Origin of the sequence: Zoogloea sp. LCSB751, assembly GCF_002028455.1 — a bacterium.
Lineage (GTDB): Bacteria > Pseudomonadota > Gammaproteobacteria > Burkholderiales > Rhodocyclaceae > Zoogloea.
The window spans coordinates 57,318-171,459 of sequence record NZ_MWUM01000007.1 but is presented as its reverse complement, the minus strand read 5'-3'; the positions used below and the strand labels follow the sequence as shown (position 1 = coordinate 171,459).

Below are 114,142 nucleotides of genomic sequence, written 5' to 3'. Positions count from 1 at the left end.
GCAATCGAACAGAAGATACCTTTCGATGCCGGACAGGCCGCGTTTCTGCTTGCCCAATCCTGGGGGCCAACGACCCAAATTACGCGAGCCCGACGGGACGTCGATTGGCAAGGCTTATCGCTCTGGGTCAGAGAACATCTCTCACGCCCTTTGAGCGTCGGCGACCTCGCTGCAAAAGCTTGCCTGAGCGAAAGTCAATTCCGGGCCAGATGCGTTGAAGCCCTTGGGTGTAGTCCAATGCAGTGGATTCGACGCCTGCGCCTTGAGCAGGCCCAGCGCTTGCGGCTTCAAGGAATGAGCGTGGCCGAGGTTGCAAACCAAACCGGCTACGACTCACCTTCCGCACTGACTGCTGCACTGCGACGCTTGAAATCCTGACCAGCGGAACGCGACGATAAACCGGCGATATGGTGCTGACGACTCGACTAAGCTGGCAACACTCTTGAAACCAGCAGTGTTTGATGTCCAGGATGCCCAGTATGAATATTCGCCGTGCCGTTGAATCTGATTTTGGAGCCATGTGGCCCATCTTTCAGAAAGTTGTCAGTGACGAGGCCACTTACGTGTTTGCCTCGGATACCAGCTACGAGGACGCTTTCGCCTACTGGTTCGGCCCCGGCGTTAGCTCGTATGTTGCGGTAGATGATGGGCAAATCGTTGGCATGTATAAACTGATTCCCAACCAGCGAAACTTGGGTAACCATGTCGCCAACGCCTCGTTCATGGTCTCTCCAGGACACAGCGGCAAAGGTATTGGCCAGACAATGGGACTTCACTGTTTGCAGGAGGCCAGGAAAGCCGGCTATGAGGCGATGCAATTCAACTTTGTCATCAGCACCAATGAGGCCGCGGTCGCTTTATGGCAGAAACTGGGCTTTACGATTGTGGGAACACTGCCCAAGGTATTTCGCCACCAAAAATTGGGCTACGTGGATGCCTACGTGATGCACCGTTTCCTGACTGATTAACTTCTGTTTGCTGCCATTGGCGCTCAAGAATGGCGAATGACAGCAACGGGTCGTCTCTTGGCGCTTGGCCGAGTAACAATGCGATTGACTGGTCAGGCTAGCGAGAGTTCATGTTAATGAACCAAGCGCGAACCCCTCGGGCTTCAATGGCGAGAGGAGACTCATTTTTACTTTTAATATTTGAGTATTACCCTATACTTGTAACTATTAAAAGTAGCCCGTTTCCCAAGTCGTGCCTAAATTGCCTTCTCCCCATCGTACTGCTCATGCGATTGTTGATGTCCCGATTGAGGGGCGGCTTGGGGTTGCGCTTCCATTGCTATTCCTTGCAGATGGGGAGGTGTCTGTCTTTGCGGCATCATTCCTTCGCAATCTACTGTTTGTCGGAACTGAGCCGGCTACGCTAATAAAGCATGCGAAATCTATCGGGCTGTTCTACGACTATTATCTGCTGGAGAAGGGAGCCCCAACGCTTGATGAGCGGGGAATGGCGCTCTTGGTTAAGCAGTTCTATGAAGCGCGCCGCAATGGCTGTTTGAGCCTTGGGTGGTCTCCTGTCAAGGTGACCACGGCTCATAATGATTTAAGGCACGTTACCGATTTCTCCTCGTTCTGTGCCACTAATTTTGGGCACGTCGAAGCCAATCCAGCAGAAGAAATTTTGCTGAGTCAGCTATCAGGGAAAGAGTTCAACCTATGGCTGGCTCGGGCTTCGGCCCGAAAGAAGTGGGACCTGCTATTCCACGCGTATGGTGCGACCGAGGAAGGCCGCGGGAAAATGCGGAAACCTTCCTTCCGGCCGGAGCGGGGTAAGGCTCAGCGGACTAGGTCAGTTAAGTATTTCCCCCCTGAGCACGTCCTTAACTTCATTGCCCATGCTCGCTCCGTGCGCGACCGGTTGTGTTGGCTTCTGCTGTTTTTTGGTGGGCTACGCATCTCCGAACTAATGCATATCTTCACGCGGGACATCACGGTAAATACCGACGATGGCACAGCTCGCGTAGTTATTGCTCATCCGGAAGACGGGCGGATTGATTGGGTGGATGCCTCTGGGAAGCGTCGCAACGGCAATCGCGCTGCCTTTCTGCTCGACAAGTACAACACCATTCCCCGCACCCAGTTGCCTCACCGGTATCCGCTCCACGCCGGATGGAAAGGCATGCTGATGGATGATGCGCGCCGGGCAGAAAGTGTCGTGTACTGGAGTGACCCCAGCATGGGAAGGCTCTTCTTGGAGCTGCACAAAGAGTACATGCGCACAGTTCGGCTCGGAGTGGCAGATGACCATCCCTATTACTTCGTGGCGCAGCGAGGTGATGCCTTTGGTGAGCCGCTGAAGCTCTCTGGCCTCACAAAGCAGTTTTACCGCTGTGCCGACCGTGCAGGCCTGCCAACTCCATCCGATGGCGTTAATCCGCATGGAGGTCGGCATTTCTACGGCTACTACACTGCAACCTGGCTGAGGCTCTCAAAGGAACGCGTGCAGAAAATGATGCACCACGCCCAACTGTCCTCGACCGAGGTCTACTACACCATAGATAGCGCCGTCCTGCGCACGGAATTGGCTCAAGCCCATCAGCGAATGACTGAGAGCATGCCAGCGTTTTTACAGAACAAACAGCATTTACTGTCAGATGAAGGTGGCGAGTATGAGTGAGTTTGGCCTGAAGGTCTTCGAATCCCCTGTGACGAAGCGTCAGATTTCCCTCAACACCCATCCTACGGAGTTCGTCTGGCTGCATGTTCCCTCGCCGGCGGAGTTTGAGGCTCTACTACGTGAGCATGAGCGCATTCGTATCCAGGAGGTCTGGGAGGAGTGGTCCGCGCCTATGGATGAAAGCTCGATAAAAGGATTCCGGCCTGCGCTTAATTCCTCCCTTCGGAACCTGGCAACATCAGCTGTCGCTCGTCGCCTTGGGTACTCGAGAGTTCGAGGCATTGGCGAAGAGTTGCGCAAGCTGCCTGTTGATGAGCAGCGAGCGCGGCTTCGGCAGTGCATGCCAAGTAACTATGAAGAGCTGGTTGAGATAGCTAGCGCACCTGGGTTAATTCACACCTATAGCCAAAACATACGGCAGGAGTTCCTGAGGACAGGGGATGTTCGAGCTTTTGTTCGACACATCTCAAGCTACCCGATAGCTGCCAAAACCGAGGACCAGCGGCGCGTGGTTTCCCGGTATGCAGAGTTGCTTCTTATGCTTCGAGCAAAAGGTTGGCTGCTGTTCGCCACCACCTTTGTAAATTGGTCTAATCAAACCAAGTGGAGCGCAGCGCTAAATCCAGCTTACACCTGCGAGCTGGCGGGCCTCTTGAGTGAGTTTAGGGGGCATCTTGATGATGAGCGGCTGGACCACATGAGCCCGGTTGAGAGATTTGGCTGTGGGGCCATCTTGGTCAGTTCGATGACTGAACTAAGCGACATGTCGGCACCGTTCATTGAGGAGCTCGAGGCCATGTGCGCCACCTGGGCTGAAACTGCCGGCCGTGATGGCGGTCAGTTGGCTGGTGATTCTCGCTGGGAGTTAAAGCTAGGGCGTGCACTGCGTAATATCTGGAACCATGCGCACCCTACCCAGCCTATAGCCCAGAAACCACACCATAACCGGAAAGAGATTCTGAAGACGGATGGTTCTTTCGAATGGTTGGCTGTTGCCAGACCAGAGTTTCATATTTGGACAGCCATCCTAGCAAGCTTTGTGCGCCAGCGAACCGCATCTGCCTCTAAGGCCGGCCTCATCGCTGGATTGAATTTCTTCTGTGATTTCCTAACCACGCTGCCAAACCCACCTTTGTCGCCAGAGCTTGTAGAGCGTCGGCTGCATATTCATGACGTAACCTTGCGCAATAAAGCCACGCTTATGCAGGCCTTGGCCGCGTGGGATAGAGATGCCCGGCGAAAGAACCTCTATCTGGGCTATCTGAAGGAATTCTTCGACTGGGTGCGAGATTGGTTGCAGGCCGAAGGGCGGGCGACCGAAGCTAATGCGTATGTGAACCCCGTGACCAGCCAAGACTACTTCGATACCGGGGAGCGTAGTGCCCAAAGCTTTCGAACTGCATTGCCTTCGTGGTTGCTGAAGGAGCTGCGCGAGACAATCACCGATGACGATTTTGCTTTCTTCCGCTTGGACCAGACCCGTGATTGGGTAACGGTCTTCGACCGCGAGCAGGGCAAAACTGTACGACAGTGGTGGCCTGGCAGTGCAGTCTGCCTCCTGGTGATGCTTGAATTGCCTTTGCGTAGTCATCAAGCTCGATGGTTGGATTCGGGCCTTCTCGATGAATTTACGCTGGACCCCAAAACCGGAAAGTTAGTCAAAAACGACCATATCGGGGCCATCGTTGGGCGCCGAGAAGGGTGTCTTCGTCAGTTGCACGATACATTGCGCCAGGAAACTTGGTGTGGCTTGTTCGTGAACACCAACAAGACTGCCATCTATCAATCAGACAAACCGGGCTATGAGGTCCCATACTTGCCACCGGAGTTGGCCGACCATCTTGTGCGAGTACGGGAGTGGAGCCTCCGCTACCTCCCTCCGCTTGCCAAGCCGGTTCTGTACGCGGAGACAGCTCTTGGCCGCCATGACTATTCTGCGGCGAACATTCAGCACGTTCCCTTGGTGGCACCCCTGTTCCGGGACCCCACCACTATCGAGAAAATGAACCCCGTGGCCTACAGTCGGCTTGCGCGCGCCTATGTTCGCGTCTTGGCCGAAACGGAGAAGAAGGTCAAAAACAAGTATGGGGTGGGCATCCAGCTGACTGAGCCGAAAGCAAACGGGAAGGGCTTGGCGTGGAAGTACGACCTGCATACCCTGCGGATTAGTGGCATCAGCGCCATGATTGAGAATGGTGTCCCACTCGAGGTGGTTTCCCAGTTCGTCGCGGGGCATGCATCGCTGTTGATGACATTGTGGTACCTCAAGAGCTCGCCCGGAAAAATGCGGGAGTTCATTGCCAAGGCACATGACAAGGCCGCAGCGGAGGAGGACTTCGTCGGCAGCAGTGACTTCTTGGCAAATGTTGAGCAGTTCTCCTCGTTCTTGCTGTCGAAGGATGGCGACCGACGCTCGGCGAATGGCGATGCTGCCTTTGCAGCGATGAAAGAGCACTCTGGCTTGTGGACCATCTCCAGTGATGGCATCTGCCCTGGCACTGCATGTTCGGAGGGTGGGCAGCTGGATGTAACCGGGGAGCGGTATGGCGCAGTGCCCGGTGGCCGTCGTTGCGGCTTGTGCCGGTTCTGGCTAACCGGGCCAGCGTTCATTCTTGGGCAGGTTGCGGAGGCAAACAACCTGATTTACCAGGTTCGCCGAAAAGGACAAGAGCTTGGTGACGCACGCGACCAATTGATTGACCAGACCGATGCCGGATTGAAGTCGAGGGCAGCACATACCCGAAACCGCATCGAGGCGCTTGAGCGGGAAATCACCCTGGACATTACAGAGTGGCAGGCCAGATATGCCTTCGCCACAGCGTCGTCAAACCTCCTTGATGAGTATGCGAAGGCGCGTCAGCAATTGGCGGCCGACCGTAACTTGCCAGCCCCGTTACTCACTGTCAGTTCCGCCGAAGAGTTGAAAGTTACATTGCAGGAGACGAACGAGTTCGTCCTGATTGACCACGTTACCCAGATGGTGGACTTCCAGCCTGGATTCAAGAACCGGGAGGCTATGCAGGAGAAGCATCTCATTCTGGCGCGCCTACTGGAGGCAAACGACTTACCTCAATTTATGTTGCAACTAGATGCTGACATGGCTGATGAAGCCGCAAACCTGCTGTCCTCAATGATTCTCCAGTACGTCAAGGCACAAGACCTATCAAGGGTGTTGGCTGGGGACATCAAGCTTGAAAGCATTCCACCTCTTGATGACGGCATCAAAGGGTTGGCAGCATTAACCACAAACTCCATTCGCCAGTTACATACGCGGCAGATGGTTCCCCTCACCGAGGCTTAATATGACGAAACCTCAAATCACCGATGACATCTTTGATGCCATGGCGGCTTCAATCAACAACCCGCGCCTTAAACAGTCCCTGGAGCGCGTTAAGGATGCTTGTGACTTCCTTGAGAGGTCCCAGGTGGCTATCTCACCAACCGCGGTTGGAAGCTACTGTACAGACCGCTGGAAGGGACCTAAGACACAGTCTATTCGGAATTCTCAGGACATTCTGTTCCGCTACCTTCAAACAAGGATGGCTAAGCAAATCCTGCCCGTCGCGGCAAAAAAGCAGTCGTTCGAGCCAGTCATACACGACGAGACAGTGCGGGCTTATGTGACGCTGCTTAAGACTGAGCGTGACGAAGCGATAGGGCTTAAGAATCGCGTCATTGCTGGCCTTCGGAGTCTGCCTGGAATTCCGATTGATGACCTGATTGCTTCGGGTTTCAAGCAGGTTTCCACCAGCAAGAAGGACGAGGCAGCCGTAAGCAACGAGGTGCGTGAAGCGCTGTCACGGTTGTTCGCTGAAAGCAACCTGGCTTCGGTTGGTCTGGAGCTCTATCGAGAAAGACTTCGGCACACCACCACGAAAAAGGTGCTGCTTGAGAAACCTGACGTTGAGGCACTGCTTGCGCTTATTCAGGCGCCCAAGAGCCCTCTCGGAGCGGCAGCACTGCCGGCCCCGGGGCACGAAAACAATGCCCTCTGAAACCCTGCCTTTGTTGAGTAGTTGCATAACTTGTTATAAACTGTTGCTATGCAAGGCTAAAAAGCAAATAGTTGCTTTTTTAGGGGGTAGGCTTCCGGAACTGGCCTACGACCGCAACTGCACGGTGTTGCTGGGTACCAGCACCTTCCTCGGCAATTACGCCAGGTTCGCCCACCCCTATGATTTTTATCGCCTGCGCTACGTCATTGCCGGCGCCGAAAAGCTGGCAACGCCGGTGCGGGACCTGTGGTTCGAGAAATTCGGCATCCGCATCTTCGAGGGCTACGGAGCCACCGAGACCGCCCCCGTGCTGGCGGTCAACACACCGATGGCCTTCCGCAGCGGCACCGTCGGACAGTTCCTGCCCGGCGTTCAACACAACCTGGTAACGGTGCCGGGCATTCCCAGCGGCGGCATGCTGCACGTGAAATGCCCGAACCTGATGTCCGGCTATCTGCGCGTCGAAGCACCCGGCGTACTGCAACCGCCCGCCTCGGCAGCCGGGGACGGCTGGTACGAGACGGGCGACGTGGTGGATATAGACGAGGACGGTTTCGTGAAGATCGTCGGGCGCATCAAGCGCTTCGCCAAGGTCGCCGGCGAGATGGTGTCGCTGGAAGTCGTCGAAAAACTGGCCAATGCCAGCTCGCCAACCGCCCAGCATGCCGCCTCGACCCGCCCGGATCCGGCCCGTGGCGAGACCATCCTGCTCTACACGACCGACAGCAACCTGACCCGCGACCAGTTGCAGACCGCCGCACGCGACAGCGGCTGGCCGGAAATCGCCGTGCCACGCCAGATCATCGCTGTGGAAGCACTGCCGCTGCTGGGCACCGGCAAGATCGACTACGTCACCCTGAAACAATGGGCCGAACAGGCCTGATCAAAACGCTTGAAGGAGTCCGCCGATGAAACCTGTCCGTTGGATTGCGATCATGCTGTCGTCCGCCGCGCTTGCCGGCTGTGCATCCTGGTTCAACAACCAGCACCGCATGGCGGAACGCGGATCAGTCGTCGAATACCTGTATCCCCAGGGCGACAAGCCGGCCCTCAAGCCGAGCCTGCCCGAACTGCATCTCCCACTACGGGTCGGCATCGCCTTTGTACCGGGCGACAATTACTCCAACCTCGGCGAAAGCGACCGCAACCAGCTGATCGACCGGGTCAAAGCGGCCTTCGCCAACCGCCCCTACATCGCCAAGATCGAGACCATTCCGTCCAACTACCTGCGTTCCCGTGGCGGTTTCGGCAATCTGGAACAGGCGGCCCGGATGTTCAACGTGGACGTGGTAGTGCTGCTGTCCTATGACCAGGTCCAATTCACCGACACCAACCGCCTCTCGCTGCTGTACTGGACCATCGTCGGCTCCTACGTGATCAACGGCAACCAGTACGACGTCAATACCCTGGTGGACGCCTCAGTTTTCGATGTGGCCAGCCGCAGCCTGCTGTTCCGGGCCCCCGGCACCAGCCAGGTCAAGGGCACCGCGCCGCGGGTGATCCTGTCCGAGGACGCCCGACAGGCAAGAACCGAAGGTTTCCGCCTGGCAGTTGAAGACCTGCTGCCCCGCTTTGATACCCAGCTCGAGAATTTCCGGACCCGCATCCGCGAAGAAAAGGCCGCCCGGATCGTCAGAGCCGGTTCCGCGGAGTCGGCCGAAACCGCAAAGCCATGACAGGCCACGCGGCTTCATCATTCCTCACCGGCGCCCACCATCACGGGGCCGGATGCATTGAAATATCCCCATTCCTCGATCGGACCCACGCATGAGCTCACAGCCGGATCGCCCTTCATCCCAAAGCGCCAGCCACCCGCATTCCCAGTTCGGGTTACTGAGGGAGAAACGCTTTCTCCCCTTCTTCCTGACCCAGTTTCTCGGCGCCTTCAACGACAACCTGTTCAAGAACGCCCTGGTCGTACTACTGACCTTCCAGGCCGCCAACTGGACGAGCATCGCACCGGCGCTGCTGGCCAACCTCGCCGCGGGAATCTTCATCCTGCCGTTCTTCCTGTTCTCCGCCAGCGCCGGACAACTGGCAGACAAGTACGACAAGGCTTACCTGACCCGATTGGTTAAGGTCCTGGAAATCGCCATCATGCTGGTCGCCCTGACAGGCTTCCTGCTGCACAGTCTGCCCATCCTGTTCGGCGCGTTGTTCCTGTTCGGCTGCCACTCGACCCTGTTCGGACCGGTCAAATACGCCCTGCTACCCCAGCACCTGCGCGAGGATGAGCTGGTCGGCGGCAATGCGCTGGTGGAAGCTGGCACTTTCGTGGCGATCCTGGTCGGTACCCTGATCGGCGGCCTGCTGGCTTCGGCCGAGCACGGCGAACTGTGGATCGCCGGTGGCGGACTGGTGGTCGCCATCACCGGGTATCTGACCAGTCGTGGCGTTCCCCCGGCTCCAGCCCCCGATCCGGAACTGCGCGTCAATCCCAACCCGCTCACCGAAACCTGGCGCAACATCGGTTTCGCCCGGCAGAACCGCACGGTTTTCCTGGCAATCATGGGGATTTCCTGGTTCTGGCTATACGGCGCGCTGTTTCTCGCCCAGTTTCCCGCCTACGCCAAATCCATTCTCGGCGGCGGCGAAGGCACCGTCACGCTGTTGCTCGCCACCTTCACGGTCGGCATCGGCCTGGGTTCGCTGCTGTGCGAAAAACTGTCCGGCGGCCACGTGGAAATCGGCCTGGTGCCTTTCGGGTCCATCGGCCTGACACTCTTCGGTCTCGATCTGGCCCTGGCATCGCCCTCCGTCTTGCCCACCGGCGCGCCACTGCCAGTCAGCGCTGTCCTGAGCCAGTCGGGAACCCTCCACGTGCTGCTGGCCCTGACGATGCTCGGCGTCTTCGGCGGCTTCTTCATCGTGCCCCTTTACGCGATGATGCAAACCCGCTCGGCTCCGGCCCACCGGGCACGGGTCATCGCCGCCAACAACATCGTCAATGCCCTGTTCATGGTGGCCGGGGCACTGGGCGCCGGCAGCCTACTCAGCGCGGGCCTGTCCATCCCGACCCTGTTCGGAGTGGCAGCCCTGATGAATGCTGCAGTGGCGATCTACATCTACAAACTGGTACCGGAATTCCTGCTGCGCTTCGTCGTCTGGCTGCTGGTACACACGGTGTACCGCCTGCGCACCGATGGTATCGAACGGATTCCCGAGGAGGGTCCGGCGCTGATCGTCTGCAATCACGTCAGCTACGTAGACGCGCTGATCATCGCCGCAGCCTGCCGCCGCCCGATCCGTTTCGTGATGGATCACCGCATCTTCGGCTGGCCGCTGCTGTCTTTCGTTTTCCGGCACGGCCGTGCCATTCCCATCGCCCCGGCGAAGGAAGACCCAGCCATGCTCGAGACCGCCTACGCCGAAGTATCCCGGGCGCTGGCCAACGGCGAGTTGGTATGTCTTTTCCCGGAGGGAAAGATCACCGCCGATGGGGAGCTGTCCCCCTTCCGCCCGGGCGTCAACCGTATTCTTGAAGCCAATCCAGTCCCCGTTGTCCCGCTGGCGCTGCGCGGTCTGTGGGGTAGCATGTTCTCCCGTAAGGACGGAACAGCACTACCTCGTCCGCTGCGGCGGGGTCTGTTCAGCCGCATCGAGTTGATCGCCGGTGCGCCTTTGCCAGCGGTTGCAGCGAATGTCTCCAGTCTGCAAACCGTCGTGGCGCAACTCCGCGGAGACTGGAAATGAAGGGATGGGTGTTCGGTGAAGATTGTCATCACGCTGATCAAAATCGCAGTCCTGATCATCCTGCTGCTGTTCGTCTTCGCCGGCGGCGTGTGTGTCGTCCTCGGCACCAGTGAGCCGGCGATAGCCGGCATAGGCCTGGTGTCCATCCTTCTCTTCGGCTGGCCGGCCTGGCTGATCGGGAAATCCCTTCTCTGCACAGACGACCCGGAAGACAAGGACAACGCACACCCGACCGATCCCACCCCATGATCCGCGACCCGGCGACCGCACATGCCGTCCACGCGGTCTTCGAGGCCCTGGGCCTGGCCGCCGGCAGCCAGCTGTTCTTCCGCTCCCAGCGGCGAAAGACGACTGGCAGTGCATTGCATGGGCCCCGATTTTTGATCTTGTGCGGCTGCCTGCTCGGCGCCGCAATCGGCAACAAGCTAGTTTTCTGGGCAGAAATGCCCCATCTGCTCCACGAGGCCAACGGCTGGCGCCTGCTGCTGGCAGGACAGTCGATGGTCGGCGGCTTGCTCGGTGGCCTGATCGGCACTGAAATCGCCAAAAAAATAGCCGGAATCCAGACCTCCACCGGCGACGCCTATGTGATGCCGATCCTGCTCGGGCTGGCAATCGGCCGGATCGGCTGCTTCTTCGCTGGCCTCAATGACGGCACCTACGGCGTACCCACGTCCCTGCCGTGGGCCATCGACTTCGGCGACGGTATTCCACGCCACCCGACCCAGCTCTACGAAATCGCCTTTGCCGGCGTGCTCGCACCGCTTCTGCACCAAGCCACTCCGCTTTTGGCGGCCTCCAGCGGATTGCGCTTCAAGCTGATGCTATCCGCCTACCTGGCGTGGCGGCTGGGAATCGACGCGCTCAAGCCCGTTCCCTTCCCGTGGCCAGGCGGTCTATCCGGCATCCAGTGGATCTGCGCACTGGCGCTCGCCGTCTATCTTCCCCTCACTCTCCGCCAGTGGCGTCGCCTCCATGTCGCGCAAGAACCGTCCCTACCTGTTCCATGACACCACCAGCTCGGTGTGCTCCCAGTGCCTGCGGCGCGTCGAAGCGAAGATCCTGATCAAGGAGGAGCAGATATTCCTGGAGAAATGGTGCCCGGCCCACGGTACCGAACGCGTGCTGATCGCCGACGACGCAGCCTATTACCGGCTCGGTCGCGAGGTTTACGTGAAGGCTCCGGAAATGCCCGAGAATTTCTCGACGCGCATGGAATTCGGCTGCCCCTACGACTGCGGCCTGTGCCCCGACCACATGCAGCACTCCTGCCTGACGGTTCTGGAAGTGACCGATCACTGCAACCTGCGCTGCCCGGTGTGCTATGCCGGCTCCGGCCCCGAGCGCCTGAACCACCGCCCGCTGGCCGTCATCGAGGCGATGCTGGATGCCGTGGTCCGTAACGAGGGCGAGCCGGACGTAGTGCAGCTTTCAGGTGGCGAACCGACACTCCACCCGGATTTCTTCGCCATCCTCGACGCCGCCAAAGCCCGGCCGATCCGCCACCTGATGGTGAACACCAACGGCATCCGACTGGCCCAGGAACCGGAATTTGTCGCCCGCCTGGCTGAATACAAACCGGGGATCGAGATCTACCTGCAGTTCGACTCCCTGCGCGCCGACGTACTGCAAGACTTGCGCGGCGCCGACCTGCGGCGCATCCGCGAGCACGCCCTGGACGCCCTCGATCGCCACAACTTATCCACAACCCTGGTGATGACGCTGAAAAAGGGCGTCAACGACGACGAGATCGGCAACATCATCCGCTACGCGCTGACCCGCCCCAGCGTGCGCGGCGTGACACTGCAGCCGATCCAGGATGCCGGCCGCAACGAAGGCTTCAGCGCCGGCACGCACCGTCTGACCCTCAGCGAGATCCGCCGCCGCATCGCCGAACAATCCGGCTTGTTCAGTCTGGACGACATCGTGCCGGTTCCCTGCAACCCGGACACCCTGGCCATGGGCTATGCCCTCAAGCTGGGAGGCGAAATCCACCCGCTGACCCGCTTCCTCGGTCCGGAAGCCCTGCTGGCCGGCCCTGCCAACACCATCGTGTTCGAGCGCGATCCGGCCATCAAGGCGCAGCTGTTCCGGCTCTTTTCCACCAATCACTCGCCGGAATCGGGCGCTCGCTGCCTGTCCGACCTGCTGTGCTGCCTGCCGAAGCTCGATGCACCCCAACTCGGCTACGAAAACGTCTTCCGTGTACTGATCGTACAGTTCATGGACGCCGCCAACCTGGACCTTCGGGCGCTGAAGAAATCCTGTGTGCACATGGTTCAACCAGATGGACGCATGATCCCGTTCGAAGCCTACAACCTGTTCTACCGGGACGATCGGACCCAACATCTGGCGGGTATCCGCGCCGAAATCGCCGCCAATACCCGCCAGCGGCATCAGCACGTGAAACCAGACGCGTCTTTACCCGACTGAAACCCGCCACAAGAAGCTCCCTCCCCGACAAGGCCAGAAGCCTTTGCTGGAGAGGGATGCTGATGGAATCAGCCCAGGTTCTTGAGGGCAAACTCCCAGTTGATCAGCTTGTCGAGCACCGCGTTCACGTAGTCGGCACGTCGGTTCTGGTAATCCAGGTAATACGCGTGCTCCCACACGTCGATGGTGAGCAGCGGCTTCAACCCAGCAGTCAGCGGCACATCGGCGTTACCGGTCTTCACCACCTTCAACTTGTCGCCATCGGCGACCAACCAGGCCCAGCCACTACCGAACTGGCCGGTGGCCGCGGTGGCGAGTTCCTTTTTCAGCGCATCCACGCTGCCAAACGAGGCTTCGATCCGTTGTTTGAGGGCTGCCGGCGGTTCTCCGCCGCCGTTCGGACGCAGGCTGTTCCAGTAAAACGTGTGGTTCCAGGTCTGCGCAGCGTTGTTGAAAATGGCCGTTTTGTCAGCTTTGCCAGCGACGGCAGCGATGATCTTTTCGAGCGGCAGATCGGCCAGATCGGAACCGGCGATCAGCTTGTTGAGGTTATCCACATAGGCCTTGTGGTGCTTGCCGTAGTGAAAACCGATGGTATTGGCGGTGATGACCGGAGTGAGCGCGTTTTCCGCGTAGGGCAGCGCAGGCAGGACGATGGGGCTGGCGGCACGCGCCGGACGGGCCAGACCGCCCAGGGAAACAGCTGCCAACAAACCAAGGGAAGTGCCCAGGAACTGGCGGCGGCTGGTGGCCTGCTCGGACGGAAAAAGCAGTGGGGAATGCATGCGGACTCTCCTGTCGGGATTTATCTATCCGGCCTCCAGGCTGAAAGCCGGTATGCGCATTATTCGCCACTCCGACAGGCTTTTGTCATCTTTGTTGCGCAGCCTTAACCCTATGTCGTTGGGTAAATACAGCGGGGATTGAGCGTCAACGTGGTCTCTCCGGCCGAGAACCACAGTTGCCCGTCCTGAATCGTACAGCTCAGATCCATGCTGCGGGCCGCCAGTGCGGCCAACGCCTTCGACTCTTCCTGAGCTAGCGCCAGCACCTTTAGATTGGTCAGCTTCGACAGGGTCGCTGCATCCTTCTGCCACCAGATATCCACCGTGCGGCCCCCATAGGCCAGCACGAGCACCTGGTCGGCTCGCCCGGCCGCACGGCGCAACCCACGCTCGTCCGGCAGACCGACCTCGATCCAGTCGAGAATCCGTCCGGTGTCGTCCTTCCTCCACAGGGCCGGCTCGTCATCGGTGGAAATACCCCGACCGAACTCAAGCCGCTCGTCCGCACACAAGGCAAACGCCAGCACGCGCACCATCATCCGCTCATCGGTCTCGGATGGATGACGGGCCAGAGTCAGCACATGTTCGCCGAAATGGCCCCGATCCAGGTCGGAAACGTTCAGCGTGGCGCGAAAAATGGTGGATTTGAGGGCCATGACACTTGTTCGGAAAAAAACGAAAGGCCACCTGGCGGTGGCCTTCAACCCTACCGGGCTACACGCGAATTACTTGACGCGGTTGCGGTATTCGTCGGTACGGGTGTCGATTTCGATCTTGTCGCCAATTTCCACGAAAGCAGGCACCGACAGCTCGTAACCGCTCGGAGCAATGCGAGCCGGCTTCAGAACCTTGCCGGAAGTATCACCCTTGACAGCAGGCTCGGTGTATTCCACTTCACGCACGACTGTGGTCGGGAGTTCCACGGAGATGGCCTTGCCATTGAAGAACACCACTTCACAGGGCATGCCGTCGATCAGGTACTTCAGCGCGTCAGTCATGTTTTCGGCTTCAACTTCGTACTGTTCGTACTCGGCGTCCATGAAAACATACATCGGATCGGCAAAGTAGGAGTAGGTCACTTCCTTGCGATCGAGAACCACGACTTCGAACTTGTCGTCAGCCTTGTAAACCGACTCGGACGGCGCGCCGGTGAGCAGGTTCTTGAGCTTCATCTTGACGACAGCGGCGTTACGGCCGGACTTGTTGTACTCGGCCTTCTGCACCACGAGGGCGTCGCTGCCCACCATGATCACGTTGCCGGAGCGGAGTTCCATTGCGGTTTTCATGCTATTTCCTGCTTGCAAATTGTGCGGCACGTGCCACGGATAAACGGTAACTTATTATTCTAACTTAAGTTTACAGAATTGCACCAGCCGGGCAGCGAGATCTCCCCCGTCCTGCAGACGCACGGCCCAAGCTGCCGCGTGCCCCCTGAGGGCAGGCAGAGCCGCCCGGAAAGCTGGCCAAGCCGTCCCTACACCTTCTCCGCAATTCCAGGCCAGCCAGAAGTCGGCCACTGCACGGGCAATCACCGGCTCGAGCCCTTCCCGATAGCGCACCAGGAAGGCCTGCAGCTTTTCCAGGTGCGCATCCTCCTTCTGCACGTAAATCTGCCACACGAACGGAGCCTCCGCCCATTGGGCGCGCACGAAGGAATCCTCCCCGCGCACAAAGTTGAGATCACACGCCCATAGCAATTCGTCATATCTGCACTGTTCGACGAAAGGCAGGATGCGTACGACCAGTTGGTCGCGCAGCAGCCGGTCGCCGGCGCGCAGGCCACTCACGCCGAATTCGGCAGCCAGCTCGGGGAGTATCCGCCCCTCTGGTACCAGGCATGTGACCCGTGAATCTCCCGTCGCCCATTCCCTGAGAAGTTCGCTCAAACCTTTGTTTTCATATGAAAACAAAGAGATACGCAACTCATCCGGCCGACGTTCGGGAATGTCGAGGGCTGCCCAGAAAGCATCCGGCACGAAGGCTGCCCGACGGGCCGCGTAATCGGATTCACGGATGAATCCGCCAGAATTCGCGCCCAGGCCAGGAAAGAAAAAAAACTGGGTCAAGGGAAACCTCGGATGTGGCGACGGCAGGCCATGGCAGTCACCAACCCAATCCTCGGCGCTGAGGTATTCGAGGTTTATCCACACCGGCTTCCGATCGCGACAGGCCATCGCCTGCAGGAAAGCGTCGGGCAGACTGCCCGCAAAGGCTGAAATAACCACCTGTCCCGGATCAATGACCGGCAGCGGAACGCTCCAGTGACGGATTTCCACGCCGTCAAACTGCTGGCACGCCGCTCCCACGTCGAGCAGAGGAATCAGACGACGGGCCGCCTTGAGGTCATCCACCCACAAACGTACGGCAATCTGGTACTCGGCCGCCAGCTGACGGGACAAGCGCCAACACACACCGATATCGCCGAAATTATCTACAACCGGACAAAACACATCCCAGACACCTTCGACGGGTACAACTGGAGCAGAGGATGGCGAACGTTTCGACAAAGCTGGGGACAAACCGGGGTTGGACAAGCGAACAGATTGTGCACAAAGCCCGTTCTGGCCGCGAGGCAAAATTTCCTCAACAATCGCCCCACACTATACGCAACCTGTTTCCGACATCGTTATCAACGCTTCAACATTTTGAAAAATAACAATTTTTTATTGTTATCCACAGAAATGCGCGTAGCGTAAACGTAAACAGTACTTATATATATAGAAAAACAGTCAACAATCTCTACCAACCTGGACCCAACAAAACAGGCCAACCGGACGGCGAAGGAACCCTCATGCTCTCGATCACCGATCTGCTGGATTTCATCGATGTGGACTGGGAAACCGTACAGATCATAGGCGAGGCGACAGGTCTGCCAGATGATCAAGCCCATGGACTTGCAAAAGAGCTGTTGAAAACACAACAGGGGCTCTACCTGATTCATCAGATGTTCAAGGATCAGCTCTCGGCAGCCGATGCCCGGCTCGATTTTCTCCGGCGACGTCATCTCCACCGGGCGTACCTCTACTTCTCTCGCAAATATCCGCTAACAGAAACCTTCTGAAGCCTTGAGGCTTGTGCACAAAAGGACGGTAAACAGTCGCAGAAAATGTGGACAAACCACGAATCCAAGGGAGGCAAGATTTTCCTCCCCATTTTGTCCCGTGCACGTTCAGCTTTTTTCCAGAACCTTTTACATCATTTAAATAAATGAATTTAAATGATTTTTATGGGTTTTCCACAGAAAATGGCGGTACACAGTTAACAGAGTCTTATATATATAAAGAAAACATAAGAACAAAACACTCCCCCTGTTTTTCCGGAAGAACACCAACCAGCCCCTGAAATGGGCATCGTGTCGAAATGCTGGTTCTCATCGATAATCCGCGTCCACGCATCCAGAAATCATCTTGTGTCTGACCGCCGCTACTCAACTTTTCCAGGGCATCCCTACCTCCTGTTGACGCTCACCGTCCTGTTTTGGTCTGGCAACATGGTGGTCGGACGAGCGCTGAGGGAGTTGGTCCCCCCGTTTTCGCTGGCTGTCGGGCGCTGGATCTTTGCTTTTCTGCTGACGCTGCCCTTTGCCTGGCCTCATAGACACACTCTGAAAGGACTGGATTACCGGCAGTGGGCCGTACTCCTGGTGCTCGGTGTTCTGGGGGTTGGTGCGTACAACACGTTGGCCTACATTGCGCTCACCCACACCACGGCCACCAATGCCGCGCTGTTGAATTCCTTCATCCCGATTGCGATCGTTGCGATCTCCTGGCTGTTCGGTCACCGGGCGAAGGGTTTAGAACTCGTTGGTGTCGGGGTTTCTTTCGGCGGTGTGCTGACCATCGTCAGCCGGGGCGATCCGGCCATCCTGGCCCGATTGAGTCTGAATGTCGGGGATGTCTGGATGCTGGCGGCGGTCTTGTCGTGGGCGTTTTACACCCTGGGCCTACGCTGGCGCCCTGCCGGAGTGCATCCAATGGCACTTCTGGCGGCGTTGACGGCGATTGGCCTGGCGATGTTGCTGCCGTTTGCGTGGCGGGAGCTGGCCTCGGGCGCTGTTCTGCACCCGGTGCCGGTGGCGTTTGCAGGCATTGCCTACACCGGAATCTTCCCGGCCTTTCTTGGCTACGTGTTTTACAACCGGGCCGTTGCCGAAGTGGGTGCAGCCAAGGGAGGGTTGTTCATCCATCTGATGCCGGTTTTTGGCACGATCCTGGCTGCAATCTTTCTCGGCGAAGTGCCGCAGCCGTACCATTTCTTTGGGATCGGCATGATTCTCAGTGGTATTTGGCTGACGACGGGCTTGAATCGACGCTAAACTGCGCGACGAACCTAGGGAGCCACCTCTTGCATTTCGAACATCTCATCGAGATCAACAATCCCCTCAACCCACTCATCGAGACCCTGACGCGTGAACAGGTATGGACCGGTCTGATGTTCCGGGTGGAAGAGCCGGGGATTTTTCTGCCTGGGCTGGATCGCTGCGAGATCCTGTCCCGCAGCGATGGACAGGTGGAACGGATCCTTCACTTCGGCCAGGCCAGTATCCGGGACACGGTTACATATCGTCATCTCGAGTGGATGTGCTTCGAGTCGCGGGCAACGGCCCAGCACGCCGGCGGAACACTCACGATTCGTCTCGAAACCCCTGATTCGACGCGGCTTTTTCTCCGCTTCACGTACCAGACGACACTGTCGGAAAACGCCGCGGAGGGGGAAGTGGTACAGGTGTCCGAATTCGTCAAATCCGCGTATCGAGAGTCGGACGTGGATACAGTGCGCATCATCCGCATGATTGCAGCCAACGGGCGGCCTCAATAGGCAGTTTCGCCCGCGGTATTTCAGACTGACTTCAGGAGAAGCCATGACGGTCGCACGTCCCGAAATCCGTTCTTTTCAACCGCCGGTACGTACCTTGATGGGGCCCGGCCCGTCCGATGTACCGCCAAGGGTGCTTGCCGCACTGGCCCGGCCGACCATTGGTCACCTCGATCCGGACTTTGTCGGCATGATGGACGAGCTGAAGAGCTTGTTGCGTTATGCTTTCCAGACCGAAAACGCGCTGACGTTCCCCTTGTCTGCCCCCGGTTCGGTAGGGATGGAAAGCTGTTTCGTCAATCTGGTCAGCCCTGGCGACAAGGTCATCGTCTGTATCAATGGCGTTTTTGGTCAGCGCATGGCCGAAAACGTGCGCCGGATCGGTGGTGTGCCGGTAATCGTCGAAGATCCCTGGGGAAATCCGGTCGATCCGGCCAAGGTGGAGGACGCTTTCAGCACCAATCCCGACGCAGCCTTACTGGCTTTCGTGCATGCGGAGACCTCGACCGGTGCTTTGTCCGATGCATCGGCACTGGCGGCTATCGCCCGCCGTTTTGGTGCACTGACGATCATGGATTGCGTCACGTCCCTGGGGGGGGTGCCGGTGCTGCTCGATGAATGGGGGATCGATGCCGCCTATTCGGGTAGCCAGAAATGCCTGTCATCCACGCCCGGCCTGTCCCCGGTCAGTTTTTCGGACGCGGCCGTGGAGCGGATTCGCAATCGAAAGACGCCATGCCCGAGCTGGTTCCAGGATTTGAGCCTGGTGTTGGGATATTGGAGCGGCGCCAAGCGGACTTATCACCACACCGCACCGGTCAATCCGCTCTACGGTCTGCACGAATCCCTGGTTTTGCTCGCCGAGGAAGGGCTGGAAAACGTCTGGCGACGCCATTGGGACAACCATCTGCGCCTGCGAGCCGGGCTGGAAGCGCTGGGATTGCGTTTTGTCGTCCGTGAAGATGCACGTTTGCCCCAGCTCAATACGGTCTGGATACCAGAAGGCATTGATGAGGCCGCGGCTCGGGGTCGCCTGCTCACCGAGTTTGGACTGGAAATCGGGGCGGGTCTGGGGGTTCTGGCCGGTAAGGTTTGGCGCATCGGCTTGATGGGGCATTCAAGCCGTCCTGCCAATATTGCCCTGTGCCTGTCTGCCCTGGAGGCGGTACTTCGCCCGTGACGGGGTTTCAGCTACCCAGGCCTGGGTAGCTGAAACCAATAAAATGCGCCAAGTTGACGATAAAGTGCACAAAAATGGCGGCTTCAATGCGCCTTGTGCATGCATATGCCCATGCGTAAGTGAAGCCGGCAATGATGGCGAGTCCTGCATAGAGTGCCCCGCCAGCGAGATGGGCGGCGCCGAACAAGGCTGCCGAGAGCGTTATGGGGACGATTTTTCCCTGCTTACTGCATAGCCCGTGCAGCTTTTCCTGAATCAGACCGCGGAAGAAGCATTCTTCGGCGACGCAGGTGAAGAGCAGGTTGATCGCGACGAAATGGCTGGCAAACGCAGGCCATTTCAAATCCGGGCGCACAAATCCCGCCAGCCATGCGAGGCCGATCGTCGAAATTGCTCCGAAACCTGAAAATAGCAGCAATAGTCCTAAAATTCGGCGGATTTCTACTAAAGATCGGCAACGTTGGCCAAAAAATACCAGCAATAGCAGTCCGGCGGCGGCCTTGTCGAAATTGGCCCGAAGCGTGAAGGGCAGGGCACCAGGGGCCAGCACAACCTTGTCGACGATGGTCAGCGGATGAAATCCGGGCCAGGCGTGCAGGGCCAGGATCAGTGCGAAGGCGCCGGCAGTCCCATAGCCAGTTTTCGGGAAGCGTCGAACGGAAGCCAGGCAGGCCAGGATCAGAAAGGCCAGACCTGGAAGCGCAGCGGGGGCGATGATTCCACCTACCAGGCCGCAGGCTAGAGAGAATGCGAACAGAATGGCCCATGGGGGGATGCGCGTAGCAGCGGGCCACCATACGGCCAGTATGGCGGCGCCCAGAAAAATGAAGCTGACTTCCGACAAATTTGTTTGTACTTCAGTCTCTTACTGTCGGGTTGCGGCGTCGATTTGCTTTCGCCTTTCTTCGGCCTGGCGGTTCGCCGCGTCGAGCTGTTGCTCGATCTGGGCCTTGGCCGCCTTGGCCTGCTCGGCCTCGCGGGCCTTGAGTTGCGCGGCTGTGACTGCCGCTGAACCGCTGTCGGAAATGCCGCAGGCGGTCAGAAAAAGTGTCATCGACAGTATGGCAAGGCGGGGAATGGATGCGGAAGGCATGGCTGACTCCAGTGAATCCGAGAAATGCGGCAGTTGCCAACAGTACTGCCGTTTGCCGTGTTCGTCATGCCTTCCGCCACTGAAGGCTCACTTCTTGCCGCTATCTCCGCCGGCAACGCTCAGCTCGCCCTTCAGCTTGGCGATGCTCTTGTCGCCAAAACCCTTCACGTTCTTCAGATCTTCGAGGCTCTTGAAAGGGCCGTTCTTGGTCCGGTAATCAATGATCGCCTGGGCTTTGGAGGGGCCGATGCCTTTCACGCCATCGAGTTCGCCCTGCGTTGCGGTGTTGATGTTGACGGCCGCCAGTGCCAGATGGATTCCGGCGAGGGACAAGCCGAGGAAGGACAGGATGTGCTTCATGTGGGTCTCCTTGTTAATGACATAGTTATTGTGCAGGTAAATACCAACGTCATCAATATGGGCGGCAACATTTGGAGATTGTTTGCTACCAACCAAATGGGGACCTCGTGCGTTAAGTGGGAACACCAACCGATTACCGGAGCACTGTCATGAAAAAGGGTCTTGTCTGCGGCATTATTTTCACCGCCATGTTGGGGGGCTGCGTCGTTGTGCCGGCAGGTCCGGGTTATCAGAGGGGTTATGAGCGGGGCTACCGGGGCTGGTAGCTTGTCGGTAGTGGCGTAAAATGGTGCAAATGTCTGGCTGTTTGAGGGAACATGCCGTTATGCTTGGGTCGCGTCCGATTTTCGGCAGGGAGCGGGGGCGCTCTTCCCCGGCCTTCCTGTCCATTCCATGTTGCCCATGTCCCGATACGCTGCGGCTGCGGCCGACATTTCCGAACACAGACTGACCCTCGCCGAAGTGCTCGACATGCTGGTGGGCGATCAGCTTGTCGATCCGGCCGAAGCCGATGCGTTGCGTATCGCCCAGGCCAAGAAGGCTGCCGACGTGCATCCCTTGGTCGTTGTGGCCAGCCAGAAATGGTCCGCCAGACAGCTTCCCCATCAGGTTTTGACCCTGGAAATGCTGAGCGAGTGGCTGGCCAGTCGGGTCGGGCTCGATTACATGCGCATCGATCCGTTGAAGATCGATTTTGCAGCAGTCACGGCGGTAATGTCATCGGCCTATGCGACACGCTTTGGCGTGCTGCCGCTGGAGGTTGGCCTGCGTGAAGTGGTGGTGGCGACGACACAGCCCTTTCTGCGGGAATGGGAAAAGGAAGTCGCCGGGATCCTGAAGAAGGAGATCCGCCGGGTCATTGCCAACCCGGCCGACGTGGCGCGCTACCTGGTGGAGTTCTACAATCTGGCGCGTTCGGTCAAGAAGGCGGCCCAGAGCAGCGGTCACGGAAGCGGATCATCCTTCGAGCAGCTGGTGGAACTGGGGCAGGTCAATCGCCAGTACGACGCCAACGACCGCCATATCGTCAACATCGTGGACTGGTTGTGGCAGTACGCCTTCGAGCAACGGGCCAGCGATATTCACATCGAACCCCGGCGTGAGATGGGCTTGGTGCGTTTCCGCATCGACGGTGTGCTGCACCAGGTTTACCAGATGCCGATGAGCGTGCTGGCAGCGGTGACTAGCCGTATCAAGATCCTCGGTCGGATGGACGTGGTGGAGAAGCGCCGTCCGCAGGACGGCCGGGTAAAGACGCGCGTCACCAGCGGCAAGGAAGTTGAGCTGCGGCTGTCCACGCTGCCTACCGCCTTCGGCGAAAAGCTCGTGATGCGGATCTTCGATCCCGATGTGCTGGTCCGCAACATGGCCGAACTGGGCTTCTCCGACGCCGACCAGGCCCGCTGGCAGGCCATTTCGAGCCAGCCTCATGGCGTCATCCTGGTCACCGGGCCGACCGGTTCCGGCAAGACCACGACCCTCTATTCGACACTCAAGCAGCTCGCCACGCCTGAGGTGAATGTGTGCACGATCGAGGATCCGATCGAGATGGTCGAACCGAGCTTCAACCAGATGCAGGTACACCAGGCGATCGACCTGGGTTTTGCCGAAGGCGTCCGGGCGCTGATGCGGCAGGATCCGGACATCATCATGGTCGGTGAGATCCGTGACCTTGAAACCACGGAAATGGCGATCCAGGCCGCGCTCACCGGGCACCTGGTGTTGTCCACGCTGCACACCAACGACGCACCGTCGGCGGTGACCCGCCTGCTCGATCTGGGTGCGCCGGCTTACCTGATCAACGCAACCGTGCTCGGCATCATGGCCCAGCGCCTGGTGCGCGTGCTGTGTCCTCATTGCAAGGAATCCCAGCCGATGACGTCCGAGGAGGAGGCGATCTGGGATCACCTGGTGACGCCGTGGAAGGCGACGCGGCCGGCCCGCATCCACAGGGCGGTGGGCTGCATCGAATGCCGCATGACCGGCTACATGGGACGCATCGGCTTGTACGAGATCCTGCTGATGTCGCCGGAAATCCGCAAGGCGATCGGCAAAGAGGTGGATCTGGCGCGGATCCGTGACCTGGCGATCCGGGAGGGCATGAAGCCCCTGCGCCTGTCCGGCGCCCTCAAGGTGGCGGCCGGCATCACCACGCTCGAAGAAGTTGTCAAGGTTGCGCCGCCGGCAGAGTCCGATCAGGGGCGCTGAACCTGTTGGGGCGAATTCATTCGCCCACGGACTTCTGAAACCTCTTTGGATGATTGAATTCACTCCTGCGAGGGTACTTGCCTGTCTCAGCGCACCGATTTGCGCGTACTCTGCCGACACATTCGCCCATTTTAGGAATTTCCCCATGGCCACCTCTCCCGACAACGTCAGCATGGCCCTGTTCTGCGACTTCGAGAACGTCGCCCTTGGCGTGCGCGATGCGAAGTACGAGAAATTCGACATCAAGCTGGTCCTTGAGCGCCTGCTGCTGAAGGGCAGCATCGTCGTCAAGAAGGCTTATTGCGACTGGGAGCGCTACAAGGGCTTCAAGGCCGGCATGCACGAGGCTAATTTCGAGCTCATCGAGATCCCGCACGTGCGCCAGTCGGGCAAGAATTCCGCCGACATCCGCCTGGTGGTGGACGCCCTCGACCTTTGCTATACCAAGAGCCACGTCAATACTTTCGTCATCATCAGCGGCGATTCCGACTTTTCGCCGCTGGTGTCCAAGCTGCGCGAGAACGCCAAGCAGGTGATTGGCGTTGGGGTGAAACAGTCCACCTCGGATCTGCTCATTGCCAACTGTGACGAGTTCATCTTCTACGACGACCTTGTGCGGGAAACCCGCCAAGCGGTAGCCAAGCGCGAGCCGAAGGAGGCCCAGCCCCAGGTGCGTCGCAGCCCTGAGGAAGAGAAGCGCCGCCGGGAAGAACTTGAAGCCCGACGTAGCCGGGCTGTCGACATGGCGGTCGAAACCTTCGACGCGTTGCTCGCAGAGCGCGGCGACACCGGCAAGATCTGGGCCTCGGTACTTAAGGACGCGATCAAGCGCCGCAAGCCGGATTTCAGCGAGACTCGTTTCGGCTTCAAGGCCTTCGGCAACCTGCTGGACGAGGCCCAATCCCGTGGATTGCTGGAGGTCGGACGGGACGAGAAGTCCGGTACCTACGTCTATCGCCGGGCGGGGGCACCGGTAGCCACTGTCCACGAAACAGCCGTTGTGTTGAGCGTCGAAGCGCCGGCCGCCACCGTGCCCGTTTTTGCTGAAGTCACCGCAGAAAAGCCGCGCAGGGCGCCAAAAGGCCGGCGCAGCAAGCCTGCCGCCGAGGCAACGTCCGTCGTGCTGCCGGAGCAGGTGCAGCCGGTGGTGATTCCGGCGGAAGAGGCCCAGACGGGGGCTGCCAAGCGTGGCAGGGGGCGTCGGGGTGCCAGGAGTGAGACTGAGGTCGGGGCTGTCGAACCCACGACGCCTGCTGCGGGCCAGGAAGCGGTCGCGGTGCCGGCTCCAGCCGTTGAAGCGGCTGCTCCGCCCGTGTCTTCTGCCCGCCCCGAGCGGGCCAAACGCAAGACCGCCAGGCCTGTGAAGGTCGCTGCCGTCGAAGCGGCCACGGCCGTCGTTCCGCCGCCTGGTGACGAGGCCCGCAAGTCGGCACCGCGTGCCCGGCGGCCGCGCAAGAAAGCGGAGACCACTGAGTAAAACCGGCGCCATCGTCGGCGGGCGCGAACTTCGCCACCGCCGGCAGGTCTGCCTTTTCTCCGTTTCCTGCCGTCTGTCGTGGCGGCTCCACGCATGTCTGCATCGTCTGCTTCCACGTCGCGCTGGCTGCCCGCGCTGGCGCTCATCGTCCTGTCGTCCACCTGGGGCTACACCTGGGTCCTGCTCAAGCAGGGGCTGGTTTTCGCTTCACCCTTCGCGCTGGCGGCCCAGCGTACCGTCGGTGGCGCATTGGCGCTGGTGCTGGCGGTCAAGCTCAGCGGGCGCTCGCTGCGCCTGGTGGCACCGTTGGCGACCAGCGCCATCGGGTTGGTGCAGGTCAGCGGTTTCGTGGTGTTCCAGACCTGGGCGCTGGTGGAGGGGGGACCGGGGAAGACCGCGGTGCTGATCTTCACTATGCCGATCTGGACCCTGCTGATGGCCTGGCCGATCCTCGGCGAGCGGGTGCGCGGCAAGCAGTGGCTGGCAGCGGCGTGTACGCTCGCCGGCCTGCTGCTGATCATCGAGCCGTGGAACATGCATGCCAGCCTGTTCAGCAAGCTGCTGGGCCTCAGCGCGGCGCTGTGCTGGGCCATCGGCACCATCCTCGTCAAACGCCTGCGTAGCCGCCAGCCGGTGGACCTACTGGTGCTGACCACCTGGCAGATGATCGTCGGCGCATTGCCGCTGGTGCTGTTGGCTGCTGTGGTGCCCGGGCCGGCGACGGACTGGTCGGCGCACTACGTGGTGATCCTGGCTTTTCTGTCGGTGGCCAGCGTGGCCCTGTGCTGGTGGTTGTGGATCTGGATCCTCGACCGGGTGCCGGCCTGGGAGGCCAGCCTGTCGGTGCTGGGTACGCCGGTGGTGGCGATTTTGTCGTCGCGTCTGACCCTCGGCGAGGAATTCTGCACTACCGAGATCGCCGGCATCCTGCTGATTGGCGGCGGATTGACGCTGTTGTCCCTGTTCGGCTGGCTGGCTAGCCGCCGGGCTGCGGTCAGAAGCTGAGGGACCGCCAGGATGGGTCCAGGCTGCGGCCGATGAAGGCGGCGGCGCCCGCCTGGCCCGTGACGGCCGGGATCAGCGCGCCGGCATCGACGCCGTGGCTGATAAGGGCGGTCGGGCAGGCATACATCTTCACGCCGAAAGTGAGCGCTTCGCGGCGGAAATCGGCGACGGACTTGCCGCTGCCGGCTGCGGCTTCCAGCTTTTCGGCGATGCCGATCTGCAGCAACTCCACCGAGCGGGCGGTGAAATACATCTCCACCTCCACGTCCATTGCCGCGGCGGCGGCGGCGAAATAGAAGGGCGTCGCGCACAGTTCCGGCCGCCCCGGATCGGCTGCCCACACCAGGATGGCCAGCTTTTCCGCAGGGCGGGCGGCGGTGTCAGAAGTCACGGTCGTCCTCGTGGAACAGCGGGGCGGAAAAGTCCGCCAGATCCCGGAAGGCGTAGCGCTCCATGATCTTCTCGATCTCCGGCTGCGCTTCGCGCCACGGCAGCAGCAGGCCGGGCGGCAGCGGGGCGAGGGCCTGCAGCTCCACCAGCCAGGCCTTGAAGGGCCGCCGGTTCATCATGCGGGCGGATGGGTCGAGGGCCGGGTTGGCGTCCAGCAAACGGGCGTCGAAGGGTGTCTTGACCGGAAACACCGTCTTGCCAGCTTCCAGCAGACCGAAACCGCGCCCCGCGTCCAGTTCGGCGCCCAGTGGCTTGGGCGTGAACAACAGGATCTCGCCGGACAGCGCGATGCCGAACTGCGTCACGCCGACCCGGAAGCGCCCGGGGCCGGTGGGCTGGAACCACAGGTGGCTGTCCGCGTGGTACAGCAGCTCGTCGGGAAAATCGCAGCCGCGCAGCTGGGGCATGGTGGTGGCTCGGCGTCAGGAAAGGATGGAGGCTGGCGGAAGGGAATGGGAGTCGAACCCACCAGGAACCGGTTGACGGCCCCTCCTGGTTTTGAAGACCAGTCGCCCCACCGGGGGACGCGTCCCTTCCATTTTATGAATTTTACCGTATTTTTGATCTAATTTACCGGAAGATCGCCGCGTATTCGGTGATGTTCGTCATGTCCGTGGCCGATCTTGCGGGTGAAGCCGACGCGGTCGAAGTATTCCAGGATCTGGATCGCCCGCTTGCGTCCGACCCCGCTGCGGTCGCGGAAGTCGGCGGCGCGGATGGTGCCCTGGGCGTCGGTCAGTTCGCTGGCGATACTGCCAAGGTTGCGGATCGCCGCCGGCGCGTAGAACAGGTCACGCACCACCTGGCAGGCTTCGCCGCGGGCGGCGAGGCGCTTGAGCAGATCGCGGGTCTGGTTGTCCGGTTCGCCGAGCCGGGCGGCGATGTCGCGCACCCAGGGGGGGGCGAAGGGCTTGTCGAGCAGCCAGGGCAGAAGCCTGTCGGCGCGCTGGCGGTCGCGGGCGTCCAGCTCGACCCGGTGGTCGGGCAGGTGCCAGGCGCTGCCGCTGCGCGCCAGCCGGCCGGCGGCGAGCCAGGTTTCCAGCCAGCCGGCGAAGGCGGTGGCGGGCACTTGCGGGGCGATCATGCGCCGCAGGCGGTCGCGTTCGATGCCCAGCTCGTCGCTGTTGTGTGCGTGGTAGTCGGCCAGGCGTGCCTCGGTCCGCGTCGCCAGGGCGTTCAGTGACGCGCTGCCGATCAGCCAGTCGGCCTTGTCGGTGTAATGGGCGCTGGCGGCGGGCAACAGGGCCAGCAACTGCTCTGGGCGGCGGTTTTCGGCAGCGCAGAGCTGGTGCAGGTCGACGCCCAGCGGGGCATGGTCGAGCACCGCGCACAGGCGTTGGGTCGGATCGGCGATGGCCTGAGCCGCCAGCGCCGCCAGCCTTGCGGGGGCGCGACGCTGACGCGGTGGGCCGAAGGGATCGAGGAGGCGTCCGCCGCCGAGGGTGTGCTGGCCATGGCCGTCGCGCAGCACCAGTAGGTCGCCGCGGCAGGCGTGCAGCGGCGTGTCGGCGACGACCTGGGCGAGGCAGTGTTCGCCGGGCGGCAGGCCGGTCTTTTCTAGGGCGGCGTCGAGAAGCGCGACCCGCCCCAACACATGGCGCGTGCCGTGGTGGATCTGCACGACGGCGCCGTGGGCCAGCGCGCGCGGGGCGTCGGTGGACAACTGTAGATCCAGGTCGAGGCGTTGGGCTGGCAGGGTGTCGGCGCGGCCGACCAGCCAGTCGCCGCGCTTGATCTCTTCCACCGCCAGCCCGGCCAGGTTCAGCGCGCAGCGCTGTCCGGCGTGGCCGCTGTCGGCCTTGCGGTTCTGCACATGGAGGCTGCGCACGCGGGCGCTCTTGCCGGACAGGGTGAGGTGCACGGTGTCGCCGATCTTCACCTGGCCGGCGTGCACGGTGCCGGCGACGATGGTGCCGGCGCCGGCCAGCGTGAACACCCGGTCCACGGCCAGCCGGAATTCCCCGTCGGCGGCGCGTTGCGGCAGGCGCTGCGCGGCGTCCAACAGGTGCTGGCGCAGTTCGGCGATGCCGTCGCCGTTGACCGCCGATACCGGAAAGATCGGCGCGTCGGCGAGGGCCGTCGGGGCGAGCAGGGCGCGGATTTCGGCGCTGACCTCGGCGAGGCGTTCCGGGCTGGCCCGGTCGGCCTTGGTGAGCGCCACTGCGCCGTGTGTCAAACCGAGCAGCTGGAGGATCTGCAGGTGCTCGCGGGTCTGCGGCATCGGGCCGTCGTCAGCGGCGACCACCAGCAGCGCGAAATCCACGCCGCTGGCGCCGGCCAGCATGGTCGGCACGAATTTCTCATGGCCGGGTACATCCACAAAGCCGATCACCTGTTCCGGTCCGTCGGCGTCTGTGGCGACGGGCAGGTAGGCATAGCCCAGCTCGATGGTGATGCCGCGGCGCTTTTCTTCCGGCAGGCGGTCGGTGTCCACGCCGGTGAGGGCGCGGACCAACGTCGTCTTGCCGTGGTCGATGTGGCCGGCGGTGCCGATCAGCATGGCTTGAGTCCCAGGCTGAACTGGGCGAGGAAAGCGGCTTCGTCCCGTTCCGGTAGGCAGCGCAGGTCCAGGTGCAGTGCGTTGTCGGCGATGCGCCCGATGACCGGTAGCGGCAGGCCGCGCAGCGCGGTTTCAAGGCGGTTGAGCACGCCGCTCTTGCGGCCCTGCGGGCGGAACACCAGGCCGGCGGACGGCAGGCGGTCCACCGGCAGGCTGCCGGAGCCGATCTGCGACAGCATGGGTTCGATGCTCACCGTCAGTGGCCAGCCGGTCAGGGCCTGGGCGATGGTGGGCTTCAGGCGCTCGGCCTGGGCCAGCATGGCGTCGCGGGGGCGGGTCAGCAGGCGCAGCGTGGTCAGCCGCTCGGCCAGCGTGTCCGGATCGCGGTACAGGCGCAGCACGGCTTCCAGGCCGGCCAGGGTGATCTTGCCGACGCGCAGCGCACGCTTGAGGGGGTTCTTTTTGATCTTGCCGATCAGGTCCTGGCGGCCGACCAGGATGCCGGCCTGGGGGCCGCCGAGCAGCTTGTCGCCGGAGAACGTCACCAGGTCGGCGCCGTTGGCGATGGCTTCCCGCGGCGTCGGTTCGTGGGGCAGGTTCCAGCGTTCCAGGTCCGTCAGCGTGCCACTGCCCAGGTCTTCGATGAAGGGCAGGCCGTGGGCGTGGGCGATGCGCGCCATGTCGGCTTGGGCCACGCTGGCGGTGAAGCCCTCGATTGCGTAGTTGCTGGTGTGGATCTTCATCAGCAGGCCCGTGCGGGGGCCGATGGCTTCCTCGAAATCCCGCGGGTGAGTGCGGTTGGTGCAGCCCACTTCGACCAGCCTGGCGCCGGCCCGTTTCATGATGTCCGGCACGCGGAAGGCGCCGCCGATCTCCACCAGTTCGCCGCGGGAGACGATGACTTCCTTGCGCTGGGCGAGGGTGTTGAGGAGCAGGAAAACCGCGGCGGCGTTGTTGTTCACGACGGTGGCGGCTTCGGCACCGGTGAGTTCCTGTAGCAGTTCATTGACGACGTCGTCGCGGTCGCCGCGGCCGCCGCTGTCCACGTCGTATTCGAGCGCGGAGGGGGAGCGGGCGGCATTCACCATCGCGGCGATGGCTTCGTCGGGCAGTACGGCCCGCCCCAGGTTGGTATGCAGGACGGTGCCGGTCAGGTTGAACACCTGTTTCAGTCGTGGACCAGCGCGCGCCGCCAGGCGCGCGCTCGCGTTTTCCAGCAAGCCGGCGCTGTCCGGGGCGGCCTCGCCAGAGCCGATGCGGCGCCGGGCGTCGGCCAGCGTGTCGCGCAGGGCCTGGGTGGTTTCAGTGCGCCCGTGCGCGGCGACGAGGCCGGGGGCGGCGGTGAGCAGCCGGTCTAGACTGGGCAGGGCGCGGTAGGCGGTGCTGTCGTCGGACGTGGTGCCATGGACCATGGACGCCATCGTGGGGAGTCTCCTAGGGAGTGAACAGGAACAGGTTGCGGCCGGCCCGGTGGAAACCGGTCTCGTCCACCAGCATATCGAGGGCGAGGGTGGCCAGGTCGTCGGCGAAGGCCTCCACCAGCGGGTCCTTCTCCATCGACACGATCTTCAGGCTGGAATGGCACTCGGGGCAAGTCTCCGCCTTCACGGCGGGGTGCGGATCGCCCTGCGCGTTTTCGAGGCCCTGGTAGGCGATGTCGCGGGTGTTGTGGCAGGGCACGCACTTGATGCGCGTCACGTGCCATTCGCAGGCGCACAGGCTGCAAGCGGCGTAGCGCACGCCGTGGCCGGCATCGCCGATGCGCACGATGGAGGCCACCGGATGGGAGCCGCAGGCGGGGCACAGGCTGTCCTCGAAGCCGGCCGGGATGTCGCCGACCTGCAAGGCCTGCGCACGGGCGGTCCACTGCACCTGCAGCGCGGCGCCGATCAAGGGTGCGAGGGCCAGTTCGAGTGGGTTGGAGAGGTCTTCTTCGCAGCGCAGGATGGCGCGGGCAAGGGCGTCGAGGCGCTCGGCGGGGAAGTCCGCCAGTTCGGCGATGGCGTTCTGCAGGCCGGCCGGCGCGTGGGCGGCGACGTCGGCGGCGAGGGTCTTCAAGCTGTCCTGCCAGTCGGCGGGCAGTTCGGCGCCCTGGGCATCGAGGGGCGGCATGCCGTGCTGGCGGCAGCGTTCCAGGTGGGCGGAATCGGGGCGGGCGGTGGTGCCGTGCTTGTCGAGCCAGGTTTGCTGGGCGTTGGCGAGGCAGGCGGCGAAGCGCAGGAAGTCGACCATCGCGTGGCCGTCGGCCAGCGTGCGCAGGCGGGCGGCGCGCTCTGCGAACAGGCGCGGGGCGGGCAGGCGGTTGGTGTTGCCCTCGCTGCCGGCCTGGGTGGCGATTTCCTCGGGGGAAAGCAGTTTCTGCATGGCGGTCCAAAAAAGTACGGGGCCTGGCTTGGGATCGGGCCCCGTCGAACAGGGAAATATCCGTGTGTGGATTGATCCGGGATCCATGTGGGGGCAAATTCATTCGTCCGCCGTCGCAACCAGCGGCTCGCCGGCGAACGGATCCGCCCCCTTTCCTACTTGCCGGTCACCTGGCGATACCAGGCCCGGTGGTGCTGCTTGGCCCAGGCGCGGGTCACGGTGCCGTACAGCATGGCCCGGATGGTGCCGCGCACCCAGATTGCCGCATACACGTGCACGATGATCGCAATGATCATCAGCGCCGCGAAGGCGGAGTGCAGCAACGCGCCGATGCGGATCACGCCGATCGGGAAGTAGGCCGAGAAGTACGCCCGCCAGATGACGATGCCCGATGCGAAGAGCACCAGCACGGCGGCACCGAGGAACCAGAACAGCAGCTTCTGGCCCCCGTTGTACTTGCCCATTTCCGGCATGTTGTGGTCGTCGCCGTCCACCATCTCCTTGGCCCGTTTGACCCATTCCCAGTCGGTCTGGGTCATCTGGTTGAGATGCTTGAAGCGGAAGAACATCACCACGAAGAACAGCATCATCACGACGCCCACGAAGGGGTGCAGGATGCGCGTCCACACCCCGCCGCCGAACAGGCCGGTGAGCGGGAACAGGGCCGGATGGAAGAGGGCCAGGCCGGACAGCGCGAGCAGGATGAAGCAGATGCCCACGACCCAGTGGTTGGCCCTTTCGGACGCGTTGTAGCGTTGCAGGTCGGACGGATCGCGGATCATTTTTCAGCCTCCAGTTCCTTCTCGACTTCGGCTTCGACTTCCTTCGACACTTCGTTCGGACCCTTCATCACGTAGTGGAACAGGCCGCCCAGTGCCGCGGCGGCAATGCCGGCCATGGCCAGGGGCTTGGTGAAGCCCTTCCACAGGGAGACGGTGGGTGCGATCGTCGGGTCGTTCGGCAGGCCGCTGTACAGGCTCGGCTTGTCGGCGTGGTTGAGCACGTACATGACGTGCGTGCCGCCCACGCCGGCCGGGTCGTACAGGCCGGCGTTCTTGAAGCCCCGTTCCTGCAGCTCGGCGACGCGCTCCTCGGCCAGCTCCTTCATGTCCTCCTTGGAGCCGAAGCTGATGCTGCCGGTCGGACAGACCTTCACGCAGGCCGGCTCGAGCCCGACCGCGACGCGGTCGGAGCACAGCGTGCATTTGTAGGCCTTGCTGTCCTTCTTGGAGATGCGCGGCACGTTGAACGGGCAGCCGGTCACGCAGTAGCCGCAGCCGATGCAGTTTTCCTGGTGGAAATCCACGATCCCGTTGGCATACTTGATGATGGCGCCCGGCGACGGGCAGGCCTTCAGGCAGCCCGGGTCCTCGCAGTGCATGCAGCCGTCCTTGCGGATCAGCCACTCGAGGCCGCGTTCTTCCGATTCGACTTCGGCGTAGCGCATGACCGTCCAGGATTGGTCGGTCATGTCCGTCGGGTTGTCGTAGGTGCCGCCGCAGCTGCCGACTTCGTCGCGCAGGTCGTTCCACTGCATGCACGCCACCTGGCAGGCCTTGCAGCCGATGCACTTGGAGACGTCGATGAGCTTGGCGACCTCGATGGTCTTGCGCGCGTGGGGGGGCTCGGTGGTCGTGGCCGAGCGCTTGGCGATATCCAGTGATTGCAGTGCCATGGTGCGTTCCTCAGGCTTTCTCGACGTTGACCAGGAAGGACTTGAACTCCGGCGTCTGGGTGTTTCCGTCTCCCACGAAAGGCGTCAGGGTGTTGGTGATGAAGCCGTTCTTGGCCACCCCCTTGAAACCCCAGTGGAGTGGAATCCCGACGTGGTGGACGATCTTTCCGTCGACCTTGAGGGGCTGGATGCGCTTGGTCACCACCGCCACCGCCTTGATGTAGCCGCGGTTGGAGCTGACCTTGACCTTGTCGCCGGCCTTGATGCCCTTCTCCGCGGCCAGCGCCTCGCCGATCTCGACGAACTGCTCTGGCTGGATGATGGCGTTGGACTCGACGTGCTTGGTCCAGTAGTGGAAGTGCTCGGTGAGCCGGTAGGTAGTGGCCGCGTACGGAAACTCCTTGGCCTTGCCGAAGGCTTCCATGTCGCCCTTGAACACCCGTGCGGCCGGGTTGGACGTGGCCTTGGGGTTGTTCGGGTGCATCGGATTGATGCCGATCGGCGTCTCGAAGGGCTCGTAGTGCTCGGGGAACGGACCTTCGTTCATCATGCCGCGGGCGAAGAAGCGGGCCACGCCTTCGGGGTTCATGATGAAGGGGCTCATGCCGTCCTCGGGGGCGGAGTCCACCTTGAAGTCGGGCACGTCGGAACCTACCCATTTGCCCTGGGCGCCATCCCACCAGACCTGCTTGCGCTTCGGGTCCCACGGCTTGCCGGACGGGTCGGCGGCGGCGCGGTTGTAGAGAATGCGCCGGTTGGCCGGCCATGCGAAGGCCCAGCCGAGGGTCTGGCCGTTCTGGTACGGATCGGCGTTGTCGCGCCGGGCCATCATGTTGCCCTTCTCGGTCCACGCGCCGGTGAAGATCCAGCAGCCCGACGCGGTAGAGCCATCGTCCTTCAGCTGGGCGAAGGAGTCGAGCAGCTCGCCGGCTTTCTTGACGACCTTGGTCGGGTCCTTCGAGTCGAGCTGGTCGGCGAAGGTCTTGCCGTTGTACTCCTTGGCCAGCTCTTCGGCGGACGGCTCGTGGGGCACCTTGTAGGGCCAGGTGAGGTTGAGGATCGGGTCCGGGAAGGCGCCGCCGTCCTTCTTGTACATCTCCCGCAGGCGCAGGAAGATGCCGGCCATGATCTCTGGGTCGCCCTTGGCTTCGCCGGGGGGTTCGGCGCCCTTCCAGTGCCATTGCAGCCAGCGGCCGGAGTTGATGATCGCCCCGTCTTCCTCCGCGAAGCAGGTGGACGGCAGGCGGAACACCGTGGTCTGGATCTTGGCCGGATCCACGTCGTTGAACTCGCCGTGGTTCTGCCAGAACTCCGAGGTCTCGGTGGCCAGCGGGTCGATGATGACCAGGAACTTCAGCTTGGACAGCGCCGCGCCGACCTTCGCCTTGTTCGGGAAGGAGTTCAGCGGGTTGAAGCCCTGCGCCACATAGCCGTTCATCTTGCCCTGATGCATCAGCTCGAAGACCTGCAGCACGTCGTAGGTCTTGTCCAGCTTGGGCAGGTAGTCGAAGGCCCAGTTGTTCTCCTTGGTGGCGGCCGCGCCGTACCAGGCCTTCATCAGGCTGACGTGGAACTTGCCGTAGTTCTGCCAGTAGGACATCTGCCCCGGGCGCATCGGCTTCGGCGCGCGCTTGGCGATGTACTGCTCGTAGTCGGTTTCCTTTTCGCCGGGCAGGGTCATGTAGCCAGGCAGCAGGTTGGACAGCAGGCCCAGGTCGGTGAGGCCCTGGATGTTGGAGTGGCCGCGCAGGGCATTCACGCCGCCGCCGGCCCGGCCGATGTTGCCGAGCAGCAACTGCATCATCGCCGCGGTACGGATGATCTGCGAGCCAACGCTGTGCTGGGTCCAGCCGAGGGCGTAGAGGATGGTCATCACCCGGTCCGGCGTGTGGCTGGAGGCGAGCAGCTCGGCCACCTGCAGGAACTTGGCCTTCGGCGTGCCGCAGATCTGCTCGACCACGTCGGGCGTGTAGCGGCTGAAGTGGGCCTTCATCAGGTTCCACACGCAGTGCGGGTCCTGCAGGCTCGGGTCGGTCTTGACGTAGCCGTCCTCGCCCATCTGGTATTCCCAGCTGGCCTTGTCGTACTTGCGCTTGTCGGCGTCGTAGCCGGTGAAGAAGCCGTCCGCGAAGGCGAATTCCTCCTTCACGAGGAAGCTTATGTCGGTGTAGGACTTGATGTAGTCCATGTGCACCTTGTCGTTGGTGATCAGGTAGTTGATCACCCCGCCGAGGAAGGCGATGTCGGTGCCGGTGCGGATCGGCGCGTACAGGTCGGCCAGCGCAGCAGACCGCGTGAAGCGCGGGTCCACGACGACCAGGCGGGCCTTGTTCTTGGCCTTCGCTTCGGTCACCCATTTGAAGCCGCAGGGGTGGGCTTCGGCGGCGTTTCCGCCCATGATCAGGATCACGTCCGCATTCTTGATGTCGGTCCAGTGATTGGTCATGGCGCCACGGCCATACGTCGGGGCAAGACTTGCCACCGTCGGGCCGTGTCAGACACGCGCTTGGTTATCGAATGCGAGCATCCCCAGGCTGCGCACCACCTTGTGGGTGATGTAGCCGGATTCGTTGCTGGAGGCGGAGGCGGCGAGGAAGCCGGTGCTCAGCCAGCGGTTCACCGTCACGCCGTCGGCGTTCTTGGCGATGAAGTTGGCGTCGCGGTCTTCCTTGATCAGCTTGGCGATGCGGCCGAAGGCCTCGTCCCAGCCGATGCGTTTCCATTCCTTGCTGCCCGGCTCGCGCACTTCCGGGAATTTCAGGCGGTTCTTGCTGTGCACGAAGTCGAGCAGGCCGGCGCCCTTCGGGCACAGGGTGCCGCGGTTGACCGGATGGTCCGGGTCGCCCTCGATGTGGATGATCTCGGCGTGGGCGTTTTTGGCCCCGTCGCCCAGGCTGTACATGATGATGCCGCACCCGACCGAGCAGTACGGACAGGTGTTGCGCGTTTCGGTGGTGCGCGCGAGCTTGAAAGTGCGGACTTCGGCGAGGGCCGCGGTGGGCGAGAAGCCCATCGCGACCAGACTCGAGCCGGTCAAGCCCCCCGCCGCTACCTTGAAGAACTGGCGCCGTGAGAGTTGCATAATGACTCTTCCTCCTCCGGTTGTTGTGAAAACAGAGCGTCTGTACACACTGCAATCCCTGCGCCAGGCTTGGGTCCGAGAGGAATCAAGGACTTGAAAGTCTTTTTCGCGCTTTCCCGGGACATTCTGTCCACCCGCTGGACAAAATGTCCATCTGCGCTGCAGCAAGCCCCGATGACGTCCGGGAATCCGCGTCGCTGCAGGCTTCCTGCGAGGTTCTCAGCCCCTTCACTGATCCCTTCCCGCTCGTTATAGTCCGCCCCGCGGTCTGTGCACCGCTTTGGGTTTTTCCGCGGGATGGCGTGCTGCCAGCCCGCCCATCAAGCCGGGGCCGTCCTCCCCCGTCCCGGCGGCTGGTGTCCGCTGGACGCCGTATTGAGGAGCCATTCATGCCTTCCGTGCCGTTTTCCCGGCGCGCGCTGCTGCGCGCCTGTGCCGTTTCTGCCCTGTCCGCCGTCGCCGGCCTGCCGGCCGTGTCCCACGCCGAAGACGTGCTGCGCGTGTCGGCGATTCCCGACGAGGCGCCCACCGAGCTGCAACGCAAGTTCGCGCCCCTCGGCGCCTACCTGGAGCACGAGACCGGAATGAAGGTCAGCTTCGTGCCGGTGACCGACTATGCCGCCGTCGTCGAAGGGCTGGCCACGCGCAAGCTCGACCTGGCCTGGCTGGGCGGCTTCACCTTCGTGCAGGCCAAGATCCGCACCAACGGTACCGCCGTGCCGCTGGTGCAGCGGGTCGAGGACTCGAAGTTCACGTCGAAATTCATCACCGCCAACGACAACATCAAGAGCTTCGCCGACCTGAAGGGCAAGACCTTCGCCTTCGGCGCGCCGTCGTCCACCTCCGGCCACCTGATGCCGCGCTACTTCTTGAGCCAGGAAGGCCTCAACCCGGACAAGGACTTCAAGAACGTGGCCTTCTCCGGCGCCCACGACGCCACCGTGGCCTTCGTGCAGGCCGGCAAGGTGGACGCCGGCGTGCTGAACGCCTCGGTGTGGGACAAGCTGGTCGAGCAGAAGAAAGTGGATACCGCCAAGGTGCACGTCTTCGCCACCACGCCGACCTACTTCGACTACAACTGGACGGTGCGCGGCGACCTGGATCCGAAGATCCAGGCCAAGATCGCTCAGGCTTTCCTGAAGCTCGACCCGGCCAACCCGGCGCATAAGGAAATCATGGCCCTGCAGCGCGCCAGCAAGTTCATCCCCACCAAGGCGGAGAACTACAAGGGCATCGAAGCGGCTGCCCACGCGGCCGGCCTGCTGAAGTAAGGCCGCACGCCGGCCGGGTCGAGGCAGGCCGTGGGGGCGGGTGAAGCCGCTCCTGCTGTCCGCCTTGGCGCTGGCCGGCGGCCATGAGGATCACCATGGGTTTTTCCCTCGAAGGCGTCGGGCTGACCCACGCCAACGGTTTCCGTGCGCTGCGCGGCATCGACCTGCGCATTGCGCCGGGCGAACGGGTGGCGCTGATCGGCGCGTCCGGTGCCGGAAAGACGACGCTGCTCAGGGTGCTGGCGGCGTCCCTGCGCCCCGGCGAGGGGCGGGTGACCCTGCTCGACGGCGAGCCTTGGGCCTGTGCGCCGGCCGCGCTGCGCCGCCTGCGCGCGCGCATCGGTCTGGTGCACCAGTCGCCGCCGATCCCGCCGCGCCAGCGGGTGGTGACTGCCGTGCTGGCTGGCCGCCTCGGCCAGTGGCCGCTGTGGAAATCCCTCGCCTCGCTGGTGTTGCCAGTGGACCCGAACGGCGCCCGCGCTGCGCTGGCCCGCCTGGATCTCGCCGAGCGCCTGTATGAGCGTTGCGACCGCCTGTCCGGCGGGCAGCAGCAGCGGGTCGCGCTGGCCCGCGTGTTGTACCAGCAGCCGGACCTGCTGCTGGCCGACGAGCCGGTGTCGGCGATGGACCCGGCCCTGTCGGAGCTCACCATCTCACTGCTCAACGAAGAGGCGACCCGCCGCGGCGTCACGCTGGTGGCCAGCCTGCATGCGGTGGACCTGGCGTTGCGCCATTTCCCGCGGGTGGTCGGCGTGAAGGAAGGCGCGATCCTGTTCGACCTGCCGGCGGCGCAGGTCAGCGATGCTTTGCTGCGCGAGCTGTATGCCGCCGAAGGCGGGCTGCCGCTGGCGGGTGGCCTGCGCGCGCCTGAGCCGGCCGAAACTGCCGGCGAGCTGCCGCCGCTGCGCTGCGCATGAGCACCGCCGTACGCGATCCGGCCGCGCTGCCGCGGCTGGGCTGGACTCTGGTGGCCCTGGTGCTGCTGTGGCCGCTGCTGCGCCTTACCGATTTCCACCCGGCGGCGCTGTTCGAGGCCGGCAACCTGACGGCGATGGGCAATTTCCTGGCCGGCTTCCTGCCGCCCGAAACCTCGCCGGACTTTTTGTCCCTGCTCGGCAAAGCCACCGTCGAGACGCTGGCGATGGCCACTGCTGGCATCGCGCTGTCCATCCTGCTGGCGGTGCCGCTGGGCCTGGTGCTGACCCGCAGCCTGTCCATCGCCCGCCTGGGGCCGGGCCGGCGCGGCTGGATCGGCCAGCTGCTGCGCGCCGTGGCGCGGGCGCTGCTGGCCGTGCTGCGCGGCGTGCCGGAGCTGGTGTGGGCGCTGCTGTTCGTGCGCGTCTTCGGCCTCGGTGCTGCGGCCGGCGTGCTGGCGCTGGGCATCACCTACGGCGGCATGCTCGGCAAGGTGTATGGGGAGATCCTCGAATCGGCCGATGCCCGCCCGGCCCGCGCGCTGCTGGAGGCCGGCAGCGGCCGCCTGGCGGCACTGTGTTATGGCCTGCTGCCGAATGCGGCGAGCGAGCTGGTGTCCTACACCGTCTATCGCTGGGAATGCGCGGTGCGCGCGTCGGTGGTGATGGGCTTCGTCGGTGCCGGTGGGCTCGGCCAGCTGATGGATCAGTCGATGAAGATGCTCAACGGCGGCGAGGCGGCCAGCATCCTGGCGACCTTCCTGGTGCTGGTGGTGGCGGCCGACGGCCTGTCGGAACTGCTGCGGCGGAGGCTGGCATGAGGGCTGGGGTGTCCTTCGGCGGCCTGCTGGCCGTGGTGCTGGTCATCGCGGCAGTGGCCGGCAGCTTCGCCTATCTCGACATGCCGCTGGGCGCGCTGTTCGCCGGCGCGGCGGCGGGGGAGATTGTCGATTTCGTCGGGCGCTTCTTCCCGCCCGAGCTGGGGCCGGCCTTTCTCGCCAAGGTGGGTTGGGCGGCGCTGGAGACGCTGGCGATCTCTCTCGTCAGCACCGTGCTGGCGGCGGTGGCGGGCGCCGTGCTGGCGCTGCCGGCGGCCGGGCGCCATGGCGTGGCCGGGCAGGTGGCGGCGCGTTTTGTCCTCAACCTGCTGCGCTCGGTGCCGGAGCTGGTGTGGGCCACGTTGATGGTGCTGGCCGCCGGCCTCGGGCCCTTCGCCGGCACGCTGGCTTTGGCACTGCATACCACCGGCGTGCTCGGCCGCCTGTTCGCCGAGGCGCTGGAGAACACTCCACCGGCGCCGGCGGAAGCGCTCGCCGGCAGCGGCGCGCCGTCGCTGGCGGCCTTCCTTTACGGCACCTTTCCGCTGGTCGCCGCCCAGTGGCTGGCTTATGCGCTGTACCGCTGGGAGATGAACATCCGCATGGCGGCAATCCTCGGTTTCGTCGGCGCCGGCGGGCTCGGTGCGCTGCTCTACTTCAGCCTGTCCCTGTTCCACGAAGCCGAGGCCAGCACGGTGATCCTTGCGATGCTGGCGATGGCGGTCGCCGTGGATGGCGCCAGCGCCTGGCTGCGGCGGGCGAGCGCCTAGGGCTGTATCGGCAGGGCAGGCGTTGGGGCCTGCTGTCGCGGGTCAGTGCGGTGCGTTGCCTGGCTCGATCCGCCGGGCGGTGAAGCCGGGTGCTGACGGGGTGTCGGCGTAGCGGGCCTCGCGGCGCAGGTGGATGGTGAAGCAGGCGCCTTCGCCGGGGCTGCTGCTGACTTCGATGTGGCCGCCGTAGCGTTCGACGATGGCGTAGCTGATCGACAGGCCGAGGCCGGTGCCGGAGCCCTTCTTGGTGGTGAAGAAGGGGTCGAAGATGCGCGACAGGTCTTCGGCGGCGATGCCGTGGCCGGTGTCGCAGACGGCAATGCTGGCGCCCTGGGTGTCGCCGTGCTCGTCGGCCCAATCGCGTGTGGCGATGCTGAGGGTGCCGCCGTCGGGCATGGCCTGGATGGCATTGACGATCAGGTTGATCAGCACCTGCTGGAGTTCACCGGTGTTCACCTCGACGCGGCAGCTGGCGGCGTTGTCCACCTGCACGGCGATGTGGCGGCGGTCGAGGTTGTGGCGGGTCAGCACCAGGCAGTCGGCGATCACCGGGGCGGGGTCGATGGCTTCGCTGTAGCCGGCGAACTCGCCGGGCCGCGCGAACTGCAGCAGCTTGGTGACGATCAGCCAGATGCGGTGGGTCTGCTCGTGGATCAGGCGGATTTCCTCGCGCACCGGTTCGGCGGCGGGGCCGAGGATTTCCTTCAGTACGTCGAGGTTGCCCTGGATGACCGCCACCGGGTTGTTGATCTCGTGGGCGACGCCGGCGGTGAGCTCGCCGATGGCGGCCAGCTTCTCGGTCATCGCCAGGTGGCGGCGGGCCTGTTCGAGGGTCGCCAGGGCTTCCTGCAGGGCCTGGGTGCGCTCGGCCACCTTGCGGTCGAGCTCGTCGCCCCAGCGTTGCAGTTCGGCGCGGCGGGCGGCCAGGTTGTCGAGCAGTTCGTCGAAGGCGGCGGCGAGCAGGCCGATCTCGTCGCGGCTGGCGACCGGGCCGACGCGGGCCTCGGCGTCGCCGGCGCCGATGCGGCGGATCGTTGCGTTCACCTTTTCGAGCGGCTTGAAGATGCTGCGGGCCCAGCGCAGGGACAGCACGCTGCCGGCCAGGCTGACGCCGAGGAAGACCACGAACAGGGTCAGCAGCGCGTTGCGCATGGCGACGCTGAACGGCGCTTCGAGGAAACCCACGTAGAGCATGCCGACCCGCTCGCCGAAGCTGTCCACCACCGGCTCGTAGCCGGACACGTAGTAGTCGTTCACCACGAAGGCGGTGTCGAGCCAGGTCTTGCCGTCGCTCAGCACGTGCTTGCGCACCGCCTGGGAGGCGCGGGTGCCGAGGGCGCGCCGTTCGCCGAACAGGCGCACGTTGGTGGCGATGCGGGTGTCGCCGAGGAACAGCGTGGCGGTGCCCTGGCTGCCCAGCGGCAGGGTGCCGTCGCGATAGATGATGGTGTTGAGGCTGTCCACCAGGCTGGTGTTGCCGTTGAGCAGCACGCCGCCTTCGAGCACGCCGACCAGCCGGTCGCGGCCGTCGCGCACCGGGATTGCGGTGTGGATCAGCAGGCCGCGGGTCTCTTCGCTGCGTTTGTCCGGCGCCGCATTGGGGGTGGGCAGCAGCGGCAGGCGGCAGCGCTGGGCGAGGGCCGGGTCGATGGCGGTGAGGTGGTCGGCGTCGAACACGTCGATGGCCGTGAAGGCGGAGCCAGCCAGCGCGGCGGTGACCACCGGCCAGCTGGTGCGGCGGGCGCGGGGCAGGTGAGCGGGCAGCTGGCGGCCGAGCGGCCGGCCGTGGGTATCGAGCAGGAACAGGAAATCCAGCCCGGCCTGGCGGCGCGCGTCGTCGAGGTAGGCGGCGAGGGCTGCCGGCGTGTCGGCGGCCATGGCCTGGGACAGGCGCTGGGAGCCGGCCACGGCGCCGAGATCCACCGCCACCGTGTGCTGCATGCGGCCGAAGTATTCATGGGCGGTGACCAGGTCGGAGCCGACCTTGTAGCTGAGCAGGCGGTGATAGCCGTCGTTGCCCCACAGCCACACCAGACCGAGCAGGATCGGCACGCCGAGGAACAGCGGCGCCAGCACCATGGCCAGCAGCTTGGCGCGGACCGAGCCGGCGAAGCGCGCGAGGACGCGGCGGATCATCGGCGTGCCGGGGTGGGTTTCAGGCCAGGCCCCATTCGACGGCCTTGCGGTCTATGGTTTTGCGGGATACGCCGAGCAGCGTGGCGGCGCGGGCCCGGTTGCCGCCGCATTGGTCGAGGACGGCGAGGATGTGGCGCTTCTCGACTTCGGCCAGGCTCAGCGGCAGTGGCTCGACGAAGCCCGGCGCCTGGCTGTCAGCCGGCAGGCCGCCGAGGATCAGCGAGCGTTCGATGAGGTTGCGCAGCTCGCGCACGTTGCCGGGCCACGCGTAGGCGGCCAGCCGGGCCAGGTCGGCCTGGCTGAGGGGCAGCGGCGGCAGGCCCAGGCGGCTGGCCAGCTGGGCGTTGAAATGCACGGCCAGCTCGGCGATGTCCTCGCGGCGCTCGCGCAGCGGCGGAATCGCCAGCGTGACGACTTCCAGGCGGTAGAACAGGTCCTGGCGGAAGCGCCCGGCGGCCACTTCGGCGCGCAGGTCGCGGTTGGTGGCGGCCACCACGCGGACGTCCACCGGCACTTCGGCCTCGCTGCCCACTGGACGGATGCGCCGTTCTTCCAGCACGCGCAGCAGCTTGGTCTGCATGGCCAGCGGCAGTTCGCCGATCTCGTCGAGGAACAGGGTGCCGCCGTTGGCGTAGTGAAACAGGCCGCGGCGCGCTTCGCGGGCGCCGGTGAAGGCGCCGCGCACGTGGCCGAACAGTTCGCTCTCCATCAGCTCGGCGGACACCGCGGCGCAGTTGAGGGGCACGAAGGAGCGTTCGGCGCGGGGGCTCATCTGGTGCAGCGCGCGGGCGGTGACTTCCTTGCCGACGCCGGATTCGCCGAGGATCAGCACCGTGGACGGGGTCGGGGCGACGCGGTGGATCAGCTCCGACAGGCGGCGCATCGCCTCCGAGTGGCCGACCATGCCATCCACCAGCCCGCCGAGGCCGGCTACCTGGCGCTGCAGCACGAAGTTCTCACGGTCGAGGCGGGCGCGCTCGAAGCAGCGCTGCAGGGAGTTGATGATCTGGTCCACGCGGAAGGGCTTGAGGACGAAGTCGGAGGCACCGGCACGCAGCGCGTCGATGGCGGTCTCGATGTCGGCGAAGGCGGTGATCAGGATCACGTCGCCGGCGAAGCCGTCGTTCTTCAGGCTGCGCAGCCATTCCATGCCGGAGCGGCCGGGCAGCGCGATGTCCAGCACGATGGCATCGAAGTGGTGCTGCTGCAGGCGCTCCATGCCTTCCTCCGCGGAGCCTGCGGTGTCCACGCGGCAGCCGCGGGCGCGCAACGCGCGTTCGAGGAAGTTGCGCACGCCGGCTTCGTCGTCGACGACCAGCACGGCGTAGTCCGACCAGGCCGGTTCGCGGCCGGAGGGGGGAGGGGCGGTAGTGGGGTCGGTCAAAGTGGGCTGCGGCGGGGTCATCGCCCGATTTAACCACGCGTCCGGCGGCGGTGTCAGGGCAGGATCGTCCAGTTTCGATGCACTTTTTGGTAATACCGGTCTTCAGTGTGGGTAAAAATTGCCGACATAGTCCCTGGCCCTGCCCGCATGTGCGCCCTGCGCACCCGTCCGGCGGGGCCTGTGTGTATCGGAACCCGTACTTATGAAGGGCAGTGCCAGGCCATGAAGCCGCGTGTGACGCCGACCAGCAGCGAACGTTCGCTGGGCGAGCAGGATTTCATCGTTTCGAAGACCGATCCAAAGGGGCGCATCCTCTACGCCAACCGGATCTTCATCGCGCTGTCGGGTTACAGCGAGGCCGAACTCCTCGGCCGTCAGCACAACATCATCCGCCATCCGGACATGCCGCGCAGCGCGTTCAAGCTGCTGTGGGACAGCATTGCGGCGGGGCAGGAGTTCATCGCCTACGTGAAGAACATGGCCAAGGACGGCAGCTTCTACTGGGTGCTGGCGACGGTGACGCCGGACTACGACGCGGCGCGGCGGATCGTCAGCTATACCTCGGTGCGCCGCAAGCCGCGGGCTGAGGCGGTCCGCGCTGCCGCCGGGCTGTACAAGGAGATGCTGGCCGCCGAGAACCGGGCCGGCGCGCGGGATGCGATCGCCGCCGGGACGGCGGTACTGACTGAAGTCTTGAATGGAAAGAGTTATGAGCAGTTCGTCCTTGCACTCTAAGCTGTCCCTGGTGGGCTGGGGGCAGTCGGCGCTGCTGCTGGCGACCCTGCTGACGGTGTTCTTCATCACCGGTTTCCACCCGGCGCTGCTGGTCTTCCTGGTGCTCGGCGTGGGCCTGACGGTGTGGGGGCAGTGGCAGTTCGGGCGCTCGCTGGCCCCGCTGCAATCGGCGGTGGAGCTGGCCGAGAAGATCGGTCGCGGGCATTTCGCCGATCGCGTCACCGGGGTGTCGGACAAGGACGAGATCGGCCGCCTGATCTGGGCGCTGAATGACATGCTCGACCAGCTGGAAGCCTATTTCCGCGAGGCCGACAGCTCTTTCCGCGCCCAGATGGAAGGCCGCTACAGCCGCCTGGCCCAGTCGGCGGGGCTGCATGGCAGCCTGTTCGAGGCGATGGAAACCCATAACACGCTGCTCACCAACATGTCCGCGCACCTGCGCGACCAGGCCCGTAACAGGGTGCTCAGCAATGCCGGCCTGCTCAACGCCGGCAACCTGATCGCCAACCTGACCGGCAACCAGGCCGACCTGCTGGAGGTCACCACGCAGATGCGCAAGGCCGCCACCGCCGCCACCGAGACGGCCACCGAGGCGGCGGAGAACCAGCACGCGGTGGCCGAGGTGGTCAGCCAGCTATCGGGTATCAGCGAGCGCATCGTGCATGTGGCGGACGCCATCGGCGGCCTCAACGCGCGCAGCAAGGAGGTCAGCCAGGCGGTGGTGCTGATCACCGAGATTTCCGACCAGACCAACCTGCTGGCCCTCAACGCGGCCATTGAGGCGGCACGGGCTGGCGAGTCGGGCCGCGGCTTCGCGGTGGTGGCCGACGAGGTGCGCAAGCTGGCGGAGAAGACCCGCAGCGCGTCCCAGGCCATCGGCGAGGTGATGCGCGGGTTGATCAGCGACGGCGAGGCGATGGAGGAGGATGCGCGGGAAATGCGCGGGATCACGGCGCGCTCGTCGGTGGTGGTCGGTGAGCTGACCCAGACTTTCGGTCGTTTTGCCGCGTCGGCGCGGGAAACCGAGAAGGAGTCGGTGCGGGTCCACGACAAGAGCCTGGTGACCCTCTTCAAGCTCGATCACATGGTCTACAAGCAGCGTACCTACCTGGCCCTCAACGGGACCTGCGACGCGGATGCGACGCGGGCGGTGGCCATGGATCACCACCAGTGCCGCCTCGGCACCTGGTACGACAGGGAGGGGCAGGAGGCCTTTGGGAGCCTGCCGTCCTACCGCCGCCTGGAACAACCCCATGCCCGCGTGCATGAGGGGGCCCATCGGGTCATGGCGCAGATGGGGGCCGACTGGCAGCACGATGCGGCGCTGCAGGCGGCGATCGTCGACGGGCTGGAAAACATGGAAGCCGGCAGCCGCGAGGCGATGGACCTGCTCGACCGGCTGGTGGCCGAGAAGCATCCGGACTAGGTTTCGCGTTCTCCCGTTGGGGCGAATTCATTCGCCCCAACGGGAGGTGGTCAGCCGAGGAACATCCGGTAGGCCGGGTTCGCGGTTTCATCCACGTACTCGTAGCCGAGCCGCGCCAGGAAGCCCTGGAAGGCCTCCCGGTCGGACGGCGGCACCTGCATGCCGACCAGCACGCGGCCGAAGTCGGCGCCATGGTTGCGGTAGTGGAACAGGCTGATGTTCCAGTCGGAACGCAGGGTCTCGAGGAAGTTGAGCAGGGCGCCCGGGCGTTCCGGGAACACGAAGCGGTACAGCACCTCGTTTTCCGCCTGGGGGGCGTGGCCGCCGACCATGTAGCGGATGTGGCTCTTGGCCATCTCGTCGTCGGTCAGGTCCAGGCACGGCAGTTCGTGACGCTGCAGCAGTTCGGTGATGCGCCCGCCTTCGGCACGGTTGTGCACGCTGACGCCGACGAAGATGTGGGCCTTTTGCGCATCCGCGTAGCGGTAGTTGAACTCGGTGATGTTGCGGCTGCCGAGCAGGTTGCAGAACTTCTTGAAGGAGCCCGGCTTCTCGGGGATGGTGACCGCCAGTACGGCCTCGCGCTGCTCGCCGACTTCGGCCCTCTCGGCGACGAAGCGCAGGCGGTCGAAGTTCATGTTGGCACCGGAGGCCACGGCAATCAGGGCCTTGTCCTTCAGGTTGTGGCGCTTGGCGTATTCCTTGGCGCCGGCCAGGGACAGGGCGCCGGCCGGTTCGAGAATGGAGCGGGTGTCCTCGAAGACGTCCTTGATGGCGGCGCAGATCGCGTCGTTGTCCACCAGGATCATCTCGTCCACGTATTCCTGGCACAGGCGGAAGGTCTCCTCACCGACCAGCTTGACCGCCGCGCCGTCGGCGAAGAGGCCGACGCTTTCCAGCTCGACGCGCTTGCCGGCGGCGAGGGACTGGGTCATCGCGTTGGAATCGACGGTTTCGACGCCGATCACCTTGATGTCGGGACGTACGCGCTTGATGTAGGCCGCCACGCCGGCCAGCAGGCCACCGCCGCCGACGCAACAGAACACCGCGTGGATGGGCTTGGGATGCTGGTGCAGGATCTCCATCGCGATGGTGCCCTGGCCGGCGATGACCTCCACGTCGTCGTAGGGATGGACGAAGGTCAGTTTCTCGGCCTTTTCGAGTTCCTTGGCGTGGACGTAGGAATCGGAGAAGGATTCGCCGGCCAGCACCACCTCGCCGCCGTTGCGCTTGACCGCGTCGATCTTGATCGCCGGGGTGGTGGTGGGCATCACGATGACCGCCCGCGCGCCGAGCTTCTTGGCCGACAGGGCGACGCCCTGGGCGTGGTTGCCGGCAGAGGCGCAGATCACGCCGCGCTTGAGGGCTGCCGGGCTGAGGCTGGCCATCTTGTTGTAGGCGCCGCGCAGCTTGAAGCTGAACACCGGTTGCATGTCCTCGCGCTTCAGGAAGATCTTGTTGTGAATTCGCGCCGACAGGTTGGGCGCCGGGTCGAGGGGGGTCTCGATGGCGACGTCGTAAACCTGGGCGGTAAGGATCTTCTGGAGGTAGTCCGGATGCTGCGCGCTCATGACACAAGACCTTTGCTTCGGCTGAGGAAGCAACAAAGGGTAGCAGCCGGAGGCGCCGCGCTGCAACATTGCGTCCTTTGACCCTGCGGAGCTTTTCATGACCCACATCCAGCGCGCCGGCACCACGCCGCGTTATTCCGACTACACGATCCACAACGGCGTCGTCCATTGCGTCGAGGTGCCGCCGGACGAGCACGCCGACATCACGACCCAGACTGCGGCGATGCTGGCCAGCCTGGAAAACCTGCTGGTGCAGGCCGGCAGCGGCAAGGATCGCCTGCTGATGGCGACCCTGTACCTGGTGGACATGGCTGATTACGACGCGGTGAACGCGGTGTGGGACGCCTGGCTGTCGCCGGGTACTGCGCCGACTCGCGCCTGCGTGCAGGTGGTGCGCCTGGCCAAAGCCGGCTGGCGGGTGGAAGTGGCAGTGCAGGCGGCCTGTTGAGGTAGTGCGCCACGGAGGCCGGGAGGTGTCGAATAATTTTACAAGTGCCATCGGCACGGGCATGGGGTGAGGCCTGAAATGCAATGTGAACGTTGATGTAAAGGGATTTTTACACACTTGGTATTGTATTTGCTTGGCATGGCCCCGCCGGGCTTTGCAGCATGAAAAGGGTCGTTGCGGGTCTTCCTCAGCGATTCTTTCCATGCTCCAGCGACACCGGCTTTTCACCAAGAACTCGAACCAATAAGGGGAACCCCATGTCCTGGTCCAAGCGACTGTCCCGCGGCCTTGCCGCCCTATGTTTCACGATGACGGGCTTTGCCGCCGAGGCGAGCTATTCCAGCGTCTATTTCTTCGGCGACAGCCTCTCGGATACGGGCAACGTCTATACGGCAACGGGGGGGACCTACCCGCCGGCGCCCTACTACAACGGGCGCTTTTCCGACGGGCCGGTGTGGACCGAGAAGGTCGCGGCCGGCCTGGGCCTGGCGACCGACTCCAAGGCTTGGCTGCAGGGCGGTAACAACTACGCCTGGGGCGGCGCACTGTCAGGTACAGACGGTCATGCGGGTGCCAATACCGGGTTGCTGGCACAGGTGTTCGGGCAGTGGTCGTCGACGACCGGCGGGGTAGCCGATCCAAATGCCCTTTACGTGATCGGCATCGGCTCCAACGATCTGCTCGATGCGGTGAGCGCCAACAGTGGCAGCACGGCGGCCGACGTCGCCTTCCGTCACCTGGCGGCGAACACCGTGCTCAACAACCTGACCACGTCGCTGGGGTACCTGATCAATTCCGGAGCGCACAATTTCCTGATCGCCAACATCACGGACCTTGGCCTGACGCCGCGGATGAACCTCAGTGGCAAGGGCGGTGCAGCAACGGAAGTCAGCGCGTATTACGATGCGCTGCTCGATACCGCGCTCGACAACCTGCGCAAGGTGTTCGCGGTGAATGTCGCCGAACTCGATCTTTTCGGCATGCTGACCGACGTCGTCGGCGATACCCTTTCCGGCGGCCAGCGTTTCGGCCTCAGCAATGCGCTGTATCCGTGCTTTGTGCCAGGTACTCCGGCATGCAGCGAATCTGTGTTTGCCGACGATATTCATCCGACGCAGATCGTTCAGACGCGGGCTGGCGTGCTCGCGCTGGCTGCGCTCGGCATTCCCGAACCGGGCACGGTCGCGCTGCTGGGGGTCGGTCTGGTGCTGCTGGTGGCAACCCAGCGCAACGGTCGGCGCGCTGTCTTGTAGTCCCGCGCCGGCGGGCGCGACGAGTAGAAAGGCCGGCGGATGGGCGCCGGCCTTTCTGCTTTTTCAGGCCGGCCGTTCCGCCGGGAATGCCGTCGGATAAAGGCCCCACATCCGATAAGGTATTGATTTGACGCCCCGGTTTCGCTCCCCATTGGTTACAATGGGCAGTTTCCCTGTCGGTTCCGGTGTGTCCCATGACCCAACGCCTGCGCGAAATTCCCTACAACTACACGTCGTTCTCGGATCGCGAGATCGTCATTCGCCTGCTCGGTGCCGATGCCTGGCAGACGCTGGATGACCTGCGGACCGAACGTGTCACCGGCCGCTCTGCGCGGATGCTCTACGAGGTGCTGGGGGACGTGTGGGTCGTCCAGCGCAATCCCTACCTGCAGGACGATCTGCTCGACAACCGGGATCGCCTCGGTGCGCTGATCGGCGCGTTGCGCCATCGCCTGCACGAGGTCGAGAAGCGCCGCGAGGAATCCAGCGACGAGGACCCGGAGCGCAGCACCAAGGTGGCGAGCCTGGTGCAGGCCGCCAACGCTGCGGTGGACCGCTTCGCCAAGCTGTTCGACGACACCGCCGAGCTGCGCAAGAAGGTGCGCCACGAGCTGGCCCGCCACACCCGCAAGGACAACATCTGCTTCGACGGCCACGCCCGCGTGTCGCACGTGACCGACGCCACCGACTGGCGCGTCGAGTACCCCTTCGTGGTCCTCTATCCGGACACCGAAGAGGAAATGGCGCCGCTGGTGAAGAGCTGCATCGAACTCGGTCTGACCATCATCCCGCGTGGGGGTGGCACCGGCTACACCGGCGGTGCCGTGCCGCTGGATGCCAGGTCGGTGGTCATCAACACCGAGAAGCTGATTTCGATGGGCCCGGTCGAGGACGTGGTGCTGCCCGGCCACAGCGAGCCCTACGCGACCATCCGCACCGGCGCCGGCGTGGTCACCGACCGGGTGTCGGAAGCCGCGTCCCTGGCCGGCCGCGTCTTCGCGGTGGATCCGACCTCGGCCAGCGCGTCGTGCATCGGCGGCAACATCGCGATGAACGCCGGCGGCAAGAAGGCCGTGCTGTGGGGCACCGCGCTGGACAACCTGGCCTGGTGGAAGATGGTTACGCCGGATGGCAACTGGCTGGAGGTCGAGCGCCTCAACCACAACTTCGGCAAGATCCACGAACAGGAAACCGTCCAGTTCCGCCTCAAGCGCTTCGATGCCAAGAGCTACAAGCCGCTGTCCGAGGAAGTCCTGACGATGCCGGGCGCGGCCTGTCGCAAGGACGGCCTCGGCAAGGACGTCACCGACAAATTCCTCGGCGGTGTGCCGGGCGTGCAGAAGGAAGGCACCGACGGCCTGATCGTGGCGTCGCGCTGGGTGCTGCACAAGATGCCGCCGGTGACCCGCACGGTGTGCCTGGAGTTCTTCGGCCAGGTTCGCGAGGCGGTGCCGGCGATCGTCGAGATCACCGACTACTTCAAGCCGGGCGGCGCCGGCAATGACGCCGGCGTGCTGCTGGCCGGCCTGGAGCACCTGGACGAGCGCTACGTGAAGGCGGTGGGCTACACCACCAAGGCCAAGCGCCACGGGCGGCCCAAGATGGTGCTGATCGGCGACATCGTCGGCCACGACGAAGCGGCGGTGATGACCGCCGCCTCCGAAGTGATCCGCATGACCAACACCCGCGGCGCCGAAGGCTTCATCGCGGTCAGCCCCGAGCAGCGCAAGAAGTTCTGGCTCGATCGTTCGCGCACCGCGGCGATCTCCCGCCACACCAACGCCTTCAAGGTGAACGAGGACGTGGTGATCCCGCTGCCGCGGATGGGCGACTACTGCGACGGCATCGAGCGCATCAACATCGAGCTGTCCACGCAGAACAAGCTGGCCCTGTGCGACGCGCTGAAGGAATACCTGCAGGGCGAGCTGCCGCTGGACACCGGCGACGCCACCATTTCCCGCGACGAGCTGATCGGCGACCGCCGCGAGGCTGCCATCAACTACGTGGAGGCGGTGCGCCTGCGCTGGGAATGGCTGCTCGACAACCTCGACACGCCGCTGGAGCTGGCCGAGCCGAGCTTCGTGTCCTACGGCATCGTGGCCGGCGAGCTGAGCAACCGCGCCGCCAACCCGAAGCTGTTCCACCGCCTGCAGGATTACTCGGTCCGCACCAGCTGGAAGAACGAACTCAAGCCGCGCCTCGACAAGATCTTCGACGGCCAGCTGTTCGGCCCGGTGCGCGAGGGCATCAAGAAGCTGCACAAGCAGGTGCTGCGCGGCCGCGTCTTCGTGGCGCTGCACATGCACGCCGGCGACGGCAACGTGCACACCAACATCCCGGTGAACTCCGACAACTACGAGATGCTGCAGACCGCCAACAAGGCCGTCGACCGCATCATGGAGCTGGCTCGTTCGCTGGATGGCGTGATCTCCGGCGAGCACGGCATCGGCATCACCAAGCTCGACTACCTGACCGACGCCGAGATGGCCAACTTCTGGGATTACAAGAAGAAGGTGGACCCGGAAGGCCGCTTCAACCGCGGCAAGCTGATGCGCGGCGGCAACCTCGACAACGCCTACACGCCCAGCTTCAACCTGATGGGCCACGAGTCCCTGATCATGGAGCAGACCGCCATCGGCGAGATCTCCCATGACATCAAGGACTGCCTGCGCTGCGGCAAGTGCAAGCCGGTGTGCTCGACCCACGTGCCGCGCGCCAACCTGCTGTACAGCCCGCGCAACAAGATCCTCAGCACCTCGCTGCTGATCGAGGCCTTCCTGTACGAGGAGCAGACCCGCCGCGGCGTGTCCCTGGCCCACTGGGCCGAGTTCGAGGACGTGGCCGACCACTGCACGGTGTGCCACAAGTGCGAGAAGCCGTGCCCGGTGGACATCGACTTCGGCGACGTGTCGATCAAGATGCGCAACCTGCTGCGCGAGCAGGGTAAGAAATCCTTCAACCCTGGCAAGGCGGCGGCGATGGCCTTCCTGACCGCCACCGATCCGGCGACGATCAAGACCATCCGCGCCGGCATGATCGGCCTCGGCTACAAGGCCCAGCGCCTCGGCCATGCGGTCGGCAAGTCGCTCGGCCTGATCCAGGATCAGGTCCAGCATCCGCCGGCAACCCTCGGCAAGCCGACCATCAAGGCCCAGGTGATCCACTTCATCAACAAGCCGATGCCGGGCGGCCTGCCCAAGCGCACGTCCCGTGCGCTGCTGGATATCGAGGACGACACCATCGTTCCGGTGATCCGCAATCCGAAGGTCAAGCGCGACGAGTCGGACGCGGTGTTCTACTTCCCGGGCTGCGGTTCCGAGCGTCTGTTCAGCCAGGTCGGCCTGGCCACCCAGGCCATGCTCTACCAGGTTGGCGCCACCACCGTGCTGCCGCCGGGCTACCTGTGCTGCGGTTACCCGCAGTCGTCGGCCGGTGAGGATGACAAGGGCCAGCAGATCACCACCGACAACCGGGTGCTGTTCCACCGGGTCGCCAACACGCTCAACTATCTCGATATCAAGACGGTGATCGTGTCCTGCGGCACCTGCATGGACCAGCTGCAGAAGTACCACTTCGAGAAGATCTTCCCGGGCTGCCGCCTGCTCGACATCCACGAGTACCTGATGGAGAAGGGTCTCAAGCTCGACGGCATCACCGGTACCCGCTACATGTACCACGAGCCCTGCCACACCCCGATGAAGGTCCATTCCGGCATCAAGGTGGCCAACGAGCTGATGGGGACGCGGGTCGATCTGTCCGACCGCTGCTGCGGGGAATCCGGCACGCTGGCGGTGTCCCGCCCGGACATCTCGACGCAGGTGCGCTTCCGCAAGCAGGAAGAGATCGAGAAGGGCGCCGAGAAGCTGCGCGGCGCCGATGCCACCGCCCAGGTGAAGATCCTCACCTCCTGCCCGAGCTGCCTGCAGGGCCTGTCGCGTTACGCCAACGATGCCGGCGGCGTGGATGCCGACTACATCGTCGTCGAGATGGCCAAGCACATTCTCGGCGAGAACTGGATGGCCGATTACGTCGCCAAGGCCAATAGCGGTGGTATCGAGCGCGTGCTGTTGTAAGCCGTTTTCGCTCGGCTAGAACGACGAGGCCCGCGAAAGCGGGCCTCGTCACATGGCGCCGGGGATCTGTGATGGACCCCCTGCACGGCGCTGGCTCAGTACCAGCTCACCTTGCCGCTGCTGGTGTCGTACAAGGCGCCGACGATCCTGATCTTGCCTTCGTCTTCCAGACCCTTGAGGATCGGGCTCTGGTCGCGGATGCGCTGGACGACCTGCTTCACGTTGAGCTCGGTCACTTCGTCCACGAAGGCGTGGTTGTGGGAGTTGTGCTCGCCGGGCGTGGAGGCGGCGGCGACGGCCGGCTTGAACTTGGCCAGTAGGCCGGTCAGGTTGCCGAGCTTCACGTCGTCGCAGGCACCCTTGATGGCGCCGCAGCCGGTGTGGCCGAGGACCACCACCAGCCGCGAGCCGGCCACCTTGGAGGCGTATTCGAGGCTGCCGAGGATGTCCTCGTTGATCGTGTTGCCGGCCACGCGTGCGGCGAAGATGTCGCCGACGCTCTGGTCGAAGACCACCTCCGGTGCAGCGCGGGAATCGATACAGCCGACGACGCTGGCGAAGGGGAACTGGCCGAGGGCGGTGGCCTGGACCCGTGCCTTGAGATTGCGCTTGAGGGGCTTGTCGGCGGCGAAGCGGAGATTGCCAGCCTTCAGGATTTCCAGCGCCTTGTCCGGCGTGATGCTGGCCTGGACGGACTTGGTGAGGGTGGCGCCGGTGGTGTAGGGCTTCGGTGCAACCGGGCCGCCGTGGTCGTCGGCAAGTACCGGCGTGCTGACGGCGAAGGCTGAGAGGGCCAGGGCAAGGATGGATTTGCTGCGCATTGAATACCCCTATAAAAATAACGGCTTTTAATATTACTTTGCCTTATTGGCATTGGGGGCATTTTCAATAGCCGCCGCCTTGAGCCGTATCAGTTTTGTCCCTGTCCTCGGCCATAAAAGGCTTCGTGCTATCCTGCGTCCCCCGTTTTTCCGGTCGTGCGTGGGCGCGGCCGCCAGAACATGAGCGAAGAACAGAATTTCGAGCCGCCGGCCACGCCGGCGGACGCGGAGGTGCCTGCCAAGCCGGCCCGCCGCAAGGCCCCCGCCCGGACCTCGCGCAAGAAAGCCGAAGTCGTGGCCGATGCTCCCGCTGCCGAGGCAGCCCCCACCGTCGTGGAGGCTGTCGAGGCCCCAGCGGCCGAGAAGCCGGCCAAGCCTCGTGCCAAACGTGCACCGCGCAAGCCGAAGGCCGAAGTGGCAGTCGTCGTGGAGACGACGGCGGATCTGTTTGCGGCGGTGGAAGCGGCCGCCGACGCGACGCCAGCGGTGGTCGCGCCGGTTGAGGCGCCCGCCGTGGCGCTTCCCGCTGAACCTGCACCTGCAGCGGTCGAGGCCGTGACGTCCGTAGAGCTGCCGCAACCGGCCAGGGTCGAGCCGGCAGCGGAGCTTGAGCCGGAGCCGGAGTCCGACATGCCCGCCGGGCAGGTGGACGCCGCTGGTACTGCGCCCGGGGAGTCCGACGATGCACAGCCGCTTGCCGACGGTGAGGCGGTTGTCGCCCCGGCGGGCCTGCGGCGCAAGCGCAAGCGCCGGCGCGGCAAGGGTGAGCGGAACGGTCATGGCGAGGACCGGGAGCGGAATGCCGATGCGCTGTCGGAAGGCGAGGCGGATGAGTCTGTTGCGGCTGCTGATGGGCTTGCCGAGAGTGACGCGTCTGCCGCGGTGCCCGGCGAAACCGAAGCCGTAGGGGCGCCACCGGACGTCGCCGCCGAGGCCGCCGGCAAGATTGACGCTGACTCAGCAGTGACTGCCGCCGAGCCGGCTCCGCTGACCGTCGTCAGCCTGGGGCTGGACGTACCACCGGTGCTGTCGTCCGAGGCGCTGACGGTCTTGCGTAGCGCACGGGTGGTGTTGGGCACGGCCGATGCGCTCGACCGCCTGGCCGGTCTCGAACTGAAGGTACCCCAGCAGCTGTGCGCTGCCGAGTCGGCCCATGTGGACGTGCGTGCCGTCGGCCATGCTGGCAGCGTGCTGGTGGTGACCGGCGACGGCGCCGGCGATGGTCCGGCCGCCGAACTGCTGGCCGAACTGGGCCCGGCCAATGTGCGCGTGCTGCCCGGTGTCGGGCGGGTGCAGGCGGCCTGCGCCGCGCTGGGCCTGTCGGCCGAGATCGTGTCGGTGGTGGACCTGCGGCGGGCGCCGCTGGCGACGCTGCGCGGCCAGTTGCGCGCCCATCGTCTGTTGGCCCTGCCGACCGCCGATGCCGCTACGCCGGTGGCGGTGGCGCGCCTGCTGCTGGACAGCGGCTTTGCCGGCGCCCGTGTCTGGGTCTGTGAATTCTCCTCGGGCGCGCTGCAGGCGCGGGCCTGGCTGGCGTCCGAGCTGGTCGAGCTGCGCGAGCCCTTCGATCCGCGGGCGGTGCTGATCGTCGCGACGGGGCCGTCGAACGGGCTGTTCGCCGAGCTGCCGGGGCTGTCCGACGCCGCCCTCGGCGAAGGGGCGCCCGCGGCGCTGCCGCTGGCCGTGCGTACGCTGGCGCTGGCCTGGCTGCAGCCGGCGGCGTGGGAAACCGGCTGGGCGATCTCCGACGGCGAGGCCAGCCTGGCCCTCGAGTGGGCGCGGGCGGTGCCGACGGCGCGGGTGCGCGCGGTGGGCATGGAGCCGAGCCTGCTGGGGATGAGCATTCCGTTGGCCGGGGTTGGCGACAACCTGTTGGCAATCGGGAGTGCGTCGCCGCTGCGTTGCCGTGAATGGCCGGCGCCGGAGGCGGTGTTCATCCGTGGTGCGGCGGGGCTTGGCGACTGGCTGGCTGCCGCGTGGGCGCGCCTGGCGCCGGGCGGACGCCTGGTGGCCAGCGCCGAGGACGATCAGGCCCGCGCCGAGCTGCTGGCCTTCGCCGCCCAGGTGCCGGCCGAAGCGTGGCAGGAATTGAGCCTGTCCTGCGGCGAGACGGTGGCCGGGCGCCTGCGTTTCATGCCCAGTGCGCCGGTGCGCCTGGCCTTGTGGCGCAAGCCGGCACTATCCTGAGACTTTCGACCGTGGAGCGCTGACGTGCCTGCTGCCTCTCTTCCCCGCGAACGTTCCCCGGCCAAGCCAGGCTGGGTCTATCTGGTCGGTGCCGGCCCCGGCGATCCGGAACTGCTGACGCTGCGCGCCTTCCGCCTGTTGTTCGAGGCAGATGTGCTGGTCTACGACAACCTCGTCAGCAAGGAAGTGCTCGACTGCGTGCCGACCGCCATCGAGCGCATCTATGTGGGCAAGAAGGCCTCCAACCACTCGTTGCCGCAGGAAGGCATCAACGCCTTGCTGGTGCGCTTGGCCCAGGCAGGCAAGCGCGTCGTGCGCCTGAAGGGTGGCGATCCGTTCATCTTCGGACGCGGCGGTGAGGAAGTGGAAGAGCTGGTGAAGGCCGGCGTGCCCTTCGAGGTGATTCCCGGCATCACCGCGGCGGCCGGTATCGGCGCCTACGCGGGGATTCCGCTGACCCACCGGGATTTCGCCCAGTCGTGCATCTTCGTCACCGGCCACCTCAAGGACGGCTCGGTGGACCTGGACTGGGGCATGCTGGCCCGCCCCAAGCAGACCCTGGTGTTCTACATGGGCATTACCCAGCTGGCGACGATCTGCGCCCAGCTGGTCGCCCACGGCCTGGCCGCCACGACGCCGGCGGCGGTGGTGCGGCGCGGCACGACCAAGGCCCAGCGGGTGGTGACGTCCGATCTGGCCGGCCTGGCGGCGGCGGTAAAGGAAGCCGGCATCACGCCGCCGGCGCTGACCATCGTCGGCGACGTGGTCGGCCTGCAGTCGCGTCTGGCCTGGTTCCAACCGGAGGTGAAGGAATGAGCGCAGCCGCCTGTCCGGCCCTGTTCGTCGCGGCCCAGGCCTCCGGCCAGGGCAAGACCACTGTCACCGCCGCACTGGCCCGCCTGCACACCCGCCAGGGGCGCAAGGTGCGGGTGTTCAAGTGCGGTCCGGACTTCCTCGACCCGCAGATCCACGCGGTGGCCAGCGGAGCGCCGGTGTACAACCTGGACCTGGGCATGTGCGGCGCCGAAGACGCCGCCTGGCGCTTGCACGCGGCTGCGCAGAAGGCCGACCTGATCCTCGTCGAGGGGGTCATGGGCCTCTTCGATGGCGCGCCGTCCGGCGCCGACATCGCGCGCCGCTTCGGCATTCCGGTGATGGCAGTGATCGATGCCAAGGCGATGGCGCAGACTTTCGGCGCGCTGGTGCATGGTCTCGCCACCTGGCAGCCGGATTTGCCGTTCTCCGGCGTGCTGGCCAACCACGTGGGCAGCGAAGGCCACGCCAAGCTGCTGCAGGACAGCCTCGGGCCCGGCATTGCCTGGTACGGCGCCTTGCCGCGGGATGCCGACGCAGCGCTGCCGGAACGCCATCTGGGCCTGCTGCAGGCGGCCGAGATCGCCGATCTCGACGCGCGCCTCGATCGCCTGGCCGACCACTTGGCGCGCACCGGTGCGGCGGACCTGTCGCCGCCGGTGAGCTTTCCGGCGGTCGAGCGTCCGCCGGTGGATGCGATCCTGCGCGGCCGGCGCATCGCCATCGCCCGCGACGCGGCCTTCGGCTTCATCTACCCGGCCAATCTGGACACGCTGGCCGGGCTCGGCGCCGAAGTGAGCTTCTTCTCGCCGCTGGCCGGCGATGCCTTGCCGGACTGCGACGCGCTGTGGCTGCCCGGCGGTTATCCCGAGCTGCATGCCGAGGCGCTGGCCGCCAATGCGCGCTGGCAGGCCGATCTGCATGCCCACGTGGCGGCCGGCAAGCCGCTGCTGGCCGAATGCGGCGGCATGATGAGCCTGTTCGAGAGCATCACCGACAAGGAAGGCGCAACCTTCCCGGGCTCAGGCGTGCTGCCCGGCCACACGCGCATGCAGGCGCGGCTGGCGGCCCTCGGCACGCAGGTGGCGGAACTGCCGGAAGGGCGGCTCACCGGCCACACCTTCCATTACTCGAAGAGCGAGACCCCGCTGCAGCCCCTGACCCGCGCCAGCAGCCTGCGTGGCGGCAAGGACGGCGAGGCGATCTACCGGCTGGGCCGGGTGACGGCCTCCTACGTGCATTTCTACTTCCCGTCCAATCCGGTCGCCAGCGCCGCGCTGTTCGGCGCCTGAGGGCCTGGTCAGGCCGGCTGGCGGGCGATCAGCGCCGCCAGCCGGGCCAGTCCACGGTCGATCTCGTCCTCGCTGGCGTGGCTGAAGTTGAGGCGCAGCGTGCCGGTGGCCTCCGGCGCGTCCGGGTAGAAGGCTTCGCCGGGCATGAAGGCGACGCCCTCCTCGATGGCCAGCGGCAGCAGTTGACGGGTGTCGATGCGGCGTTTCAGCTGCAGCCAGAAGAACAGACCCCCCTTGGGCACGCTCCAGCTCGCCAGGGCGCCGAAATGGCGTTCCAGCGCCGCTGCAAACAGGTTGCGCTTGTGGCGGTAGAAGTCGGCCAGCCCGGCGAGGCGTTCGGCCCGCGTCGGGGATTCCAGTTGCTGCAGCACCAGCCACTGGCTGAGGCGGTTGCTGTGCAGGTCGGCGGCCTGCTTGAGGCGCACCAGGTAGGGGAACAGATCAGGGGAGGCGGCCAGGAAGCCGAGGCGCAGGCCCGGCGCCAGGCTCTTCGAGAAGGAGCCCTGGTAGATCCACGGGCTGTCCGTCAGCGCTGCGCACACCGGGCGCCGTTCGCAGGTATCGTAGATCAGGTCGCGGTAGGGGTCGTCCTCGAACAGCGGCACGCCGGCTTCGCCGCAGGCTGTCGCCAGCGCCTGTCGTTCGGCAGCGCTGTAGCAATACCCGGTGGGATTCTGGAAGGTCGGGATGGCGTAGGCCAGCGCCGGCCGGCTGTCGCGGAGGGCTGCGGCATTGACCTCGGCCGCCGTGAAGGGCACGAAGCGCGCCCCGAAAAAGCGGAACACCTGCAGCGCGGCCAGGTAAGTGGGCGATTCGACGGCCACCGGCGTGCCCGGGTCGACGAACAGCTTGCCGACCAGATCGATGCCCTGCTGGGAGCCGGACAGCACGAGGATGCGTTCCGGGCCGCAGTCAAGACCGCGGCGGCCGAGCTCTTCGGCAATGCGCGTGCGCAGTTGCGGATCGCCCTCGGTGGGGCCGTACTGCAGAGCGTCGGTGGGGGCGGCCAGACCGAACTCGGGAAAGGTCTCGGCGGCCGGCAGCCCGCCGGCGAAGGAGATCATGCCGGGGCGCCCTACGACGGCCAGGATCTCCCGGATCGGCGACGGGTGCAGATCGTGCACACGGGCGGAAAGGGAGGTCGGCAGGCGCGGGGAGGGGGTAGTCGGCATGGAAGTCTCCAGAAAGAATTAAGTCAATAATATTGACCTATAAATCCTGATCTTCTTCCGGAATAATGTCAACATGATTGACCTAAATCGCCAGGCCGAGCTCCGCGAGGCCATCGAACTGTTCTACTTCGCCTACCGGGCTTTCACCGCGCCGCCGGACGACATCCTGGCCCAGCGTGGCCTAGGGCGCGTGCATCACCGCATCCTGTATTTCGTCGGGCGTAATCCGGGGATCGCGGTGAATGCCCTGCTGACCACCCTGGGCGTCAGCAAGCAGGCGCTGCATGCGCCCTTACGCCAGTTGGTGGACGACGGCCTGGTGGGCACTGCGGCGGCTGACAACGACCGGCGTGTGAAGCGCCTGCAACTCACCGCCGAAGGCGCGGCGCTGGAGGCGCAGCTGTCGGGAACGCAGATGGAAATGCTGGAGAAGGTCTTCGCTGAGGCCGGTCCGGAAGCCGCTGCCGGCTGGCGCCGCGCGATGGCGGCGCTGGTGACGGGGCGCTGAACCGGGAAGAAGGGAAAAAGTCTGCGACCGGGCCAGCCGGCCCTGTCTTGTTGCTGTGCGAATTCCCGTGGGGGCGAATGAATTCGCCCCCACTGAGCCAGCCCTGGCAGGCAAGTCTGGCGTTTGGTGGCTCAGTGGCCCTTCAGCGCGTAGATGCCGGGTGCGTTGCGCCAGTAGCCCTTGTAGTCCATGCCGCCGCCGAACAGGAAGCGGTCGGCCACGTCGAGGCCGGTGAAGTCGGCGCGCATGCCGGGGTAGGCCTTGCGGTCGTGCACCTTGTGCACCAGCACCGCGGAATGGACTTCGCGGGCGCCTTCCTGCTTCAGGTAGTCGATGATGGCGGCCAGCGTGTGGCCTTCGTCGAGGATGTCGTCGAGCACCAGTACCGTGCGGTCGCGCAGGTCCTGGGTCGGGCGCACGCGCCAGTCGAGCAGGGTGCCTTGCAGCGCGTGGCCGTAGCGGGTGGCGTGCAGGTAAGCCAGTTCCAGCGGGAAGGGCAGGCGCGGCAGCAGGCGGCCGGCGAGGATCAGGCCGCCGTTCATCACCACATAGACCAGCGGGTTCTTGTCCTGCAGGCGGACGGTGATGTCGGCGGCGAGCTGGTTGAGGGCGGCGTCCACTTCGGCCGGCGTGCACAGGCAGTCGGCTTCTTCGCGGGCCCGGCAGATTTCCTCGAGGTCGACGGTGGTGGTCATGGCAATGGCGATCAGGGAATCAGATTGCGGACCCGGCGCAGCAACTGCCAGCCAAGCCAGCCGCGGCGGGCCCAGCGGATTGCCGCGCGGGGACGGACGACCAGTGCGAACACCGCGATGCCGCTCAGCAGCGGGGCGTTGTGGCGCGCCCAGCGCAGGCCGTCGCCGATGCGGTCGACGCCGTGCAGCACCGGTGCGAAGGCCTGGGCGTGGTGGATCAGCGCGTCGCGCTGTTCGCTGCAGCGGATCTGCAGGCGTTGCTTGCGCAGCGCGAGTTCGACGAGTTCGGGGTTCATTCTTCCGGCCGCAGGGCTTCCCGGTCCTGGGCCAGTTCTGCCAGGCTGGAGGCGAACAGGCGCGAGCCGGAACGCAGCCTTGCGGCAGCCCGGGTGGCCGCCCACACGCCGGCGGCGAACAGCCCGGTGGTGGCGAGGCCGAGGGCCAGCAAACGGTGGCTGTCCCACAGCAGCACGGTCAGGAAGGCCAGCAGGAACACGAAGCCGAAGCCGATGAAGAGCGCGGCGAGCACGGTGTCGAAAAGGAAGCTGCCGGCGCGCAGCTTTTCTTCCTTCAGCTCGACCGCGAAGAGTTCGAGACGGGTCTGGACGGTAGCCAGACCCGAATCGGCAAGCCCCTTCAGGGACTCGCCGAGGCGCGAGGGCGCGGAGTCGCTCATGCGCGGTGGCGCTTAGCGGCGATTGACCAGCAGGCCCAGCAGGAAGCCGACGCCGGCGGCCACGCCGACGGCCTTCCAGGGGTTGTCATGCACGTAATCGTCGGTGGCGCGGGCAGCGGCCTTGGTCTTCTGCACGACGGCGGCTTCCAGGTCCTGCAGCTTGTACTTGGCGCTGGTGAGGCGGTCGCCGAGGCGGGCGCGGACGTCCGCGACCTTGTCGCCAGCCTGGCCGGCGGTCAGCTTGAGCAGTTCTTCGGTGTCGGCCACCACGGCCTTGAAATCGGTGACGAGTTTGTCCTTGGTCACTTGTGCGTCGCTCATGGCTTTTTCTCCCAATGATTGGCGGTATCGAGGATTGGTATATGGCTTGGAGGGTCTTGCAGTAGCCACTTGTATTTCCGGGTCTAGGCTAATCCCAATCGGTGCCCAAGGCAATTCATTCTGGCTGCGCCAGTGGCCTGGAACGGCGCAGTACGCGGGCCAGCAAGCCTTCCAGATCGTCCACGTAGGTGTACACGGCGGGCACCACCAGCAGGCTCAGCAGCGTCGAGCTGATCAGCCCGCCGATCACTGCGGTGGCCATCGGCGCGCGGAAGCTGGGGTCGGCGCCGAGGCCGAGGGCGATCGGCAGCATGCCGGCGCCCATCGCCAGGGACGTCATGACGATCGGGCGGGCGCGCTTGCGGCAGGCATCCACCAGCGCGTCGTGGCGGCTGAGCGGCGTACCTCCGCGGCCGTGGCGGGCCTCGATGGCGTACTCGACGAGCAGGATGGAGTTCTTGGTGACGATGCCCATCAGCATCAGGAGGCCGATCAGCGACGGCATCGAGAAGCTGTTGTGGGTGACCAGCAGCGCCACGAAGGCGCCACCGATGGCCAGCGGGAGGGCTGCCAGGATGGTCACCGGCTGGGTGAAACCGCCGAACAGCAGCACCAGCACCATGTAGATGCACAGCACGCCGATGCCCATCGCCAGCCCGAAGCTGCCGAACAGCTCCTGCATGACCTCGGTGTCGCCGGAGTCGGCCAGCGTCACGCCGGGCGGCAGCCTGGCCAGCCCCGGCAGGGCCAGGGCTTCCTGGTACACCGAGCCGAGTTCGCGCTGGCCGAGCTCCACTTCGAGGGTCACGTTGCGGGCGCGGTCGAGACGGCTCACCTGGGCCGGGCCGCTGTCCATCGCGATGTCCGCCACGTTGGCGAGGAACACCGGGCCGTTCCTGCCCGGCACCTGCAGGCGGCCGATGGCTTCCAGATCGGCCCGTTCGGCGTCCGGCAGGCGTACGCGGATCGGCACCTGGCGGCGCTCCAGGTTGAGCTTGGCGAGGCCGACGTCGTAGTCGCCGGCGGTGGCGATGCGGATCGTGTCGGCGATGGCCTCGGCGGTGACGCCCAGGTCGGCGGCGCGGGCGAAGTCGGGGCGGATCACCACTTCCGGGCGTACCAGGCTGGCGCTGGAGGTAATGTTGCCGATGCCCTGCAGCGTGCGCAGGTCGCGGGTGGCGGCCTGGGCGGCGAGGGCTAGTGTGGCCGGGTCGTCGCTCTTCAACACCAGCAGCATCTTCACGCCGGAATCCGCCGGCCCGACGGTGATGCGCATGCCCGGTAGCACGGCCAGGCGCTGGCGCATCTCCACTTCGACGGCCTGCTGGTTGCGTTCCCGCTGGGTGCGGTGGCTGAGGGTCACGGTGAGCACGGCGCGGCGCACCTCGGCGGCGGCGCCAGGGTTGAAGCCGTTGCCGGCGGCGCCGCCGCCTATCGAGCTGAGCACGGCCTTCACGTCGGGCATCACCGCGATGGCCTGGCGGGCCTGCTCGGCGGCGGTCCAGGTTTCCTTCAGGGTGCTGCCCGGCGGGAGCTCCACGTTGACCAGGGTCTGGGCGCGGTCGGCGGGCGGCACGAAGCCGGTCGGCAGCAGCGGGATCAGCATCACAGAGCCGACCAGGAAGGCGATCGCGCCGAGCAGGGTCAGGAAACGGTGGCGCAGGCACCACTCCATCGAGGCCATGTAAGCGCGCATCAGGCGGCGCTCGGGTACTTCGCCATGGGGCACCGGCTTCAGGAAGTAGGCGGCCATCATCGGCGTCAGCAGGCGGGCGACGACCAGGGAGGCGAGGATGGCCAGCACCGCGGTCCACCCGAACTGCTTGAAGAACTTGCCGGCGATGCCGGCCATGAAGGCGGTGGGCAGGAACACCGCGACCAGCGCGAAGGTGGTGGCGATGACCGCCATGCCGATCTCGTCGGCGGCCTCCATAGCGGCCTGCAGCGGCGTCTTGCCCATGCGCAGGTGGCGGGCGATGTTCTCGATCTCGACGATCGCGTCGTCCACCAGGATGCCGACCACCAGCGCCAGCGACAGCAGGGTGACGGTGTTGAGGGTGAAGCCGAACCAGGCCATGCCGAGGAAGGTCGGGATTACTGACAGGGGCAGGGCCAGCGCGGCGACCAGGGTGGCGCGCCAGTCGCGCAGGAACCACCAGACCACCAGCACCGCCAGCAGCGCGCCTTCGTAGAGGAGCTGCATCGAGCCGTCGAAGTTCTCCTGTACCGGGGCGACGTTGTCGTAGGCGTGGGCGAAATGCACGCCGGGATGGGCTGCCTCCAGGTCGGCGATGGCCTTGGCGACACCGGCGGCGACGGTGATCTCGCTGGCGCCCTTGGTGCGCGAGACCTCGAAGCCGACCACCGGCTTGCCGTCGAAGAGGGCCACGGAACGGCGCTCGGCGATGGTGTCGGTGATTCTGGCGATGCGGTCCATGCGCACGCTGCGCCCTTCGGACAGCGGGATGTCGATGGCGCCCAGGTCGCGGGCATTGGCGACGGTGGCGATGGTGCGCACGGCCTGCTCGCCGCCGCCCACGTCGCCGCGGCCGCCGGGGGCTTCCTGCTGGGCGCGGCGCAGCTGGCGGGACACGTCGGCGGCGCTGACGCCGAGGGCGGCCATCCGCTCGGCGTCGAGCTCGATGCGTACTTCCCGGATCACGCCGCCGAGGCGCTTCACCGCGCCGACGCCCTTGACCGCCAGCAGGCGCCGGGTGACCGCGTCGTCCACCAGCCAGCTGAGGGATTCCTCGTCGTGGCTGTCGGCGCGGATCGTCCATGCGCCGAGGGGCCGGCCGGCGGTGACGATCTTGGCGACCACCGGGTCGCGCACGTCGGCGGGCAGGTCGGCGCGCACGCGGCTGACCGCGGCACGCACCTCGGTCTCGGCCTCGTTGGTGTTCTTCTCCAGCTCGAACTCGATGGCCACCGTGACCTCGCCGTCGAGGATGGTGGTGTGCATGCGCTTGATCTGGGCGAGGGTCGCGATGCTGTTCTCGAGTTTGCGGGCGACCTCCGTCTCCAGCGTGCCGGGGGCGGCGCCGGGCAGGCTGGCCTTGACGGTGACCACTGGCAGCTCGATGTCCGGGAAGTCCTGCACGCCGGTGCTCTTGAAGGCCAGCAGACCGGCCAGGCTGAGCAGGATGAAGAGCAGGATCGCCGGGACCGGGTTGCGGATCGACAGGGCGGAAAAGTTCATGGCGTGCCGCTCACTTGCCCGGGGCCTGGGGGCCAGGCGCTGTCACCTGGACCAGGTCGCCGTCGTCGAGGAAGCCGGCGCCGCTGGCCACCACCCGTGCGTCGGCGGGCAGGCCGGAGAGGATCTCGACGCGTTCGCCATCACGCCGGCCGACCTCGACCTTGGTCTGCACGACGCGGTTGCCGTCGCCGATGCGGAACACGTAGTTGAAGCCGTCGCGCAGCGCCACTGCCTGGCGCGGCAGGGTCAGGCCGCGGCTGGCGGCCAGCGCGAACTCGCCGCGGGCGAACATGCCGGCCTTGAAGGGCGCATTGACGCCCTTGCCGGCGGCAGCCGGCAGATCCACATAGACCAGAGCGTTGCGGCTCTGCACATCGACCGTGGGGGCCAGCGTGCGCACGGTGCCGGTGACCCGCTCGCCGCCGGGCGCGGTGAGCTGCACCGGTTGGCCGACGCGGACGCGGGCCAGCTCGGCGGCCGGGACTTCGGCTCGCCATTCGAGGCGCTGCTGGCGGATCAGGCGGAACAGCTCCTGGCCCTGGGGCACCACCGCGCCGACGGTAGCGCCGGCGGCGCGGAAGGAGATCACGCCGTCGTCGCTGGCCACCACGTGGGTGTGGCGCACGCGCAGGTCGGCGCTGGCGAGGCTGGCGCGGGCGGCCTGGCGGCGCGCGTCGGCGGTGGCTTCGGCAGTCAGGTATTGCTGGATCTGCTGGGGACTGAGGCCGCCGCTGGCTTCGACCGAGCGGGCCCGGGCCGCGTTGGCGCGGGCCTCCTGTAGCGCGGCTTCCGCTTCGGCGAGGCTGGCGCGGGCCTGGGCCTGTTCGGCGAGGGGGACGTCGGCGGCGAATTCGGCGAGCAGTTCGCCGCGCTTGACCGGGCTGCCCACATTGACCTTCACGTCGGCGAGACGGAGGCCGCCGGATTCGGCGCCGATGGAGGCTTCCTGCCAGGCGGCGACGCTGCCGTTGGCGACCAGCCCGCGGGGCAACTCGCGGCCTTCCGGGCTGACGGTAGTCACCGCGAGGGCCGGCTTGGCGGGCCCGGCAGCGGGTTTGGCCGCTTCGGGCGGAGGTGCCTCCGAGGAGCAGGCGGTCAGGAGGCCGGCCAGCAGGCTGGCGATCAGGGGGGCGCAGAGGGACTTCATCGGGCGTCGTCCGGGGAGGGAACTTGGGTAACTTGGGGGGCGGCCGTGTCGGTGGCGGACCAGCCGCCGCCGATAGCCCGGTACAGGGCGATCCACGCGGAGGCCCGTTCCTGCTCCCAGCCGGCTACTGCGGTGTCGGCGGCGAGCAGGGTGCGGCGGGCGTCTTCGAGTTCGAGCAGGCTGGCGAAGCCGGCGCGCTGGCGGGATTCTGTGGCGCCGTAGGCCTGGCGGTAGCCGGCGGCGGCGCGGCGCACGTCCGCCTCGCGGGTGGCGGCGGCGTCGAGGCGCACGAGGGCTTGTTCGACTTCGCTGACCGCGTTGCGCACGGCCTGGCGGTAGGCTGCTTCGGCGGCGGCGTAGTCGGCACGGGCGGCTTCCACGTTGGCGGCGACGCGGCCACCGTCGAACAGCGGCATGGCCAGCGTGGGGCTGATTGACCAGGTGGTGGCGGAGCTGCGCTGGCCGTTGGTGTTGAGGCGCAGCGGGGTGAAGAAGCCGGCCAGGGTCAGGCGCGGATAACGCTCGGCGGCGGCACTGCCGATGGCTGCGCTGGCAGCGGCGAGATCCCGTTCGGCGGCGGCCACGTCGGGGCGCTGGGCGAGCAGGCGGGCCGGCAGCGTGTCGATGGCGAAGGCGGCAGGCGTGGGGAAGCGTCCGCTGGCGGTGGCGAGGCGTTGGCGCAGCGCGGTCTCGTCGAGCCCCGTGAGGGCGACCAGGGCCTTGATCTGGCGGTCGCGGGCGGCGCGCAGGTCGGCCACCGTGGCGGCGCCGTCGGCGGCGCTGGCGCTGGCGAGGGCCACGTCGGAGGGGGCGTTGAAGCCGGCATTGCCGAGCTTGCGGGTGAGTTCCGCGGTGGCGGTGCGGGAGGCGGCGTCGGCTTCGGCCTGGGCCAGGCGGCGTTCCTGGTAGCGCAGCTGCAGGTAGGCGTCGGCGGTTTCGGCGGCTACCGACACGCGCGCGGCGTGCCAGCGGGCGGCGCTGGCGGCGAGGCGGGCTTCGGCACCTTGTTGGTCGCGGGCCAGGCCGCCGAACAGGTCGATCTCCCAGTTGGCCATCACGGAGGCCTGGCGGGTGGTCTGGAAGGTGGTCGGGGCGCCGAAGGTGAAGGCCGCGCGCTTGGCGGCGATGCTGCCATCGACGGTGGGCAGGCCGGCGACGTCGGCCGCCACCGCCGAGGCACGGGCCTGGGCGATGCGTGCGCGGGCCTGGGCGAGGCTGGCGCTTTCCCGCTCGGCGGCCTCGATCAGTTCGGGTAGCAGCGGGTCGTCGAGGCGCCGCCACCAGTCGGTGAGGTTGGCGAGCTGGCCGTTGTGTGGCTGCGGGGCTTGCCAGTCGGCCGGTGCGGGGAGTGCGGGGGCCTGGTAGTCGGGGCCGACGCGCGGCAGCACGCCGCAGGCGGACAGGCCGAGCAGGGCCAGCAGGGCGATGCAGCTGCGCAGAGGCATGCTCATTCGATGTTCCCCGCCTGGCGCCGCTGACGTTCGCTGTCCACCATCGCCAGGGCATAGCCGGCGAGCCGTTCGGCGAGGGTGTCGACGGCGGCCACGTCAGCCAGCAGCTCGGTGCTGACCCGTTCGAGCAGGTCGCGGGCGACGTAGTAGGGCAGCGCCAGGCCGATGATGGAGTGGGCCAGGCGCTGGATGTCGGCGTCCGCCGTGGCGAGACCGAGACGCTGGGTCAGCAGGCTGGCGAGGCCGGTGTAGAGGGCGGCCAGCTCAGCGTCGTGTTCCCGTCCGAGGACGCCGCTGGGATCGACCAGTTCGCGGAAGTGCAGGCGCATCATCAGGTCTACCGGTGCGCCGTTCTTCAGCGGGGTGAGGAAATCCCGGAAGAAGCCGGCGAGGATGGCCTCCAGCGGCAGGCTGGCGGCCTCGCCGGGGAGCGGGGTGGCCTTCTTGTCGTCGGCGCACAGGGATTCGCTGAAGACGGCCCGGTAGAGGCCGGCCTTGTCGCCGAAGTAGTAGTTGATCGCGGCCAGGTTGGCGCCGGCGGCGTCGGCGATCTCGCGGGTCGAGGTCTGCTGGTAGCCCTTGGCGGCGAACAGCGGCAGCGCGGCTTCGAGCAGGCGGCGGCGGGCCTGGATGCCGTCGGCGCGGGTTGGCAGGTGGGCGGGGCTGGCGGTCATGGCGCACACGCCCCGGAGCGTGTATCAGCGACTCCGGGGTGTTAAGTTAGTCAATCGACTGACTTTAGTCGATCGACATGGCATGGTCAACGCCCTGCAGCCGGCGGGATGATCTCCGTCAGCCCAGCGTGGCGGGCAACTGGGCGGCGAGGGCCTGTTTGCCGCCGGTTGCGCTGCCGAGCAGGGCAAAGCCGCGCAGGCTGCCATCCGCTGCAACGAAGCGGGCCGTCAGGCCGTCGCGGTCATCAGCCACTTGCCATGCGCCATCCGTGCCGGCGGCGGGTGGGGCGACCACCGTCGGCGCCGCCGGTGTTTTCACCAGTACCGGCATGGCCGGGTAGCGTACGTCGGTCGGGGTGCCGACGAGGGTCTGGGCCAGTGCGCGGACCTGCTGCATGATCGGCATCACGAAGGGCAGGCTGAGGCCGTCCACCTCGGCACAGTCGCCGATCGCGTAGACATGCGGTGCGCTGGCGGCCAGGCGGCGGTCCACGACGATGCCGCGCTGGGTGGCGAGCCCTGCAGCGGCGGCGATGCCGCTACGCGGGCGCAGGCCGACCGCCGACAGCACGAGGTCCACGTCGAGTTGGCTGCCGTCGTCGAGTTCGAGGCGATAGCCGTCGGCCCGGCGGGCGACGCTGCGTGCCGCGGTGCCCATGCGGAAGCGGACGCCGGCGGCTTCGAGGCGTTGCTGGAACCAGTGTCCGGCGGCTTCCGGCAGCAGACGGCCGAGGGGCCACGGGGCGGGATCGAGCACTGTCGGCGCGATGCTGCGGGCCAGCAGGTCGTTGGCGAACTCGCAACCGATCAGGCCACCGCCGAGGATGGCGATGCGCTGCACGCCGTCGAGGCGGGCGCTGAAGCGGGCGAAGTCGTCGAGATCGTTGACCGACAGTACGTCGGTGGCGCCGTCACCATCGAGGGGCAGGCGGATCGGGTCGGCCCCGACAGCGAGCACGAGGTCCCGGTAGGCAAGCTGTTGACCGTTGGTGAAGGTGACCTGGCGGGCTGCCGCGTCGAAGGCGGTCACCTGGGTGTGGGCGAGGATCCGGGCGCCGAGTTCCTCGGCCATCCGTTCGGCGCTCTTCATCACCAGCGACTCAGCGGTCTTGCCGCCGGCCAGCGCGTTGGAGAGCATCGGCTTGGAGTAGAAGGGGGCGGCGTCGCGGCTGACCAGCACCAGTGGGACGGTCTTGTCGAGCTTGCGGATCTCGCGGGCCAGGTTGTAACCGGCGAGGCCGGTGCCGAGGATGAGGATGGGCAAGTCGGGATGGGGCATCGGTAGGTCCTCGCGAAGTGGGCTGACGGGGCGGGGCGGTGTGGAAAGGGAAGGCGCGCCGCCCGGATGGGAAGGGTCAGATCTCGACCATCTCGAAGTCCGACTTGGCGACGCCGCAGTCGGGACAGGCCCAGTCGTCGGGGATGTCGGCCCAGCGGGTGCCGGGCGCGATGCCTTCGTCGGGGAGGCCGGCGGTTTCGTCGTAGATGAAGCCGCAAACGATGCACTGGTAGGTTTTCATGGTGCGCTTTCCTTTTTGGTCTGAATGTCGGGATGGAATGGGGTCGGGTTGCGTTCAGGCGCCGATCTTGTCGAGGGCGGCCTGGTAGTGGGCGGCGTGGCGTTCCTCGACCTTGGCGAGGGCAGCAAAGCGCTTGGCGGCCTTGTCGAGTACGGCACGGAACTGTTCCGCATGCTCCTTCGACTCGGCGATCTGCTCGTCGATTTCCCGTACCGCAGCGTCGTGGCCTTCGGCGACGGCGGTGTGGCGGAAGGCCGGGTACATCTCGGTGTACTCGTAGGTCTCGCCTTCGATGGCGAACTGCAAGGCGCGGGCCGGGCTCATCCTGGCCTTCGGGTAGAGCAGGTCGAGGTGGCCGAAGGCGTGCATCACTTCCTGGTCGGCGGTGGCTTCGAAGGCTTTGGCGGTTTCCTCGTCGCCCATTTCGCGGCACAACTTGGCGAAGTAGCGGTACTTGATGTGAGCCATCGATTCGCCGGCGAAGGCGGCTTCGAGGTTCTGGATGGTGGCCGAGGCGGGGTTGTGGAAGGGGTTTGCCATGATGGTTCTCCTGGTGGTTTTCGCGTCGATCGGGATTCGATGGAGACCATGGTATGGCGGTGGGGAAAATACTTGAAATTGATTATTTAAAGAATTTTAATAGTTGTTAACTATTAATAGATGATGTCGCCCCGACGGGGGCGACATGGATCAGCCAGCGAAGGGCAGGTCGTAGTCGACGGTCAGCGGAGCGTGGTCGCTGAAGCGTTCGTCTTTGTAAACGGAGGTACGCACGGCGCGGGCGCCGAGTTCGGGCGTGGCGATCTGGTAGTCCAGCCGCCAGCCGACGTTCTTGGCCCAGGCCTGGCCGCGGTTGGACCACCAGGTGTAGCAGGCGTCGGTGGCTTCGGGATGGAGGCGGCGGTAGGTGTCCACCCAGCCGTGCTCGTCGAACAGACGGCCCAGCCAGGCCCGTTCCTCGGGCAGGAAGCCGGAGTTCTTCTGGTTGGAGCGCCAGTTCTTGAGGTCGATGGCCTGGTGGGCGATGTTCCAGTCGCCGCACACCACCACGTCGCGGCCGCTGCCCCGCAGTTCGGCCATGTGGGGCAGGAACAGGTCCATGAAGCGGAACTTGGCGGCCTGGCGCTCTTCGGAGCTGGAGCCCGACGGTAGGTACAGGGAGACGACCGACAGATTGCCGAAGTCGGCCTGCAGGTAACGGCCTTCCAGGTCGAACTCCTCGTGGCCGAGGCCCTCGACGATGCGGTCGGGGGCCCGGCGGGTGTAGATGCCGACGCCGCTGTAGCCTTTCTTGGCGGCGCAGTGGAAGTATCCCGTCATGCCGGCCGGGGCGCTCATTTCGGGCGTAAGATCCTGCAGTTGAGCCTTCAATTCCTGTACACATACGACATCGGCATTTTGCTGGCCGAGCCATGTGAGGAAGCCTTTCACGCTGGCTGAACGGATGCCATTGAGGTTGGCGGTGACGACGCGTAACATTTTGTTCGTTTTAGTCCATTTTTTTGGAAACGACGTGGATTTTAGCCGTGATTTCATCGCCCTCTCCTGTGAAAAGGGCGTGCTGAGGTTTGGAGAGTTCGTCACCAAGGCGGGCCGTCTCTCCCCCTATTTCTTCAACGCCGGTTTGTTCAACGACGGTGCCTCCTTCGGCCGGCTGTGCGATTTCTACGCACAGACCCTGCTGGCTGCGCAGTTGCCGTGCGACATGCTGTTCGGGCCGGCCTACAAGGGCATCCCGCTGGTGGCTGGCACCGCGATGCGCCTTGCCGAGCGTGGCCACAACCTGCCGTTCTGCTTCAACCGCAAGGAAGCCAAGGACCACGGCGAGGGCGGTACCTTGATCGGCGCTCCGCTGGTCGGCCGGGTGGCGATTCTCGACGATGTGATTTCGGCGGGTACCTCGGTGCGTGAATCGGTGGAGATCATCCGTGCCCATGGCGCCACGCCGTCGGCGGTGGTGATCGCCCTCGACCGCATGGAGCGTGGTACCGGCACGCTGTCGGCGGTGCAGGAAGTGCGCGATGCCTACGGGATTCCGGTGCTGGCGGTGGCCAACCTGAGCGATCTGATCGGCTACCTGACCGACAGTCCGGCGCTGAATGCCAACCTGGACGCCGTTCAACGTTATCGCGACACCTATGGCGTGAGCGGAGAGCGCTGACCCCATGCAACGGCTGGCTCTGCTGTGTGCGCTGTTGGCGGCGTTGCCGGTGGGCGCGCAGGCGCCCTCCCGGACCGTATATTGCTGCTCGGACAATGGTCATCAGGTGTGCGGCGACGTATTGCCAGCCCAGTGCTATGGCAAGAGCTACCGTGAGATGAGCCCGCAGGGTACCGTGCGCCGCCTGGTGGAGGCGCCGCTGACGCCCGAGCAACTGGCCCGCAAGGAAGCCGAGGACCGCGCCCGGCGCGCCGAGCAGGTCCGCTTGCGGGCCGAGCAGCGCCGCAACCAGTCCCTGCTGGAAACCTATTCCAGCGTGGCCGACATCGATGCGCGGCGCGATCGCGCGATCCAGAGCGTACTGCTTGAACTCAAGCAGGCCGAGGCGGTGCGTGCCCAGTTGCTGCAGAAGCGCACCGGCCTGACCCGCGAGGCGGAGTTCTATCAGAAACGGGGTCTGCCCCCCAGTCTGGCGGCCGCGCTGCGGGAGTCCGACGGCGAGCTGGCGGCGCAAGGGGTGGTGATCGACGCCAAAAAGCGGGATATCGAGGCCATCCGCAGCCGTTTCGAGCAGGATCGCAGTCGCTACATTGCGTTGACCGAATCGCATCCGGCTCCGCTGCCCCAGCGTTGAGCGCTGCCGGGGCCTTACATCCGACTACCTGACCGGTTTTCCGACCATGCTTCGATACAAGATCGTTCCCGTCACGCCTTTTGAACAGAACTGCTCCCTGCTGTGGTGCGACGTGAGCCGCAAGGCGGCCGTCGTCGATCCGGGGGGCGACGTGGAGCGGATTGTGGCCGCGATCGATCAGCTGGGTGTGGTGGTGGAGAAGATCCTGCTGACCCATGGTCACATCGATCACGCCGGCGGTACCGCCGAGCTGGCCCGGCACCTCGCCGTACCGGTCGAAGGGCCCGAGCAGGAAGAGCGCTTCTGGATCGACGCGCTGCCGCAGCAGAGCAAGATGTTCGGCTTTCCGCAGGTGGAGACCTTCGCGCCGGACCGCTGGCTGGTCGATGGGGACACGGTGACGGTGGGGCAGGAAACCCTGGAGGTGCTGCATTGCCCCGGCCACACGCCGGGGCACGTGGTGTTCTTCAGCCCGTCGGCGCGCCTGGCGGTGGTTGGTGACGTGCTGTTTGCCGGGTCGATCGGGCGTACCGATTTCCCGCGCGGCAACCACGCCGATCTGGTGAATTCCATCCGCAGCAAGCTGTGGCCGCTGGGTAACGATGTGTCCTTCATTCCCGGTCATGGGCCGATGTCCACCTTCGGCGAAGAGCGTGACAGCAATCCTTATGTGGGCGACTACGCTTAGGCAGCAGATGCCCCCGCGTTTTCCGGCGACGAGCTTCAATTTCAGAAAAAGGTAGGTCTGCGTGCGATTTGCGATTATCGAGGACGATCCAGCCCAGATGGAGGTACTGACCGCCTGGCTCAAGGAGGCCGGGCACGACGTGCACGGTTTCACCCTGGCCCGTGAGTTCATGCGTGTGGCAAGTCGCGAGAGCTTCGACCTGTTGCTGGTGGACTGGATGTTGCCGGATCTGACCGGCGAGCAGGTGCTGCGCTGGCTGCGCGTCGAGCGCAGCAACGATACGCCGGCGATCTTCATCACTTCGCGGGATGCCGAGGAGGACATCGCCAATGCCTTCAGCGCCGGCGCCGACGATTACGTCGTCAAGCCGCCGCGTCGCATCGAGCTGCTGTCGCGCATCGAGGCGGTATTGCGGCGAGCCCAGCCGAAGAGCCCCAACCAGACGTTGACGGTGGGCTCGTACCATTTCGATCTGGCCAAGAAGACCCTTGTTATCGATGGCACCGGGGTGGATCTGACGGACAAGGAATTCGAGCTGGCGGCCTTCCTGTTCCGCAACCTCGGACGTCTGTTGTCCCGTGGCCATCTGCTCGAGGCCGTGTGGGGGCGCAACCCGTCCCTGGCGACGCGCACGGTGGATACCCATATCAGCCGCGTGCGCAGCAAGCTCAACCTGCGGCCCGAGAATGGCTTCCGCCTGACCCCCACCTACAATTTCGGCTACCGCCTCGAGCGGATCGACCCGTCCGAGTCATCCGCCCTCGGCACGCCCATCGTCTCGCCCGACTGAGGGCAATGACGATGGACCGCGGTGCGTCTACTTCTTCAGCGCATCGCGGATTTCCCGCAGCAGTTTCACGTCTTCCGGTTCTGCCGGCGGCTCGGCCGGGGCCGCCTCGACGACCGGTTCCTCGCGCTTCAGCTTGTTGATGGCCTTGATCGCCATGAAGATGGCGAAGGCCACGATCAGGAAGTCGATCACAGAATTGATGAATACGCCGTATTTGAACAGCGGCGCGCCGGCCTTTTCGGCGGCTTCCATGGATTCGTAGGTCTTGTCGCCCAGGTTGAGGTAGAAGTGCTTGAAGTCCACCCCGCCCAGCAGTTTGCCGAGGACGGGCATCAGCATGTCCTTGACGAGGGAGTCGACGATCTTCTGGAAGGCACCGCCGATGATCACACCGACGGCCAGATCGACGACGTTGCCCTTGACGGCGAATTCCTTGAATTCCTGGATAACACTCATGGCTGCTCCTTGATGGATGAGTCTATGAAGGCTTGCGATCGGTCTGCCGGCGATGGCGGCTCGACCCGACAAGTGTAAGAAACGCGCAAATTTGACAATACCGAATGTTATCGAGCCCGATAGCGTTCATGAAGATCGAGTTTGCGAAGTATTGCACTTCGGGTAGAACAATAACCTAATATAGTGGTCGCATTTCGATCAAGAGACCGCTTTGAACCGCGTTGCCGCTTCTTCGCACCGGCCCACCCTAGAGTGGCTGGCGGTGACGTTACTCTGCGCCTTGCTGGCGGGATTGTCAGCCTGCGAGGGCTGGTTGTGGCGTATCGACCAGACCCTATACGACGATGCCCTGTCCAGCTGGTTGCGACCGCCGAGTTCCGACCTGGTGATCATTGCCATCGACGATGCCAGCCTGGCCAGCGTCGGGCGTTGGCCATGGTCCCGTCGTCTCCACGCCCGGTTGATCGAGCAGGCACGCTCGGCCGGTGCTGCCGCAGTGGTTCTGGATCTGCCGCTGGAGGCGGCCAACCACGACGATCCGGAAGGCGACCGCATCCTGGCCCAGGCCATGCGCGATTTCCCGAAGGTCGTGTTGCCCCTGCGCCAGGCAGGCTCGGGTATGGGCGAGGAGTTGCCGTTGCCGCTGTTTGCCAATGCCGCCGCATCCCTGGGCCATGATCAGGTGGAGTTCGACCCGGATGGCATCGTGCGCAGCCTGTACCTGTGGGGCGGCTTCGGTGCGGCGCGCAATCCCCACCTCGCCCTGGCCCTGCTGCGTCTGGTCGCACCGGAGGCGGCGCGGCGCTACCCGGAGCCGCCGCTGGCCGATGGGCTCGACAACGTGCTGTGGCAGCGGGCCGATTGGCTGCATATCCGTTTCTCGGGACCGCCGGGCAGCTACACCCATTACCCCTTCCGGGCCGTACTCAACGGCGATGTGCCGGCGGCCGCGTTGCGCGGAAAGATCCTGTTCGTCGGTCTGACGGCCAGCGGCCTCGGCGAGGCGGTGCCCACGCCAACCTCCGGCCTGCTGCGGCCGATGCCGGGGATCGAAGTGCAGGCCAACGTTTTCGAAGCGCTGCGCCGCGGCGCCACTGTGACCGCCCTACCCCCGTGGGCGGCGGCGACGGTGGCAGCGGTCCTGGTGGTGGTGCTGATGTTGTTCCTGCTGCATGCAGGCCCCAGCGCCGGCCTGATCGCCACCTTCCTGCTCGGCGGGTGGGCCGTGGCGCTGGCTTTTCTCGGTCTCCACCTGGGGGGCTGGTGGTTCGGCCCCGCTCCGGCGGTGGTCGGTTGCGCGCTGGCTTATCCCTTGTGGAGCTGGCGGCGTCTGGAGTCCGCCCAGCGTTACCTGGATGCCGAGCTGGTCGCCCTGGAACGCGAGGGAACGTCCTTCGGCGAGCCGCCGAAGCAGATCGGGGGCCGCAGTGCAGATCCGCTGGAGCGGCGCATTGGCATCGTCCGGCAGGTTGCCCAGCACCAGCGTGACGTGCGCCGCTTCATGGCGGCGACCCTCGAAAACCTGCCCATCGGGGTGGTGGTCATCGATCCGCTTGACCGGGTGATCCTGCACAACGGCCAGGCGCGCCTGCTGCTCCATGCCAGCCAGGGCGAAGCCGTGCTCGAGGCTCTGCGGGCGCTGCCGTGGCCGGCCTACCTGCCGATGCGCAATGGTCTGCCCGACCTGGGGGGCTTCAAGGGTGCCCGTCAGTTCGAGCTGGCCAGCGATGAACGGCACTGCCTGCTGGTGTCGGTGGCCGACCTGGTCCTCGAGTCCGGCGTGCCGTCGGGGCGGGTCATCGGCCTGGCCGACGTGACGGTGATGCACGAGGCGCGCCGCAGCCGCGAGGACACCATGCATTTTCTGTCCCACGACCTGCGCGCTCCGCTGGCTTCCATCCTGACCCTCATCGAAGGGCGCGATGCCCCGCCGGAACAGCAGGTGGCGCAGATTCCGCGCATCGCCCGCTACGCCCGATCGGCCCTCGATCTGGCCGACGGCCTGTTCCGTCTGGTGCGCGCGGAGGGGTCTGACCCCAGAGACTTCGTCGAGCTGGACCTGGCCGGCCTGGTGGACTCGGCCGCCGACGAAGTGTGGCCCCAGGCCCACGCCCGCGGCATCCGGGTGGCTGTGGACACCCATGCTGCGGACAGCGAGGAGCCTATCGTGCGTGGCGATTTCTCCCTGTTGCGGCGGGCGGTGATCAACCTGCTGACCAATGCGATCAAGTACGGTGCGCCGGAAAGTACCGTGGCGGTGTGCCTGCAGGCCGACGGGAGCGACTGGGTGATCCGCGTCCGTGACCAGGGCGCCGGTATTCCCCGCGCCGCCCTGCCGCGCCTTTTCAAGCGTTTCAGCCGGGTTGGCGGGGATGGGCCCACGCAACCGTCCGGGGTTGGCCTGGGTTTGCTGATCGTCAAGACCGTGGCCGAACGCCACGGCGGAACGGTGACAGTGGACAGTACGCCGGGCCAGGGCAGCACCTTCGAACTGCGCCTGCCGCTGCGGATTCCGCTCGCCACTTCGCTGCCCGCCTGAGCCGGTGGCCGGGCTGGGTGCCCGTGTTAGATTGGCGCCTGTCCCGTCATCACAACACGAACCAGGAGACAGCACTCATGGCCCTTCCGGCTGCTTTCCGCGGCACCTTGCGGCTTCCCGCCATCGCCGCCCCGATGTTTCTCGTGTCCGGCCCCCAGTTGGTCGCCGAGACCTGCAAGGCCGGCGTCGCCGGCACCTTTCCGGCCCTCAATGCCCGCACGTCCGGGCAGCTCGATGCCTGGCTGACGGAGATCGATGACAGCCTGGCGGCCGCTCGCCGCGAGCCGGGCGCTGTCGTTGCGCCCTATGGCGTGAATCTGATCCTGCATGCCTCCAATTCGCGGGTGGAGCCCGATCTGGCCCTGATCTGCAAGCACAAGGTGCCGTTCGTGATCACCAGCCTGGGCCATCCGGGCGAGGTGGTGAAGGCCGTGCATGCCTATGGCGGCCTGGTGTTTTCCGATGTGGTCCATGCCTATCACGCCCGCAAGGCGGCCACGGCCGGCGTGGACGGCATCATTGCCGTGGCCTCTGGCGCCGGCGGTCATGCCGGCACCCAGAGCGCCTTCAGCCTGGTACGGGAAATCCGCGAATTCTGGGCGGGGGCGCTGGTCCTCGGCGGAGCGATCTCCGACGGCCACGCGGTACGTGCAGCGGAAGTGCTGGGCGCCGACCTGGCTTACCTGGGCACGCGTTTTATCGCCACGCGGGAATCCCAGGCCCAGGACGCCTACAAGCAGATGCTGGTGGAGGCGGCAGCCGGCGACGTGGTGTATACCGACACGATTTCCGGCACCAATGCCAACTTTCTGTGGCCCAGCCTGGAGAAACTCGGGTATCGGCGGGAGGAACTGGTACAGGGCGTCGGCAAGGGCAAGCTGAAGGCTCTCAGTGACGAGGCCAAGGCCTGGCGGGACGTATGGAGTGCCGGCCACGGTGTGGCGACGATCCACGACGTGCCGCCGGTGGCTGAACTGTGCGCGCGTCTGGCCATCGAATATCGGGCCGCCTGCGCGCTGCCGCCCAGCCCGGCACTGGCTTAGCAGGCCTTTGGCAACGCGGTACGGGTAGCGCAGCAGCTAGACCGGACGGTCGCGCGTCGTTGTGCTCCTGGTGCCAGGTTGCCACTGGAATGAGGTTGCCGGCCGGCACGCGGGGTGTCCGGAAATGGGATGGCAGCTTCCAGTCCAGTTGGGGGGGCTGCAGGTGCGGGTGAATGCTCAGGCCGGCGAGCACGCTGGCAAGCAGTGCGTCGAGGGCGTGGGCGGCGGGTATGGGCTGCATCGCAGAATCCTCTGGTCCGGTTTGAATGGGGAGCGGATTCTTGGCTCGAGGCCATGACAAGACAATACGACACAGTGCCGCAAGCCGTCAGACTGCAAGATGGGGAGGGTGAGCCGTTTCAGCGCTGGGCGTCGCCGTGGCGCCGTTTGGCGCTGTACATGCTCTTGTCGGAGTGGGTCAGCAGGGTGGCGGGATCTCGGCCGTGATCGGGATAAATGGCCAGGCCGACGGAGCAGCAGATGCGTACGTGGCAGTGACCGAGGTTGATCGGCAGGGCGACGATCCGCTTGATCTTGGCGATGACGCCGTCGAGGGCCTGCCAGTCGTGGGCGCCGTTGAGCAGCACGGCGAACTCGTCGCCGCCGTAGCGCGCGACCCGGTCTTCGTTGCGCAGGGTACGCCGCAGGCGGCTGGCGATGGTCTTGAGTACTGCATCGCCGGCTTGGTGCCCGTGGGTGTCGTTGATCTGTTTGAAATCGTCGAGGTCGATGAACAGCACCGCGACCCGCTCGCCGCTTTCGGCGGCACCTGTGATGGCGGCGCACAGGTGGCGGTCGAAGCGGTCCCGGTTGAGCAGTGCGGTGAGGCTGTCGTGGTTGGCGCGGAATTCGTTGAGGGCGGCCCGTTCGTGGAATTCGGTGACGTCCACCATGGTGCCGATGAAACCGCTGATGCGGCCGAGTTCGTCGCGCAGTGGGCCCGCTTCGGCGCGCATGCGGCGCCGGCTGCCGTCGTCGGGACGGATGAAGGCGAATTCCTCGGCGAAACGGGTGGCCGATGCGACGGCCAGGCGCCAGCTGTCGCGCAAGCGGGCCTGTTCGCCAGCCGGCAGCAGGTCGATCCACGGGGTGTCGGCCACCTCGGGTAGCCTGCGGCCGAGGATCTGTTCGCAGCGTTCGTTGAGAAAGGTACAGCGGGCGTGGCTGTCGGCCTCGAAGAGGCCGGCCGGGGCCTGGCGGGCCAGTTCGCGGAAGCGCATCTCGCTGTGCTGGAGTTCGATCTGGGCGCGCGACAGGCGCTGGAGGTCGCTGCGCAGCTGGCGTCCCTGCTGTTTGAGCAGGGCTTCGCGGCGGACAGTTTCGGTGACGTCGCGAATCTGCAGCAGGCAGTGACGGGCGCCATCCACGTCCACCGGGATTACGTCGATGGCCTGCTTGACCCGTTCGCCCTGCTTGCTGCCGGGGGGAAAGAGCGGCAGCGGCATCGGGTGCAGGGCATGGGACAGGCGGGCCGACCAGCCGAAATCCAGGGTTTCGCGGATCACCAGGGCGACGCGCGGATCGATCGGGTGGCCGAAGGCCTCGGCCAGCGGCAGCTGGGTGACCTGGCCGGCCTCGAGCCCGGTACACTGCTCGATCCAGCGGTTCCACAGGCAGATGCGTCCCTCCCCGTCCAGCAGGATCAGACCGATGTCGACGCAGTCGGCAAGAAGGGAGTGGAAGCCGGTCATGCTGCGGGCGGTGGTTCGTCGTGGCTGGGCAGGCGGAACAGGCGGCGGATCTGGGCCATGAAGCTGGTGATCGACGGCACGTCCATGATGAACAGCACGAAGCCGGACAGGTTGTGGGCGGCCATGTTCATCGAGATGCGGGCCACCAGGATCACGCTGTCGGCGTCCCGGTCGTCGAGCAGGGTGGCGGCGCTGCGGGACTGTACGCTCGGCAGCGAGCCGATCATCTCGGTGCCGAAGAGATTGGCCAGGCTGGCCATGCAGCTGTTGATGATGATGTTGCCGATCTCGGCGAGGGCGTCCTGCTCGAGTTCGGTGATGTGCTGGACGGGGGTGTCGTCGCCGAGCATGCGGCGCACGATTTCGAGGCTGCCGTGTTCGGGAAAAAGCAGCAGCGCATCGGTCTGGAAGCCGTCGGCGGCATTGAAACGCTGGTTGATGCGGCACAGGCGGTCGTTGCCGCTACCGGGTCGGCCCTGGGTCAGGCGTTCGGTGAGGGCATCCCGGGACAGGATCTCGATGGTCGGTACCGATAGCTCGATCTCTTCGTGCACGATCGCCGAAAAGGTGGCGGCGGCCTCGCCGAGGGACAGGTTGAAGGCCTCGCTGAGTGCGTCGAGTTCGAGCTCGGAAAAGGTGTGCATCGCCTCAGTCCAGCAGTTGCAGGATGTCGCTGATGACGGCTTCGCCGATGGGTTTGCGGAAGAAACGCACGCCCAGTCCGGCGGCCCGCCGCTGGATGGCTTCCTGGACGTTGGCGGTGAGTAGTGCAAGGGTGATGTCGGGATGGGATGCGCGGATCTTCTCGGCCAGCTCAAGCCCCGAAATGCCCGGCATGTTCATGTCGAGTACGGCCAGGTCGGGCTGGGTGGTGGTCAGGATCTCGAGAGCGGCTTCGCCGTTGCCGGCCTCGAGGAGGGTCAGATCCGGCCGCTGGCTGCGCATGACCGAAGCGCACAGCATCCGCGAGGCACGGCTGTCGTCGACGAGCAGGATCGTTGCAGGGGAGGGCATGGGGTCGCTCCGATGGGTACCTCTGTTTGCTAACGGAGGGCGGAATGCGAACTTGAGTGAAATTATTCACAACGAATGGGTGCGACGGAACCAGGTTGACGGATGGCTGGGCCTTCTTGCATGACGGCTGTGGCCTACCCCATCTCGCCGGCCAGGCTGTATTCGCCGCGCCCGATACGCGCCATGGCTACCGCAAAACCGGAGATGCCGCCACCCCGGTAGAACAGGCAGGGTTTGCCGACCCGCTTGCAGTGGGCTTTCACGTGATAGTAGGCGTTGTGGCTGATGTGATCGGTCGGGCACATCACTGCGTCGGCGCTGCGGATCAGTTCAGGCAGGCGCGACAGGGATTCCTCCTGGCCGCCGTCGTGGTGGATCAGGGTGATGCCGAGGCGTTCGGCGAGCTGGCGGTATTGAGCCAACAGCGCGGCGCGGCCACCCACGTAAAGGACGCAACGTGCGCCCAGGGCGTGTTCGCAAGCTGCGCACGCGTCGCCGTCGGCTGTAATTTCGCAGGTAGCCGGCTCCATGGCGCGCAGCAGGTGTTCCAGCGCATCCCGCTCGGCCAGGGCGGCATCCCGTTCCACGGCGATGCGCTGGGCATCCTCGCGGATGTCCTTCAGGTTGCGCTCCAGCTCCCATACGCGTCCCGACGTGGCCAGCAGTTTGTCGTGGGATGTCTGCAGGGCCATCAGGCGCTGGCCCATCTCAACGACGACCTGGCCGGATTCGAAGCATTGCAGGCGTTTTTGCAGGGTGTCGATGTCGTTGCGCAGTGTATCCCGCTCGGCGCGCTCGGCCTCGGCAGCGGCCAGCTGGCGGCGCAGTGCGGCCAGTTCCCGCTTGAGACCGCCTTTCAGTTCGGCATTTTCCTTTTCCAGATGTGCGAGGCGGCGTGTGTCAGCAGCCAGGCCAGCGCCGACCTGGTGGGACAGCATGTGGACGTCGGCATAGGCTTGCTGCAGGCTGGTCTGGGATGCGTTCCGGTGGGTGCACAGGGCCCACAGAGGGCCTGCAATTTCACCGCGCTGCTGGCATTCGTGCCACAAGGTCTGCAGCGCCTTGTCGTCCTTGAGTTTGCCGAAGCGGTCCACCCACAGCAGATACTTGCGATCCAGGTGACGCTGCATGGCCTCGGAGGCCGGGCTACGGGTGCGGCACTGGGCGACGGCTTCCACATGCAGGGCGAACTCGTCGCCGGGACGGGCGGTGAAGTGGAAACGTTTGGCGAAGCGCTGCAGTTCGTCGATGGACAGGCAGGTGCCGATCAGCGGGCAGTGATGCTTGTCGTCCAGGTCCCACAGCTTGGGACGTTTGCGGCCCGCGGTACTGCCTGTCGGCGGTTCGATGGCCACCAGTGCGTTGGCGTATTCGGCCCGCAACAGGCTTTGCAGGCTCTGGGGCTGGCTCTCAGGGGCGAGGCACATGGTGCTCTCCTGCGGGCGTGTCTTCGAGGCGATGCGCCGTGCGTTCGCATAGATCCCGGAAGCCCTGGTCCAGGCCGGGCAGGTCAGCCAGTCGGCTGAGCAGGTCCGCCGCGCGTTTGGCCGCGTGGTGGCAGCCCGTTTCATCGAACCGGAGGAGTTGGGCGAGGGTGCCGACCCATAGGTTGGGCGAGTCGACAGTGGGTACGGACAGGGCCGGAGAGTTCATCGGTTAATCCATTTGGGCTAATGAGAATAGATCTCAATTTAGTGTCAATGGATGAAAAAGTAAACGAGAATTATTATCAAATAGTTGCAGGTGAGGAGCTTGGTGGGCGACAAAAGCGCCGCGGGGCGTGATCCGGATGACCGGACCACGCCCCGCGGCGCTGGATAGGTACGATTGGGGCCGCTTACTTGGCGGCGGCAGGCGCTGCGGCGGGCTGGGCTTCAGTCTTGGTATCAGCCTTTGCAGCGGGCTTGGCATGCTTAACGTGCTTGACATGCTTTTCGACCTTGGCGCCTTCGGCCTTGACCGGTTCGGTGGTCTTGGCAGCTTCGGTCTTCACCGCTTCGCCAGCCTTGGCGGCTTCAGCCTTCGGTGCTTCGGCCTTCTTCTCGGCGGCGGCCGTTGCGGCAGCAGCAGGCTTGGCCGGCGTCGCGGGGGTAGCGGCGGGCGCCTGGGCAAAGGAGGCGGAAGCGAAACCGGCGGCGATGGCGAGGGCGATGATCTTGTTCAGCATTTGCGTTCTCCTTGATGACTGGGTCGTTTGCTCCGGGGTGGCGTAATTGCCTGCCCTTGTAGCGAATAACGCCTGCCATCGCCGGCGGTTGTCAGGGGAAATGTAAGCCCTTGTTCATTTGTAACCGGGAAGTCGTCCACCTTCGTGGGGAGCTGCGCTGGTGCTGGCTGTATCGTCATCGATGACAGGAGCTGCGGTATTGAGCTATTCGGCTTCCCTCGGCGGTGCCGAACGCCTCACCGGCTACCGGCGCGGCGATGGTCGTGATCGATACGGTGGCGCACACCATGCAGGTGGATGTGGTGTTTTCCGGTCTGCTGGGGCCGACCACGGCCGCGCACATCCATTGCTGTCCCTGCTCGGTATCGCCGGGGGGGCAATGGCGCTGGCGCGGAGAAGACGGCTGATGGTTGGGGCGTGAGCCGGGCCGTTCAGACTTCGGCCGGGTCTACGTCCAGGTGCCAGCGCAGGTCCCTGGGCGGGCGCAGTGTCCACAGCTGGCGGCTCCATTCGCTGAGGAAGGCCTGCAACGCCGGGCGGGTTTGCGCCTCGACCAGCAACTGGGCGCGTTCCCGGCGGGCGAGGCGGACCATGCGCATCGGTACCGGATCGAAGACATGGACGCCAAAGGCCGGGGACAGGGGCTCGGCGGCGGTGCGGGCAGCTTTCAGCCAGTCGAGGGCGGTCGCCAGCTCGGTGGCGTTGGCGCACAGCAGGGCGTTCGCGGCAAAGGGCGGGAAACGGGCCTGCTTGCGTTCCTCGAGCTGCAGGGCGGCATAGCGGGCGAAGTCGTGGGTAGCGAGGCACTGATACAGCGGATGGTCGGGATACTGGGTCTGCACCATCACTTCCCCTGGGAGTTCGCCGCGTCCGGCCCGGCCGCCGACCTGCATGAGCTGCTGGAACAGGCGTTCAGGGGCGCGGAAGTCGGCGGCGAAGAGTGACGAATCGGCGTTGAGCACGCCGACGAAGGTCAGCTTGGGAAAGTCGTGTCCCTTGGCCATCATCTGGGTGCCGACTAGGATGTCGGCCTCGCCGCGGCCGATCTGGTCGAGCAGCCCGTCCCACTGGCTGCGGGTGCGCGCAGCGTCCCGGTCGACACGCAGGATCCGGGCATCGGGGAAGCGTTCGCCCAAGGTCTCTTCGAGGCGCTGGGTGCCGCGCCCAAAGGGCTGGATGTCCTGGTCGCCGCAGTCGGGGCAGGCCAGCGGGATGGCGGCCTCGAAGCTGCAGTGGTGGCAGCGCAGGCGCCGGTCGGCCAGGTGCAGGACCATGTTGGCCGTGCAGTGCGGACAGCGGCTGACCCAGCCGCAGGACGGGCAGGACAGCACCGGCGCGTAGCCGCGGCGGTTGAGGAAGACCAGGCTTTGTTCGCCGCGCTGCAGGCGGGCGTCGATGGCCCGCAGCAGGTGTTCGGAGACACCGTGCTGGAGTTTCTCGCGGCGGATGTCCACCGGGCGCACCCGCGGCAGCGTGGCGGCGACGGCGCGATTGGCCAGTTCGATGCGCTGGTAGCGGCCACTGTCAGCGGCGTACCAGCTCTCGAGGGACGGTGTGGCGGAGCCGAGGACGATCGGTACGCTGCGTTGGCGGGCGCGCCAGATCGCCAGATCGCGGGCGTTGTAGCGGACCCCTTCGTGCTGCTTGTAGCTGGCGTCGTGTTCTTCGTCCACTACGATCAATCCCAGCCGGGGTAGCGGCGTGAATACCGACAGGCGGGTGCCGAGAACGATTTCCGCGCGCCCTTCCATGGCCTGCACGAAGCCTTGGGAGCGGGCGCCTTCGGCCAGCGCGGAATGCAGGCTGACCACCCGGGCGGCCGGGAAGCGGCCGGCCACGCGCCCTTCCAGCTGTGGGGTGAGGGCGATTTCGGGGACGAGGATCAGGGCTTGGCCGCCCTGCGCGATGACGTGCTGGACGAGCCGCAGGTACACCTCGGTTTTGCCGCTGCCGGTGACCCCGGCCAGCAGGAAGGTCTGGAAGCGGCTGAAGTCCGCCACCATGGCATCGACAGCGGCCTGCTGCTCCGCGGTGAGGACCGGGGCCCCGGCCATAGCCGCGGGGTCGGCAGCCATGGTTGGGGCGATCCAGCCGCGCTTGAGGGCATCTGCCACCGCCGGGTTGGCATGCTCGCCGTCACGCAACAGGGACTTGCGGCGCGCGCCGTGGGTAGCCAGATCGTGCAGCAGGGCCAGCGCGCGGCTTTGTCGTTTGGTCGTGGCGATGGCTTCCCGGCCAGTGGTGGTGAGGTCGAGCAGGGGGTCGGCTTCATTGCCGCTGACGGCGTCCGCCCGGCGCAGTCGTGGCGGCAGGGCCATCGCCACGACTTCGCCGAGCGGGTGCTGGTAGTAACGGGCTGTGAATTCGACCATCGCCAGCCAGTCGGCGGGCAGGGCCGGTGCTTCTCGCTGGATGGCGATGACCGGCTTCAGCTGCTCCAGCGGTAACTCGGCGGTCTCAGGCAGCGCGACGATCAGTCCGGTCTTCTCTCCCCGGCCGAAAGGGACCCGTACGCAGCGGCCCAGGTCGGCCGGGGAGAGATCTTCGGCAATGTAGTCGAAGGTCCGGGGCAGGGGGATCGGCAGGGCGACGCGGACGATCACGATGGGCTAGGACGCAGGTTTGCGGGTTTCTTGGGAAAGTACCTGTAAATCAGTGTATTGCAACGGATTTATGAGATGGCAGATGGGCAAAGGGGTTGAAGCCATTGGCTTCGAATGCGTATTTTTTCTTGTCCACATAATCTGTGGATAACTTTGTGGGAAAAACCGGAAAACAACCCTTATAGCCGCTCGCCATATGCTTTCCATTTTCTGAATCCAGATCTAACAAGAATAATATTCCATTTAAAAACAATCCCTTGGGAGGGCTAAAAAACCAGTTCGGAATTCATGTCAGAAAAATGACGGAGTGCGTGATGCTGTGCACAAGTCAAGGGGTAAGTCGAAAATTTAGTGCTTGACGGGGCCGTTTTCCGCTTCTCCTCCTAGGGAGACCCTGGAGAGGGGTGTGTGCCAGGGGCTGTCAGCAAAAAGGCCGGCAATCTGCCGGCCCCGCATGGCTGACCAGCTTGCCCTCAGACGGATTTTCCCTTGAGTTCGCGGCTGTAGGTGTGCACCGTGTTGACCAGCACTTCGACGTTTTCCGGCGGAGTGAACTGGGAAATCCCGTGGCCCAGGTTGAACACGTGACCGGCGTGGGGGCCGAAGGCATCGAGGACTTTTTTTGCTTCGGCGGCGACGGCTTCTGGGCTGCCGAACAGCACTGCCGGATCCAGGTTGCCCTGCAGCGCGACCTTGTTGCCGACCAGGCGGCGGGCCGCGCCGATATCCACGGTCCAGTCGAGGCCAACCGCGTCAGTGCCGCTGTCGGCGATGTCGGCCAGCCACAGGCCGCCGCCCTTGGTGAATACGATGCACGGCACCTTTTCGCCGTCCTTCTCGCGGGTGAGGCCGGCGACGATCTTGCGGATGTAGGCGAGGGAAAATTCCCTGTAGGCGTCGTGGGCGAGTACGCCACCCCAGGAGTCGAAGATCATCACGGCCTGGGCGCCGGCTTCGATCTGCGCATTGAGGTAGGCAATGACGGCCTGGGCGGTAACGCCCAGGATGTGGTGCATCAGGTCGGGGCGGCTGTAGAGCAGGCCCTTGACCTTGCGGTAGTCGTCCGAGCCGCCGCCCTCGACCATGTAGCAGGCGAGCGTCCAGGGGCTGCCGGAGAAGCCGATCAGCGGCACAGAATCGCCCAGCGCGCGGCGGATCTCCGCCACCGCGTCCATCACGTAGCCGAGCTCGATGTTGGGATCGGGCACCGCCAGGTTGCGGATCTCCCATTCTTCCTTCAGCGGCCGCTCGAACTTGGGCCCTTCGCCTTCTGCGAAGTAGAGGCCGAGGCCCATTGCGTCAGGTACGGTGAGGATGTCGGAAAACAGGATCGCCGCGTCAAGGTTGTAGCGGGTGAGCGGCTGCAGGGTGACCTCGCAGGCCAGGCTGGGGTTCTTGCACAGATCGAGGAAGCTGCCGGCGCGCTTGCGGGTCTCCCGGTACTCGGGTAGGTAGCGGCCGGCCTGGCGCATCAGCCAGAGCGGGGTGTAGTCGGTGGGCTGGCGCAGCAGGGCGCGCAGGAAGGTGTCGTTCTTCGGACGGCTCACGGTAAATCCTCGACGGGTGACCGCGCTGGGCGGCAAAGGCGGGATTATCCGCCATTTGTCGCCCCCGCGTGGATGGGGCAGATCAAGAAGGATTGACGGTCACCCGTGTCAAGGGTGACCGTGGGTTGCGGACCTGTCGAGCGTGTCCGCCGTCTCTTTGCCGGGCCGCGCACTCAGGGACGTGGGGCCGTGCCCGGCATACGCTCAGGTGCTGCCTTCCTCGTGCTTGCGGCCGACGCTGATGCCGAGCTGCTTGAGCTTGCGGTAGAGGTGGGTACGTTCGAGGCCGGTTTTTTCCGCCAGGCGGGTCATGTTGCCGCCGTCCAGTTGCAGGTGGTGCTCGAAGTAGAGGCGCTCGAAGATCTCGCGGGCTTCGCGCAGCGGCAGGTCGAGGGGCAGGCCGAGGGCGGCGGTCGGCGTCTTGACCAGCAGGTGGGCAACGTCGTCCATGCCGATCTCTTCCTCCAGCGTACCGAGGGAGAGGGATTTGATCGCGGCTTTGAGTTCCCCGTAGCCGCCTGGCCAGGCCTGGTTGCGCAGGGCATTGAGGGCCGCGGAGGTGAGGCGGCGGGGCGGAACTTCCCCGGCTTCGACCAGGTGCAGCAGGATCTGGCTGGCGATCTCGGGGATCTCGTCGCGGATCTCGCCGAGGGCGGGTGGAGCCAGGGATACCTCGAACAGCCGGGCCAGCACGCGTTCTTCCCAGCCGTGCTCGACCAGTTCGTCCGGGCGGTGCTCGGTGGCGACCACCAGGCTCTGGCCGTGGCGTTCCAGGCGGTCCATGGCGAAGACCAGGTTCTTTTGCTGGGGGCGCGACAGGTAGATCAGTTCCGGGACGTAGAGCAGTCCGTTGCGGGCCCCTTCGAGGACGTTCAGTTCGAGGGGGGTGCTGTTCAGGGACAGGTCCAGCCATGGTGCCCCGACCCGCTGCAGTGTGCGCGCGCACAGTTCGGCAAGGCTGCCGGGGCCGACGCGCAGCAGGATGATCCGCGATTTGTCGGCCATCTGCTCCAGGCGCTTGCGCAGGTCGCGTAGCGGGGCGGAGCGGGCGAAGGCAGCGAGGCCCAGCGGACTCGGCGCATGGGCCGGCTTGATGCGGGCCAGGCCGCGTTTGACGGCGGCGAGCAGCTTCTGCAGTGCGATGGGTTTTTCGAGGAATTCCATCGCGCCGATGCGCGTGGCCTCGACAGCGGTGTCGATGGTGCCGTGGCCGGACATCATCACCACCGGCATCGTCAGCTGGCCGTTGGCGGACCATTCCTTGAGCAGGCTGACACCGTCGGTGTCCGGCATCCAGATGTCGAGCAATACCAGGTCAGGGCGCGCGGCATTGCGGGCGGCCCGGGCGGTGGCGGCGTTTTCGGCGAGGATGATGTCGTGACCTTCGTCGCGCAGGATTTCCGACAGGAGTTCGCGGATACCGACTTCGTCGTCAACGATGAGGATTTTAGCCATGGACACTGGACTCAGAATGGGGGGCACAGCGCAGGCGGATACGGATTTCCGCTCCACCGGCTTCTCGATTGGCGAGACGGATTTCGCCCTCGTGCTCGTCGATGATCTTCTTGACGATGGCGAGGCCGAGGCCGGTACCGCGGGTTTTTGTCGTTACATAGGGCTCGAAGGCCCGGGACAGGATCTCGGGCGGGAAGCCCGGTCCATTGTCGCGCAGAACCAAGTCTACCCGGCGTGCGTCGGATCGGGTCAACAGCTCGATTTCCGGATCGGGCTGTTCGGCCAGCGAGTCCTCGGCATTCTGCAACAGGTTGTGGATGACTTGGCGGATCTGCGTAGCATCGCCGAGCACGCGCGGCAGCTCGGCGGCCAGCTCGGCGTGGATCATCACCGGGGAGCCTTCGTAGAGGACCAGGACCTCGCGTACCAGCGCATTCAGATCGACCGGCGCCATCGTCGGGCTGGGTAGGCGGGCGTAGTCGCGGAAGGCATTGACCAGGTTCTTCATGGCCTCGACCTGATTCACGATGGTGGTGGTGGAGCGTTCCAGCATCTGCCGGCCCTCGTCGTCGAGGCGGTCGGCCAGCTTGAACTGCAGGCGTTCGGCTGACAGCTGGATCGGCGTCAGCGGGTTCTTTATCTCGTGGGCCAGGCGTCGTGCCACCTCTGCCCAGGCGGCAGTGCGCTGGGCGGCGATGAGGTGGGTGATGTCGTCGAACACCACCACCCAGCCGCCGCCGGTGTCGTCGGGCAGGCGGGTGCCGTGCAGGAGCAGGGTCTGGGTGCTGCCGTCCGGATTGGAGAATTCGATCTGCCGGTTCCAGTCGGCCTCGGGGCCGTGGAAGCCGTCGAGCAGCGCATCACGGAAGGCGTGATGGTTCTCCCATTCGTCCAGGCGCAGGCGTTCGTAGCCGTCGAGCTGGTCGTTGAGGATGGTCATCGCGCCGTGGTTGGCCGCCCGCAGATGACCGTCCGGCGAGAAGGCCAGCACACCCGCGGAGAGGTTGGCGAGCACACCTTCCAGGTAGGCCCGGTTGCGTTCGACGGCGGCCCGGTGCTTGTCGGCCTGGGCGCGGGCATCTTCCAGCTGGCGGGTCATCTGGTTGAAGGACTGGGTCAGCACGCCGAGCTCGTCGCGAGCCGGCAGGGCCTGGCGGGGGCTGAAGTCGCCGGCGGCCACGGCCTGGGTGCCTTCAGCAAGGATGAACAGCGGTGCGGCGAGGCGGCGGGTCAGCACGAAGGCGACGGCGACGGCAGCGAACAAGGCCAGCAGCAGGGTGAGGGTGAGGGTCAGCGTGTAGATGCGTTTCAGGCCGTTACGGGCGAGGGACAGTTCCTGGTAGTCGCGATGCACCGTCTCGACGCTCTCTGCATGCATTGCGAAGGAGCGCGGTACTTCCTGGGTGACCTGCAGCAGCTGGGGTTCGGTGAAGTGCCGCGATGGAATGGGGACGATTACGCGCAGCACCAGGCCCTCGGTGGCGTTGCCTTCTGCCGCTCGGTAGCCGCGGGTCTGGCGGGCCTGGCGCAACTGGGCGGCGTTCGGCTGTTCGGGCATCAGGGTGTCGAGCTGGATGTCGGCAGTAGCGACGATCTTGCCGTTCGGGGAGAACACGGTGGCGGACTCGATGCCGGCCCGTTCCCGCAACTGGTTGAGCAAGGGAGGACGGATCGGTGCTGCGGGTTCGAGTTCGAGGGCCAGTTGATCGGCCTTGTTGGCGAGCTGGTCGAGGAGGATCTCGAGGGTCGTACGACCGAGTTGGAGGCCGCTTTCGAGGGCCGCATCCACCCGCACGTTGAACCAGGATTCGATGCTCTTCACTGCGAACTGCAGGGATACCGCGTAGACGAGGGCTCCCGGTACGACAGCCATCGCCGCGAAGATGGCCATCAGGCGCAGCTTGAGGCGGGAGCCGAAGCGGCGGGCACGGTGCTCCTGCCACAGGCTGCGCAGCTGGACAAACACCAGGCTGGCCAGTCCAAGGGCGATGATGCCGTTGAGGCCCAGCAGCAGGGTGTAGTTGCGGGCAAACAGGGGAGTATTGGCACTGGCGGTGGCGAGCAGAAAGAGCAGGATGCCACCGACGGCCGCCGCGACGACGAGGCCGGTGGATCTCATTTCGACTCCCGGGTGATGACGAAGGTCCACCGGTACCAGTCGGTGGCCAGGTTCCAGTCCCGCCTGCCGAAGGCGCTGACCTGTAGTGGCTTGGGCAGTTCACCGACGTCCAGGCGGAAGCGCAGCGCGGCGTTGTAGCTCTTTCCGACCTTCAGGGTGTTGCGGTCGGCAACGCCCCAGTTGCGGATGCGCAGCATGGTGCGCATGGCCTCCTCAAGGCTGCCGAAGTTCTGGTGCAGCGCGCCGGTGGTCAGGCGGTATTGCCGGGTCAGGGACTGGTAGGAAAGGCGATAGGTCAGGGTCTTGCTGGCGATCTCCTCGTCCATCCAGTACCAGCGGGGGGCGCTCAGTTCGAACTCGGCGGTGAAGTACAGGGACACGCCCCGGGCAACCACGTCGGCAAGAAGTGGCGTGAGTTCGGCGTTGATGTCGGTATTGAGAACGTAGAGATCGTCGCTGGGCAGCAGGGCCGCATTGCGGATTTCCGCATCGGCGGCGTGTACCGGCGTGGCTTCGAGCGCAAGCAGGGTACCGGCGGTGACACCGATGGTATGGAGCAGGAAGCGGCGGCGCTCAGGCGACTTTCTCGAGCAGGGCGTAGAAGAATCCGTCATGTTCGGAGCAGGGCAGATATTGGCAGTCGAGCTGACCGTCAAGGGGCAGCCGGCGGCAATCGGGATGACGGGCAGCGAAGCCGGCCATCTGCTCGCTGTTCTCCTCGGCAAATACCGAGCAGGTGGCGTAAAGCATTTTGCCACCCGGGGCGAGGACCTGCCACAGGGCATCGACGATCTCGGCCTGTTGTGCGGCGAAGCGGGCGATGTCGCCACCGCGGCGCAGCCACTTGATGTCAGGATTGCGGCGCACCACGCCGGAGGCCGAGCAGGGTACATCGGCAAGGATGCGCTCGAAGAAGCGGCCGTCCCACCAGGCATCCAGGTTGCGGCAGTCGGAAGTCTTGATCGTGGCTGCGAGGCCGAGGCGCTGCAGGTTTTCCTCGATGCGCCGTGTCCGGCCCGGATCCGCGTCGAGGGCAGTGAGGTCCACATCGGCGAGTTCGAGGATGTGGGCCGTCTTGCCGCCAGGCGCGGCACAGGCGTCGAGGACGCGTTGGCCATCCTCCACGTCGAGGTGGTGGGCGGCGAACTGGGCGCCTGCATCCTGCACGCTGATGCAGCCTTCGGCGAAGCCGGGCAGTCGGGAAACCGGTACCGGGCGTTCGAGCAGGAGCGCGCCATTGGCGAGCTGGTGCAGGGGCACGCCGGCGTCAGCAAAGTTGGCCAGCACTTCATCCCGATCGCTGCGCAGCACGTTGATGCGCAGGGCCATCGGCGGGTGGGTGTTGCCGGCGGCGAGGATGTTGCGCCATTGGGCCGGGTACTGGGTCTTCAGACGGCGGATCCACCAGGGCGGGTGGCGATACTCGGCGACCATGTCGGCGTCGGCAGCCTTGTTCAGGTCCTCCATCTGGCGCAGGGCGTTGCGCAGCACACCGTTGGCCACGCCCTTGAACTTGCCGCCGAGGCAGGTGGCTGCCGCGTCTACTGCCTGGTTCACGACGGTGTGGGCGGTGTCGCTGTGGCTGTCGAGACGGTGCAGCGCGACGCGCAGGATGGATTGAACCGGTTCCGGCAAGGGCTTTTGCAGCAGGCGACCGAGGATGAAGTCCTGGCGACCGTAATCCCGCAAACTGCTGTAGGTGAGATCGAGGATGGCTCCGCGGACGCCCGGTGGGGTGCGCGGCCGGGCTGCCCACAGGGCGCCCAGGCTTTCGGTCAGCGTGGTGCCGGCAACTACCTCGGCGATCAGTTCCGCCGCCGTCAGGATGGCGTAGCCGAGGCTGTCTTCCGGTAGGGCGTGGGGAGGGTTCGAAATGGAGGCGTGGGGCATGGAGTCAAGCCAGTAGCTGGCGAATCGAGTTGGGCAGGACCTGGCAGGCGTGGTGCAGGTCGGGGTTGTAATGACGCAGGTCGCGCAGGCCTCTTGCGATGAGGCGCTTCTGCAGGTCGGCGACAGTCGGTTCGTTCATGGGTGTCAGCGTACCCCGCGTCACCAGCCAGGGGCCGCCGTAGGACGGAACGTTGAGCAGGGCCGGGCGCAGGTCGGGAAACAGGGCACGCATCCGCTGCCAGAGGGCGGCTGTCTGGACAGGCTGGTAAAAGGGCGAGCCGAGCTGGACGTGAATCATACCGCCAGTGTGCAGGCTGGCCGCACATAAACGCATGAATTCTGTGCGATGCAGATGGGCGCAGGCCGGGTCGTCGGCTTCGGTGAGGTCGAACAGGATGAGGTCGAAGCGCTCTCCATGGTCGTACGCCCGTTGGAGGGTGTCGGCGGCATCCCCATGGTGCAGTTCGACGCGAGGGGAGTCGAAGGCGCCGGCGGGCAGGGTGGGGATGTGCTGGCGGATGACACGAACCACCTCAGGGTCGAGCTCCGCGATGATGATCCGCTCGATGTCCGGGTGCTTCAGCAGTTCGCGAGCGGTGGCGCCGTCGCCTCCGCCGAGAACGAGGGCGCTGCGCGGCTCATGATGGGCAAGGGCCGGTAGATGGGCGAGGCTTTCGTGGATGATGTACTCGTCCGCTTCGGCGGCCATCAGGTCGCCGTCCAGTCTGTATAGGCGGCCGAGACTTGCGGTTGTTTCCACACTGATCCGCTGGTGGATGCTGCGGATCTCGATGGCTTTCGCTTTGCGGTCGATGGACAGAGCGACATCGGGCGCAAGAGGGGAGTGAAAGAAGGGTTGTTTCACGTGGAACAACTCCGTCAGGGCAGGAAGGTGTCGACGCTGAAGCGCAGGATCAGGGCGCCGACGACGAACAGGAAGGCTTTGCGGACAAAGGCTGCGCCGTGGCGAAGCGCGAGGGCCGTTCCCACGCGGGAGCCCAACAGATTGCAGCCGCCCATGATTGCAGCAACGATCCAGAAGATCTCTCCGTGGGAGACGAAGACAGCGATGGCCGCCAGGTTGGTGGCAACGTTGACAATCTTGGCCGATACGGAGGCGTGCAGGAAATCCATCCCGAGGAAACGGATGAACAGGAAGATCAGGAAGCTGCCGGTGCCCGGTCCGAAAAAGCCGTCGTAGAAACCTATGGCTGCACCGATCAGCATGGCTCGCCGCACTTCGGTGGTGGGATTGGCGAGGCGCTGATGGATGCTGCCGAAATCCTTGCGGATGTAGGTGTAGATCGCTACCGCCGTCAGCAGGACGAGAATCAATGGGCGTAGAGCGGAGGGTGGAAACAGCACGACAGTTCGGGCGCCCAACCAGGATCCTGCTGCGGCCGCGATGGCGGCGGGAGCGGCTGCCCGCCAGGGTACCGCCAGTCGGCGGGCGTACTGCGCTGCTGCGCTGGCCGTACCCAGCACGCTGGCCAGTTTGTTGGTGCCGAACAGTGTGCCGGGTGCAGCTTGGGGATAAGCGGAGAACAGAAGCGGAATCTGGATGAGGCCGCCGCCGCCGACAACGGCGTCGACGACGCCCGCGAAGAAGGCGCCGGCAGCGAGGAGTGGTAGGGCTAGATCCATGGGGTGTGTTTCACGTGGAACAAGAACTCCGTCAGGCGAAGAAACCTTCGGCAAGCAGTGCCGACTGGATGCCCTCAAGCGCCTCGAATCCGCCAAGGGGCAGGCTGACGCCGAGACCTGGAACTTCGGCCTCGGCGGGATTGATGCGGATCAGGGGGGCGCCAAGTGTCTCGCTGAACCAGCGTACAGTGGGTACGTGCTTGCCTGCACCGATCTCCACGACAACCGGTCGTCGCGTCGTTTGCAGCCAGGTGTCCAGCCTGCGCCGCTGCGCTGTGCTGCGGCGACTCACCCAGTCCCCGTCACCAAACATCAACACGTTGGGACGCAGCAGGTCATTGCAGTGGCAGCAGCGGGGCAGGGGAGACACCAGCTGACAGGTCGCGTCGCTCACCTCGGGTGAGATATCATCGGCAGAAAGGATGTCGCCGGCGCAGCCGTTGACGCACTGCAGGTGATGGATCGATCCATGCACTTCGCAGATCTGTGCCTCATCGAAGTCGGCCTTCTGGAACTGGCCGTCCACATTGGAGGTGAACACGAAGGCGTTGTGAGGCAGGCGCTCGGCGATGGCGCGCAGAATGGCAAAGCCCCGGTGGGGTTGGGTGTGGCGGTAGAGGTTCAGGCGATGGCCGTAGAAGCCCCAGGCCAGGCGTGGATCACGCCGAAAGGCGGCCGGGTTGGCAATCTCCTCGAAAGTGATACGGGCCTCGGCGAGCGCCGGATAGGCACGCCAGAATCCACTGTTGCCGCGAAAGTCCGGCAGGCCAGAGTCAACACCCATGCCGGCCCCGGCGGCGGCGACGAGCCCGTCGGCCGCCGCTATCAGCCTTGCGGCTTCGGACAGAGCGCTCATCGCTGGGCGACGATGAAAATCCGGCGGAAAGGAAAAAGCGTGCATCCCGCCGTGTCTGGTGGGTAGGCCTCGGCAAGTCGGTCAGCGAGCTCGGAGAAGAATGCATCGCGTGTCTCCGTGTCCATCGGTGCAACATAGGGCAGCAGCGTCGTACCACGCAACCAGTCCAGCACGGGGGACGGGCCGGTCAAGGCCTGCCAGTAGGTTGTCTCCCACAAGGACAAGCGGGTCGTGCCGGAAGCGAGCAATCGATGGTAATCGGCCAGCCCGAGGATCGCGCCCATACGCCCGCTGCCGACCTTGCCTGCCCAGGCTGATGAGGCAGCCATCTCACGGATGATGCGATGGGAGGGCGCGTCGAAGTTGCCGGGCATCTGCACGGCAAGCACACCGCCGGGAGACAAGGCGTCGAGCAGCCGCGGGAAGAGCGTTTCATGCTGGCCGACCCAATGCAGGGCCGCATTGGAGAACAGCAGATCAAGGGGTTCGTCGGCGTCCCAGTGTTCGACGCCGGTCAGCTCGAAACGGACGCCGGGAAGCTGTGCGCGTGCCCGCTCGAGCATTTCAGGGGAGCTGTCGAGGCCGGTCAGTTCTGCGTCAGGCCAACGTTCGGCAAGCAGGCGGGTTACATTGCCGGCACCACAGCCGAGGTCGACGATGTGGGCAGGGCGACGCAGCGGGATGCGGCCGAGCAGATCAAGAGCCGGGCGCAAGCGTTCATCGGAAAACTGCAGGTAACGGTCAGGCTCCCAAACCATAGTGGCTTCTCCTGTGATTGCGATGGAGGCGAGGCCTCGGCTGCCCGGGCGGCAGGTCTGTCTCCATGATGCCAGTCGACCCCGCAAAAACAAACCCGGCTGGCGTGCCGGGTTTTGTGTGAGGAAGCGCTCGCGTCAGACTGGTGCTCAGACGTCCGGCTTGATGCAATGAGCGCTTTTGGCGGCTTGATAGGTTTGATCCACCTGCTGGCGGTCCGTGGCGGTATTCAGTTGTTTGGTGAAGTCAGCACATTCCGTGCGTTCGGCGAGCAATTCGCGAGTGGCTTTCACCTTGTCGGCGAGGGAGATGGGTGGTTCCGCCGAGCAGGCCACCAGGGTGAGGGCGAGCAGGGCTGTGTAGCGGATCGCGGAAAGGCGCACGGAAAAACTCCTTGAGACAGATGGCCGGTAACTGTCAGGGAACACGGACGGGGCCGATGTCGCCGCATTTACGCGACGCCGAGAATTATGTCGCATCCGTGGGTGGAGGGTTGGATTCCTGTCGAGAACTATTTCTCGAAGATTAGGCAGGCACAAGCCGATGCTTGTCTACAGGAAGTTCCCGAACAGGTGAGGTAAATGGAAAAGCTGCTGATTTCTCGTGGAAGGAACTGGAGCGGCTTCGAGCGTCGATCCGGCAAAGACCGGCGGCAGCGTGATCGCGGATCTCCTACTGGCTATGAACGCAGGCACCAGGTTGAGCAACGGGAGATCGAGGTTACCGAATGGTTCTGCTCCGAGCCCGAATGGCAGGTCTTGCAGAAGAAGTGGCTGCACTGAGGCAGTAAGAGTGCTGCGTTTGGGCTGACAGGGGAAATGGGGTGGCCGGACGCTTACTGATCGGTGTCAGCTGCCGGCGCGGCACACCTGGTGCTCCTTGCATTCAGGCTCTCGCGTGGATCTCAGCTTGGATACCGCCATGCGCCTATCGGTTAGGCACCCGCGCCGACAAGTCGGTCTCTGCATTCGCCAGTCCATTAACCAACTCCACGTCTAAAACTGCCGATTCAGTGCGTATTTCGCTGCGTACCGGCCGGCCAAAAAGCAAAACCCGCCACTGGGGCGGGTCGGTTCTTGAAGTGCGTCGGTCTGATCGAAGGAACTTCAATGTCTGATTTTTCTTGGCGTGACAGATGCTGCCAGATCCGACTTCGATGACGAGACGAAATACTCATCCCCAAGCTGGAAGTAGTAAGTACAAGCTGTTGCGGGGAGTGTGTTGGGGGCATTGGCTTTGTAGTCAAAGCAGAACCGTCCATCATCAGCGATTTTCCAGACCCCGATGAAGTTAAGCGCCGCACGCCCTGGATTCTGTAAATACCCCCCGATACGTCCGTCTGCATTCACGCTTGCATCGATGGTGCCGCCGCTGGCTCGAACACCTGAAAAGTTTGCGCCAACAAGAGTCTTGGTCAGTTCGTCTTTTTCGAGAACGTGCCCCCCTTTGTCGAGTATCTCGCCAAGCGTGGTTTGTGCCTGAGCTGAGAAACAAGAGACACTCGCCAGCAGCAACGCAAAAACGTTCGATTTCCACTTCGCGTCCATACTTTCCCCCTTGCCATCGCCCTAGAGACAGTATGAATTTACCGTATTGCGACAAGCGATATGCCTATTGAAACGAAAAGTCACGCCATGGCCAGGTCAGATTTCTCACTGATTTTTCGATAATGGGAAACAACAACCTAAGGGGTCCGGAAAACGGCCGGCTCATGCGGCTCTCTGTCCCCGTGACGCAAACCCCAGGAGATTCCGGGCAATTCAAGGCCTGCCGCCTCATAGTCATTTGATTTCGCTTTGGAGGGGGGCTTCACCTGCGTGGATCCACCCGGCGTATACAAGCACACTGCGGAACAAAAAAGCCCGCAGTTATGCGGGCTTGAGGGGGGCGGTGGATCGCGTTGGAATGCTGCGGAAGTCTCGCTATTTTCCGATGCAGAAGCGCGAGAAGATGACCCCGAGAAGGTCGTCCGGCGTGAATTCCCCAGTGATTTCGTTGATGGCTTCCTGCGCGAGGCGCAGTTCCTCGGCCATCAGTTCCAGGGCTTGACGATTTTCCAGTGCTGCCTGAGTGTGGGCTAGTGCGGTCCGCAGTGCCACCAGGTGGCGTTCGCGGGCGAGGATCACGTCTTCGCCGTGGCGATGCCAGCCGGCCACGCGCAGCAGCTCGCTGCGAAGCAGGTCGACGCCTTGGCCAGCCTTGGCGGACAGGAAAAGCTGGACGCCTTCCTGGCCCTCCAGCCGTTCAGGCTGACGCTCTACCAGGTCGACCTTGTTGAAGACGGTGATCCGTTCGACGCCGGCAGGCAGGCGCGCGTCGATGGCTGCATCGGCATCGGTCGCGCCATTGCGTACGTCCACCAACCGTACGACGACGTCGGCCCGGTCGATTTCCTGCCAGGTACGGGCGATGCCGATCTTCTCGACCTCGTCGGTGGTGTCGCGCAGGCCGGCGGTGTCGGTGATGTGGAGCGGGATGCCCTCGATCTGGATGGTCTCGCGCAGTGCATCGCGGGTGGTGCCGGCGATGTCGGTGACGATCGCGCGCTCCTCGCCGGCGAGGCGGTTGAGCAGGCTGGACTTGCCGACGTTGGGCTGACCGACCAGCACCACGTGCAGGCCGTTGCGCAGCAGGCTGCCCTGAGCCGCGCGGTCGAGGATCGCAGACAGCTCGTTGACGATGACCGCGACGCGTTCGAAGGCTCGTGCCTCGACGAGGAAGTCCACGTCTTCGTCCGGGAAGTCCAGCGTGGCTTCCACCAGCATGCGAAGGTCGATGAGGCGATCACACAGGCCATGGACTTCCTTTGAGAAGCTGCCGGTCAGCGAGCGGACCGCCGAGCGGGCGGCTGCGGCGGTGGAGGCTTCGATGAGGTCGGCAACGCTTTCCGCCTGGGCGAGATCGAGCTTGCCGTTGAGGAAGGCGCGGCGGGTGAATTCGCCGGGTTCCGCTAGACGGGCGCCGAGTTCCAGGCACCGGGCCAGCAGCATCTGCATGACCACCGGGCCGCCGTGGCCCTGCAATTCGATGACGTCTTCGCCGGTGAAGGAGTGGGGGGCCGGGAAGTAGAGGAGGAGGCCTTCGTCGATCAGCTGCCCGCTGCCGTCACGGAAGCGGGCGAACTGGGCGACCCGGGCTTGCGGCTCACGGCCGGAGAAGCTGGCCACGAGCGCGGAGAGCTTCGGCCCGGAGATCCGGACCACGCCGATGCCACCACGCCCAGGCGCGGTGGCAATCGCCGCGATGGTGTCACTCGGCGGGTTTGCCACCGGCCGCGATCATCCGGTTGATCTGCCATTGCTGGGCGATCGACAGGGAGTTGTTCACCACCCAGTACAGCACGAGGCCGGCCGGGAACCACAGGAACATGAAGGTGAACAGGATCGGCATCAGCATCATCACCTTGGCCTGGATCGGATCGGGCGGCGCCGGGTTGAGGCGGGTCTGGATCAGGCTGGTGGCGCCCATGATCAGCGGCAGGATGTAGAACGGATCCTTCACCGACAGATCGTGAATCCAGCCCAGCCACGGCGCGCCGCGCATCTCGACGACGCCGAGCAGCACCCAGTATAGGGCGATGAAGACCGGAATCTGGATCAGGATGGGCAGGCAGCCACCCAGCGGATTGACCTTCTCGCGCTTGTAGAGGTCCATCATGGCCTGCTGCAGCTTCATCTTGTCGTCGCCGCATTGCTCCTTGAGGCGCTGCAGGCGCGGGCCGAGGGTCTTCATCTTGGCCATCGACTTGTAGCTGGCGGCGGACAGCGGGAAGAACAGCGCCTTCAGCGCGATGGTTACCAGGATGATGGCCCAGCCCCAGTTGCCGGTCAGCTTGTGGAACCACTGCAGCACCCAGAACAGCGGCGCGGCGATGATGGTCAGCCAGCCGTAGTCCACCACCAGATCGAAGCCCTTGGCGAACTGGTCGAGGCGACTCTGTTCCTGCGGGCCGGCGTACAGCGGCACCGACAGCTTGCCGGTCTGGCCGGGGGCAATGCTGGCCACCGGCACGATCACGCCAGCGGAGTACAGGTCGGAGCTGATCTGGTTGGCGAAGAACTCGCGCTCGCCTTCCTTAGGTGCCCAGCCGGCGACGAAGTAGTGCTGGACCATCGCGGCCCAGCCGTCGGCGGCCTTGGTGACGAACTTGGCCTTCTTGTCGGCGATGTCCTCGAACTTCACCTTCTGGTACTTCTCGGCCTCGGTGTAGAAGGCCGGGCCGGTGAAGGTCTGGACGCCGAAGCCGCCGGGCTGCTCGGCGGGCTTGCCGTCACGGGTGAACTGGAAGTAGGCGTGGGGCGCCAGCGGGGCTGCGCTGCCGTTGGCGATCTCGTAGCTCACGTCCGCCGTGTAGCTGCCACGGTGGAAGGTGATCAGCTTGCTGACCTTCACGCCGTCGGCGGTCGGCGGTGCATCGAGGCGCAGCGTGACGGCATCCTCGCCGTCCTTCAGCGCGACGTTCTTGGTACTCAGCGCGAAAACGGTCTTGTGATTGGGCAGGCCGTTACCGATCAGGCCGGTCTGGGCCGCGTAGCTGTGCTTCTCGCCATTGTCGAAGAGCACATAGTTGCGCGCCTGGTCGTCGGTTGCCTTGTGCTGGGTCAGCTCCAGGCGAATGATGTCGCCGCCTTGGGCAGACACCTCGGCCACCAGCAGGTCGGTGCGCGCGGTGGCGATCTCGGCGGGCGCTGCGGCTACTGCAGCAGCCTGGCCGGGCACGGCGGCGGCGCCAGGGGCGGCAGCCGTGGCGGTAGGCGTGGGTACGCCGGTGGCTGCGCCGCTGCCGGCGGCAGCTACAGGCGGAACCTTGGGCTGGTTGTGCTTCTGCCAGCCGTCCCACAGCATGACCAGCGAGAACGAGAAGACGAGAAGGAGGATCAGGCGACGGTTGTCCATCGGTGTCAGTGTCAGGAAGGGGTTGAGGCGGACCGGAGGAGAGGGATCAGGGCACGGGATCGAAGCCGCCGCCACTGAAGGGGTGGCAACGGCACACCCGCCGCGCGGCGAGCCACGAGCCTTTCAGGGCGCCATGACGTTCCACGGCCTCCACGGCGTACTCGGAACAGGACGGAACGAAGCGGCAGTTGCGTCCCAGCATGGGGCTGATGGCGTAACGATAGGCCTGCAACAGGGCCAGCACGGCGCGTTTCATCGCGGTGCCTTGCTTTCGCGGCCTGCTTTGGGCAAGCGCTCGAACAGTGCGAGCATGTCTTCGCGCATGGTGCGTCTCGTTACGTCGCCAACCTTAGCCGACAATCGTAACACCAGATCGTAGTCCGGCAAGCTTGCTTGGGCATGACGAAATACGTCGCGGCCGATCCGCTTCACCAGATTGCGCAGCACGGCACGTTTGGCGAGCTTCTTGGCGACGACGACACCGAGGCGGGCGCTGCCGGCCTGGTTCGGGCAGTAATGCAAGGCGAAGTACCGTCCGCGCAGCACGCGCCGAAAAGCAAAAACGGATGAAAACTCATCCGTTTTGTGCAGTCGCAAGGACGAGCCGAAGCCGAATCCTGCCTGGGGTGTCGCTTCCTCTGCCGCGCGATTGTCGCTGTCGACAGGGGAAGTGGCCTCTGCGGCCTTAGACGGCGAGGCGATGACGGCCCTTGGCGCGGCGAGCGGCGATGACCTTACGGCCGCCACGGGTGGCCATGCGAACCAGGAAGCCGTGGGTGCGCTTGCGACGGACGACGGAAGGTTGGTAAGTACGTTTCATTTTTCGTGCCCGAAAAGTTGAGTCAAACGCGCAATTTGATACGTTAACCCACTGTTTGTCAAGCACGTTTTGACGTTTTTGCGCAAGCCCCTTAGTTGTAGGGCGTGGTGATGGCGTGCGGGGTCGGGCCGGTGGAGTGTACAAGCTGTGGATAAGTCTACGCCGGGAGGGTACAATACGCGTTTGGCCGGACCCCCTTGCGCGCATGTCCGGCTGCCCCGACCGTGTGTCGGTGCGCCCCGTATAACGAGAATCCGCGCGCATTCCGCTGTTTACAAAGCCCACCCTTAGATCGTGCCCGAAGCCTCATCGTCGTCCCAATGCGCCGCGTTCTGGACGCATTGCCTGAGCTGCCTGGAGCAGGAATTGCCCGCTCAGCAGTTCAAGACCTGGATCCTTCCCCTGCGCGTCGAAGAGCTGGACGACGAAGGGGTAGGACTGCGTCTGGTCGCTCCGTCGAACTTCCATCGCCAGTGGCTGCGTGATCGCTACCTGCGGCGGATTGAGGAACTCGGCGAAGAATATTTCGGCGGCTTGCCGACCATCGAAGTTGGCCTGGCGCCGGCGGGCGGCCTGCGCCGGCCCGGTCCGGCAGCGGCCCCCGCTGCCGTGGCTCCCGTCGGTGCCGCACCCGCCGTGCCCTCCCCTGCTGCTGCGCCGGCGCCTGCGGTCGCCGCACCGGCAGGCCTGCGCCCGCAGGCGCCGGATGCCGGTGTTTCCGCCGAAGCCGTCAACTACGACAAGTCGCGCCTCAACCCCGATTTCACCTTCGACACGCTGGTCACCGGCCGCGCCAACGACCTGGCCCGCGCCGCCGCCCTGCAGGTGGCCCAGAACCCCGGCGTGTCCTACAACCCGCTGTTCATCTACGGTGGCGTCGGCCTCGGCAAGACCCACTTGATCCACGCGCTGGGCAACTACGTCTTCAAGCACGACCCGAAGAAGGTCATCCGCTACGTGCACGCCGAGGACTACTACGCCGACGTGGTGCGCGCCTACCAGCAAAAATCCTTCGACGTCTTCAAGCGCTACTACCGCTCGCTGGACGTGCTGATCATCGACGACATCCAGTTCTTCAACAACAAGAACCGGACCCAGGAAGAGTTCTTCCATGCCTTCAACGCCCTCACCGAGGCCAAGAAGCAGATCATCATCACCAGCGACACCTACCCCAAGGACGTCCAGGGTCTGGAAGACCGCCTGATCTCGCGCTTCGACTGGGGCCTGACGGTGCAGATCGAGCCGCCCGAGCTCGAGATGCGCGTCGCCATTCTCAAGAAGAAGGCCGAAGCCGAGCGTATCGACCTGAACGAGGACGTCGCCTTCCTGATCGCCAAGAACCTGCGCTCCAACGTGCGCGAGCTCGAAGGCGCCCTCAAGAAGGTGCTCGCCTTCGCCCGCTTCCACGGCCGCGACGTCAGCCTCGAAGTGGCCAAGGAAGCCCTCAAGGACCTGCTCAACGCGCACAACCGGCAGCTCACCGCGGAGTTCATCCAGAAGACCGTCGCCGACTACTACAAGATCAAGGTCGCCGACATGCACTCCAAGAAGCGCACGCGTGTCATCGCGCGGCCGCGCCAGGTGGCCATGTTCCTTGCCAAGGACCTCACCCCGATGAGCCTGCCGGCCATCGGCGAAGCCTTTGGCGGCCGCGACCATACCACCGTGCTGCATGCCTGCCGCACCATCGCCGAGTTGCGCCTCGGCGACACCCAGCTCAACCATGATCTGCACGTCCTGACCCAGGTCCTGCGAGGATGATGATGAAACCTTGTGCCATCAAGATTGAAGGCCGGATGCCCGCCGCCGGGTGTCTGCCCCTGTAAAAACGATTCGGAGACCTCAGTCCATGCTGCTCTTCACCGCGCCCCGCGACGCCCTTCTCGCCCCGCTGCAATCGGTATCCGGCATCGTCGAGAAGCGTCACACCCTGCCGATCCTCTCGAACGTGCTGATCGAGAAGAAGGGTGAGTCCCTCACCCTCCTCGCCACCGATATCGAAATCCAGATCCGCAACAGCACCACCGCGGTCGATGGCGCCGACGACGTGGCGATCACCGTCGGTGCCCGCAAGCTGCAGGACATCCTGCGCGCCCTGCCCGACACCGCCGACGTCAGCCTCACGCTCGACGACAAGCGCATCACCCTCAAGGCCGGCAAGAGCCGCTTCCAGCTGCAGACCCTGCCCGCCGCCGACTACCCGCGCCTGGCCCCGCCGGAAGGCGAAGGCATCCACTTCACCACCACCCAGAGAGCTTTCAAGAAGCAACTGGCGCTGGTGCAGTACGCCATGGCCCAGCAGGACATCCGCTACTACCTCAACGGCCTGCTGCTGGTCGTCTCCGGCGACGTGCTGCGCATGGTCGCCACCGACGGCCACCGCCTGGCCTATGCCGCTTCCCCGCTGGTCGGTGATTTCGCCCGTACCGACGTGATCCTGCCGCGCAAGACCGTCGTGGAACTGGCCCGCCAGCTGGCCGACTCCGACGAAGCCCTCGAAGTCACCATCGTCGGCAACCAGATCGTCTTCCGCTTCGGCCACATCGAGCTCATCTCCAAGCTCATCGACGGCAAGTTCCCCGACTACGAACGCGTCATCCCGCAAGGCCACCCCAAGCTGGTCAAGGCCAGCCGCCTGGCCCTGCTGCAATCCCTGCAGCGTGCCGCCATTCTCACCAACGAGAAGTTCCGCGGCGTGCGCCTGATGCTCTCCGAAGGCAGCCTCAAGCTGGTGTCCACCAACGCCGAGCAGGAAGAAGCCCTGGAAGAACTCGAAGTCGACTACGCCGGCGACAGCCTCGACATCGGCTTCAACGTCACCTACCTGCTCGACGTGCTGACCAACGTCGCCGCCAACGAGATCGAGATCCGCTTCAACGACGGCAACGCCAGCGCCCTCTTCGGCCTCGCCGACAACGCCGACTTCAAGTACGTCGTAATGCCGATGCGGATCTGATCCGTCGCATCACCATCCGACTGCGAGCCCCCGTACGGGGGCGTCCTGCTGTACCCGCTGAACCGAGAACGCCATGTCCGATACGCCGCAACAACCCGCACCCGCCGACAACTACGACGAATCCAGCATCCAGCAGCTCGAAGGGCTGGAGGCCGTGCGCAAGCGGCCGGGCATGTACATCGGCGACACCTCCGACGGCACCGGTCTGCACCACATGGTCTTCGAAGTCGTCGATAACGCCATCGACGAAGCCCTCGCTGGCCACTGCGACGACATCGTCATCACCATCCACGCCGACAACTCCATCTCCGTCACCGACAACGGCCGCGGCATCCCGACCGGCGTCAAGATGGACGACAAGCACGAGCCCAAGCGCTCCGCCGCCGAAATCGTCATGTGCGTGCTGCACGCCGGCGGCAAGTTCAACCAGAACAGCTACAAGGTGTCCGGCGGCCTGCACGGCGTCGGCGTGTCCTGCGTCAACGCCCTCTCCAAGTGGCTGCGCCTCACCGTCGCCCGTGACGGCCACAAGCACTTCATGGAATTCAACCGCGGCCATGCCGTGGACCGCGTCATCGAAGTCGTCGACGGCATCGAGACCAGCCCGCTGAAGATCATCGGCGACACCACCAAGCGCGGCACCAAGGTGCACTACCTCGCCGACGAAGAGATCTTCGGCACCGTCGAATACCACTACGAAATCCTCGCCAAGCGCCTGCGCGAACTGTCCTTCCTCAACAACGGCGTCAAGATCCGCCTGGTGGACCAACGCAGCGGCAAAGAAGAAGACTTCGCCTTCGCCGGCGGCGTCTCCGGCTTCGTCGAATACATCAACCGCGCCAAGTCGGTGCTGCACCCCAGCGTCTTCCACTCCAGCGGCGAATCCATCCAGAACGGCGTGCCCATCACCGTCGAAGTCGCCATGCAGTGGAACGACAGCTACGCCGAACAGGTGCTGTGCTTCACCAACAACATCCCGCAGGCCGACGGCGGCACCCACCTCACCGGCCTGCGCGCCGCGATGACCCGCGTCATCAACAAGTACATCGAAGAACACGAGATCGCCAAGAAGGCCAAGGTGGACATCTCCGGCGACGACATGCGCGAAGGCCTCGCCTGCGTGCTCTCCGTCAAGATGCCCGACCCCAAGTTCGCCTCCCAGACCAAGATGAAGCTGGTCTCCGGCGAAGCCCGCCCGGCCGTCGAAGAAGTCGTCGCCCAAAAGCTTGCCGACTTCCTGCTCGAGCGCCCCGCCGACGCCAAGACCATCTGCGGCAAGATCGTCGAAGCCTCCCGCGCCCGCGAAGCCGCCCGCCGCGCCCGTGAAATGACCCGCCGCAAGGGCGTCCTCGACGGCGTCGGCTTGCCCGGCAAGCTCGCCGACTGCCAGGAAAAAGACCCCGCCCTGTGCGAAATCTACATCGTCGAGGGTGACTCCGCAGGCGGCTCCGCCAAGCAGGGCCGCGACCGTAAGTTCCAGGCCATCCTGCCGCTGCGCGGCAAGGTGCTCAACGTCGAACGCGCCCGCTTCGACAAGCTCATCAGCTCCGAGCAGATCACCACCCTGATCACCGCCCTCGGCACCAGCATCGGCCCCGAAGACTTCAAGCCCGAAAAGCTGCGCTACCACCGCATCATCCTGATGACCGATGCGGACGTGGACGGCGCGCACATCCGTACCCTGCTGCTCACCTTCTTCTACCGCCAGATGCGCGAGCTCGTCGAGCGCGGCCACATCTACATCGCCCAGCCGCCGCTCTACAAGATCAAGCACGGCAAGAACGAGATGTACATCAAGGACGACACCGAGCTCAACGCCCACCTGCTCAAGCTGGGCCTCGAAGGTGCCGCCCTCACCCCGAGCGAGGGTGCCGATCCCATCCACTCCGAAGCCCTCGGCGGCCTCGCCCGCACCTACCTGCTGGCCGAAGCCGTCATCCGCCGCCTCGCCGACTGGATCGACTCTTCCGTCCTGCACGCCCTGCTCGCCAACGACTTGCCCCTGTCCCTGGCCGACGAAGCCGCTGCCCGTGACTCCGCCGCCCGCCTGCAGGCCGCCGTCGGCACCGCCGTTACCATCGAGGCCCGCCACGACGAAACCAGCGAAGCCTGGACGCTCGAAATCGCCCGCATGCACCACGGCAACCGCAAGCTCAGCCGCATCGATGGCGACTTCCTCAACGCCGGCGACTACCGCACCATCCGCCAGGCCACCGAGTCCATCTCCGGCCTCATCGGCCCCGGCGCCGTCATGCGCCGCGGCGAAAAGCAGCAAGCCGTCACCAGCTTCGCCGACGCCATCCGCTGGATGCTCAACGAAGTCGAACGCGGCATCTCCAAGCAGCGCTACAAAGGCCTTGGCGAAATGAACCCCGAGCAGCTGTGGGAAACCACCATGGACCCTGCCGTCCGTCGCCTGCTCCGCGTCCAGATCGACGACGCCATCGCCGCCGACGAGATCTTCACCACCCTGATGGGCGACAACGTCGAACCCCGCCGGGCGTTCATCGAAGAGAACGCGCTGTATGCGCGGAATATCGACGTGTAAGGGTGTCGATTGACACGGTTAGTGAAATTTTTGCCAATATAGTGAAATATTGGTGACAGAGATAATGAAAAAAGCTCCCTTGGGAGCTTTTTTCATGGGCGTCTAGCTTTAGAGATGTTTTGGATATGCTAGAAAAAATTCGAGACTTTGTCCGTCAGAACCCCGGTTTGAAGGCGAGGACGATTGCCTCTCGGCTTGGCCTTGAGCGTCCCACCATCAACGCTTTGCTCCATGCACACAAGGACACATTTCAGCAGGACGAGGCGTCTTGTTGGTCTTTGGTGGCGCCAGTGGAGTTAAGTGTTGAATTTGGGGGCAAGACTTGGCTTGCTGCCAAAGATGTTGAGAAGTTGTTGAGTAAGGCCGGCTCTCCGTTGGACTCCCCGTGTCAGCGGGTGGTGTTTAGTCTAAAGAAGGGTTCTCGCATGATGTTGGAGGCGCTGGCCCGATTGCTGGCGCTTAGTAATCAACTTGCTCGGGCAGGCAAGACGGTGATTTTGGATTTTGACGAAGCTCGGGTTACTTTGTCATATTTGGATAGACTGGGCTTCTTCGACCATCTGAATGACGCAATTCAGGTGTTGCCGAAGCGGCCCAAACGAGGCCTGTCGCGGCAGTACAGAGGGAATAATGACGGTCTTATTGAGTTCCGGGCCATAGATCCAGCACACGAAGAAAGCGATATCCCAAAGCTGCTCGAGCGAAGCTTTGTTAGTTGTGCGGGCGATAGCTATACAGTTGCCGTGATGACCATCTTGTCTGAGCTGTATTCCAATGTTTTGGAACACTCCAAGGCGAGTACGCCAGGCTTTGCGGGACTCCAGTTCTACAAAGCTACTCATCACATCCAAACTGTGATTTCAGACAGCGGTCTAGGCATTGTAGGGACACTGGAGGCCGTACTTGAGCAGCGATACCCCAAAGTGGCACAAAAGATCGCTGCCTCGAAAGACCACGCCGGGGTTGCGCTACTCAAAGAGGTGTTCTCGTCTGGCCAGATCAGTCAGGTTGAAGCAGAAGGGCGAGGTTTGGGATTGAAGCGATCCAGGGAGTTTGCCAAAAAATTTCGGGCTCGGATCTCTGTTCGGCAGCGAGACTTCGAGCTACAGATTCATCATTCCAATGATCGAGTGACCTTCACTCATGACATCAACCTGGTGCGAGTCGAGGGGACACACATCTGTTTCGACTTCATGCTTGACGCTCCCGGTAGATCTGTTTAAACTGATAAAATGAATCAGAATCCCATCGTCGTGAAACTCCGCGACTTCACGGACAGTGATCGTCCGTTCGGCAATAGCCAAGGGAAGGCTGTTTTCCGTGGTTTGGCGGATTTTGTGGAGGCTCGCCCGGCTGTTCGGGTGTTCGGCATATCTTTGGCAGGCATTGAGGCCACTGATGCTTCCTTCCCCCGTGAGAGTGTGATTTCACTGGCCAAGCAGTTACGTGGTGAGCGAGGGTTCTACCTCACGGATCTGCATAACAGAGATTTGATTGACAACTGGAGCTATGCGGCCTTGGCAAAGGCGCAGCCACTGGTCATTTGGAACGGCCAAGAGTTCGAAGTGATCGGCCCTGAGATGAACCAGGCGACTAAGACGCTCGTCAGCTATGTACTCCAACAGGGCCAAGTCACGACCTCTCAGGTCGCCGCCGATCTTGGCTTGTCGGTCCAGAACGCCAGCACAAGACTGAAGAACCTCGTTCTGCAAGGCTACTTCTTGCGTGTTGAAGAAGTGGCCGAAACGGGTGGCATCGAGTTCAAGTACCTCGCTATCAAATAATCTGGATAAACAGCTTGCTTTAAGCAGAGCTGGGTGATAGGCTTTACCCAAGTCCTCAGCCATGCTGTTTCGACTCAAGTTAAACGGATTAATTTAATCAGAAAGTACTTTGTGATGAACACTCACAGCAAACCCATGACAAACAGCCAACACGAAATCGGTGTCCATATGGCGCCCCCTTCCGAACAAGAACTTCACCTGATCAGCGATGAGCATTGCACGATGCGTGTGTGCGCTCCGACCTACGTGCATGAGCCGCGTGGTGAAGACATCCTCTCTTTGTTCGGGCTCCCTGTGACGCCTGAACAGATCGTGCTTCAGATGCTGCACGACGGTGGGATTGAGAGCATCCGACTTGACGAGCGCATCAACTTGGCGCTCGGAAACAAGTTTGTGGTGTCCTCCGGGGATCGGACGTACCGCTTCACCATTGATGGCAAACAGTACGAGTGGCCGTACCGTTTTATTTCGGGCGAACTGTTGCGAGTGCTCGTAGGAAATCACCCTCAACTGGAGATCGAGTTGATCGGTCAAGAGGAGCGCGTGGTGGTTGCCTTCAATGAGCGCGCTGACCTGACCCTTCCGGGTGTTGAACAGTTCGTCTCGCGGATCAAGCCACAGACTTGGATGTTATCGATCCAAGGCGTCTTGCTTGAGTACACCCAGCCGGAAGTCAAGGTGGCAGAAGCCATGGTGCGCGCGGGCTACGATCCGAACAAATCGTGGCACATTTATCTAATTGTCCATGGTCAGCCGAAGCAAGAAATTGCCAGCGATTTTGTGGTGGACCTGCGCCAGCCTGGCATTGAGAAAATCCGCCTCATGCAGCGAAACGTCGACAACGGTGATGGCAACCAAGCTGTCCCGACGCGCGCATTTCAGTTGCTGCCGCAGGACCACCAGTACCTGGATGGTCTGGGTCTCACATGGGAAACGGTTATCGAGCGCGATGTAGATTCTGGGGCACTGCGACGCTGGTTGCTCGTCCATGACTACCCGCTTCCCGAAGGCTTCTCGCAAACCAAGGTACTGCTGGCCTTTGACATCTTGTTGGACTATCCGGCTGCGCAGATCGACATGTTCTACTTCTTGCCCTTCGTTTCACTGGTCAATGGCCAGGAAGTCCCAAGCACGCAAGTGCGGGCAACGATCAAGGGGGCGACCTTTCAAGGGTGGTCGCGCCACCGCAATGGCGCGAGCGCGTGGGATCCGAACTCCGACAGTGTGCGCACACACATGGCGTTGGTTGAAACCTGCTTGGCAAAGGAGTTGGGCGAATGATGCCCGCCACGACGCTGAGCCTGACAAAGGCGGCACATGAACAGTTACAAGCTCACCTCTTTCCGGGGGATGGCAAGGAGGCAGCGGCTGTGCTTGTGTGCACGCGTGTGCCTGCACCCCGCTTCCGGCTTCTGGTGAAAGATGTGGTCTTGGTGCCGCATCACGCTTGCAGTCGTCGAACTGAGAACTCGCTGTGTTGGCCTGGCTCCTTCATCGAGGCTGCGATTGATCTTGCCGAGCCAGCGGGTTTAAGCATCATGCTGCTGCACTCCCATCCAACGGGCTACCCTGACTTCTCTCGTATTGACGATGAGAGTGATAACGAGGTGATCCCGTGTCTCCAAGAGGCGATCAAAGCCGATCATGGCTCCGCCGTGATGCTGCCGGATGGTCGTATCTTTGGTCGCATTTATGCGCCGAACAGTGTGGTTACCCCAGTTGATCTGGTCTCGGTCGCTGGGGATAACCTTAACCTTTGGTGGCGTGACAGTATTGCGGCCCCAGAACGGCGTCCGATGGCGTTCACTCCCGACATGAGCCAGGAGCTTGGGCGACTGACGGCTTGCGTCATAGGCGTTTCGGGTACCGGTTCCGTGACCGCTGAGCAACTCTGTCGATTGGGCTTCGGGCACGTCATCGGCATCGACCATGACCATGTTGAGGAGAAGAATCTCAATCGAATACTCAACACCACTTTGACTGATGCAAAACAGAGGAAGGCCAAGGTCCACATGTTTGCCGAGCGCATCAATCAGTTGAGGTCCGATCCCTTTTTCACAGGCATCGATGCTGATGTGATGAGCAGGCGCGCGGTACTTGCTGCATCGCAGGCAGATGTCATTTTTTGCTGCGTTGACAGGCTTAGAGGCAGGATGGTTGCAGATCGACTGGCGGCGACATTCCTTCTACCGTTGGTGGATGTGGGCGTCGCCATTCCCACACGCAAGACTCCGGAAGGTTTGGCCATCTCAGAAGTGACTGGGCGGGTGGACTATGTATATCCAGGAGGGAGTAGCCTAGCAGATCGTGGGGTGTATAGCGCTGCATTGCTCCATGCAGAGGCGTTAGCCGAGGCCGACCCAACTGCGCATGCGGATCAGGTTCGGGCAGGGTACATCGAGGGGATGCCGGAACAAGCACCTGCGGTTATCGCGCTCAACATGCGTGCCTCCAGTGCATCCGTTATGGAGTTTATTGCCAGAACGTATCCATTTCGGCAGCAGGCCAATCGCGAGTTCGCGCGCATACGTTTTATGCTCGCAGAAGCTTTTGAGGAGCGTGAGGCTGAATCTGCATTTACTGTGAAGTTAACCCCCTTGTTGGGCGCAGGTGCTGTTGAGCCCCTTCTTGGATTGCCGGTACTTGGGACGCACTAGGAGCAATCATGAACAAACTGAAGCTTGGTTGGCTCAAGTTGACTGAGTGGTTGACTCCTCCTCGAAAGATAATTGAGGTTCACGACGAATTGCCGCCTAGTAAATTGCCTACGAGGGATTTGTTTTTGTTGCGAGAGGATGGAGAAGCATGGTCGGTCATTATGCGGTGCCCTTGCGGGTGTGGCCACCCGGTGGAACTTCCGCTGATTCACGAGGCTCATCCTCACTGGACGCTGCAGGTCGACAAAAAGGGGCATCCCACTTTGGCGCCATCTGTCTGGCGGAGAGAAGGGTGTAGGGCGCACTATTTTTTGAGAGGCGGCAAAGTCGTTTGGGTCTGACAAGCACATGTGGTCGGTGGAACAGGTAGTCTTCGGTGCGGATAAGCTTCCCGGGCAATTTTGGTGGAAGCCGGGAATGACCGACTCTATTCCATTGGGTCAAGGCATGCTTAAGAGGGCAATCTAAACATGGGGCTCATTCAACTTTCGCAGGCGAAAGTCAGTCAGCTCATTATTCAGCTTTCGCTCCTCCTAAGCTCCTGAAAACCCACAACCTTCTAAAGTCGAAAGTATTGACGGTCAATACTTTCATAAAATCAGTCACTTAAGACGTTGACGTCTGTGCCATAGCAACGTAGCTTATGGGTCATCCCACCCACAATCTCCGGCGCCATGAGCCCCTTTGCCCACCACCTCCACGAGCTGCGGATGCGCCACGGCATCCGGCAGAACGAGCTCGCTGAGCTGATCGGGTACGACCAGACCTACATCTCTGCCCTCGAGGTGGGACTCAAGGGGCCCCCGACACCTGAGTTCGTCGACAAGCTGGTTGAAGGGCTTGCTTTGTCCCGCACCGAAGAGGCTGCCCTGCGCAGCGCCGCCGAGGTCTCTGACCGCAAGCTCGTGCTCGATGCCGACTCCCATCCCGAGATTTACCTGATGCTAGCCGCCCTGAAGCGGCGCCTCCGTGAGCTTCATCCGGCTCAGGCCCGCATGATTCGGGAGCTTGTGGATCTGCCGGATACCGTCCGGCAACAGGAGCACGAGCCTGTGAAGCGCCTTCGGCGGCGCAAGACTGAGGAGGGCGTCAGAATGTAAAAACGGGCCAAACCTTCCGGCCTGACCCGCTGTTACCGGGATCTCGCGATCCGCGCTGTGGTGAGCAAAGTATCGCGATCCGTCTTGGATGCGTCAAGGTCGATTTCATCCCCATCCCCGGTTTTTTCAAAGGTCATTGACCCTAGAAAGGGACGTTTTACGCCCAAAACCGGGCATATCGAACCACATCGATGGTGCCGGTACGGGCTCTCACGCCCTCACACCGGCACCGGAAGGAATCGCGATGACTTCGCTTTCATGGAAAGGCACGTGGCACGGCCTCGCGCCCGCTGGCCTGCCGCACCAACGCGCCCGGACCATCCTCCGCCACACCGGCGGCATCGTCCGGGGCAAGTTCCCCAGCCGCAAGACGGGCCGGATGGTCCACCACGAGGGACTTCTGGAGCTGGATGCCATTTATCACTTCGAGACCTCGCCCCTGATCTTGGTCTACACGGAACAGCCCGAAACCATCCAGTATCCGGATGGCAATCGCCTGCGCCGCTACACACCGGACTTCGAGCTGTTTTTGGCCGATGGTTCGTCAGTGCTTGTGGAGATCAAGCCTAAAGAGCTGGCTGCCGAGGCTGAGACCAAACACAAGCTCGACCGCATTACCGAACACTTCACCCGCATCGGTCGCATGTTTGTCGTTCTGACCGACCTGCAACTCCGTGTCGAGCCGCGTCTGGGCAACCTGCGCTGGATCTACCACCAGGCCCCGCGTATCTGTCCATCTCTGCTGAAGTGCGACGTCGCCCTGGAGCGGCTGGCAGTGCATTTTCCGGCTTCGATTCAAGCAACCAAGGAGGTGCTCACCCCAGTTGGCTTGGACCCTCTCTCGTTGCTGATAGCCGGGCGACTCACCTGCAATCTTGATCACCCCGTGGACTTCGACACCCAGCTGCATCTTTCTCAGGAGAGCGACCATGCGTGGTTTCGCCTTTCGGACCGGTTTGGTTTTTGAGTGGGACGGTGCCGCTCACCGGATCGAGCGCCTGGGGACGGGTGATCAGGTTGTGCTGGAGCGCCTGAGCGACGGACAGACTGTACTGAGTTCCCGGCAGGAACTCTTGGCTGCCTTCGGTGCAGGGCAGCTGTGTATGCCTCATGGCACTGACACGGCTCCTGCTGCTCAGGTATATCAGCGGCCATTGGCAGAGCTTCCCAGCCACATTCAGGCAAAAGTGCGCACGCGAATGGCCTATCTGGACGCGATTCAGGAGGCTGGGCAGATCCCCTTGACTCCGTATCACCTGTCTCCATTGATTGCCGAAGTCTCCAAACGCATCAACGATCCACATCCCCCGGCACCGATAACCATCTATCGGTGGCACCAGATCTACCGGTGGCATCAGGATGCTCGCGCCTTGATTCCTCGGTATGACCGCCGAGGCAGAGCGGGGGCACGGCAGTCGGAGCAGATTCGAGAGTTTTTCGCGGAGGCGGCTGAGGAAGCCTTTCGAGCCAGTCCGTCGGCAACCATCAAATCCATCTTCACGCGCCTTGAAGGGAAAATCTGCGCCGAGAACGCCAAGCGTCTCCCGAATGCCCCACTCCGCCTCCCCTCGGTGAGAACGGTATATCGCTTATTCAGGCGACTTGAAGCCTATGACCAGACGCGGCTCGCCGAGGGGAAGCATGTTGCGGATCGCCGCTATCGGGTCGTCAAAGCGGGGCCTGTCGTCGACGGCATCCTGATGCGCGTTGAGGTAGACCACACGCCCCTCGACCTCTTCCTGATCGACGAGATCACGGGCCTCCCCCTTGGTCGACCGGTTCTGACACTGTTTATCGACGTCTACAGCCGCTTCCCAGTCGGCTACTACCTCAGCTTTGGCGGCACCTCCGCCGCCGCTGTTGTCGGTGGCTTACGCCATGCCATCCTGCCCAAAACCCCGGTAAAGGAGGTCATACCGGATTTGCCCGTGGAGCACGCGTGGCCTTGCTACGGTTTGATCGCCTCCCTAGTCGTCGACAACGGCCTGGAGTTTTACTCCACGGCTCTGGACAGCGTGGCCATGGACCTCGGAATCCACATCCAGTATTGCCCCAAGAAGCAACCGTGGTTCAAGGGCACCATCGAGCGCTTTCTCAAGACGATCAACTACTTCCTGACCCACCAGTTGCCGGGGACCAGTCTGGCCCGACTGGAAGACCGGGGCGACTACGACTCCCAGAAGCATGCACTTCTGACTCTGGCCGAGTTCAAGCACCTCCTCGAAAAGTGGCTGCTGGATATTTACGCCCAAACCGTCCACCGGGGCGTCGGCACGACCCCCTGGGCCAAGTGGCACGAAGGCTTGAAGCGTC

Annotated in this window: 106 protein-coding genes and 1 tRNA gene (2 of these 107 only partly in view); 50 read left to right on the top strand and 57 right to left on the bottom strand. The window is 64.4% G+C overall.

All coding sequences use genetic code 11. The features are described 5' to 3' along the window. The 11 genes from B4920_RS30945 to B4920_RS10425 form a co-directional block, all read left to right on the top strand. A protein-coding gene (locus B4920_RS30945) for an AraC family transcriptional regulator (protein WP_079434616.1) crosses the window boundary here: on the top strand, positions 1–378 show its 3' portion. 309 nt of this gene lie to the left of the window's left edge; 378 of the gene's 687 nt are visible here — the last part of the coding sequence; the start codon falls outside the window, past its left edge; it ends in the stop codon at positions 376–378. A 101-nt stretch (positions 379–479) separates the two neighbouring features. Then, positions 480–968 carry a GNAT family N-acetyltransferase gene (locus B4920_RS10470; protein WP_173862657.1) on the top strand — a complete coding sequence of 163 codons (489 nt, stop codon included), beginning with the start codon at positions 480–482 and terminating at the stop codon, positions 966–968. Between the two features lie 340 nt (positions 969–1,308). Further along, a complete protein-coding gene (locus B4920_RS10465; RefSeq protein WP_139379486.1) occupies positions 1,309–2,625 on the top strand; it encodes a site-specific integrase in 1,317 nt (438 codons plus the stop codon). Next, complete coding sequence (locus tag B4920_RS10460; RefSeq protein WP_161493278.1) at positions 2,618–5,926, top strand: VPA1269 family protein; 3,309 nt, start codon at positions 2,618–2,620, stop codon at positions 5,924–5,926. The genes B4920_RS10465 and B4920_RS10460 overlap by 8 nt, the downstream gene beginning before the upstream one ends. Position 5,927: 1 nt before the next feature. After that, positions 5,928–6,620 carry a hypothetical protein gene (locus tag B4920_RS10455; RefSeq protein ID WP_079434613.1) on the top strand — a complete coding sequence of 231 codons (693 nt, stop codon included), beginning with the start codon at positions 5,928–5,930 and terminating at the stop codon, positions 6,618–6,620. After that, complete coding sequence (locus tag B4920_RS10450) at positions 6,610–7,503, top strand: AMP-binding protein (protein WP_079434612.1); 894 nt, start codon at positions 6,610–6,612, stop codon at positions 7,501–7,503. The genes B4920_RS10455 and B4920_RS10450 overlap by 11 nt, the downstream gene beginning before the upstream one ends. A 25-nt stretch (positions 7,504–7,528) precedes the next feature. Next, a complete protein-coding gene (rhlP, locus tag B4920_RS10445) occupies positions 7,529–8,296 on the top strand; it encodes a rhombotarget lipoprotein (protein ID WP_079434611.1) in 768 nt (255 codons plus the stop codon). Between the two features lie 91 nt (positions 8,297–8,387). Continuing rightward, positions 8,388–10,313 (top strand): MFS transporter, encoded by a 1,926-nt coding sequence (locus B4920_RS10440; protein ID WP_079434610.1) that lies wholly within the window; start codon positions 8,388–8,390, stop codon positions 10,311–10,313. Positions 10,314–10,328: 15 nt separating this feature from the next. Continuing rightward, positions 10,329–10,562: a hypothetical protein gene (locus B4920_RS10435; protein WP_079434609.1), complete on the top strand. Its 234-nt coding sequence runs from the start codon at positions 10,329–10,331 to the stop codon at positions 10,560–10,562. After that, positions 10,559–11,323 carry a prolipoprotein diacylglyceryl transferase gene (locus B4920_RS10430; RefSeq protein ID WP_079434608.1) on the top strand — a complete coding sequence of 255 codons (765 nt, stop codon included), beginning with the start codon at positions 10,559–10,561 and terminating at the stop codon, positions 11,321–11,323. Before B4920_RS10435 ends, B4920_RS10430 begins: the two co-directional genes overlap by 4 nt. Beyond that, positions 11,289–12,746 (top strand): radical SAM protein, encoded by a 1,458-nt coding sequence (locus B4920_RS10425; RefSeq protein ID WP_079434607.1) that lies wholly within the window; start codon positions 11,289–11,291, stop codon positions 12,744–12,746. The genes B4920_RS10430 and B4920_RS10425 overlap by 35 nt, the downstream gene beginning before the upstream one ends. Positions 12,747–12,814: 68 nt before the next feature. Here the strand turns inward: B4920_RS10425 and B4920_RS10420 are convergent, their stop codons facing one another. The 4 genes from B4920_RS10420 to earP form a co-directional block, all read right to left on the bottom strand. Continuing rightward, entirely contained in the window at positions 12,815–13,531 is a 717-nt protein-coding gene (locus B4920_RS10420; protein WP_079434606.1) for a superoxide dismutase, read from the bottom strand. Between the two features lie 110 nt (positions 13,532–13,641). Next, a complete protein-coding gene (locus B4920_RS10415; protein ID WP_079434605.1) occupies positions 13,642–14,187 on the bottom strand; it encodes a YaeQ family protein in 546 nt (181 codons plus the stop codon). A gap of 69 nt (positions 14,188–14,256) precedes the next feature. After that, entirely contained in the window at positions 14,257–14,817 is a 561-nt protein-coding gene (efp, locus tag B4920_RS10410) for an elongation factor P (RefSeq protein WP_079434604.1), read from the bottom strand. A 54-nt stretch (positions 14,818–14,871) separates the two neighbouring features. After that, complete coding sequence (gene earP, locus B4920_RS10405; protein WP_368664717.1) at positions 14,872–15,981, bottom strand: elongation factor P maturation arginine rhamnosyltransferase EarP; 1,110 nt, start codon at positions 15,979–15,981, stop codon at positions 14,872–14,874. A gap of 341 nt (positions 15,982–16,322) precedes the next feature. Here earP and B4920_RS28775 point away from each other — a divergent pair, with 341 nt between their 5' ends. The 4 genes from B4920_RS28775 (at position 16,323) to B4920_RS10385 (ending at position 19,526) form a co-directional block, all read left to right on the top strand. Continuing rightward, the gene (locus B4920_RS28775; RefSeq protein ID WP_139379485.1) at positions 16,323–16,592 is read left to right on the top strand and encodes a hypothetical protein; all 270 of its coding nucleotides are present in this window, start codon (positions 16,323–16,325) and stop codon (positions 16,590–16,592) included. 282 nt (positions 16,593–16,874) lie between these two features. After that, positions 16,875–17,846 carry a DMT family transporter gene (locus tag B4920_RS10395; RefSeq protein ID WP_079434601.1) on the top strand — a complete coding sequence of 324 codons (972 nt, stop codon included), beginning with the start codon at positions 16,875–16,877 and terminating at the stop codon, positions 17,844–17,846. Between the two features lie 29 nt (positions 17,847–17,875). Next, the gene (locus B4920_RS10390) at positions 17,876–18,349 is read left to right on the top strand and encodes an SRPBCC family protein (protein WP_079434715.1); all 474 of its coding nucleotides are present in this window, start codon (positions 17,876–17,878) and stop codon (positions 18,347–18,349) included. A gap of 43 nt (positions 18,350–18,392) precedes the next feature. Continuing rightward, positions 18,393–19,526 (top strand): alanine--glyoxylate aminotransferase family protein, encoded by a 1,134-nt coding sequence (locus B4920_RS10385; protein ID WP_079434600.1) that lies wholly within the window; start codon positions 18,393–18,395, stop codon positions 19,524–19,526. 7 nt (positions 19,527–19,533) lie between these two features. On the opposite strand, the gene B4920_RS10380 is transcribed toward B4920_RS10385, so the two are convergent. The 3 genes from B4920_RS10380 to B4920_RS10370 form a co-directional block, all read right to left on the bottom strand. Continuing rightward, a complete protein-coding gene (locus tag B4920_RS10380) occupies positions 19,534–20,370 on the bottom strand; it encodes a CPBP family intramembrane glutamic endopeptidase (protein WP_079434599.1) in 837 nt (278 codons plus the stop codon). Positions 20,371–20,391: 21 nt separating this feature from the next. Continuing rightward, positions 20,392–20,619: a hypothetical protein gene (locus B4920_RS10375; protein WP_079434598.1), complete on the bottom strand. Its 228-nt coding sequence runs from the start codon at positions 20,617–20,619 to the stop codon at positions 20,392–20,394. An 87-nt stretch (positions 20,620–20,706) separates the two neighbouring features. Next, positions 20,707–20,979, bottom strand: coding sequence for a helix-hairpin-helix domain-containing protein (locus B4920_RS10370; protein ID WP_079434597.1), 273 nt, complete (start codon positions 20,977–20,979; stop codon positions 20,707–20,709). 402 nt (positions 20,980–21,381) lie between these two features. Here B4920_RS10370 and B4920_RS10365 point away from each other — a divergent pair, with 402 nt between their 5' ends. From B4920_RS10365 to B4920_RS10355, 3 genes are all read left to right on the top strand, one after another. Then, positions 21,382–23,187, top strand: coding sequence for a GspE/PulE family protein (locus tag B4920_RS10365; protein WP_079434714.1), 1,806 nt, complete (start codon positions 21,382–21,384; stop codon positions 23,185–23,187). 145 nt (positions 23,188–23,332) lie between these two features. Continuing rightward, a complete protein-coding gene (locus B4920_RS10360; protein ID WP_079434596.1) occupies positions 23,333–24,664 on the top strand; it encodes an NYN domain-containing protein in 1,332 nt (443 codons plus the stop codon). 93 nt (positions 24,665–24,757) lie between these two features. Continuing rightward, positions 24,758–25,669, top strand: a complete 912-nt coding sequence (locus B4920_RS10355; RefSeq protein ID WP_079434595.1) for a DMT family transporter — start codon at positions 24,758–24,760, stop codon at positions 25,667–25,669. Here B4920_RS10355 and B4920_RS10350 read toward each other — a convergent pair. The 9 genes from B4920_RS10350 to fdnG all read right to left on the bottom strand — a co-directional run bounded on the left by B4920_RS10350 (position 25,659) and on the right by fdnG (position 35,740). Beyond that, positions 25,659–26,060: a DsrE family protein gene (locus B4920_RS10350; protein ID WP_079434594.1), complete on the bottom strand. Its 402-nt coding sequence runs from the start codon at positions 26,058–26,060 to the stop codon at positions 25,659–25,661. The genes B4920_RS10355 and B4920_RS10350 overlap by 11 nt on opposite strands. Then, positions 26,050–26,526, bottom strand: coding sequence for a glycine cleavage system protein H (locus B4920_RS10345; RefSeq protein ID WP_079434593.1), 477 nt, complete (start codon positions 26,524–26,526; stop codon positions 26,050–26,052). The genes B4920_RS10350 and B4920_RS10345 overlap by 11 nt, the downstream gene beginning before the upstream one ends. 33 nt (positions 26,527–26,559) lie before the next feature. After that, positions 26,560–26,656, bottom strand: a tRNA-Sec gene (locus B4920_RS10340). Between the two features lie 28 nt (positions 26,657–26,684). Further along, positions 26,685–28,619, bottom strand: coding sequence for a selenocysteine-specific translation elongation factor (gene selB, locus B4920_RS10335; RefSeq protein WP_079434592.1), 1,935 nt, complete (start codon positions 28,617–28,619; stop codon positions 26,685–26,687). Beyond that, a complete protein-coding gene (gene selA, locus B4920_RS10330; RefSeq protein ID WP_254050900.1) occupies positions 28,613–30,040 on the bottom strand; it encodes an L-seryl-tRNA(Sec) selenium transferase in 1,428 nt (475 codons plus the stop codon). Before selA ends, selB begins: the two co-directional genes overlap by 7 nt. Positions 30,041–30,053: 13 nt before the next feature. Next, positions 30,054–30,983, bottom strand: a complete 930-nt coding sequence (fdhE, locus tag B4920_RS10325; protein WP_161493277.1) for a formate dehydrogenase accessory protein FdhE — start codon at positions 30,981–30,983, stop codon at positions 30,054–30,056. Between the two features lie 155 nt (positions 30,984–31,138). Beyond that, positions 31,139–31,765, bottom strand: a complete 627-nt coding sequence (locus B4920_RS10320; protein WP_079434590.1) for a formate dehydrogenase subunit gamma — start codon at positions 31,763–31,765, stop codon at positions 31,139–31,141. Continuing rightward, positions 31,762–32,658 carry a formate dehydrogenase subunit beta gene (gene fdxH / locus B4920_RS10315; protein ID WP_079434589.1) on the bottom strand — a complete coding sequence of 299 codons (897 nt, stop codon included), beginning with the start codon at positions 32,656–32,658 and terminating at the stop codon, positions 31,762–31,764. The genes B4920_RS10320 and fdxH overlap by 4 nt, the downstream gene beginning before the upstream one ends. 10 nt (positions 32,659–32,668) lie before the next feature. Beyond that, positions 32,669–35,740, bottom strand: coding sequence for a formate dehydrogenase-N subunit alpha (fdnG, locus tag B4920_RS10310; RefSeq protein WP_139379484.1), 3,072 nt, complete (start codon positions 35,738–35,740; stop codon positions 32,669–32,671). A gap of 389 nt (positions 35,741–36,129) precedes the next feature. Between fdnG and B4920_RS10300 the strand changes: the two genes are divergently transcribed. The 4 genes from B4920_RS10300 to phnE all read left to right on the top strand — a co-directional run bounded on the left by B4920_RS10300 (position 36,130) and on the right by phnE (position 39,513). Beyond that, a complete protein-coding gene (locus B4920_RS10300; RefSeq protein WP_079434586.1) occupies positions 36,130–37,011 on the top strand; it encodes a putative selenate ABC transporter substrate-binding protein in 882 nt (293 codons plus the stop codon). Positions 37,012–37,106: 95 nt separating this feature from the next. After that, positions 37,107–37,928 carry a phosphonate ABC transporter ATP-binding protein gene (locus B4920_RS10295; RefSeq protein ID WP_079434585.1) on the top strand — a complete coding sequence of 274 codons (822 nt, stop codon included), beginning with the start codon at positions 37,107–37,109 and terminating at the stop codon, positions 37,926–37,928. Beyond that, positions 37,925–38,746 (top strand): ABC transporter permease, encoded by an 822-nt coding sequence (locus tag B4920_RS10290; RefSeq protein WP_079434584.1) that lies wholly within the window; start codon positions 37,925–37,927, stop codon positions 38,744–38,746. The genes B4920_RS10295 and B4920_RS10290 overlap by 4 nt, the downstream gene beginning before the upstream one ends. After that, a complete protein-coding gene (phnE, locus tag B4920_RS10285; RefSeq protein WP_079434583.1) occupies positions 38,743–39,513 on the top strand; it encodes a phosphonate ABC transporter, permease protein PhnE in 771 nt (256 codons plus the stop codon). Before B4920_RS10290 ends, phnE begins: the two co-directional genes overlap by 4 nt. Before the next feature lie 42 nt (positions 39,514–39,555). On the opposite strand, the gene B4920_RS10280 is transcribed toward phnE, so the two are convergent. After that, entirely contained in the window at positions 39,556–41,649 is a 2,094-nt protein-coding gene (locus tag B4920_RS10280) for a cache domain-containing protein (RefSeq protein WP_139379483.1), read from the bottom strand. Between the two features lie 19 nt (positions 41,650–41,668). Further along, on the bottom strand, positions 41,669–43,033 hold the full coding sequence (locus tag B4920_RS10275; RefSeq protein ID WP_254050899.1) for a sigma-54 dependent transcriptional regulator: 1,365 nt from the start codon (positions 43,031–43,033) through the stop codon (positions 41,669–41,671). 222 nt (positions 43,034–43,255) lie between these two features. Here B4920_RS10275 and B4920_RS10270 point away from each other — a divergent pair, with 222 nt between their 5' ends. Together B4920_RS10270 and B4920_RS10265 are read left to right on the top strand one after the other, a co-directional pair. After that, the gene (locus B4920_RS10270; RefSeq protein WP_079434581.1) at positions 43,256–43,768 is read left to right on the top strand and encodes a PAS domain-containing protein; all 513 of its coding nucleotides are present in this window, start codon (positions 43,256–43,258) and stop codon (positions 43,766–43,768) included. Next, positions 43,743–45,194: a methyl-accepting chemotaxis protein gene (locus B4920_RS10265; RefSeq protein ID WP_161493276.1), complete on the top strand. Its 1,452-nt coding sequence runs from the start codon at positions 43,743–43,745 to the stop codon at positions 45,192–45,194. Before B4920_RS10270 ends, B4920_RS10265 begins: the two co-directional genes overlap by 26 nt. A gap of 50 nt (positions 45,195–45,244) precedes the next feature. Here B4920_RS10265 and ilvA read toward each other — a convergent pair whose 3' ends face one another. Then, positions 45,245–46,765 (bottom strand): threonine ammonia-lyase, biosynthetic, encoded by a 1,521-nt coding sequence (gene ilvA / locus B4920_RS10260; RefSeq protein WP_079434579.1) that lies wholly within the window; start codon positions 46,763–46,765, stop codon positions 45,245–45,247. Between the two features lie 97 nt (positions 46,766–46,862). On the opposite strand from ilvA, the gene B4920_RS10255 reads away from it, so the two are divergent. From B4920_RS10255 to B4920_RS10245, 3 genes are all read left to right on the top strand, one after another. Continuing rightward, positions 46,863–47,213: a RidA family protein gene (locus B4920_RS10255; RefSeq protein ID WP_079434578.1), complete on the top strand. Its 351-nt coding sequence runs from the start codon at positions 46,863–46,865 to the stop codon at positions 47,211–47,213. A gap of 257 nt (positions 47,214–47,470) precedes the next feature. Beyond that, positions 47,471–48,466, top strand: a complete 996-nt coding sequence (locus tag B4920_RS10250) for an SGNH/GDSL hydrolase family protein (protein ID WP_161493275.1) — start codon at positions 47,471–47,473, stop codon at positions 48,464–48,466. 194 nt (positions 48,467–48,660) lie between these two features. Next, entirely contained in the window at positions 48,661–52,539 is a 3,879-nt protein-coding gene (locus tag B4920_RS10245) for a DUF3683 domain-containing protein (RefSeq protein WP_079434576.1), read from the top strand. A 95-nt stretch (positions 52,540–52,634) separates the two neighbouring features. Here B4920_RS10245 and B4920_RS10240 read toward each other — a convergent pair whose 3' ends face one another. After that, positions 52,635–53,360 (bottom strand): carbonic anhydrase family protein, encoded by a 726-nt coding sequence (locus tag B4920_RS10240; RefSeq protein ID WP_079434575.1) that lies wholly within the window; start codon positions 53,358–53,360, stop codon positions 52,635–52,637. Between the two features lie 180 nt (positions 53,361–53,540). Here B4920_RS10240 and B4920_RS10235 point away from each other — a divergent pair, with 180 nt between their 5' ends. The 3 genes from B4920_RS10235 to B4920_RS10225 are packed head-to-tail and all read left to right on the top strand — an operon-like array spanning position 53,541 to position 57,652. Further along, positions 53,541–55,547, top strand: coding sequence for a hypothetical protein (locus tag B4920_RS10235; protein ID WP_139379482.1), 2,007 nt, complete (start codon positions 53,541–53,543; stop codon positions 55,545–55,547). Between the two features lie 24 nt (positions 55,548–55,571). Further along, positions 55,572–56,363, top strand: a complete 792-nt coding sequence (gene cobA, locus B4920_RS10230) for a uroporphyrinogen-III C-methyltransferase (RefSeq protein WP_079434573.1) — start codon at positions 55,572–55,574, stop codon at positions 56,361–56,363. Beyond that, positions 56,360–57,652, top strand: a complete 1,293-nt coding sequence (locus B4920_RS10225) for a cobyrinate a,c-diamide synthase (protein ID WP_079434572.1) — start codon at positions 56,360–56,362, stop codon at positions 57,650–57,652. Before cobA ends, B4920_RS10225 begins: the two co-directional genes overlap by 4 nt. Before the next feature lie 8 nt (positions 57,653–57,660). Here B4920_RS10225 and B4920_RS10220 read toward each other — a convergent pair whose 3' ends face one another. Beyond that, positions 57,661–58,824, bottom strand: coding sequence for a PLP-dependent aminotransferase family protein (locus tag B4920_RS10220; protein ID WP_079434571.1), 1,164 nt, complete (start codon positions 58,822–58,824; stop codon positions 57,661–57,663). A 73-nt stretch (positions 58,825–58,897) separates the two neighbouring features. Between B4920_RS10220 and B4920_RS10215 the strand changes: the two genes are divergently transcribed. Next, positions 58,898–59,332 carry a MarR family winged helix-turn-helix transcriptional regulator gene (locus tag B4920_RS10215; RefSeq protein ID WP_079434570.1) on the top strand — a complete coding sequence of 145 codons (435 nt, stop codon included), beginning with the start codon at positions 58,898–58,900 and terminating at the stop codon, positions 59,330–59,332. 131 nt (positions 59,333–59,463) lie between these two features. On the opposite strand, the gene B4920_RS10210 is transcribed toward B4920_RS10215, so the two are convergent. From B4920_RS10210 to B4920_RS10155, 12 genes are all read right to left on the bottom strand, one after another. Then, the gene (locus B4920_RS10210; RefSeq protein WP_079434569.1) at positions 59,464–60,027 is read right to left on the bottom strand and encodes a hypoxanthine-guanine phosphoribosyltransferase; all 564 of its coding nucleotides are present in this window, start codon (positions 60,025–60,027) and stop codon (positions 59,464–59,466) included. A gap of 11 nt (positions 60,028–60,038) precedes the next feature. Further along, positions 60,039–60,323, bottom strand: a complete 285-nt coding sequence (locus tag B4920_RS10205) for a YqjK-like family protein (protein WP_079434568.1) — start codon at positions 60,321–60,323, stop codon at positions 60,039–60,041. Beyond that, positions 60,320–60,703, bottom strand: a complete 384-nt coding sequence (locus B4920_RS10200) for a phage holin family protein (protein WP_079434567.1) — start codon at positions 60,701–60,703, stop codon at positions 60,320–60,322. Before B4920_RS10200 ends, B4920_RS10205 begins: the two co-directional genes overlap by 4 nt. A gap of 12 nt (positions 60,704–60,715) precedes the next feature. Next, complete coding sequence (locus B4920_RS10195; RefSeq protein ID WP_079434566.1) at positions 60,716–61,024, bottom strand: YqjD family protein; 309 nt, start codon at positions 61,022–61,024, stop codon at positions 60,716–60,718. 115 nt (positions 61,025–61,139) lie between these two features. Continuing rightward, entirely contained in the window at positions 61,140–64,223 is a 3,084-nt protein-coding gene (locus B4920_RS10190; protein ID WP_079434565.1) for an efflux RND transporter permease subunit, read from the bottom strand. Between the two features lie 10 nt (positions 64,224–64,233). Further along, a complete protein-coding gene (locus tag B4920_RS10185) occupies positions 64,234–65,370 on the bottom strand; it encodes an efflux RND transporter periplasmic adaptor subunit (protein ID WP_079434564.1) in 1,137 nt (378 codons plus the stop codon). Then, the gene (locus B4920_RS10180; protein WP_079434563.1) at positions 65,367–66,821 is read right to left on the bottom strand and encodes an efflux transporter outer membrane subunit; all 1,455 of its coding nucleotides are present in this window, start codon (positions 66,819–66,821) and stop codon (positions 65,367–65,369) included. Before B4920_RS10180 ends, B4920_RS10185 begins: the two co-directional genes overlap by 4 nt. Beyond that, entirely contained in the window at positions 66,818–67,495 is a 678-nt protein-coding gene (locus B4920_RS10175) for a CerR family C-terminal domain-containing protein (RefSeq protein WP_079434562.1), read from the bottom strand. The genes B4920_RS10180 and B4920_RS10175 overlap by 4 nt, the downstream gene beginning before the upstream one ends. A gap of 118 nt (positions 67,496–67,613) precedes the next feature. Further along, a complete protein-coding gene (locus tag B4920_RS10170) occupies positions 67,614–68,774 on the bottom strand; it encodes an NAD(P)/FAD-dependent oxidoreductase (RefSeq protein WP_079434561.1) in 1,161 nt (386 codons plus the stop codon). A gap of 76 nt (positions 68,775–68,850) precedes the next feature. Then, a complete protein-coding gene (locus B4920_RS10165; protein WP_079434560.1) occupies positions 68,851–69,015 on the bottom strand; it encodes a rubredoxin in 165 nt (54 codons plus the stop codon). 54 nt (positions 69,016–69,069) lie between these two features. Then, positions 69,070–69,555 (bottom strand): rubrerythrin family protein, encoded by a 486-nt coding sequence (locus B4920_RS10160; RefSeq protein WP_079434559.1) that lies wholly within the window; start codon positions 69,553–69,555, stop codon positions 69,070–69,072. Between the two features lie 150 nt (positions 69,556–69,705). After that, positions 69,706–70,494, bottom strand: a complete 789-nt coding sequence (locus tag B4920_RS10155; RefSeq protein ID WP_079434557.1) for an exodeoxyribonuclease III — start codon at positions 70,492–70,494, stop codon at positions 69,706–69,708. 34 nt (positions 70,495–70,528) lie between these two features. Between B4920_RS10155 and pyrE the strand changes: the two genes are divergently transcribed. The 4 genes from pyrE (at position 70,529) to B4920_RS10135 (ending at position 73,288) form a co-directional block, all read left to right on the top strand. After that, positions 70,529–71,176, top strand: coding sequence for an orotate phosphoribosyltransferase (gene pyrE / locus B4920_RS10150; protein ID WP_079434555.1), 648 nt, complete (start codon positions 70,529–70,531; stop codon positions 71,174–71,176). A 4-nt stretch (positions 71,177–71,180) separates the two neighbouring features. Further along, entirely contained in the window at positions 71,181–71,810 is a 630-nt protein-coding gene (locus B4920_RS10145) for a hypothetical protein (RefSeq protein WP_079434553.1), read from the top strand. A gap of 46 nt (positions 71,811–71,856) precedes the next feature. Beyond that, on the top strand, positions 71,857–72,498 hold the full coding sequence (locus tag B4920_RS10140; protein ID WP_079434552.1) for an MBL fold metallo-hydrolase: 642 nt from the start codon (positions 71,857–71,859) through the stop codon (positions 72,496–72,498). Between the two features lie 61 nt (positions 72,499–72,559). Then, positions 72,560–73,288 carry a response regulator transcription factor gene (locus B4920_RS10135; RefSeq protein ID WP_216819822.1) on the top strand — a complete coding sequence of 243 codons (729 nt, stop codon included), beginning with the start codon at positions 72,560–72,562 and terminating at the stop codon, positions 73,286–73,288. Positions 73,289–73,315: 27 nt separating this feature from the next. Here the strand turns inward: B4920_RS10135 and mscL are convergent, their stop codons facing one another. Beyond that, a complete protein-coding gene (mscL, locus tag B4920_RS10130; RefSeq protein WP_079434550.1) occupies positions 73,316–73,744 on the bottom strand; it encodes a large conductance mechanosensitive channel protein MscL in 429 nt (142 codons plus the stop codon). A 262-nt stretch (positions 73,745–74,006) separates the two neighbouring features. Between mscL and B4920_RS10125 the strand changes: the two genes are divergently transcribed. Next, positions 74,007–76,283, top strand: a complete 2,277-nt coding sequence (locus tag B4920_RS10125) for a CHASE2 domain-containing protein (RefSeq protein WP_161493274.1) — start codon at positions 74,007–74,009, stop codon at positions 76,281–76,283. Between the two features lie 77 nt (positions 76,284–76,360). After that, positions 76,361–77,326: a nitronate monooxygenase family protein gene (locus B4920_RS10120; RefSeq protein ID WP_079434547.1), complete on the top strand. Its 966-nt coding sequence runs from the start codon at positions 76,361–76,363 to the stop codon at positions 77,324–77,326. A gap of 359 nt (positions 77,327–77,685) precedes the next feature. Here B4920_RS10120 and B4920_RS10115 read toward each other — a convergent pair whose 3' ends face one another. From B4920_RS10115 to B4920_RS10095, 6 genes are all read right to left on the bottom strand, one after another. After that, positions 77,686–79,017 (bottom strand): diguanylate cyclase, encoded by a 1,332-nt coding sequence (locus B4920_RS10115; protein WP_079434546.1) that lies wholly within the window; start codon positions 79,015–79,017, stop codon positions 77,686–77,688. After that, a complete protein-coding gene (locus tag B4920_RS10110; RefSeq protein ID WP_079434544.1) occupies positions 79,014–79,661 on the bottom strand; it encodes a hypothetical protein in 648 nt (215 codons plus the stop codon). The genes B4920_RS10115 and B4920_RS10110 overlap by 4 nt, the downstream gene beginning before the upstream one ends. Positions 79,662–79,665: 4 nt before the next feature. Further along, a complete protein-coding gene (locus tag B4920_RS10105; protein ID WP_079434542.1) occupies positions 79,666–80,031 on the bottom strand; it encodes a response regulator transcription factor in 366 nt (121 codons plus the stop codon). Between the two features lie 134 nt (positions 80,032–80,165). Beyond that, the gene (locus B4920_RS10100) at positions 80,166–81,458 is read right to left on the bottom strand and encodes a DUF2325 domain-containing protein (RefSeq protein WP_161493273.1); all 1,293 of its coding nucleotides are present in this window, start codon (positions 81,456–81,458) and stop codon (positions 80,166–80,168) included. Continuing rightward, positions 81,442–81,684, bottom strand: a complete 243-nt coding sequence (locus B4920_RS29485; RefSeq protein ID WP_161493272.1) for a hypothetical protein — start codon at positions 81,682–81,684, stop codon at positions 81,442–81,444. Before B4920_RS29485 ends, B4920_RS10100 begins: the two co-directional genes overlap by 17 nt. A gap of 184 nt (positions 81,685–81,868) precedes the next feature. Then, positions 81,869–82,198: a hypothetical protein gene (locus B4920_RS10095; protein WP_079434539.1), complete on the bottom strand. Its 330-nt coding sequence runs from the start codon at positions 82,196–82,198 to the stop codon at positions 81,869–81,871. Positions 82,199–82,422: 224 nt separating this feature from the next. Between B4920_RS10095 and B4920_RS10090 the strand changes: the two genes are divergently transcribed. Beyond that, positions 82,423–82,605: a CHRD domain-containing protein gene (locus tag B4920_RS10090; RefSeq protein ID WP_139379481.1), complete on the top strand. Its 183-nt coding sequence runs from the start codon at positions 82,423–82,425 to the stop codon at positions 82,603–82,605. Between the two features lie 24 nt (positions 82,606–82,629). Here B4920_RS10090 and B4920_RS10085 read toward each other — a convergent pair whose 3' ends face one another. The 11 genes from B4920_RS10085 to B4920_RS10035 form a co-directional block, all read right to left on the bottom strand. Continuing rightward, positions 82,630–84,804, bottom strand: a complete 2,175-nt coding sequence (locus B4920_RS10085) for a primosomal protein N' (protein ID WP_079434537.1) — start codon at positions 84,802–84,804, stop codon at positions 82,630–82,632. Between the two features lie 470 nt (positions 84,805–85,274). Then, positions 85,275–86,348: a uroporphyrinogen decarboxylase gene (gene hemE / locus B4920_RS10080; RefSeq protein WP_079434535.1), complete on the bottom strand. Its 1,074-nt coding sequence runs from the start codon at positions 86,346–86,348 to the stop codon at positions 85,275–85,277. A gap of 204 nt (positions 86,349–86,552) precedes the next feature. Beyond that, positions 86,553–87,803 (bottom strand): sigma-54 dependent transcriptional regulator, encoded by a 1,251-nt coding sequence (locus B4920_RS10075; protein WP_079434533.1) that lies wholly within the window; start codon positions 87,801–87,803, stop codon positions 86,553–86,555. Further along, entirely contained in the window at positions 87,796–89,922 is a 2,127-nt protein-coding gene (locus tag B4920_RS10070; protein WP_079434532.1) for an ATP-binding protein, read from the bottom strand. The genes B4920_RS10075 and B4920_RS10070 overlap by 8 nt, the downstream gene beginning before the upstream one ends. Continuing rightward, a complete protein-coding gene (locus tag B4920_RS10065) occupies positions 89,919–90,536 on the bottom strand; it encodes a DUF4390 domain-containing protein (RefSeq protein WP_079434531.1) in 618 nt (205 codons plus the stop codon). The genes B4920_RS10070 and B4920_RS10065 overlap by 4 nt, the downstream gene beginning before the upstream one ends. Next, positions 90,496–91,812: a 16S rRNA (cytosine(967)-C(5))-methyltransferase RsmB gene (gene rsmB / locus B4920_RS10060; RefSeq protein WP_079434530.1), complete on the bottom strand. Its 1,317-nt coding sequence runs from the start codon at positions 91,810–91,812 to the stop codon at positions 90,496–90,498. Before rsmB ends, B4920_RS10065 begins: the two co-directional genes overlap by 41 nt. A 4-nt stretch (positions 91,813–91,816) precedes the next feature. Next, positions 91,817–92,677 (bottom strand): fused MFS/spermidine synthase, encoded by an 861-nt coding sequence (locus B4920_RS10055; protein WP_161493271.1) that lies wholly within the window; start codon positions 92,675–92,677, stop codon positions 91,817–91,819. A gap of 14 nt (positions 92,678–92,691) precedes the next feature. Then, complete coding sequence (locus B4920_RS10050; RefSeq protein ID WP_079434526.1) at positions 92,692–93,456, bottom strand: sulfite exporter TauE/SafE family protein; 765 nt, start codon at positions 93,454–93,456, stop codon at positions 92,692–92,694. Positions 93,457–93,487: 31 nt separating this feature from the next. After that, a complete protein-coding gene (locus tag B4920_RS10045) occupies positions 93,488–94,312 on the bottom strand; it encodes a Sir2 family NAD-dependent protein deacetylase (RefSeq protein ID WP_079434525.1) in 825 nt (274 codons plus the stop codon). Then, positions 94,309–95,070, bottom strand: a complete 762-nt coding sequence (locus tag B4920_RS10040) for a methyltransferase domain-containing protein (RefSeq protein WP_079434524.1) — start codon at positions 95,068–95,070, stop codon at positions 94,309–94,311. The genes B4920_RS10045 and B4920_RS10040 overlap by 4 nt, the downstream gene beginning before the upstream one ends. A 147-nt stretch (positions 95,071–95,217) precedes the next feature. Then, positions 95,218–95,451, bottom strand: coding sequence for a hypothetical protein (locus B4920_RS10035; RefSeq protein ID WP_079434522.1), 234 nt, complete (start codon positions 95,449–95,451; stop codon positions 95,218–95,220). A 198-nt stretch (positions 95,452–95,649) separates the two neighbouring features. Here B4920_RS10035 and B4920_RS10030 point away from each other — a divergent pair, with 198 nt between their 5' ends. Further along, positions 95,650–95,850, top strand: a complete 201-nt coding sequence (locus tag B4920_RS10030) for a hypothetical protein (RefSeq protein WP_088179441.1) — start codon at positions 95,650–95,652, stop codon at positions 95,848–95,850. 324 nt (positions 95,851–96,174) lie between these two features. On the opposite strand, the gene B4920_RS28770 is transcribed toward B4920_RS10030, so the two are convergent. From B4920_RS28770 to rpmH, 6 genes are all read right to left on the bottom strand, one after another. Then, a complete protein-coding gene (locus B4920_RS28770; RefSeq protein ID WP_139379480.1) occupies positions 96,175–96,615 on the bottom strand; it encodes a hypothetical protein in 441 nt (146 codons plus the stop codon). Between the two features lie 375 nt (positions 96,616–96,990). After that, a complete protein-coding gene (gene mnmE / locus B4920_RS10025) occupies positions 96,991–98,337 on the bottom strand; it encodes a tRNA uridine-5-carboxymethylaminomethyl(34) synthesis GTPase MnmE (RefSeq protein ID WP_079434521.1) in 1,347 nt (448 codons plus the stop codon). Continuing rightward, the gene (yidC, locus tag B4920_RS10020; protein ID WP_079434519.1) at positions 98,318–99,964 is read right to left on the bottom strand and encodes a membrane protein insertase YidC; all 1,647 of its coding nucleotides are present in this window, start codon (positions 99,962–99,964) and stop codon (positions 98,318–98,320) included. Before yidC ends, mnmE begins: the two co-directional genes overlap by 20 nt. A gap of 46 nt (positions 99,965–100,010) precedes the next feature. After that, the gene (yidD, locus tag B4920_RS10015) at positions 100,011–100,220 is read right to left on the bottom strand and encodes a membrane protein insertion efficiency factor YidD (protein WP_079434517.1); all 210 of its coding nucleotides are present in this window, start codon (positions 100,218–100,220) and stop codon (positions 100,011–100,013) included. Next, positions 100,217–100,561: a ribonuclease P protein component gene (gene rnpA / locus B4920_RS10010; RefSeq protein ID WP_173862656.1), complete on the bottom strand. Its 345-nt coding sequence runs from the start codon at positions 100,559–100,561 to the stop codon at positions 100,217–100,219. Before rnpA ends, yidD begins: the two co-directional genes overlap by 4 nt. A gap of 88 nt (positions 100,562–100,649) precedes the next feature. Further along, positions 100,650–100,784 carry a 50S ribosomal protein L34 gene (rpmH, locus tag B4920_RS10005; protein WP_079434516.1) on the bottom strand — a complete coding sequence of 45 codons (135 nt, stop codon included), beginning with the start codon at positions 100,782–100,784 and terminating at the stop codon, positions 100,650–100,652. 294 nt (positions 100,785–101,078) lie between these two features. Here rpmH and dnaA point away from each other — a divergent pair, with 294 nt between their 5' ends. The 11 genes from dnaA to B4920_RS09950 all read left to right on the top strand — a co-directional run. After that, positions 101,079–102,545: a chromosomal replication initiator protein DnaA gene (gene dnaA, locus B4920_RS10000; protein ID WP_079434515.1), complete on the top strand. Its 1,467-nt coding sequence runs from the start codon at positions 101,079–101,081 to the stop codon at positions 102,543–102,545. Positions 102,546–102,633: 88 nt separating this feature from the next. Beyond that, positions 102,634–103,740, top strand: coding sequence for a DNA polymerase III subunit beta (gene dnaN / locus B4920_RS09995; RefSeq protein ID WP_079434514.1), 1,107 nt, complete (start codon positions 102,634–102,636; stop codon positions 103,738–103,740). Between the two features lie 73 nt (positions 103,741–103,813). Further along, complete coding sequence (gene gyrB / locus B4920_RS09990; protein ID WP_079434512.1) at positions 103,814–106,288, top strand: DNA topoisomerase (ATP-hydrolyzing) subunit B; 2,475 nt, start codon at positions 103,814–103,816, stop codon at positions 106,286–106,288. Positions 106,289–106,407: 119 nt separating this feature from the next. Next, positions 106,408–107,511: an ATP-binding protein gene (locus tag B4920_RS09985; protein ID WP_139379479.1), complete on the top strand. Its 1,104-nt coding sequence runs from the start codon at positions 106,408–106,410 to the stop codon at positions 107,509–107,511. 9 nt (positions 107,512–107,520) lie between these two features. Beyond that, entirely contained in the window at positions 107,521–108,072 is a 552-nt protein-coding gene (locus tag B4920_RS09980) for a DNA-binding protein (protein WP_079434508.1), read from the top strand. A gap of 33 nt (positions 108,073–108,105) precedes the next feature. Next, a complete protein-coding gene (locus tag B4920_RS09975) occupies positions 108,106–109,353 on the top strand; it encodes an E2/UBC family protein (RefSeq protein WP_139379478.1) in 1,248 nt (415 codons plus the stop codon). Next, a complete protein-coding gene (locus B4920_RS09970) occupies positions 109,350–110,729 on the top strand; it encodes a ThiF family adenylyltransferase (protein ID WP_079434506.1) in 1,380 nt (459 codons plus the stop codon). The genes B4920_RS09975 and B4920_RS09970 overlap by 4 nt, the downstream gene beginning before the upstream one ends. 8 nt (positions 110,730–110,737) lie before the next feature. Next, the gene (locus B4920_RS30940; protein ID WP_079434505.1) at positions 110,738–111,070 is read left to right on the top strand and encodes a DUF6527 family protein; all 333 of its coding nucleotides are present in this window, start codon (positions 110,738–110,740) and stop codon (positions 111,068–111,070) included. Between the two features lie 333 nt (positions 111,071–111,403). Beyond that, entirely contained in the window at positions 111,404–111,829 is a 426-nt protein-coding gene (locus B4920_RS09960; protein ID WP_079434504.1) for a helix-turn-helix transcriptional regulator, read from the top strand. Positions 111,830–112,073: 244 nt separating this feature from the next. Beyond that, a complete protein-coding gene (locus B4920_RS09955; protein WP_079434503.1) occupies positions 112,074–112,796 on the top strand; it encodes a TnsA endonuclease N-terminal domain-containing protein in 723 nt (240 codons plus the stop codon). Continuing rightward, positions 112,759–114,142 carry the 5' portion of a Mu transposase C-terminal domain-containing protein gene (locus B4920_RS09950; RefSeq protein ID WP_079434501.1) on the top strand. 584 nt of this gene lie beyond the right edge of the window, so only the first 1,384 of its 1,968 coding nucleotides appear in the window; the start codon lies at positions 112,759–112,761; its stop codon lies off the right edge, out of view. The genes B4920_RS09955 and B4920_RS09950 overlap by 38 nt, the downstream gene beginning before the upstream one ends.

Bases quoted from the DNA above. Each gene is read 5' to 3' on its own strand.
- B4920_RS10470 (WP_173862657.1), top strand. From the start codon at position 480: ATGAATATTCGCCGTGCCGTTGAATCTGATTTTGGAGCCATGTGGCCC.
- B4920_RS10460 (WP_161493278.1), top strand. From the start codon at position 2,618: ATGAGTGAGTTTGGCCTGAAGGTCTTCGAATCCCCTGTGACGAAGCGT.
- B4920_RS10455 (WP_079434613.1), top strand. From the start codon at position 5,928: ATGACGAAACCTCAAATCACCGATGACATCTTTGATGCCATGGCGGCT.
- B4920_RS10450 (WP_079434612.1), top strand. From the start codon at position 6,610: ATGCCCTCTGAAACCCTGCCTTTGTTGAGTAGTTGCATAACTTGTTAT.
- rhlP (WP_079434611.1), top strand. From the start codon at position 7,529: ATGAAACCTGTCCGTTGGATTGCGATCATGCTGTCGTCCGCCGCGCTT.
- B4920_RS10440 (WP_079434610.1), top strand. From the start codon at position 8,388: ATGAGCTCACAGCCGGATCGCCCTTCATCCCAAAGCGCCAGCCACCCG.
- B4920_RS10430 (WP_079434608.1), top strand. From the start codon at position 10,559: ATGATCCGCGACCCGGCGACCGCACATGCCGTCCACGCGGTCTTCGAG.
- B4920_RS10425 (WP_079434607.1), top strand. From the start codon at position 11,289: ATGTCGCGCAAGAACCGTCCCTACCTGTTCCATGACACCACCAGCTCG.
- B4920_RS10420 (WP_079434606.1), bottom strand. From the start codon at position 13,531: ATGCATTCCCCACTGCTTTTTCCGTCCGAGCAGGCCACCAGCCGCCGC.
- B4920_RS10415 (WP_079434605.1), bottom strand. From the start codon at position 14,187: ATGGCCCTCAAATCCACCATTTTTCGCGCCACGCTGAACGTTTCCGAC.
- efp (WP_079434604.1), bottom strand. From the start codon at position 14,817: ATGAAAACCGCAATGGAACTCCGCTCCGGCAACGTGATCATGGTGGGC.
- B4920_RS28775 (WP_139379485.1), top strand. From the start codon at position 16,323: ATGCTCTCGATCACCGATCTGCTGGATTTCATCGATGTGGACTGGGAA.
- B4920_RS10395 (WP_079434601.1), top strand. From the start codon at position 16,875: ATGGGCATCGTGTCGAAATGCTGGTTCTCATCGATAATCCGCGTCCAC.
- B4920_RS10385 (WP_079434600.1), top strand. From the start codon at position 18,393: ATGACGGTCGCACGTCCCGAAATCCGTTCTTTTCAACCGCCGGTACGT.
- B4920_RS10375 (WP_079434598.1), bottom strand. From the start codon at position 20,619: ATGCCTTCCGCATCCATTCCCCGCCTTGCCATACTGTCGATGACACTT.
- B4920_RS10370 (WP_079434597.1), bottom strand. From the start codon at position 20,979: ATGAAGCACATCCTGTCCTTCCTCGGCTTGTCCCTCGCCGGAATCCAT.
- B4920_RS10365 (WP_079434714.1), top strand. From the start codon at position 21,382: ATGTCCCGATACGCTGCGGCTGCGGCCGACATTTCCGAACACAGACTG.
- B4920_RS10360 (WP_079434596.1), top strand. From the start codon at position 23,333: ATGGCCACCTCTCCCGACAACGTCAGCATGGCCCTGTTCTGCGACTTC.
- B4920_RS10355 (WP_079434595.1), top strand. From the start codon at position 24,758: ATGTCTGCATCGTCTGCTTCCACGTCGCGCTGGCTGCCCGCGCTGGCG.
- B4920_RS10345 (WP_079434593.1), bottom strand. From the start codon at position 26,526: ATGCCCCAGCTGCGCGGCTGCGATTTTCCCGACGAGCTGCTGTACCAC.
- selB (WP_079434592.1), bottom strand. From the start codon at position 28,619: ATGCTGATCGGCACCGCCGGCCACATCGACCACGGCAAGACGACGTTG.
- selA (WP_254050900.1), bottom strand. From the start codon at position 30,040: ATGGCGTCCATGGTCCATGGCACCACGTCCGACGACAGCACCGCCTAC.
- fdhE (WP_161493277.1), bottom strand. From the start codon at position 30,983: ATGCAGAAACTGCTTTCCCCCGAGGAAATCGCCACCCAGGCCGGCAGC.
- B4920_RS10320 (WP_079434590.1), bottom strand. From the start codon at position 31,765: ATGATCCGCGATCCGTCCGACCTGCAACGCTACAACGCGTCCGAAAGG.
- fdxH (WP_079434589.1), bottom strand. From the start codon at position 32,658: ATGGCACTGCAATCACTGGATATCGCCAAGCGCTCGGCCACGACCACC.
- B4920_RS10300 (WP_079434586.1), top strand. From the start codon at position 36,130: ATGCCTTCCGTGCCGTTTTCCCGGCGCGCGCTGCTGCGCGCCTGTGCC.
- B4920_RS10295 (WP_079434585.1), top strand. From the start codon at position 37,107: ATGGGTTTTTCCCTCGAAGGCGTCGGGCTGACCCACGCCAACGGTTTC.
- B4920_RS10290 (WP_079434584.1), top strand. From the start codon at position 37,925: ATGAGCACCGCCGTACGCGATCCGGCCGCGCTGCCGCGGCTGGGCTGG.
- phnE (WP_079434583.1), top strand. From the start codon at position 38,743: ATGAGGGCTGGGGTGTCCTTCGGCGGCCTGCTGGCCGTGGTGCTGGTC.
- B4920_RS10280 (WP_139379483.1), bottom strand. From the start codon at position 41,649: ATGATCCGCCGCGTCCTCGCGCGCTTCGCCGGCTCGGTCCGCGCCAAG.
- B4920_RS10270 (WP_079434581.1), top strand. From the start codon at position 43,256: ATGAAGCCGCGTGTGACGCCGACCAGCAGCGAACGTTCGCTGGGCGAG.
- B4920_RS10265 (WP_161493276.1), top strand. From the start codon at position 43,743: ATGAGCAGTTCGTCCTTGCACTCTAAGCTGTCCCTGGTGGGCTGGGGG.
- ilvA (WP_079434579.1), bottom strand. From the start codon at position 46,765: ATGAGCGCGCAGCATCCGGACTACCTCCAGAAGATCCTTACCGCCCAG.
- B4920_RS10255 (WP_079434578.1), top strand. From the start codon at position 46,863: ATGACCCACATCCAGCGCGCCGGCACCACGCCGCGTTATTCCGACTAC.
- B4920_RS10250 (WP_161493275.1), top strand. From the start codon at position 47,471: ATGTCCTGGTCCAAGCGACTGTCCCGCGGCCTTGCCGCCCTATGTTTC.
- B4920_RS10245 (WP_079434576.1), top strand. From the start codon at position 48,661: ATGACCCAACGCCTGCGCGAAATTCCCTACAACTACACGTCGTTCTCG.
- B4920_RS10240 (WP_079434575.1), bottom strand. From the start codon at position 53,360: ATGCGCAGCAAATCCATCCTTGCCCTGGCCCTCTCAGCCTTCGCCGTC.
- B4920_RS10235 (WP_139379482.1), top strand. From the start codon at position 53,541: ATGAGCGAAGAACAGAATTTCGAGCCGCCGGCCACGCCGGCGGACGCG.
- B4920_RS10225 (WP_079434572.1), top strand. From the start codon at position 56,360: ATGAGCGCAGCCGCCTGTCCGGCCCTGTTCGTCGCGGCCCAGGCCTCC.
- B4920_RS10220 (WP_079434571.1), bottom strand. From the start codon at position 58,824: ATGCCGACTACCCCCTCCCCGCGCCTGCCGACCTCCCTTTCCGCCCGT.
- B4920_RS10215 (WP_079434570.1), top strand. From the start codon at position 58,898: ATGATTGACCTAAATCGCCAGGCCGAGCTCCGCGAGGCCATCGAACTG.
- B4920_RS10210 (WP_079434569.1), bottom strand. From the start codon at position 60,027: ATGACCACCACCGTCGACCTCGAGGAAATCTGCCGGGCCCGCGAAGAA.
- B4920_RS10205 (WP_079434568.1), bottom strand. From the start codon at position 60,323: ATGAACCCCGAACTCGTCGAACTCGCGCTGCGCAAGCAACGCCTGCAG.
- B4920_RS10200 (WP_079434567.1), bottom strand. From the start codon at position 60,703: ATGAGCGACTCCGCGCCCTCGCGCCTCGGCGAGTCCCTGAAGGGGCTT.
- B4920_RS10195 (WP_079434566.1), bottom strand. From the start codon at position 61,024: ATGAGCGACGCACAAGTGACCAAGGACAAACTCGTCACCGATTTCAAG.
- B4920_RS10190 (WP_079434565.1), bottom strand. From the start codon at position 64,223: ATGAACTTTTCCGCCCTGTCGATCCGCAACCCGGTCCCGGCGATCCTG.
- B4920_RS10185 (WP_079434564.1), bottom strand. From the start codon at position 65,370: ATGAAGTCCCTCTGCGCCCCCCTGATCGCCAGCCTGCTGGCCGGCCTC.
- B4920_RS10180 (WP_079434563.1), bottom strand. From the start codon at position 66,821: ATGAGCATGCCTCTGCGCAGCTGCATCGCCCTGCTGGCCCTGCTCGGC.
- B4920_RS10175 (WP_079434562.1), bottom strand. From the start codon at position 67,495: ATGACCGCCAGCCCCGCCCACCTGCCAACCCGCGCCGACGGCATCCAG.
- B4920_RS10170 (WP_079434561.1), bottom strand. From the start codon at position 68,774: ATGCCCCATCCCGACTTGCCCATCCTCATCCTCGGCACCGGCCTCGCC.
- B4920_RS10165 (WP_079434560.1), bottom strand. From the start codon at position 69,015: ATGAAAACCTACCAGTGCATCGTTTGCGGCTTCATCTACGACGAAACC.
- B4920_RS10160 (WP_079434559.1), bottom strand. From the start codon at position 69,555: ATGGCAAACCCCTTCCACAACCCCGCCTCGGCCACCATCCAGAACCTC.
- B4920_RS10155 (WP_079434557.1), bottom strand. From the start codon at position 70,494: ATGTTACGCGTCGTCACCGCCAACCTCAATGGCATCCGTTCAGCCAGC.
- B4920_RS10145 (WP_079434553.1), top strand. From the start codon at position 71,181: ATGCAACGGCTGGCTCTGCTGTGTGCGCTGTTGGCGGCGTTGCCGGTG.
- B4920_RS10140 (WP_079434552.1), top strand. From the start codon at position 71,857: ATGCTTCGATACAAGATCGTTCCCGTCACGCCTTTTGAACAGAACTGC.
- mscL (WP_079434550.1), bottom strand. From the start codon at position 73,744: ATGAGTGTTATCCAGGAATTCAAGGAATTCGCCGTCAAGGGCAACGTC.
- B4920_RS10120 (WP_079434547.1), top strand. From the start codon at position 76,361: ATGGCCCTTCCGGCTGCTTTCCGCGGCACCTTGCGGCTTCCCGCCATC.
- B4920_RS10115 (WP_079434546.1), bottom strand. From the start codon at position 79,017: ATGACCGGCTTCCACTCCCTTCTTGCCGACTGCGTCGACATCGGTCTG.
- B4920_RS10110 (WP_079434544.1), bottom strand. From the start codon at position 79,661: ATGCACACCTTTTCCGAGCTCGAACTCGACGCACTCAGCGAGGCCTTC.
- B4920_RS10105 (WP_079434542.1), bottom strand. From the start codon at position 80,031: ATGCCCTCCCCTGCAACGATCCTGCTCGTCGACGACAGCCGTGCCTCG.
- B4920_RS10100 (WP_161493273.1), bottom strand. From the start codon at position 81,458: ATGTGCCTCGCCCCTGAGAGCCAGCCCCAGAGCCTGCAAAGCCTGTTG.
- B4920_RS29485 (WP_161493272.1), bottom strand. From the start codon at position 81,684: ATGAACTCTCCGGCCCTGTCCGTACCCACTGTCGACTCGCCCAACCTA.
- B4920_RS10095 (WP_079434539.1), bottom strand. From the start codon at position 82,198: ATGCTGAACAAGATCATCGCCCTCGCCATCGCCGCCGGTTTCGCTTCC.
- B4920_RS10075 (WP_079434533.1), bottom strand. From the start codon at position 87,803: ATGGCTAAAATCCTCATCGTTGACGACGAAGTCGGTATCCGCGAACTC.
- B4920_RS10070 (WP_079434532.1), bottom strand. From the start codon at position 89,922: ATGAGATCCACCGGCCTCGTCGTCGCGGCGGCCGTCGGTGGCATCCTG.
- B4920_RS10065 (WP_079434531.1), bottom strand. From the start codon at position 90,536: ATGACGGATTCTTCTACGCCCTGCTCGAGAAAGTCGCCTGAGCGCCGC.
- rsmB (WP_079434530.1), bottom strand. From the start codon at position 91,812: ATGCCCCACGCCTCCATTTCGAACCCTCCCCACGCCCTACCGGAAGAC.
- B4920_RS10050 (WP_079434526.1), bottom strand. From the start codon at position 93,456: ATGGATCTAGCCCTACCACTCCTCGCTGCCGGCGCCTTCTTCGCGGGC.
- B4920_RS10045 (WP_079434525.1), bottom strand. From the start codon at position 94,312: ATGAGCGCTCTGTCCGAAGCCGCAAGGCTGATAGCGGCGGCCGACGGG.
- B4920_RS10040 (WP_079434524.1), bottom strand. From the start codon at position 95,070: ATGGTTTGGGAGCCTGACCGTTACCTGCAGTTTTCCGATGAACGCTTG.
- B4920_RS10030 (WP_088179441.1), top strand. From the start codon at position 95,650: ATGGAAAAGCTGCTGATTTCTCGTGGAAGGAACTGGAGCGGCTTCGAG.
- B4920_RS28770 (WP_139379480.1), bottom strand. From the start codon at position 96,615: ATGGACGCGAAGTGGAAATCGAACGTTTTTGCGTTGCTGCTGGCGAGT.
- yidC (WP_079434519.1), bottom strand. From the start codon at position 99,964: ATGGACAACCGTCGCCTGATCCTCCTTCTCGTCTTCTCGTTCTCGCTG.
- yidD (WP_079434517.1), bottom strand. From the start codon at position 100,220: ATGAAACGCGCCGTGCTGGCCCTGTTGCAGGCCTATCGTTACGCCATC.
- rpmH (WP_079434516.1), bottom strand. From the start codon at position 100,784: ATGAAACGTACTTACCAACCTTCCGTCGTCCGTCGCAAGCGCACCCAC.
- dnaN (WP_079434514.1), top strand. From the start codon at position 102,634: ATGCTGCTCTTCACCGCGCCCCGCGACGCCCTTCTCGCCCCGCTGCAA.
- gyrB (WP_079434512.1), top strand. From the start codon at position 103,814: ATGTCCGATACGCCGCAACAACCCGCACCCGCCGACAACTACGACGAA.
- B4920_RS09980 (WP_079434508.1), top strand. From the start codon at position 107,521: ATGAATCAGAATCCCATCGTCGTGAAACTCCGCGACTTCACGGACAGT.
- B4920_RS09970 (WP_079434506.1), top strand. From the start codon at position 109,350: ATGATGCCCGCCACGACGCTGAGCCTGACAAAGGCGGCACATGAACAG.
- B4920_RS30940 (WP_079434505.1), top strand. From the start codon at position 110,738: ATGAACAAACTGAAGCTTGGTTGGCTCAAGTTGACTGAGTGGTTGACT.
- B4920_RS09960 (WP_079434504.1), top strand. From the start codon at position 111,404: ATGAGCCCCTTTGCCCACCACCTCCACGAGCTGCGGATGCGCCACGGC.
- B4920_RS09955 (WP_079434503.1), top strand. From the start codon at position 112,074: ATGACTTCGCTTTCATGGAAAGGCACGTGGCACGGCCTCGCGCCCGCT.